Source organism: Nocardioides epinepheli, from assembly GCF_037936805.1.
Taxonomy (GTDB): Bacteria; Actinomycetota; Actinomycetes; order Propionibacteriales; family Nocardioidaceae; genus Nocardioides.
In genome coordinates, this window is sequence record NZ_JBBMMC010000003.1 from 171,780 (window position 1) to 283,840 (window position 112,061).

Sequence of the window (112,061 nt, forward strand, 5' to 3'; positions counted from 1 at the left end):
CCGACGCCCGCCCCCGCTTGATCCCGGACGTCGGCGACCCTCAGCCGGCGCCCGAGGACGTCGCCCGCTTCGTCGAGGTGCTTCTTGCCGCCCAGCGGCCCGTCTTCGTCGCCGGACGCGGGAGTCGCGGGGGCGCGGCCGATGCCCTGCGCGAGCTGGCCGAGCGCACCGGCGCTCTCCTGGCCACCTCGGCCGTCTCGCGAGGCATGTTCAACGACGACCCCTGGAGCATCGACGTCTCGGGCGGGTTCAGCTCGCCGCTGACCGCCGAGCTCATCTCCGAGGCCGACCTGGTGGTGGGCTTCGGATGCGCCCTCAACATGTGGACGATGCGCCACGGCAAACTCATCGCCGACGGCGCGACGGTGGTCCAGGTCGACATCGACCCCGAGGCGATCGGCCGGACCCGCGAGGTGGATCTGGGACTGTGGGGCGGAGTCGCCCAGACGGCGCGGGCCGCGAGCCTGCTTCTGAGCACTCAGGGAATCGACTCGCGCACCGGCTACCGGAGTCCCGAGCTGAGAGAGCGCATCGCGACCGGACTCCGGTGGAACCAGGTCGACTTCGCAGACGAGTCGACCGGAAGCCAGATCGATCCGCGCACCCTGACCAGCGAGCTGAACCGGATGCTCCCGACCGAGCGGATCGTCTCGGTCGACTCCGGCAACTTCCTCGGGTATCCGAGCATGTACCTCGACGTCCCGGACGAGTACGGGTTCTGCTTCACCCAGGCCTTCCAGTCGGTCGGACTCGGTCTCGCCACCGGTCTCGGCGCGGCTCTGGCGCGGCCCGACCGGCTGCCGGTGGTCGGGATCGGAGACGGCGGCTTCCTGATGGGCATCTCGGAGCTCGAGACCGCGGTCCGCCTGGGGATCCCGCTGCTCGTGGTCGTCTACAACGACGCGATGTACGGAGCCGAGGTCCACCACTTCGGGCAGGACGGCCCCATCCTGGACACCGTCGTCTTCCCCGAGTCCGACCTTGCCGCCATCGCCCGCGGGCACGGGTGCGAGGCCATCACCGTGCGAGACGCCGCCGATCTTGCACCGGTCAAGGACTGGCTGTCCGGTCCGCCGAGCCGTCCGCTGGTGATCGACGCCAAGGTCCTCTCCCGTGAGGGCTCCTGGTGGCTCCAGGAGGCGTTCGGGCACTGAGCGCCGCCGCGTGAGCGAGGGCCCGAGGAACCGCACCGAGGAGGAGAAGATGGAACCCGGAAAACAGGCACTGATGGAGCCCCCCGGCGCGACCGGCGAGACGGAGGTCGAGTCCCCCGCCACAAGGAGCGCTCGCCGGCGGACGCGGCGCTCGCCGCGGCTCGGACTGTGGCTGCGCGGCAGCGCGGGGGTGCTCGGATTCCTGGGGCTGTGGGAGCTCGTGGCCCGCGAGGACCTGCTTCCACGCGACGTGCTCCCGCCCGCGACCACGACACTGGTCGCTGCCGCCGAGCTCCTGGGCGACCGCTCCTTTCTCAGCGACGTCGGCTCGACTCTCGGTGCTGCGGCCCTCGGGTACCTGATCGCCCTTCTCATCGCGGTACCGGCCGGTCTGATGCTGGGGCTCTCCGACAGGGCCCACGCGCTCACCTCGACCGTCGTCGAGCTCCTGCGCCCGCTGCCGCCGATCGGACTGGTGCCGTTGCTCGTCCTGGTCGTCGGCCAGGGGGTGGAGATGAAGGCGGCTGTGGTCGCACTCGGCTGCGTGTGGCCGTTGTTGCTCAACACGATCCACGGCGTCCATTCCACCGACCGCACGGCCTACGCCACCGCCCGTTCTTTCGGCTGGAGCCCTCGCCAGATCGCCCTGCGCGTGGTGTGGCCATCGGCGGTGCCGTCGGTCCTCACCGGCGTCCGGATCACGGTCTCCGTCGCGCTCATCTTGTGCATCGGCGCCGAGTTCATCGGCGGCAGCACGACCGGCCTGGGCAGTTGGCTGCTGCAGCAGAGCCTCCAGCCGGGTGGCATCGACGCGGTCTGCGCCGGCGTCATCGTCGCCGGCGTCCTGGGCCTGTGCATCAACGCCGTCGTCAGCATCCTGGAGAACCGATTCGCCGCCTGGGCGCGGCGCGAGGAGGTGTGAGGTGGCCGCACATGCTCACGGCCCATCGCGGTTGTACCGCTTCGTCGCCGGCTGGTGCGGGGCGCTGGTCCTCCTTCTCGTCTGGCAGCTCGCTACCGTGCAGTCGGACTCGATGTTCTTCCCCACGCCGCTCGAGATCGCCGCAGACGTGCGCGAACGGTGGTTCTCGGCCGGTCTGTCGAACGGCATCGTCACCGAGGCCTTCCACGTCGACATCCTGCCCAGCCTGTACCGACTCGCACTCGGCCTACTCATCGCGTGGGTGGTCGGGATCTCCCTCGGTGTCCTGCTCGGACGGGTCCGCGTGGTCGCCGAGACCGTCGAGCCGCTCCTGCACTTCATGCGGGCGCTGCCCGGTCCGGTGCTGCTTCCTCTGGCACTGGTCCTGGTCGGGACCGGGACCTCGATGCGGGTCTCCCTCATCGCCTTCGGCGCGGTGTGGCCAGTGTTGTTCAACACCTACAGCGCGGTGCGCCAGGTGCCGGAGGGCTACATCGAGAACGCTCGGGTCGCCCGGGTGTCGCGGCCCGCACTGCTGTTCCGGGTGATCCTCCCGGCCGCGGGGGCGGGGATCTTCACCGGGATCCGAGTCTCCACCTCCCTGGGAATCATCCTGCTCATCGCCTCCGAGCTCGTCGCGGCCTCCGATGGGATCGGCTTCGGGCTGACCCAGTCGCAACGCTCGTTCCAGTTCCTGGCGATGTGGTCGTTCATCGTGGCCCTCTCGCTGCTCGGATACCTGTCCAATCTGCTGTTCAGCAGCGTGGAGGCCGGCGTTCTGCGCTGGCACCGCCTGCAGATGGCCGTCAACTCCTGATCACTGTCGTGGGCTGTGCCCGCGACCGAACGGAGAACCACCATGTCCCAAGCACTTCTCGAGGTCGACGACCTGCGTCACAACTATCACGCGCGCGGTGCGGGCGACTCGGTCCTCGACGGGCTCTCCTTCGCCGTCGAGCGAGGCGAGTTCGTCTCGATCGTGGGTCCCTCCGGATGCGGAAAGACCACACTCCTGCGCACCCTGTCCGGCCTGCTCGCGCCGACCGGAGGGACCGTCTCCCTCGACGGGACCGTGATCAAGGGTGTGCCCCAGGGCCTGGCCATGGTGTTCCAGGACTACCGGGCCTCGCTCTTTCCGTGGCGACGGGTCGCGGCCAATGTCGAGTTCCCCCTCCTCGGCAGGGTCGGGCGCGCCGAGCGACGCTCGCGCACGGAGGAGTCGCTCGAGGCGGTGGGACTCCTCGAGCACGCCGACCGCTATCCGTGGCAGCTCTCCGGCGGCATGCAGCAGCGCGTCGCCATCGCCAGGGCACTCGCGATGCGCCCCCAGCTGCTGCTCATGGACGAGCCGTTCGCCTCGGTCGACGCTCAGACCCGCTCGGAGCTGGAAGACCTCCTGCTCGGCGTCCGGGACAGGTTCGACATGACCATCCTGTTCGTCACCCACGACGTGGACGAGAGCGTCTACCTCAGCACCCGCGTCCTCGCGCTGAGCAAGGCGCCGACGGTGAAGACCGCCGAGGTCGTGGTTCCGCTGCCCTTCCCCAGAGATCAGATCAACACCCGCGAGGACTCGGCCTTTGTGACGACCCGGAGCGAGGTGGCGCGACTGATCCGCCACGCGTCTCCGGGCGGGCTGTCCGCCTAGGTCGGCCGCCTCCGCGACGCCAACCGGCCGTCGTCCACCCCTCTCGATCGACCCCGCAAGGAGTTCCCATGAAGCTGTACGCACGACGAGCCGGCGCCCTCGGTGCCGCCGCCCTGATGACCATCACGCTGGCCGCCTGCGGTGGCGACGACGAGCCCGAGACCGTGGACGGCCGGACGAAGGTCACCGTGTCCATCCCGCCGGTCGGCGACTCGCTGCCGGTCTACCAGGCGATCAGCAAGGGCTACTTCGCCGACGAGGACCTCGAGGTCGAGCTGACACCGGCGGCCAACGGAGCCACGACCATCAACGCCCTCGTGTCGGGCAGCACCGACCTCGCTCTGGTGTCCTACCCCTCGCTCATCACCGCGTACGCCTCCGACCTTCCGGTCACCATCGCCGCGCCGGGGATCGCGGGCGTCGAGGACTACCAGGCGGGCCTCTACGTGCTCGCGGGATCGGACGTGAAATCCCCCGAGGACATGATCGGCAAGCGGTTCGCCACACCCAGTCTCGGGTCCGTCGGAGACATCTGGTTCCGCGGCGTCTTGTTGGAGGAGGGCCTGGACTACGACGGCGTGGAGTTCGTCGAGATCCCGCAGGCGAACATGGCCTCGGCGCTCGAGGCCGGCGACGTCGACGGGATCTTCCAGACCGAGCCCACCTTGAGCGCGACCAGAGCCGCCCTCGACGTCCGCCCGATCGACTTCCAGGAGGGCCCGCAGGGACTGTTCGCCACGTCGCAGAAGTTCCTGGACGAGAACCCCGAGGTGATCGAAGGCTTCCGTGCCGCGATGGCGCGCGCGGTCGAGGACATCGACGCCGACCCGCACGGTGTGGCCGAGGCGATGATGCCGGAGTACACCGAGATGGACGTCGCCATCGCCAAGAAGATGGGGCTCCCGGACTTCGAGACCGAGTACGACGCCGAAGGCGTCCAAGCCGTCGTCGACCTCATGGGCGAGGTCGGCCTGCTCGAGGAGGGCTTCGACGCGAGCGAGCTCTACCGCGAGGTCTCCTGACCGTCGTCGACGCCAGTCACGCCACTCCCGCCGAACCCCGCCCTGCGCGCACCCCGCGCGCCGTCGCCCGGAGGATCCATGAATCAGCACGCCGCACTCGTCGGCACGGGGACATCCCCCTACACCCGCCACCCCGGTCCGGGGACCACGACCGGAGGCGTGCTCGCCGATGCCGTAGGGCGAGCGCTCGACGACGCCGGACTGGCCCCGCAGGACGTCGACGGACTGGCGGTCGCCAGCTTCACCCTCGGCCCCGACCATGCGGTGGACCTCGCGTGGCGGCTCGGGCTGAGCGTCCGCTGGCTGATGCAGGACACCAACGGCGGTGCCAGCGGTGGCGGCATGCTGCAGCACGCGGTGCGTGCGGTCGAGGCGGGCGACGCGTCGGTGGTGGTACTGGTGGCCGGCGATCTGATGGACCGGCAGGCCCACCTGGACCTGGTGCGCAACTACAACCGCGCCACCGCCGAGCACCTCGCGCCGCTGCCGCTGGCCGGCCCCAACGCCTTGTTCGCCATGCTGACGACCCGGCAGATGGAGACGACGGGACTGCGGCGGGAGGACTACGGCGGCCTGGTGGTCGCCCAGCGCGCCTGGGCGACCCTCAATCCGGGAGCGGTCTACCGGACGCCGATGTCGCTCGAGGACTACCTGCACGCTCCGACGGTGGCGCCTCCGCTCGGTCGATTCGACTGCGTGCCTCCGGTCACCGGGGCCGAGGCGGTCGTCGTCGCCGCCGAGGAGCGCGCCACCGGACGGCGTGTACGCATCCGAGCGGTCTCGACGGTCTACAACGCCGACGACCAGCTCGGTGACGGCCTGCGCACCGGCGTCGCCGACTGCGCGGCCGGCGCCTGGGAGCGGGCCGGGGTCGGGCCCGAGGACGCCAATGTGGTGAGCGTCTACGACGACTACCCGTCGATGGTGGTGGCCCAGCTGGCAGACCTCGGACTCGCCGCAGGCTCCGACCTTCCGCGCTTCCTCGCGGAGGAGGTCGCCACCCGGCGGCTGCCGGTCAACACCTCCGGCGGGCAGCTCTCGGCCGGCCAGGCCGGCGCCGGCGCCGGGCTCCACGGCCTCGTCGAGGTCGCCCGGCAGCTTCAGGGACGCGCCGGCGAGCGGCAGGTCGACGCACGCATCGGGGTGGTCACCGGGTACGGGATGGTGCTCTACCGACACGGCAGCTGCGGCAGCGTGGCCGTTCTGGAGGCGGCATGAGCATCACGATCCAGCGTTGTTCGGCATGCGCCGCCGGCTGGTTCCCCGACCGCTACCTGTGCCCGGCCTGTGGCTCGGCGACGCTCGCGCCGGTCGAGGCGGACCGCGGTGTCATCGCCTCCTCGACGACCACGACCGACGGGGTCGTCGTGCTCACCGTCGACGTCGAGCCGGGCGTCTCGGTGGTCGCGCGGCTTCTGGGCGCCGGCGCCGCGCCGCCGGCCGGAACGGAGATCGAGCTGACCGACGACCGCGCGGTCGCCGGGTTGGGACGCGTGGTCGCCTACGTCCCGTCTCGGACGAGGGCCGACGGCGGCCCGGATCCCCGCAGCCTCGCCGACGCGCTCCCCCTGCGGGAGGCGACCGTGCCCGGGATCCTGCGCCACCGGGCGGCGCTGACCCCCGACGCGCCGCTCTTTCGACGCGAAGGCCTTCGGCGGACCGCCGCCCAGATGACCGACGCGGTCGCCCGCGCCGCGGGCGCGCTGCGCGCCCGGGGTGTGCAACCGGGAGATCGCGTCGCCATGATGGCCGGCAACCGGACCGAGCTGCTCGATCTCATCCTCGGTTGCGGATGGCTGGGAGCCGTGGCGGTCCCGATGAACGTCGCCGCGCGCGGGACGCAGCTGCACCACGTCCTGGGCAACTGCGGCGCGCGCCTTCTCATCATCGAGGAGGAGTACGTCGAGCACGTCGATGCACTGCCGCCGCTGCCCCACGAGGTGCGGCGGTGGGTCCTCGGCGAGGAGCCGGCCGACATGGGGGAGCCGGTGAAGGCGGCGGAGGTACGACCAGGCGACCCGGCCGCGATCCTCTACACCTCGGGAACCACAGGCGTCTCCAAGGGCGTGGTCTGCCCGCACGCGCAGTTCTACTGGTGGGGCCGCAATGTGAGCGAGCAGCTCGGCCTCACCCCCGACGACGTCCTCCACACCTGTCTCCCGCTCTTCCACACCAACGCGCTGAACGCCTTCAGCCAGGCGGTGGTCAGTGGTGCCGAGTACTCCCTGGGAGGCCGGTTCTCCGCGTCACGCTTCTGGAGCGAGGCGATCGCGGTCGAGGCGACCGTCACCTACCTGCTCGGCGCGATGGTCTCGATCCTCGACAGCCGGCCCCCCGGAGCGCTCGACCGTGCCCACCGGGTCCGGATCGCCCTCTCCCCAGCGACGCCCGCGCGACTGGTCGAGGCCTTCGGCGAACGGTTCGGCGTCGCCCTGTTGGACGGATACGGGTCCACCGAGACCAACGCGGTCCTGGCGACCCGGCCCGGCGAGCAGCGGCCCGGCTTCGTCGGACGGCTTCAGCCGGGATTCTCGATGCGGGTCGTGGACGAGATCGGCGCCGAGGTGCCTCGTGGGGTCGCGGGGGAGCTGCTCGTGCGCAGCGACCAGCCGTTCGCCTTCGCGCTCGGCTATCACGAGATGCCCGACGCGACCGCCGAGGCCTGGCGGGACCTGTGGTTCCACACCGGAGACCGGGTGGTGCTGGAGGACGACGGGTACGTCCGGTTCGTCGACCGGATCAAGGACGTGATCAGACGACGCGGCGAGAACATCTCCTCGGTCGAGGTCGAGGAGGTGATCCGCAGCCACCCCGACGTCGAGGAGGTGGCCGCCTACGCCGTGGACTCCGAGCTGGGGGAGGACGAGGTGATGGTGGCGGTGGTCGGCCGCGGCGGTACCGCGCTCGACTTCGCCGCCGTCGTCGAGTACTGCCGACCGCGGCTGGCCGCCTATGCGATCCCGCGCTTCTTCCGCCAGCTCGACGCCCTCCCGCTCACCGAGAACGGCAAGGTCCGCAAGCCCGACCTACGCCGAGACGGGACCGCAGGCGCGTGGGACCGCGACCCCCCGCGGGGCACGCCGACGCCGCACACATCCGCGCCCGTGACGGGCGCCGAGGAACGGACAGCACATGCGTGAGTACAAGAACTTCATCGACGGGCGGTTCGTCGAGGGCCCCGAGGCGTTCGCCGACATCGACCCGGCCACCGGGCGGCAGGTGGCATGGGTCCACGAGGCCGACGCCGGCCTGGTGGACCGGGCGGTGGCCTCGGCCCGCGCCGCCCTGGAGGGCGCGTGGGGCAGGTCGACGGTCGCCGAGCGCTGCTCTCTCCTGCGGAGGGTCGCCGACGAGATCGACCGGCGCGCCGACGACCTTCTCGCGGCCGAGGTCGCCGACACCGGCAAGCCGGAGGCCGGCGCCCGCGCGCTCGACGTCGCGCGCGCGGCGGCGAACTTCCGCTCGTTCGCCGACATCATGGCGGCGGAGGGCGTCGAGTCGTTCCTCCAGGACCTCCCGGCGGGACAGCAGGCCCTCAACTACGCCCTGCGCAAGCCGCTCGGCGTCGTGGCGGCGATCGTGCCATGGAACCTCCCCCTCCTGCTCCTGACCTGGAAGGTGGCGCCGGCGATCGCCTGCGGCAACGCGATCGTCGTCAAGCCGTCGGAGGAGACGCCGGGCTCGGCGACGGTACTCGCCGAGATCCTGGACGCCGCCGGCGTCCCGTCCGGGGTGTACAACGTCGTCCACGGCTTCGGCGCCGGCTCGGCCGGGCAGCACCTCACCACGCACCCCGACGTCGACGGCGTCACCTTCACCGGATCGACCGCCACCGGCGCCGGGATCATGCGGGCGGTGGCGCCCCGGGTGCGCCCGGTCTCCTTCGAGCTCGGCGGCAAGAACGCCGCGGTCGTCTTCGCCGACGCCGACCTCGACGAGACGATCGCCGGGCTCACCCGATCGATCTTCGCCAACACCGGTCAGGTCTGCCTGTGCACCGAACGGGTCTACATCGAGCGCCCGATCTTCGAGGAGGTCTCGGCTCGCCTGGTCGATGCGGCCCAGAAGCTGCGGCTCGGCGCACCGGCGGATCCGGCCACGACCACGGGACCGGTCATCTCGCACGGCCACCAGCAGAAGGTGCTCGACTATGTCGAGCTGGCCCGAAGGTCCGGCGCCACGCTTCTCACCGGGGGTGAGCCGGCCACGGTCGGAGACGAGCTCGCCGGAGGCTTCTGGGTCGAGCCCACCTTGTGGACGGGGTTGGGCAACGACGACCGAGTCATGCGCGAGGAGGTGTTCGGGCCGGTCGCGGGGCTGGTGCCGTTCGACACCGAGAGCGAGGCCGTCGCGCTCGCCAACGACACCGACTACGGGCTCGCCGCCGCCGTGTGGACCACCGACCTGCGCCGCGCGCATCGCGTGGCCGGGCGCATGGAGGTCGGAATCGCCTGGGTCAACACCTGGTTCACCAGGGAGCTGCGCTCGCCCTTCGGCGGGTTCGGGCTCTCCGGTGTCGGCCGCGAGGGCGGTCGTCATTCGTTGGACTTCTACACCGAGACCACGAATGTGTGCGTGGCACTGTGAGCGCGCACACCGACGCCGTCGCCCACGTCGTCGAGCACCTGGACCTCGCGCAGACCCGTGCGGTCGCGATTCGGCCCGACGAGCAGTGGCCCGAACTCGACCTGGCCGACGCCTATGCCGCTCAAGCGGCGCTCCTGGATCGACGCCGGGGCCGCGGGGAGCGGGGGGTGGGCCTGAAGCTCGGCTTCACCAGCGAGGCGAAGATGCGCCAGATGGGCGTCGACGAGCTCATCGTGGGCCGACTCACCCACACCATGGAGATTCCGGCCGGCGGCTCGTGCAGCCTCGACGGGCTCATCCACCCGCGCGTCGAGCCCGAGGTCGCCTTCCGGTTCGAGGACGGCCTGGACCTCGCCGACCCGGCCCTCGACGACCCCGACGCGCTCGTCGCCGCCGTCAGTCACGTGGCCGCGGCCCTGGAGATCATCGACTCGCGCTACGACGGCTTCCGGTTCGACCTGCCTCGCGTCGTCGCCGACAACACCTCTGCGGCACGATTCGCCGTCGGCCCCTGGCACGAGCCGGGCGCCATCGATCTGAGCGACCTGCCCGTGCGGCTCGTGGTCGGCGGCGAGACGGCCGCGACCGGCTCGACCTCCGCGATCCTCGGCCATCCGCTGAACACCCTGCCTCGCCTGCGCGATCTCGGTCGCCGGCTCGGCCTGGAGGTCCCTCCGGGCGCGGTGCTGCTCGCCGGTGCCGCCACCGAGGCGGTCCCGCTGGTGCCGGGAACGGTCGCGGTCGAGATCGGCGGCCTCGAGCCGGTCGCCGTCGAGATCGAGGGAGGCCACCATGGCTGACGCACTCACCCTGGACGAGAAGGCCCGCCCTCGCGGCCGATTCCCCCATGCCAAACGCGCCGGTGACCTCGTCTACGTGTCCGGCACCAGCAGTCGTCGGCCGGACAACACCTTCGTGGGCGTCGAGGTCGACGAGCTGGGGGTGACCGACCTCGACATCCGGGCGCAGACCGCCGCGGTGCTCGACAACATCCGCGACATCCTTCGCGCGGCGGGCGGCGAGCTGCGCGACCTCGTCCAGGTGACGACCTACCTCGTCAACATGAACGACTTCGGCGGCTACAACGAGGTCTACGCGACCTACTTCGACCACGACGGGCCGACCCGCACCACGGTCGCGGTCCATCAGCTGCCGCACCCGCACCTGCTCATCGAGATCCAGGCCGTGGCGTACCTGCCAGCGGCCTCCGTATCGACCGAAAAGGAGATCACGTCATGACCCAGACGAACCAGACCAGCCAGGACATCGCGACCGGCGGCCCGGTCCTCAGCCCGCCGCTCAACTTCCTGGGCTGGATCGCCGAGCACGAGCACCTGCTCAAGCCGCCGGTGAACAACCAGGCGATCTTCACCGGCGACGACTTCATCGTCCAGGTCGTCGGCGGCCCCAACCAACGCACCGACTTCCACGTCGACCCCTACGAGGAGTGGTTCCACCAGCTCAAGGGAGACATGCACGTCAACGTCATGACCCCCGACGGCGAGGTCACCGTGCACATCCGCGAGGGAGAGACGTGGTTGCTGCCCGGCTTCCTGCCGCACTCCCCGCAGCGTCCCGAGGCCGGCTCGATCGGCGTCGTCATCGAGCGGATCCGCGAGGAGGGGACGCTCGAGAAGTTCCAGTGGTACTGCCAGGAGTGCTCCGCGCTCGTGCACGAGATCGAGCTGCAGGTGCGCGACATCGTGGCGGACCTGCCACCGGTGTTCACCCGCTTCTACGACGACGAGAGTGCTCGCACCTGCCGGAGCTGCGGGGCGCTGCACCCCGGGAAGGGGTGAGCGACGTCGCGGGGGCGGGCTCGTTGATCGACGTCCACTCCCATTACGTCCCGCGCGGGTGGCCCACCCTTCCCGGTCCCGAGCCGCGCCTGTGGCTCGACGTCCGCAGCGAGCGTGAGGCGATGATGATGATCGGCTCCACGGAGTTCCGGCGGGTGGACGAGCGGGCCTGGGACGCCGAGGCGCGCCTGCGCGACATGGACGCCGACGGGGTGGACCTCCAGGTCGTCTCGCCGACGCCGGTCTTCTTCTCCTACGACCTCGCACCCGCGGATGCCGCCGGCGTCTCCCGGATCCTCAACGACCTCGCCCTCGAGGTCACCGCAGGGTCGGACCGGCTCCTGCCGTTCTGCCAGGTTCCGCTGCAGGACGCCGACGCCGCCTGTCGCGAGGTCGAGCGCAGCCTGTCCAACGGCCACCTCGGGGTCGAGATCGGCAACCACGTGGGCGATCGCGACCTCGACGACGAGGGGATCGTGACCTTCCTGCAGCACTGTGCCTCCCTGGGCGTCCCGGTGTTCGTGCATCCGTGGGACATGCCGTCCACCCCGCGGTCGAACCGCTGGATGGCGCAGTGGCTGGCCGGGATGCCCGCCGAGACCCATCTGTCGGTCCTCGCGCTGATCCTGGGCGGCGTCTTCGACCGCGTGAGCACGGACCTGCGGATCTGCTTCGCCCATGGAGGCGGGTCGTTCCCGTTCTGGCTCGGGCGCATGGACAACGCGTGGCGCGGCCGGCCGGACGTGATCGGTACCAGCGAGCACCCGCCCTCGCACTACCGCGACCGGTTCTGTGTCGACTCCGTCGTCTTCGAGCCGGCCGCCCTCCGCCTGCTCGTCGACCAGATGGGAGTCACTCAGGTGATGGTGGGAAGCGACTATCCCTACCCGCTCGGCGAGCGCCCGGTCGGCTCGGTGGTGCACGCCGCCGACTTCCTCTCCGATGCCGAGCGAGACCAGATCCTCGGCGCGAACGCCGCCCGTTGGCTCGGGCTCGGCGCACCGGCCGGCGACGGGCCGGAGTCGGGCCGGTGAGCACCCCCAGGAGCGAACGGACCGACCCGCCCGGCCACCGAGGCGGCGAGACGATGCGCGCGCTGGTGGTCGAGCAGGGCGGCGGTCGGGGACGGGTGCGGTGCGTACGACGTCCGATCCCAGAACCCGGGCCCGCCGAGGTCGTGCTGAGGGTGGCCGCGTCGGGGGTGAACCGGGCCGACCTCATGCAACGCGACGGCGCGTACCCGCTCCGCGCGGGGTGGACCGATGTCCTGGGGCTCGAGGCCGGCGGCACGGTCGTCGCGGTGGGCGACGACGTGCCGACCGAGCTGCTGGGCACCAGCCGCTGCGCCCTGCTGCCCGGGGGCGGACACGCCGAGTTCGTCGGCGTGCGGGCCTCCCACACCCTGCCGGTGCCTGCGGGCATCGACCCGGTCGACGCCGCGGGCCTTCCCGAGGCAGCAGCCACCGTCTGGAGCAACGTGTTCGCCCTCGGCGCCCCGGAGGCCGGTCGATGGCTGCTCGTGCACGGCGGCGCGAGCGGGATCGGGGCGATGGCGATCCAGCTGGCGGTGGCCCACGGCATCCGGGTGGCCACCACCGTGGGCACCGCGGAGAAGGCGCGATTCGCCCAGGCCCTGGGCGCCGAGATCACCGTCGTCCATGGAGAGGCCGACTTCGTCGAGGTGCTGGCCTCCCACGACGTCCGGCCCCAGGTGATCCTCGACATCCTCGGCGGCGACCAGCTCAACCGGAACCTCGCGGTGCTCGCCCGAGGCGGACGCGTCGCCGTGATCGGTCACCTGGCCGGCACTCCCGCGCCCCTCGACCTCGACCTCCTCCTCCGCTCGCAGCTGACCCTCACCGGCACCGCCCTGCGGTCTCGCCCGGACCGCGAGAAGGACCAGATCATCGCCGAGCTCCAGAACCGGGTCTGGCCCCACCTCGCCGCCGGCCGGATCACGCCCACGACCGACGCGAGACTACGGCTCGATCGCGCCGACGAGGCCCTCGAGCTCCTCGATTCGCGAGCGGTGCGCGGGAAGGTCCTCCTGATCCCCTGACCGACTCCGAGGCGTCCCGGCCTCGGAGCCTGGGCGCACCGCGTCCGCCCCCCCGATCCACCTCCCCGAAAGGACGAGCATGTCTCCCACGCCCACCCGCATCCTGTACCAGAGCTTCACCGATCCGGCGGTGCACGGCGCCTACCTGTCGAGCCTCGCCGAATATCTCGCCGAGATCGCGGGACCCGACGTCCACTACGAGGTGCGCGGGATCAGCCCCGCGGACACCCAGCTCGGACGGCTGAGCGAGCTGCGCTGCGGCGTCCAGTCCGTCGCCGGCATCGTCGAGGCCGAGCGCGAGGGCTTCGACGCCGTCCTGGTCGGCCACTTCCAGGACGCCTGCCTCTACGAGGCCCGCACCGCGGTCGACATTCCCGTCATCGGACACGGCGAGGCGAGCATGCTGCAGGCCTGCATGCTCGGCGGTCGGATCGGGATCGTGACCCTCGACGAGGTTTACCTCCCGTGGCACCGCGAGCAGATCCGGCGCTACGGCTTGGAGAGCCGGGTCGTCGACATCCAGGCGATGGCTCTGACGCCGGACGAGGCGGTCGCCGCCGTCGACGACCCCGAAGGCTATGCGAGGATCAAGAAGACCTTCGAGGGCATCGCCGCCGCGATGGTCGAGCGCAGCGACGTGGACCTGGTGATGTCGGCCGGAGGGCTCTTCGCGCTGCTCAGCGCCAATGATCACGTCGAGGTGCCCGGCGCACTCGTGGTCAATCCCACCTACCTCGCCGTGCGCCAGGCCGAGGTCGCCGTCGCCGTCGCACGGACGGCGGGCACCGCGGTCTCGCGTGGAGGGACCTTCGCCCGAGCCACCGATCAGGCCGTCTCCGAGCTCATCGAGCTGGTCGGAGCGGGCCGATGAGCGCGCTGAGCTATACCGCCGAGGCACTCGCCGAGGGCGACGGCCGCAACGGACGGGTGCGCACCGAGGACGGCCTCGTCGAGCTGGCGCTGGGGATCCCGAGCGAGCTGGGTGGAGCGGGGGGAGAGGTGAGCAACCCCGAGATGCTCTTCGCTGCCGGATACGCCGGCTGCTTCCTCTCGGCGCTCGGCTCCGTCGCCCGCGTGCGCAAGGTCAAGGTGCCCGATGCCACCGTGCGCGCCCTGGTCACCATCGCCGGTGGCGCCGAGGGATTCGGACTCGCGGTAGAGTTGCGGGCCACCCTTCCCGGCATCGAGCGTGAGGTCGGCGAGGACCTACTGGCGGCCGCGCACGCGAAGTGCCCCTACTCGAAGGCGGTCGCCGGGAACATCCCGGTGACGCTCACCCTCGCCTGAACCTCCTGCGACCCGGGAGTCTTGCGGCGGGGCGATCTGCCGGGGCTGGCAGGATTCGGCTGTGGATCCGACGCGATCGCGGGTGGTGCTGCACATCGGTGCACCGAAGTCCGGCACCACCTACGTCCAGAACCGCCTGCACCGCAATGCCGCGAGTCTGGCCGAGCACGGCGTCCTGATCCCTCGGGCGGGCGCGGCCGACGGCCCGGCGAGCATGGCGTTCCGTGCGGCACTCGACCTGACCGGCATCCGGCTCGGCCGAGGCCGCGACTTCACCGATGGCTGGTGGGACCGGCTGGTGACGGCGACCGCGGCCCACGACGCGACGACGGTGATCAGCGACGAGGCGCTGGTGCGCGCCGACGACGACGCGGCTCGGCGCGCGGTCGCCGACCTCGCGAGCAGCGGCGCCGTCGTCGAGATCGTCTACACCGCGCGCGACCTGGCGCGAGCCCTCGTGTCGGGCTGGCTCGAGGGCCTCAAGCACGGCGGCACCCGCACCTTCGCCGACTACCTCGCCGCCGCGCGCAGCGGGGAGCTCAAGGCGACGCGCGCCTACGACATCCCAGCGGTCCTCGGCCGGTGGCTCGCCGCGGTCGGCGATCCCACACGGGTGCACCTGGTGACCGTCCCGCCCGCGGGCGGCGACCGCGACCTGCTGTGGACCCGGTTTCTCGGCGTCGCCGGGATCGATCCCGCCTGGACCCCGGCTCCGGCGGCCCAGGCCAATGATGCGGTGGGACTGCCCGAGGCGCAGTTCCTCCGGATGCTCAACGAGCGACTCGGTGGCACCGGCGGACGAGGCGGCCGAGGGGGCCGGCTGCATGCCGCGATCCGCGACGTCGTCGTGCGTGACGGGTTGGCCGCGCGCACCTCCGCCCGCGTCGAGCTCGACCCGAGGCACGAAGGGTGGGTGGCCGACCGCACGGCGCACTGGCTCGGCTGGGTCGAGGGCGCCGGCATCGACGTCGTCGGGGACCTCGCCGACCTGGCCCCGGCGTCGGTGGAGCCCGCGACCTGGGCGGACCCCGACCGCATCGTCCCCGCCGCACTGGACGCCGCCGACGCGGCCCTCGCGGCGGTGCGAGCCGCTCAGGCCGCCAGGTCGTCATAGGGGAGAGGTTTCACCTCGCCGTGGGTGGCCAGGTGCACCACCTCGGTAGGCACCCCGGCGGACCGGCACGCCTGGACCAGGCCCCGTGCCCAGGCGCGGTCGTGCTCGGTGATGCCGTCGCCTGGCCTGGAGCGCAGCACGGCCAGTCGGCCGCCGGGATCGCAGTCGGCGAGCAGCCGCGCCGCCATGCCGGCGAGGTTGTCGAGCATCGCCGCGTCGGGGAGGTCGTCGCAGTCCTGGATCTCGGTGAGCGAGGGGACCGCCCGGTCCTCGGCGTCGATGAACATCAGCCACAGGCTGGCGCGCGAGAAGCCCCACGGCCCCATCAGCTGGCGCCAGGTGCGCTCGAGGTCGGCCTGAGTGCGAATGATCGGTCGGAACGGTGGCTTCGTCGTCATGTCTGACAGCGTGACCCACTCCCGCCGAGCCTGCCGGCGTCATCCACAGGGCTCTCGAAGTCGCGCTCGTGGCCGGGGGAACTTCGTGTCGGCGCGGGTCGTTACCGTCGAGGTCAGCCCCCGATCCCGAGCCGAGGTCGCCCGTTGAGTTTCGTGCCCGTCACCGGTCCGGCGACGTTCCGCGCCGCCGAGCCGCCCCGCGACAGCGTGGTCGAGTTCAGCGACGGGATCCGCAGCGGCCGCTCGATCGCGCTGCCCATGCGGGCCGCGCTGCCGGTGCTCACCAAGGCGCGCGGTCGTGACGACGTGCACCCCAGCGTCGGGCTGCTCGCCGGGGCGGTCCTGCTCGGCATGCGCCTGGTCGCCGCGGGCCGGTTCGCGCCGTCGGCGGATCAGGAGAGCTGGCGCGTCGAGCCGCTCGACGACGCCGACCGCGACCGCATCTCCCAGCTCGCGCTGGCCAGAGCCGGCGACGGGCTCGACGTCGCCACCGCCGAGGAGATGGTGCGCGGGGTGATCGACGCCGTCGCCGACGCCATGCCGCGAAGCGCGCCGGCAGCGGGTGGTCGAAACGCACCCCCCAGGCTGGGGGCCGGCCGAGCGCAGCCGGTGGCAGGCGACTTCGCCGCCCGCCTCCAGGCTCGCATCGCCCGCAATCGCACGGCCGCGCCGAGCGCCGACCTGCCGCAACTGGTGCGGATCTCGCTGCGGATCGAGGCCGACGAGGAGGAGCTGGTCGCCGGCTCCGTGCGCGTGGTGCTGCAGGTGCACGACGAGCAGGACCCGCTGCACCTGTGCGACGCGGCCGTGCTCTTCACCGAGGACGCCGAGGTCCACGGCTTCGGTGACCGGGCGCGCACCCACGCGAGCATCGCCCTGCGTGGTGCGGCCGAGGCGTGGCCGGCCCTCGACCGGCTGCTCGCCCTGCGGGTGCCCGACCAGATCACCCTCGATCCCGACGAGCTCGCCGACCTGCTCGAGCACGGGGTCGCCGCGCTGGCCGATCGCGGCGTCGACGTCCTGTGGCCGCGCAGCCTCGGGCGCGACCTCACCTCCTCCTCCGTCCTCGACGTCACGCCGACCAAGTCGGGGGGCGCCACCGGCGCCCACCGCGAGGAGCCGCTCAACGAGCCGATCCTCGGCACCGACACGCTGTTCAGCTTCCGCTGGCAGCTGGCCCTGCACGGCGATCCCCTCACCCCCGAGGAGATGGACGAGCTCGCCAAGGCGGCGTCGCCGGTGCTCAAGCTCCGGGGCGCCTGGACCGTCGTCGACCCCAGCATCGCGCGCCGTGCCCGCAAGCGGCTGATCCGCACCGTCAAGCCCGCGCAGGCGATCGCCGCGGCGCTCACCGGCGTGGTCGAGGTGGAGCCCGACGTCGAGACCACCGTGGTGGTCGGCGCCTCGCTGATGAAGGTGCGTGAGCGGCTCACGACGGCGGCCACCCGTGAGCCGGTGGCCCCGCCGTCCGGGCTGGACGCCGAGCTGCGCGGCTACCAGCGCCAGGGGCTCACCTGGCTGGCCGAGCTCACCTCGCTCGGCCTCGGCGCCTGCCTCGCCGACGACATGGGCCTCGGCAAGACGATCACGCTCATCGGCCTGCACTTGCACCGCGTCGCCGAGGGTCGCACCGGCCCCACGCTCGTGGTGTGCCCAGCCAGCCTGCTCGGCAACTGGGAGGCCGAGATCCGGCGGTTCGCCCCCGGCGTCGCGGTGCGGCGCTTCCACGGCACCCAGCGAGATCTCGACGTCGACGACGGGTTCGTGCTCACCACCTACGGCACCATGCGCGTCGACGCCGCCGCGCTCGCGCAGGTGCCGTGGGATCTCGTGGTCGCCGACGAGGCGCAGCACGTGAAGAACCCGGCGTCGTCCACCGCTCGCGCGCTGCGGACGATTCCCGGCCACGCGCGGGTCGCGCTCACCGGCACCCCGGTCGAGAACAACCTGACCGAGCTGTGGGCGATCCTCGACTGGGCCATCCCCGGGCTGCTCGGCAGCCGCAACGCCTTCCGCAAGGCGTGGGCGGCGCCGATCGAGTCGGGCCGGGAGCCGACGAAGGCGAGACAGTTCGCCGACCTGGTCTCTCCGTTCCTGCTGCGACGTCGCAAGTCCGACCCCGGCATCGCGCCCGAGCTGCCCCCCAAGACCGAGACCGACCACCCGCTCACCCTCACCCGCGAGCAGGTCGTCCTCTACGAGGCCTTCGTGCGCGACACGATGGAGCGGATCGCACGCTCCGACGAGGATGCCCGCCGCGGACTGGTCCTAGCCCTGCTCACCGGCCTCAAGCAGATCTGCAACCACCCCGCCCAGTTCCTCAAGCAGTCCGGCGCGGTGCGGCTGGGCGGCCGCTCGGAGAAGCTTGACCTGCTCGACGAGATCGTCAGCACCGTGGTGGCCGAGGACGGCGCCGTCCTCGTCTTCACCCAGTACGTCGCCATGGCGCGCCTGCTCGAGTCGCACCTGGGCAAGGCCGGCGTGCCCCACCAGTTCCTGCACGGCGGCACGCCGGTGCGTGAGCGGGAGGCGATGGTGGCCAGGTTCCAGGACGGCGAGGTGCCGGTCTTCCTGCTCTCCCTCAAGGCCGGCGGCACCGGCCTGAACCTCACCCGCGCCGACCACGTCGTCCACGTCGATCGCTGGTGGAACCCCGCCGTGGAGGAGCAGGCCACCGACCGCGCCTACCGGATCGGCCAGACCCGACCGGTGCAGGTGCACCGGATGATCATGCGCGGCACCGTGGAGGAGCGGGTCGCCGAGCTCCTCGCCCGTAAGCGCAGCCTCGCCGACGCCGTCCTGGGCCGCGGCGAGCAGGCCCTCACCGAGCTGAGCGACGCCGAGCTCCGCGACCTGGTCGAGCTGCGCCGATGACCGACTCGGTCGTCGCGCACCCGCCGTTCCCCGCACGGCGTGGTGCCGCCCGGGCGACCACCTGGTGGGGCAAGGCGTGGGTGCGTGCGGTGGAGGAGGCCGCCTACGCGGAGTCCGACCTACGCCGCGCTCGCAGCCTTGCGCGCCAAGGTGCGGTCGGCGGGATCTCACTGACGGCGGGCCGGATGGTCGCCGCCGTCGCCGACGAGCACGGGCTCTTCACCGTCGACTGCCGGGTTCCCGTGCTCGACGCCGAGGCGCTGGCCACGCTGGTCGAGACGGTTGCCGCGGAGTCCGGCCGGATCGGCGCGCTGCTGGCCCACGAACTGCCGCACGGTCTGGTCGAGCACGCCGAGGAGGCCGGCGTCGAGCTGCTCCCGTTCGGTACCGAGCTGGAGGCCGCCTGCACCTGCGTCGGCTGGCTCGACCCGTGCCCCCACGCACTGGCGGTGCTCTCCCAGACGGCCTGGATCCTCGACGCCGACCCACTCGCCCTCATCCACCTGCGCGGACTCCCACGCGACGACCTCCTCGCCCGACTCCATGCGCGCTCGACCCGCGCGTCCGCGCACGAGTCGGGTGCCGACGACCTCGACGCCACCGTCGACCTCGCCGCCGACGCCTCCGCCCGCGCCACCCGCATCCTCGACCTGCTCGACTCCGACTCCCCGTTCGACCACCTGCTCTGACGGGGCAGGTGGCTGCGCACCGAGCGTCTCGGCTCGCTCGGTGCGCCTCGTGCGTTGTGACTCGTGCGCCGACCCGTTCGGCGCAATTGCGCGGGATGGTGCAGTGGTTCCGCCACCGACCGCCCTGTTCGGCGCAATTGCGCGGAACGGTGCAGTGGTTGCGTCGCGGACGGGCCTGTTCGGCGCAATTGCGCGGAATGGCACCAGCACTCCACCCACGTCAGCGGATTCGATGACAACCTTTCGGCACCCGTGACCGCTGATATGGGATGTGAGCGAGGTGAGGGCGGTGCCGCAGCCGCCGGGGCAGACCACGGAGGAGACGTTCGAGTCCTTCGTGGCCGCGCGCGGCGACGCGCTGTGGCGCAGCGCATGGCTGCTGACCGGTGACTCCGGCCGGGCCGAGGACCTGGTGCAGACGGCGCTGGCCAAGGCCTGGCCACACTGGCGGCGGCTCAGCGATCCCGGGCGGTTCGAGGCCTACACCCGGAGGGTGCTGTTCAACACCTACGTCGCCTGGTGGCGGCGACGCTGGAACGGAGAGCGGCCCACCGACGTCCTGCCCGAACCCACGGCGAACGCGCCCGGTGACCCGGACCCGGACCTGCGCCGAGATCTGATGAGTGCGCTCGCCGAGCTGCCGCGCGGGCAGCGCGCCGTCGTGGTGCTGCGCTACTTCGAGGATCGCACCGAGGCGGAGACCGCCGAGCTGCTCGGCATCAGCATCGGCACCGTCAAGAGCCAGACCTCGCGCGCGATGGCGGCGCTGCGCCGCTCGCCGGCGCTGAGCCAGAACGACCAGACCCCCAAGGACCTGCCATGAGTGACGAACACGATCTGCGCGACCGACTGCACGCCGTCGTGCCCGAACCACCTGCCGCGCCCGGTCGAGCCGCGGCCGCCCGGTCCCTGGCTGGACGCCGTCGCCGCCGCGGCACCCTCGTGGCGGTAGCCGGCGTGGTGGCTGCGATCGTCGGCGCCGGCCTCACGGTCCAGAGCCTGCGGCCCGACGATCGCGGCACGGACCGAGTCGCCACGCCCAGCACGCCCTCGTCCCCCCCCGAGGTCGACGCCGGCGCGGGGATCACCTGTCCGCCGCCGCGCACCGACGGCGGCACGCCCCCGGAGGGAGCCGCGCTGCCGACCGGCGCGACCTCGGCCCGGCTGTGCCCGGTGGACGCCGAGGGCGGGTTCGCCGCCCCCGTCGACGCCCTGGTGAGCGACGTCGACAGCATCGTCGGCGCGATCGAGGCGCTGCCACGCTACGACCAGAACCAGCCCTGCACGATGGAGTGGGAGCCGTCGTACTGGCTGATCCTCGGCTACCCCGACGGGACCACCCGACAGGTCGAGGGATCGCTGGCCGGCTGCGAGGTGCTGCAGGGCGCCGGGCCGGCGCGTACCGGTGCCGAAGGGGTCTGGGACCGCTACCTCCAGCTGCTGGGCGACCAGCGGGCCTCGACCACGCCGCCGCCCGCACCGGACGCCGTCGACTGCCCGGCCTCGAAGGACTTCTCGGCGTCCTCGCCGCTGGCGACGCCGCTGCAGTCGGTCCACGCGGTCCTGCGCTGGCGGGACACCGATGGCAGCTCGTCGTGGTCGTGTGCCCAGATTCCCGATGACGATCTGGCCGTCATCCTCGCCAGCCTGGCCGACCCGGCCAACACCATCCGTCCAGGGAGGCTCGACTGCGAGCAGGTACTCCAGTTCGAGATCGTCGGCGTCAACCGGTGGGGCGACCTCGGCAGCATGCTCGGCGATTGCGGTGCCTTCATGGTCGGCGACCGCTACCGGTCGCCGAGCCAGGAGGCGGAGGATCTGATGCTCGCGGTCGTCGACGCCCACGACGGCTGAGCACCGCGAGGTAGTCAAAGATGTGACAATCCTTGACAATCCCGCCCGGAATTGATTGGTTTCTCCTCACGTCCTCGGACTGCCTCCTCGGAGGCCCGTTCTCGGGGGGCGGCGAGCGTGCCGCATCGGCGTCGTCCCCCTGGACGCCGGCGGCACGCCGGGACCGGTCGGTTTCGGGGCGACCGGTCTCAGCGGCCGCCCGGTTCGGGGCGTCTCCTACGCGTCGAGCCCGAGTGCCCGCAGCGCCATCGAGGCCAGCAGGTCGTGCATCGCCGCGTCGGGCAGCAGCCCGCTGTGCGGGGTGGAGTTGATCAGCCCGAACGCCGCGTGCGCCTGTGCGCGCGCGGCGTCGAGGCCCAAGGACGGGTCGAGCAATCGCAGCTGGGTCGCCCAGAGGTCGACGTACTCGCGCTGGAGACTGCGCACCCGCTCGCGCGCCTGATCGGGCAGGGAGGACCAGTCCCGGTCCTGGACGACGATCAGCGCGCGCCGGTCGAGGGCGAAGGTCACATGCCAGTCGACAAGCCCCCGCACCGCAGTGGAGGGCACACCGGCGGCTGCGGCGACCCGTTCCTGGCCGACCGCGAGCAGCTCCTCGCTGATCGAGACGAGCATTTCGGCCAGGACTGCGTCCTTGGCGGGGAAGTGCTTGTAGAGCGCGGGGCCGGAGATGCCGCAGGCGGCGCCGATGTCGGCGACCGAGACTCCGTGGAAGCCGCGCCGGGCGAACAGATCGGCGGCGGTGGCCAGGATCTGTTCGCGCCTGCTGACGGCCACCTCGGTCATGTCTCCAGGTTAGCGAGCACTAACGGTGCCCGCGGGGTTGGTTCACGCCCCGGTCTTGACGAGCTTCTCGGCCGACTCGGCCACCGACTCGTTGTCGGTGCGGTAGTGGCGACCGGGCAGGGCGATCGCGGCGGCGAGCGCTCCGGCCAGGCAGAGCAGCCCGATCATCGTGCTGGCGGTGGAGAGGCCGTCGAGGAACGCGAGGTCGACCGCGGACGAGATCGCGGGCACCTGTTCGCCCACCCCGGCGGCGTAGCCGACGGAGTCGCGGGCCTGGTCCAGGACCTCGCCGGGAAGCGCACCGCCCAGCAGGTCGGTGAGCCGCTCGGCGTAGACCGAGGAGAAGAGCGAGCCGACGACCGCGACGCCCAGCGTGCCCCCTAGTTCGCGGGTGGCGTCGTTGACCGCCGAGCCGACGCCGGCGCGGGCCGGCGGGAGGACGCGGAGGATCGACTCGGTGGCCGGGGTGCTGATCAGGCCCAGGCCCAAGCCCATGATGACCATCTGCGGGACGATCGTGCGGGCGTAGGACACGTCGAGGTCGACCGTCGAGATCCACAGGAACGACGTGCCGAGCAGCACCAGCCCGGTGGTGACCACGACGCGGGTGCCGATCCGGGTGGCCAAGTGCGCGCCGACGGCAGACGCGACGGCGATCGAGAGGGCGACGGGGAGGATCCGGAGCCCGGTGCCGAGCGCGGAGTACTCGCGCACGAACTGGAAGAACTGGGTGATCAGGAAGATGAACCCGAAGAGTGAGAAGAAGGCGATCGTCACCGCCCCGCACGCGGCGCTGAACCGGCGGTCGAGGAAGAGCGAGACGTCGAGCATCGGGTGCTCGACCGTGCGCTCGATCTGGACGAAGCCCGCGATCAGCACGGCCGCGACGGCGAAGCCGGACAGCGTCGTCGCGCTGGTCCAGCCGTGGCCGGGTGCCTCGATGAGCGTCCAGGTGAGCGTGCCGAGCGCCGCGATGGAGACGGCGAAGCCGACGCGGTCCAGGCGCGGGACCGTCCGGTCGCGCGACTCGGGGACGAACGCGGCGGTCAGCGCCATCGCGAGCAGGGCCACCGGGATCAGCGCCCAGAACACGCTGTGCCAGGAGAAGTGCTCGAGCAGGAAGCCGCCGGTGATCGGACCGAGCGCGACTCCCATCCCGACCGAGGCGCCCCAGATGCCGAGGGCGCCGGCGCGCTCGCGCCGGTCGGGGAAGGTGTTGGCGATGATCGACAGTGTCGTCGGGAAGATCACCGCCGCGCAGACGCCCATCGCGAAGCGGAGCGCGATGAGCGCTCCGCTGGTCTCGACCTGGGCCGCGGCGCCGCTGGCGACCGCGAAGCCGCCGAGCCCGAGGAGCAGGGCCGGACGCCGTCCGAACCGGTCGGAGAGCGCGCCCATGGCGAGCACGAGGGCGGCGAAGGCGAGGTTGTAGCCGTCGACGATCCACAGCAGGTCGCGGGTCCCGGCCTCGAGCTCGGTGGCCAGGCTCGGAAGGGCGACGTTGACGATCGTCGTGTCGAGGTTGATGGTGAGCGCCGCCAGGCACACGGTGGCCAGGATGAGCGGCTTGCTCGGTGGCTTGCGGGGTGTGCGGCGAACCGCATCGGATCGGGTGGCCATCGCGTGCTCCTGGTCGTCGAGAGCGAGTGTGGACAGTGACAACATCACTGTGCGGCACCGGTGTGGACGCTGTCAACATGCGATCGGATTCCGGTACCTTGGGGCCATGACCGCGACGAGGTACCACCACGGCAACCTGCGCCAGGCGCTCGCCGACGCGGCCGTCGCGGCCGCCCGCGAGCGCGGACCCGACGGCCTCGCGGTGCGCGAGCTGGCCCGCAGCGTCGGGGTGTCCCACAACGCCGCCTACCGTCACTTCGCCGATCGCGACGCGCTGGTCGGAGTCGTCGCCGACGCCGGCCTCGCCGGACTGGTCACCGCGATGGACCGCCGCCTGGGCGAGGTCACGGCGACCGAGCCGGTCGCCCGTGCCCGAGCCCGGCTCACCGCGCTCGGCACCGGCTACGTCGACTTCGCCCTGGCCGAGCCCGGGCTGTTCCAGGTGCTCTTCACCGCCTACCCCGACCCGCCTGACGGCTCCGACGCCAGCGACCCCTACGGCATGCTCAACGCCGCCCTCGACGACCTCGTCGCCGTCGGCTACCTCGACCCCGCCCTACGCGAGGGCGCCGACGTCACCTGCTGGTCGGCGGTGCACGGCTTCGCGATGCTGTGCGTCGGTGGTCCGCTGCGACAGCTGCCGCCCGTCGTCCGCGACCAGGCCCTCGCCGCGATGCTCGCCAGCCTCGACCGCGCCTACGGCGTCCGCGCTGAGTCGTCGCGGGCGGAGTGACCGACCTTCCGTATCCGCGCCCCGATCCGCGCAATTGCGCGGAATGGTGCAGGGGATGGCTGGTGGGCTGACCCGAACGGCGCAATTGCGCGGAACGGTGCAGCGCGACGCGACGACGAACCGGCCACCGCGCCCCGCAGGAGGCTCAGCCCACGAACTCGCGGATCGCCTCGTGGTAGCCGGGTGGCTGGAGCAGGAAGGAGTCGTGGCCCCAGGGCGAGGCGATCTCGAGGTGCTCGCTGCTCGCTCCACCCGCGAGCAGGTGCTCGTGGATGCGGGCCGAGTGCGAGGTCGGGAAGCGCCAGTCGGAGTCGAAGGAGAGCACCAGGAAGCGGGTAGCGCCTGAGCCGTCGAAGGCCGCGGCCGGACCGGAGTCGAACGGGTCGAAGTAGTCCATGACCCGGGTCAGGTAGAGGTAGCTCAGCGCGTCGAAGCGGGCCAGGAAGGTCTCGGCCTGGTGGTCCAGGTAGGACTCGACCTGGAAGTCGGTGCCGTGCCGTGGCGGTCCGTCGGAGAGCCGGTCCCGGCCGAACTTGCGCTCCAGCGACTCCTCGGAGACGTAGGTGATGTGGGCCATCCGGCGGGCGACGGCCAGCCCGCGGTCGGGGCGGCGTCCGGTGCCGACGTAGCGGCCGTCTTGGAAGTCGGGGTCGCGCACGATGGCGTCGCGGGCGACGGCGGAGAAGGCGATGTTCTGCGCCGAGAGCCGCGAGGAGGCCGCCACGATGATCGCGCGGCCGATGGCGGTCGGGTCGTCGAGGGCCCACTGGAGCACCTGCATGCCGCCCAGCGAGCCGCCGATCGCGGCGTGCAGGCGGGTGACGCCGAGGTGGGCGAGCAGTCGGCGGTGCACGGCCACCAGGTCGCGCATCGTCAGCAGCGGGAAGTCCAGTCCCCACGGCTCGCCGGTCGCGGGGTTCACCGACGACGGCCCGGTGGTGCCCTGGCAGCCGCCGAGCAGGTTGGGGCAGACGACGAAGTACCGGTCGGTGTCGAGGGCCAGCCCGGGGCCGATCAGGTTGGCCCACCAGCCGCCCTCCCCGCCGGCGTGGGCGTCGCCGGTGAGGGCGTGCGCGACGAACACCACGTTGTCGCGGGCGGGGGAGAGCTCGCCCCACGTCTCGTAGGCGACCTCGACGTGGTCGAGTCGCCCGTGGTCGAGGTCGAGCGGGTCGTCCGGCGTCGCCAGGACGACCCGCTCAGGGCCGGTCACGACCAGATCACTTGGCCGCGGCCAGCGCCTGGTCGAGGTCGGCGATGATGTCGTCGACGTTCTCGATGCCGATCGAGAGCCGCACCATGTCCTCCGGCACACCGGCCGCCTCGAGCTCCTCCGGTGTCAGCTGGGAGTGGGTGGTGGTGGCGTTGTGGATCGCCAGCGACTTGGCGTCCCCGATGTTGGCCAGGTGGGAGAAGAGCTCGAGCGACTCGATGAACTTCTTGCCGCCCTCGCGCCCCGACTTCACCCCGAAGCTCACCAGGCCGCCGTAGCCGCGGCCGGTGAAGATCCGGTCGGCGACCTCCTTGTACGGGCTGTCGGGCAGGCCGGGGTAGCTCACCCACGACACCGCGTCGTGCCCGGAGAGGTACTCCGCCACGCGCAGTGCGTTCTCGCTGTGCCGCTCCATCCGCAGGTGCAGCGTCTCCAGGCCCTGGAGGAACAGCCACGAGTTCAGCGGCGCGATCGCGGCGCCGGTGTTGCGCAGCAGGACGGTCCGGGCCCGGATGATGTAGGCCAGGTTGCCGACGGCCTCGGTCCACACCACACCGTGGTACGCGGCGTCGGGGCCGGTCAGGCCGGGGAACCGCTCGGCGTGGGCGTTCCAGTCGAAGTTCCCCGAGTCGACGATCACCCCGCCGATGGAGGTGCCGTGGCCGCCGATGTACTTGGTGGCAGCGTGCACCACGACGTCGGCGCCGTGGTCGAAGACGCGCGCCAGGAACGGCGTCGGGGCGGTGTTGTCGACGATGAGCGGCAGGCCGAGGGCGTGGGCGGCGTCGGCCCAGGCGCGAATGTCGACCACGTTGATCCGCGGGTTGCCGACCGTCTCGGCGAACACCAGCCGGGTGCGGTCGTTGACCGCCGCTGCCAGCTCCTCGGGCTTCTCGGGGTCGACGAAGCGGACCGTGATGCCGAACTGGGGGAGCGTGTGCGCGAACAGCGCGTAGGTGCCGCCGTACAGCGTCGAGAGCGCGACGATATTGTCGCCGGCGCCGGCGAGGTTGAGCACCGCATACGTCGTCGCGGCCGAGCCCGACGACGTCGCGAGCGCCCCGACGCCGCCCTCGAGCTGGGCGATCCGCTCCTCGAAGACCGACTGGGTCGGGTTCATGATCCGGGTGTAGATGTTGCCCGGCTCGGCCAGCGCGAACAGGTTCGCGGCGTGCTCGGTGTCGTTGAAGACATACGACGTCGTCTGGTAGATCGGCACCGCGCGCGCGTTGGTGGCGGGGTCGGCCTCCTCCTGGCCGGCGTGCACGGCCAGGGTCTCGGGGCGGTAGGTCATCGGGCGGCTCCATCATCGGCGGGTAGGCGGCGAAAGGTAGGAACGACAATCCTGAATCAAACCAAATCGGTGGACAATCCGCGTCCACCCCGTGGTCGTCCCGCGGCCGGAGGTTGAGCAAGCGAGCGCCAGCCTGCGAGCGCCGACGAGTTCGTTCCTCACTCGTCGGCTTGCTCAACCTCCGATGCCGGAGGCCGCACCCGGTAGACCATCTGGTTAATGATCGCTAACCTGACCTCGTGAGCGAGATGAGGGACCTGGTGGCCGATCTGCGCGAGCGCCTGGCGACCGCGCGGCAGGGGGGCAGCGAGTCCGCCCGGGAGAAGCATCTGGGACGCGGCAAGCTGCTGGTGCGCGACCGGGTCGACCGGCTGCTCGACCCGGGCAGCCCGTTCCTCGAGCTCAGCCCGCTGGCCGCCACCGAGATGTACGGCCCGCCGGGGGAGTCGCCCATCCCGAGCGCCGGGATCGTCACCGGCATCGGCCTGGTGCACGGCCGCGAGGTCGTCGTGGTGGCCAACGACGCCACCGTCAAGGGCGGCACCTACTACCCGATGACGGTCAAGAAGCACCTGCGCGCCCAGCAGATCGCCGCCGACAACCGGCTGCCCTGCCTCTACCTCGTCGACTCCGGCGGCGCCTTCCTCCCCATGCAGGACGACGTGTTCCCCGACAAGGAGCACTTCGGCCGGATCTTCTTCAACCAGGCCAACCTGTCGGGCAAGCGCATCCCCCAGATCGCCAGCGTCATGGGCTCCTGCACCGCCGGCGGCGCCTACGTCCCGGCGATGAGCGACGAGACCGTGATCGTGAAGAACCAGGGCACGATCTTCCTCGGCGGCCCGCCTCTGGTGAAGGCCGCGACCGGCGAGGTCGTCAGCGCCGAGGACCTCGGCGGCGGCGACGTCCACGCCCGCAAGTCCGGCGTCGTCGACCATCTCGCCGACGACGACGCGCACGCCCTCGCCATCGTCCGCAGCATCGTCGACACCTTCCCCGCCGACCCCGCGGCGCCCTGGGAGGTCCGCCCACCGGAGGAGCCCCTGCTCGACCCGGCCGGCCTGTACGACGTCGTCCCCACCGACACCCGCACCCCCTACGACGTGCGCGAGGTGATCCGCCGCATCGTCGACGGCAGCCGCTTCCAGGAGTTCAAGCCGCTCTACGCCGAGACCCTGGTCACCGGGTTCGCCCACATCTGGGGCCACCCGGTCGGCATCGTGGCCAACAACGGCATCCTGTTCGGCGAGTCGGCGCGCAAGGGCGCGCACTTCATCGAGCTGTGCAACCAGCGCGGCATCCCGCTGGTGTTCCTGCAGAACATCACCGGCTTCATGGTCGGCCGCGAGTACGAGAACGGCGGCATCGCCCGCGACGGCGCCAAGCTGGTCACCGCGGTCGCGTGCAGCGTGGTCCCGAAGTTCACCGTCGTCATCGGCGGCTCGTTCGGCGCCGGCAACTACGGCATGTGCGGGCGCGCCTACGACCCGCGCTTCCTGTGGATGTGGCCCAACGCCCGGATCTCGGTGATGGGCGGCGAGCAGGCCGCCTCGGTGCTCGCCACCGTCCGCTCCGACCTCCACACCGAGGAGGAGGTCGAGGCGTTCAAGGCGCCGATCCGCGAGCAGTACGAGACCCAGGGCTCGCCCTACTACTCCACCGCGCGGCTGTGGGACGACGGCGTCATCGACCCCGTCGACACCCGTCGTGTCCTCGGCATGGGCCTGGCCGCCGCCGCCCACGCGCCGGTGCCCGAGCCCTCCTACGGCGTCTTCAGGATGTGACCCGATGACCATCAAGACCCTCCTCGTCGCCAACCGAGGCGAGATCGCGCTCCGGGTGATGCGCACCGCCTCCCGCCTCGGCATCCGCACCGTCGCCATCCACACCGACCTCGATGCCCGCGCCCCGCACGTGCGCGCCGCCGACGTCGCCGTCGAGGTGCCGAGCTATCTCGACGTCGACGCCGTGGTCGCCGCCGCCCGCGAGAGCGGCGCTGACGCCGTCCACCCGGGCTACGGCTTCCTCTCCGAGCGGGCGGTCTTCGCCCAGGCGCTGGAGGACGCCGGCATCACGCTGGTCGGGCCGAGCGCTGTGGTGATGGAGCAGATGGGCCGCAAGGACGCCGCCCGCGAGATCGCGGTGGCGGCCGGGGTCCCCGTGGTGCCCACAGGGGATCAGGCCGACTACCCCGTCCTGGTCAAGGCCGCGGCCGGCGGCGGCGGCAAGGGCATGCGGATCGTGCGCAGCGCGGCCGAGCTCGCCGAGGCCACCGCCGCGGCCCAGCGCGAGGCGGCCAGCGCCTTCGGCGACGACACGGTGCTGATCGAGAAGTACGTCGAGCACGGTCGCCACATCGAGGTGCAGGTGATCGGGGATGCGCACGGCGCCGTCCGGCACCTCTTCGAGCGCGACTGCTCCACCCAGCGCCGCCACCAGAAGGTGCTGGAGGAGGCGCCCGCGCCGACGATCGACGACGCCACCCGCGCCCGGATCACCCAGGCGGCGGTCGACCTCGCCGCCCACGTCGGCTACCAGAACGCCGGCACCGTGGAGTTCCTGCTCGACGCCGCCACCGGTGAGTTCTACTTCCTGGAGATGAACACCCGCCTGCAGGTGGAGCACCCGGTCACCGAGCTCGCGGTCACCGTCGAGGGCGAGCACCCCGACCTGGTCGAGCTCCAGCTGCGGGTCGCCGCCGGCGAGCCCCTCGGCTTCGCCCAGGACGACGTCGCCTTGGCCGCGCACGCGATCGAGGCGCGGGTCTACGCCGAGGACTCCTTCGGCGGCTTCCTGCCCCAGGCCGGCACCGCCTCGCTGGTGATCTGGCCGCACACGCCCGGCACCCGCGTCGACGAGGCGCTGTCGACGGGCCAGGTCGTCAGCACCGCCTACGACCCGATGCTCGGCAAGGTCATCGCCTCCGGCCCCGACCGCGAGGCCGCGCGCCGCGCGCTGATCGACGCGCTCGACCAGACCGTCGTGCTCGGCCTCACCACCAACACCGGCTTCCTGCGCACCCTGCTGGCCTCCGAGGAGTTCCGCGACGCCACCATCGACACCGCCTGGCTCGACCGGGTCGAGGTGCCCGCGCCCGACCCCGCCGAAGCCCGGCGCCAGGCCGCCTGGGCGCTGTTCGACGCCGTCCGGCCGGAGGTGTCGGAGGCCGGCGCCTTCCTCTCCGACGGCTTCCGGATCGGCGCCGACCCCGCCCCGATCCGCGTCGAGCTCGACGAGCTCGTCGAGCTCGGCGACCGCCCGCTGGTCGCCCCGGTCGCGCTTGTCTCTCCGGGCCGGGTCGAGCTCGCCTGGGAGGGTCAGCGCTACGTGTTCCGCCGCCCCGACCCCGCCGCGCGCGAGCCCGACGTCGGCGACGGCACCGTGCTGGCCCCGATGCCCGGCACCGTGCTCGACGTCCGGGTCGCTGCCGGCGACGCGGTCGATGAGGGCCAGGTGCTCGGCATCATGGAGGCCATGAAGATGGAGCTCTCCCTCACCGCCCCGTTCGCGGGCACGCTCGCCGCCGTCGACGTCGCCGCGGGCGACCAGGTGGCGCTGGGCGCGCCGCTGTTCGTGGTCGAGGCGGGCGAGCCAGGCGAGTCGGACGAGTCGGCGGAGGCCGGCGATGAGTGACCTGCCGATGGTCGTGCCGGAGTCCGGCCTGCCGGCGTCGGTGACCATCTACGAGGTCGGCCCGCGCGACGGCCTGCAGAACGAGAAGTCGCTGGTGCCGGTGCAGGTGAAGGAGGAGTTCGTCCGCCGGCTCCTGGCCGCCGGGCTCCCGATCGTGGAGGCGACGTCGTTCGTGCACCCGAAGTGGGTGCCGCAGCTCGCCGACGCCGCGGAGCTGATGACCGCGCTGGGCGCCGACGGCGTCGAGTGCCCGGTGCTGGTGCCCAACGACCGCGGCCTCGACCGCGCACTCGAGCTCGGGCTGCGTCACGTCGCGATCTTCGGCTCTGCCACCGAGACCTTCGCCCAGAAGAACCTGAACCGCTCCTACGACGCGCAGTTCGCGATGTTCGAGCCCACCGTCGCCCGGGCCCGCGAGGCCGGTCTCGACGTGCGCGCCTACGTCTCGATGTGCTTCGGCGACCCGTGGGAGGGCGCGGTGCCGGTCGAGCAGGTCGTCACCGCCGGACGCCGCCTGCTCGACCTCGGCGCCTCCCAGCTAAGCCTCGGCGACACCATCGGCACCGGCACCGCCGGTCACGTCACCGCCCTGGTCGCGGCCTTCGCCGAGGCCGGCGTCGCCCCCGACCGGCTCGCCCTGCACTTCCACGACACCTACGGCCAGGCGCTCTCGAACGTCCAGGCCGGCCTGCGCGCCGGCGTCACCACCTACGACGCCTCGGCCGGCGGCCTCGGCGGCTGCCCCTATGCCAAGAGCGCCACCGGCAACCTCGCCACCGAGGACCTCGTCTGGCTGCTCACCGGCCTCGGCATCGAGCACGGCGTCGACCTCGATGCGGTGGTCGCCACCAGCGTCTGGATGGCCGACCACCTGGGCCGCCCCAGCCCCTCGGCAGTGGTCCGCGCCGCGGGCTGAACCTGGGCTGAACCCGGGCTGAACCGGCGCGGGCAGCTGCTCAAGCGCGCCGAGTCGGCACTTTTGCTAAACACAAACGCCGACTCGGCGTTCGGTCAGGGCCCGCCGTCGGTGTCGTCGGCGCCATTCGCGTCGTCGCCCTCGTCGGGGTCGTCGGGGTCGTCGGCGCTGGCCTCCATCATCTCCCGGCGCAGTCGCATGAGCGCGCGGACCAGGCCGGTGAGGTCGTCGACGGCGCGGTCGAGGGCGGCGTCCGAGTCGCCCTCCTCGAACCAGGCCGGGGTCGGGACGTCGAGCGGCTCGGGACGTGGCTGCTTGGTGAGCCGGGCGATCCGGCGCCGACGTCGCTCCTGCAGCGTGGTGAGGCCGGTCCAGGCGTCGCGGGCGGCGTCGAGCACCGCGGCCGGACCGGGTCCCTCGCCGGCGCCGGGCGCCGCCGGGGCCGGCTCGGTCGGCAGGTCGTCGAGGTCACCGACGACCTGCGCCCCCGAGGCGAGGATCGCCTCGCGGGTGGTGCGATTCCAGTCGGCGGCGAACGCAGCGGTGGCGGCGTCGAGGCGGGCCGGCTCCTCGAGCTTGCGGCGGGCACCGAGGAAGCGCTGGGCCAGGGGCGCCTTGACGGTGCGATTGTAGTCCCACGGCAGGGTGCCCTCGAGCGTGAGGTTCAGCCGCCGGACCAGCTCCGCAGAGGCGTGCCCGAGCGAGGGATTGGAGGCGGCCGGCGGCTCGGTGGCCACCGCCGGGTCCACACCGATCGCCGTCGAGAAGCGCTGCCACAGCTCATCGGGGTCACGGCGCTCGCGCGGCACCGTGACGACGGTGAGCCGGTCCGGCGGGACCAGACGACCCCACGTACGCAGCATCCGGGCGATGTCCTGGGCCCGCCGGAACTCCCGGACGGCGGTGTCGCCCCGCATCGCGTGCCCCAGCCACAGGCGGCTCGCCGAGCGCTGCACGCCGCGCTGGAACTCCTCCCACGTGTGCGTCCGGGTAGAGGTGATGCTGGTCTGCCACTGGGCGGGGATCGCCGCGGTCACGTCGCGCACGGTGAGCACCACGTGGACGTCGACGCCCTCCAAGTCCTGGACCACCCGGGCCATCGCGCGACGCCGGGTGAACGACAAGAACTCCATCGACATCAACGACGCGGCGTCCCGGCGCCCGTGGATCTCCGCGACCAGCTCATCCCACGCGCCCTCACTCAAGGCCGCGATCTGTGGGTCGTGCTGGTCGAGGCGCAGCAGGTCCTGCACGGCTCGGACCTGGCGCGACCACCCGGATCCGGCGAAGACGAAGCCGGCCTCGGCGAGGGCGTCGCGGTTGGCGATCATCATCTCTTGCAGATAGGTGGTGCCGGTCTTCATCGCCCCGATGTGGAGGTGGAGCACTGGCCGGTTCACGGGTCGCATTCTGGCACCCGCGGACGCCGGTCACGTGCGTGGGATGATCGCGGCCATGGCCCGCTCGACCCGTGACGCGACCCGCGCCGCCGACGCGGCGACCGGCTGGGTCGCGCAGCTGAGGTCCGGCGGCGTCGAGCCCTGGACGTCGTGGCGTGAGCGCTCCGGCGCGCCGCTCCCCGACCGCGCCGCGCGGGTCCCGGGCGCCCAGCAGCTCGAGCTGCTGCGCCGGCTGAACCTGTTCGCCCAGAGCATCGGCACCCGGGCGCCGGCGGTGCTCGTCGAACGGGTCCTGGCCGCCAGTGCCCCCGGCCGCGGGATCCCCGACCTTCCGCTCGTCGGAGCGACGTCGCTGCCGCACCGCTTCGGGCCGCATCCGGTCGATCCGGAGACGCTGGCCGTGGACGAGCTGGTCCGGGTCGCCTCCGGCCTGATCGCCGACGACCTCGCCACCGCGCAGGTGCCCACCCCGCCGGTGCCGCCCCTGCCGATCCGGCTGCTGCGCGAGCGCCGGCTGCCCTGGGCGCGCGGCTACCGGCTCGCCGGCGACCCGTGGCTGATGTGGCCGGCGCTCGAGGACCTCGTCCGGCGCGGCCGCGGCCCAGGAGGACGCCGTCCGCAGTGGGTCGTGCTCGGCACCGACCTGGCCACGATGCTGGCCCACGCCTGGACGGTCCGCTCCTTCGACACCGGGGCGATCGGCTGGGACGACTGGCTGGTCGGCGTCCGCTCGACGCGTCGGCTGCCCCGTCGCGCCGACGTCCTCGCCGCCGTCCGCCGCTCGGTCGCCCAGGTGGGCGCCGACCGGGTCACGCTCGTCCTGGATCCCGCGGAGCTTGCGACGGTCCTGGGAGCACGCCACCTCAGCGCCCCGCCGCGCACGCTGGGCGCGAACGCCGCCGACCTCGGCCGCCGGGTCGCCGCGCCCCTCGGCGGCCTCGTGCTCCCCGAGCGGCGCAGCGAGCTGCTGCGCACGGTGCTCCTGCCCAGGCTGATCGGCGTGGGCGAGGGCGGCGCGCCGCTCGCGGTACCCGAACGGCACGAGCACTGGGTGACCCGTCGCGCCACCCGGATGCGCGACGGCGTCGTCGCCAGCGGTGCGCGGATCGTGGGCGATCCCGACGTCCTGCTCCGCGGTCCCACGCCCGGGGGCGCGACGCCCGATGCCGACGGCATCTTGGAGCTGGCCCTGCGGCTCCTGCTCGACGGACCAGCGCCGACGGAGCCGACGGGCTCCCGCACGAACCAGAAGGGAGACCGGCCCCGATGACCACCCCCACGGCCGAACCGCAGCAGACCACCTCGTCTGCTCCCACCGCCGAGGCGAGGCCGCGCCGGATCCTGCTGCACGTCGGCACCCCGAAGACCGGGACGTCGTACGCCCAGGACGTCTTGTTCCGCAACCGGGCGAAGCTCGCCGCGGCGGGCATCCTCTACCCGGCCGAGCGCTTCGACGCGCACTTCCTCGCCGCCCTCGACCTGATGCGGCTGCCGTGGGGCGGCCTGGAGGCGCAGGCGATCGGCGCCTGGGACGAGCTCGCGCGTCAGGCCCGCGAGCACGAGGGCACCACGATCATCAGCCACGAGATCCTCGCGACGGCCTCGCGCTCGCAGGTCGGTCGCGCGCTCGCCTCGCTCGGTCACGGCTCCGGCGGGCCCGACGAGCCGGAGATCCACGTCGTCCTCTCGGTGCGAGACCTGGTGCGCCAGATCCCGGCGGAGTGGCAGGAGAACGTCAAGCACCGCAGCTCGATCACCTACGCGCGCTTCCTCGACCAGATCCGTGACCCCGCCCGAGCCACGCGGATCGGCAGCTGGTTCTGGGGTGTGCAGGAGATCCCCGACATTCTCGACCGCTGGGCCGGCGACCTGCCCCCCGAGCGGGTGCACCTGATCACGGTGCCGCCGCGCGGGGGCGCGCCGGAGGTGCTGTGGCAGCGGTTCAGCGAAGCGTTCGACCTCGACGGCGTCGACCTCGACCTCGAGACCGAGCGTGCCAATCCCTCGCTCGGCGCCCCCGAGACCGCCCTGATCCGCCGGATCAACCGGACCGTCAACCGCGAGCTGCCGCCGGCGGACTACCGGCCACTGGTGCGCGAGCTGCTGGCGCACCAGACCCTCTCGCAGCGCCGCGACTCGCCCCGCCTCGGCCTGCCCCCCGACGCCGCGGCCTGGGTCGAGGAGCTCGAGCGCAGCTGGGTCGCGGAGATCGACCATCGCGGATACCACGTGATCGGCGACGTCGAGGAGCTCATCGGCACGCCACCGGGGACCTGGAGCGACCCCGACCGGCCGCTGGGCCGCGACGTCGCCGCCGCCAGCCTGGATGCGATCAAGGCGCTGCTGCTCGAGCAGGCTCGGACCCGGCGCGAGCTCGATGCGGCGCGCCACGAGCTCGGCGAGACCCAGCGGGCGCTGGAACGCTCCTACCTGCGGCCGACGTACCGGGCGCGGGAGAAGATCGTGCGGCGGCTCGAGACCGGCCGGGCCGGCCGCGGCGCGTTGAAGGCCTACCGGGTCTTGCGCGGGCGCAGCTCGCGGTCGGCGTAGCGGCCGATCCGGAAGGTCGACCAGCCGTCGGCGCTCATGCCGACGACGCCGCCCAGCCCGGGAATGCGCCGGCTGAGCGTGGTGGCCAGGCGGCGCCCGGTGACTCTCGCGACCAGGTCACGGGCGACCTCGCCGGAGATGACGGAATCGAGCTCGGGATCCCGCGCCGGCGCGGTCGCCAGGGCCATCGGCGGAGCGGGCAGCTTCTTGCGCCGCACCAAGCCATCCACGGTGTCCTCCCCGAGGATCGTCACCAGGATCGCATTGTGGACGCGGGGGTCGTCGAGGTCGTATCCGCGCAGGTAGGCGACGGCGGCGACCATGCGGAGCTGGATGACCGCGATCGCCGCAAGATTCGCCGGCGCCGTCACCACCAGCGTGATCAGGCCGCCCAGGTTGGTGACGAAGCCCGAGGCCCCGGCCAGGCGCACGTGGGTGGACGTCATGGCGTCGACCGCCTTCTCCACATTTCCGTCGTGGTCGGACAGCTGCTCCTCGGCCGCTGCCTTCGCCGACGCCAACGGGCCGATGCCCGCGAGAGCCCGGTGGAGCATCTCCCGCACGAATGAGGCCGATAGGCCCGGTGCCACCGTGGTGATCCGCGGCGCGAGCTGTCGACCCACCTGCGCTCCGACCTTCCCTTTGACTCCCATGGTGGGAGCCTACGTGGCGCTACGGTCGTGCTCGTGACCGTCGAGCCCACGCCGTCGCTGTGGGACTTCGCGCCGCAGCTCGCCGGCGCCGATCCCGCCGACGATCTGGTCGCGATGGGCGCCGACCTCGAGCCGGGCACCGTGCTCGCGGCCTACCGCACCGGGCTCTTCCCGATGCCGCTGGGCTCGGCGCGCGATCCGATGGGCTGGTGGTCCCCGGTGCGCCGCGGCGTCCTGGTGCCCGACGAACTGGTCGTCTCCCGCTCGCTGCGGCGCTCGTGCCGCGACTTCGAGATCCGCGTCGACACCGCCTTCCCCGAGGTGCTCGACGCGTGCGCCGACCCACGTCGTCCGCACGGCTGGATCGACCGCCGGATCAAGCGTGCCTATCTGGCGCTGCACGACCTGGGCTGGGCGCACTCGGTGGAGGCCTGGCGCGACGGACGGCTCGAGGGCGGGCTGTACGGACTGGCCCTCGGCGGACTCTTCGCCGGGGAGTCGATGTTCCACCGCGCGCGCGACGCCTCCAAGGCCGCGCTGGTCGGCCTGGTCGGGCTCCTTCGCGACGAGCACGTCGAGCAGCGCCTCATCGACGTCCAATGGCTCACCGAGCACCTGGCCTCGCTCGGCGCGCGGGAGATCGACCGTGGGATGTATCTCGCCCGGCTGCCAGACCTCCTATCCGTGCCGTCGCCCGGCGGCTTCACGCGCGCGCCGCGCCCCGGCCACGAGTGATTCACAACACGTTTCCGAGAATGCGATTAGTTCTCAGTCGACAGGGCAAGGTGGTTCCCGCGGGCAACCCGAGATGCCCCGAATCGAAAGGACATCCCATGAACACGATGACGCGACGCCTTGCTGCGGTCGGCGCCCCTGTGCTGCTCGCTCTCAGCCTCTCCGCCTGCGGCGGCGGCCCGGGTGACGACGCCCCCAAGGACGCCAGCCAGGAGGACTTCTGCAAGGCCTTCCTCGAGCAGGCTCAGGACTCGACCGCCAAGGAGTGGGCCGACAGCCTCGCCAAGGTCGGGACGCCCGGGGACATCGGCGGCGAGGAGCGCAAGGGCTTCGAGGTGTTCGTCAACGAGCTCTCCGACCTCGACGACAAGAAGCTCTCCGAGGTCGGCGACGTCGAGGTGAGCAAGGACGACGAGAAGGCCGGCACCGCGTTCGTCGAGTGGGCCGCCGAGACCTGCGTCAGCGCGTCCCTCCCGGAGGACCTCGGCTCGCCCACCGAGTGATCTGACCCCACTCCGCTGGGCCGAGTCCCAGCGCCGTGAGACCTGCGAAGGCCGGCCACCCCTGGAGGGTGGCCGGCCTTCGACGCTCTCTGCTCGACTCGGCTGTCACACCACCTGCGGTGGGGCGTCGCCCACGCTCACCATGGGGCGCCCCGCCGCCTCCCAGTCGAGCATCCCGCCGTCGAGGTTGACCACGTCGTAGCCCTGCGCGGCCAGCCAGCCGGTGACCTGCGCGGAACGGCCGCCGGCCTTGCACACCACCAGGGTCTGCCCGTCCGGCACGTCGGCGAGCCGCTGCGGCAGCTCGCCCAGGGGCACGTGGACGGCGCCGTCGATGTGGCCGTGGTCCCACTCGACCTGCTCGCGCACGTCGAGCACGGCGAGCCCCTCGGGCAACGGGTCGGGGACGCCGTTCAGGGCGACGGTGGGGACGTTCATGCGGTGGGCCTCTCGGTCTTCGTTCGGGTGGGGAGGGCGGGGACTACTTGAGGAGCTTCGACATGCGGCGGTCGGCCAGCGGCTTCCCGCCGGTCTGGCAGGTAGCGCAGTACTGCAGGCTGGAGTCGGCGAAGGACACCTCGCGCACCGTGTCGCCGCACACCGGGCACGCCTCCCCGGTGCGGCCGTGGACCGCGAGATGCGACTTCTTCTCGCCCTTCAGCTCGCTGGCCGCGAGCCCGCGGGAGCGGTCGACGGCGTCGCCGACGGTCTCGCGGATCGCCGTGTAGAGCACGTCGAGCTCGTCGTCGACGATCGCGTTGGCCGGCCGGAACGGCGACATCCTCGCGGCGTGCAGGATCTCGTCGGAGTAGGCATTGCCGATGCCGGCGATGGTGCCCTGATGACGCAGCACGCCCTTGATCTGCTTGCGGCCCTCGCGCTCCAGGATGCCGGCGAGGGTCTCGCGGGTGAACTCGTCGGTGAGCGGGTCGGGTCCGAGGCTGGCGATGCCGGGCACCTCCTGCGGATCGCGGACGACGTACATCGCCAGGCTCTTCTTGGTGCCGGCCTCGGTGATGTCGAGTCCGCTGCCGTCGTCGAGCACGATCCGCACCGCCAGCCCGGACTTGCTGCTGGGCCGCGGCGGCGTCGCGGGCACCTCGTCGCGCCACCGCACCCAGCCGGCGCGGGCCAGGTGCAGCACCAGGTGCAGCCCGGAGGCGTCGATGTCGAGGAACTTGCCGTGCCGGGTGACGTCGTCGACCAGCGTGCCCGCCAGGGCCGTGACCGGGGGGTCGTAGGTCTTCAACGCGCTGAACGCCGCGAGGTGCACGTCGGTGATCGCCCGCCCGTCCAGCCGCCCGCGCAGGTCGAGGGCCAGCGCTTCCACCTCGGGCAACTCGGGCATGTGCCCATCCTAGGTGGCCCCTCCGACGGCGATAGTCCCTGGACTTCGGGTTGTCGAACACCCCGTCTGGCAACCCAAACTCCCGGGACTACCGTCCCGGCGCGCCACTCTAGGGAATCGGCTAGACAGCCGGATACGGTCTCATCGTGGACCCGATCAGGAACCCGTACGCACCCGGAGCCGGGCAGCGGCCACCCGAGCTGGCCGGGCGCGACGAGCAGCTGCGGGCCTTCGACGTCGTGCTGGAGCGGGTGGCGCGCGGACGGCCGGAGCGGTCGCTGGTGCTCACCGGACTGCGCGGCGTCGGCAAGACGGTGCTGCTGAACACCCTGCGGAGCCAGGCCGTACGTCGCGGCTGGGGCACCGGCAAGCTCGAGGCGCGCCCCGACCAGCCGTTGCGGCGTCCGCTGTCCTCGGCGCTGCACCAGGCGGTCCGCGAGCTCGGTCACGGCCAGGACGAGGAGGTCGAGCACAGCCTGGGCGTGCTGCGAGCGTTCGCGGAGCGGGCGGTGCCGGGCGACGCGAAGCTGCGCGACCGCTGGAGCCCCGGCATCACCGCCCCGCTGGTGCGCGGGCGGGCCGACTCCGGCGACATCGAGATCGACCTGGTCGAGCTGCTCACCGACCTCGGCGGTCTCGCGTCCGAGACCGGACGCGGCATCGCGGTGTTCATCGACGAGATGCAGGACCTCGGCCCCGACGACGTCTCGGCGCTGTGCGCGGCCTGCCACGAGATCAGCCAGTCGGGGCTGCCGCTGATCGTCGTCGGCGCCGGGCTGCCGCACCTGCCCGCCGTCCTCTCGGCCAGCAAGTCCTACTCCGAGCGGCTCTTCGCCTACCAGCGCATCGACCGCCTCGCCCGCGCCGAGGCCGACCGCGCTCTCACCACCCCCGCCGCCGAGGAGGACGCCGCCTTCGAGCCCGCCGCGCTGGACGCCCTCTACGCCGCCACCGGCGGCTATCCCTACTTCGTGCAGGCCTACGGCAAGACCGTCTGGGACCTCGCCCCCGCCTCGCCGATCACCGCCGACGACGTCGCCGTGGCCACCCCGGAGGCCGACCGCGAGCTCGCCGTCGGCTTCTTCGGCAGCCGCTACGAGCGCGCCACCCCCGGCGAGCGCGACTACCTGCGCGCGATGGCCGAGGCCACCCCCGATCCCGACGACCCCGCCGGCTCGGTCGCCACCGCCGACGTCGCCGCCGTCCTGGGCCGCAAGCCGCAGGCGCTCTCGCCTGCCCGGGACGCCTTGCTCAAGAAGGGCCTCATCTACTCCGGTGAGCGGGGGCGGATCGCCTTCACCGTGCCGCACTTCGGGAGGTACCTGCGCGAGCAGGCGTAGAGAGGTGTCCGACGAGTGCGAAAATGAGACGAGGTCGAGCAAGATGAGAATCCTGCGTCAATTCGGCTATCTCGTCGTGAGAAATGAGAATCCTGAGGCGAGCAATCTAAGAACCGGCGCGATGTCGCCTACAGCCGGCGAGACGTCGTCCGGTTGGCGTACCAGATGACCTGCAAGCGCTCGGCGTGTTGGATCACGTCGGCTTCGTGAGCCGTGAGCGGTCGCGTGCGCTGCGACGGGAAGAGTGGCAGACCAAGGTTCTCGACCTCCTTCCGGGCCAACTGGAGTTCGACCGGAGGCTGGGGCACCTGTGCACACGCGCGCACATCCTCGATGCCGTAGTCAGCGAGGAGCCACTCGATCCTGCGCGCGGCATGTTCGAGGCGCTTCGGCTCGTATGGGATGTTGGTGAACTCATACGACCAGGCGAGTTCACCCCAGTGTCGAATTAGCCGCTCCCGATCGCGTCGATAAACGTCTCCGCACTGGCTACTGCAGAAGCGCGGCTGGCGCCCCTGTCTGCCGGTGCGATGTCGGCACCACTCCACACACTTCGGATTGAGACACCTCAACGCCTCGGGCAGCGACACCGGCAGAGCCTGTGTGTCGTCGTCGCTTGCGGCCAGCCCGACGCGTTCTGCATCCTCGTCGCCATCTAGCTCGACCCCGTAGAGCTGCAGCGCCCAGCGGACATGCGCGCGAGCCCGATCCCTCGACGCCTCAGGCGGCGCGCCCGGTGTCTCTGAGCGCCCTGCGATCTTCTGCTTGAGAGCAAGCAATCTCTCCCGGTCACGCCTGTATGCCGCGCGACAGGCGCCCTGACAGAAGTCCGGGCGACGCCCGACTTTCGGCGGGGCCGGGTAGGTGAGACGCGCCATGCAGCGTGGGTTCTTACAGTGCCGCTGGCACTGGGCGAGCCATGCTTCGAGCCGTGTCATTGCGTTGTCGGTCAGCGCGGGTGGCTGTCGCATCGTTCCCTCCTGGGCGCCCCATTCACTTCGAGCATTTCGTACGCGAGACCCATTCAGCGTACGTAAATCGTACGCCCTTTCCGAGCGGGAGCCGCGACTGAGCGGGCGATCCTTCCCTGTCTTCCCGATGGTTTTCCCCGCTGTCCCGGAGGTCGATCGCCAACAAGCGCCAGGTCAGCGAACCGCACTGGATAGACGATTCAGGCCGAGAAATCTCGACGCGGCCGGATCTGCGGCGTATGTTCGATCGCGCGTCACCGGGCCAGTTCATGGCCTGGAGAGGCGAATGGGCGCCACCCCGGGCTAGGGGGTGACGCCCGAGCCGAGCCCTATCAAGTCCACGTGAGATGCAGATCGAAAGGCCCAGCCATGTCGCATTCTAGAAGGCCGTACCCGCCAACTCCATCGAGCGCGCTCCCAGTGTCCTGAGCGTGGTGCGGGGCCGTGGGTAGCCCATCGGTGACGGTCGCCCACCACAAGGGGCGTCGACTCCTCTTCATTCCCGAGTTGGGCAGCCGGCGGGCGTCGTGGAACGCGGTCACGACGCTCACCGGCGGGCTTAGCGAGATCGCGCAGATCGCATCCTCAGTCTCGGCCACGCTGCGCCGTTTCGACGCGACCTACGACCGCGCCTGGGTCGAGAACGTCGATGCAACCGGACTCCGAGCCGTCACGCCTGACGAGCTCGTCGAGGTCAGGAGGCCGGTGTCCTACGTCGGGATGGGCCGCTACATCGGCACGGTGGTGGTGCCGACGACCTGGGCGGACCCCCGGGCCGTGTGGTTCGAGTCGTTCAACGAGCGTCACCACTATCTCGACCTTCTCCTCGGCGGCGCCGTGTCGCAGATGTCGACCCAGTCGCTTCGGCTGGAGTGGCCCACGGCCGACGGCATACGGGTCCACTATCCCGACGCCTTCCTCCTGATCGGAACACGGCGCCTGTTGGTCGATGTGACCACCACCCGCCGCGTGAGCGACGAGCGTGCGATGTCGACGTTCCGCCTCACATCGGCGACCGCGAGGGAACTCGGTTGGGAGTACCAGCTCCTCACCGAGATGCCGCCACAGAGGGCACGCAACCTCAGGTTCCTCCGGGCCTGCCAAAGCGCCGGCCCAGCGGTAGCAGCGGCATGGGCCGCGGTAAGCGAGCGCTCCGGTTGGCCGCGCCAACTCGATCGACTCGCGCACGACCTCGCCGACGAGCTCGGCGACTGGGGCACCGGACTCGGAGCGGCATGGCATCTCCTGGCCACCGCTCAGCTCCACACCGACCTGGACAACCCGATCAGACCCGAGACCTGGATCGACACCCGTCAAGAGAAACAGGTTCAGCCATGGCGAATTCAAATCTGAACGGCACAGACGACAAGGCGCCGGTCCCCAACAGGCAGCGCATCGGCCCTGGCGAGCGGGTGCTGCTTGACGGGGTCACCTACGAGATTGTGTCGTGGGGGCACGACGCCTCGGGGGGCATCACGGTCCTGCTCGATGACGGCGACCGCCTGCAACGACGCGGCCTGGCCGAAATGGCCCTCACCTTGATGATGCAGGCCCCGCAGAAGTCAACAGCCACCGACGACTTCTCCTCAGCCCTTGTGGAGGAGTTGGACGCCGACGAGCAGCAGCGTTACCGAACGTTGGAGGGACATCTGCTGCAGATCATCACCGGCAGCCGCACAGGCAACCCCGAGCAGGATGAAAGGGACGGGCTCACCGACTCCCGTTACGACTGGAGGCGTACCACCCGGCCGCAGCGTGTCAGGGCGAAGGCCCGCGAACTACGCCTACGACGGGAGAAGCCTTGCTCGGTCCCGTCGCTGTACCGGCTCTTGAACCTCTACGAGAACGGCGGGGGCATCGACGCGCTGATCCACGGTGCCCGGCGCACCATCAACGACAGACTCGAGGGCCTGGATCCTCGGGTCCTCGGGTCCGTCCGTGCCTTCCTTACCGAGCACAAGAGCGAGGCGAAGATCGCGAACGAGAACCTGCTGGCGATCGTGCGCGCTGATCTGCGCCATCACGGGCTGCCAGAGAACGAGATCACCATGTATCGGCTGCGTCAGATCGTGGGCGAGGCCAGTCGGGGCCAAGGGCTTCACCACGAAGCCGCCGGTCGGAGTCGACATGCCGGCAAACCGGTCGTGGTCTACGGCAACTTGACGGTCTCGCGGCCCGGCGAGGTCGTACAGATCGACGCCAACGACGCGAACATCTCACTGTGGAGCGCCGAGTGCGGCTGGGCACCGGCAGCCATCCTCACCGCGGCCGACGTGTACACGCGCTGCGTGGTCGCGCTCAGAGTGGTCACGGGCGCAGTCACCTCACGGGAGGTCACCGCCCTAATCGCCGACATGGGCCGGCCACGGGTACTCCGCACCGGGTGGCCGCGCCAACTCTCCTATTGGCACGGCATCCCGCAGATCATCAGCATCGTCACCGAGTCTGAGGTCTCACCGATCCTCGGCGAGAAGCCGGCGGTCAGACCGACCACGATCGTGTTGGACCGCGGGCCGGAGAACAACTCCCAGCATCTGATCTCTGCAGCGGCCCGGGTGGGTATCGACGTGGTCTTCGCTCCTCCCCGTGCCGGGCACGCCAAGGGCATTATCGAGTCGCTGTTCAACGGGTTCGATCGCATCCAGTCATTGCTGGCCGCCTATAAGGGGGCGAGCGCCATCAACCACCCCTCCCGCATCGAGTTGGATGCCGTTCTGACCCCTCGCGACCTGGCCGACGCGCTGTGGGAGTACATCCTCGGGACGTACCACCACCGGGTGCACAAAGGACTCACGCGCGACCTGTGCTCCGACGTGCCGCTCACGCCTGCAGGCGTCTATCAGACCTATCTCGAGAACGGTGGCTGGCTCACCGCCCCCACCGACCCCTACCAGTTCGTCAAGCTGATGAGCAGCACGACAAGGCTCTTGCAGGACTACGGCATCACGATCGACAAGAACATCTACAACTCTGCGGACCTTCTCGCGCTGCGTCCCTACGTCCAACGGGGGCTCGGCAAACCCGCGATCCCGTTGACTTGCTTCTACGACCGGTACGACATCACCCAGATCTACCTGCGCCACCCCGCGAACGGGCGCTGGATCAGTGTCCCGATCGTGGACCGTTCCCGAGGAACACAAGCGCCGTACAGCGAAGTCGTCAGCCAGCACTTGCGGGAGACCGTCCTCGCCGGCAAGCACCGTGCGCTGACCGCGAACGAGATCCATCTCGCACAGACCGCGGTCGCAGAGAAATGGCGCACCGGCGAGTTCGTCGACCGACGCGAGGCCCGGCGCGCTGCGCTCGAACAGGACCGACGCTTCGTCCACGCCATCGACCTGGCCAACGAGTCGGAGGAGTTCCGTGCGCTCTGCTCCCCGAGCTACGACAAGCCGCTGGATCATGGCGTCGAGGTGGCCAGCAGTGAGGACGACGAGCCGTTCGAGTACGAGGAAGACTTCCTCGACTTCACCGACATCGAGATCGAGGAGTCGTACCTATGACGACGTACGCGGAGCCGGAAGCACTCGCCCGACCGCTGCCCCAGAACCTCGACGACTGGCCTCGGCTCATCTATCGCGACCGGGCCCGACCTTCCGCGAGCGATGACCGGTCGAAGGCATGTCTGGCCGCGCTGATCGCGTACAACGCCGCGCTCGGGCCGCTGGTCACCGACGATGTCACCAAAGTCCGCAAGCTCATCGAACAAGCACACTTCGAGAACGATCACGCGAGCCTCGCCGGTCAGCGCTGTGTCGTCATCGACGGCGTACCGCTGGTCGGCAAGACCCAAGCGAGCCTCTCGGTCGCCTTCCGCGAGACCAAGGCCGTCTGGGGCGATCAGCCGCCTGGTGTTACGGAAGTGGATTCGGTGCCCCTGCCCGCGCGGCAGGTGCCATGGATCTATGTCGAGGTCGTCACAGGCAGCAAGGGCTTCGGGATCCTGTCGGGAATGCATCGCTTCTGCGGCATCCCGCACGACCCCCGGGACAACGCCGACGCGCTCCTCGCCCGGCTCCGCAAGCTCGCCGGACCGATGGGCGTGCGCGGCGTCCTCATCGATGACGCACACGGCATCTCCGGCGGACGCACCAAGGACTCCGTCGCGCTGGCCGACATGCTCAAAGGGATCATCACTGGGCTGCCGTTCACCGTCGTCATCATCGGCGCAGGTCTCGCCCAGTCCGGCTTCCTGAACGGTCGCTACGGCGAGCAGGTACGTCACCGCAGCCTGTGGACGACTCTCGGCGAATGGCAACTTCCCTCGCGGAAGGAGCCCGGTCCGTGGGGCCGGATGCTCGCCGGGCTCGATCAACAACTGGCGTTCCCCGCCGATGCACCTCGGAGCCGCCTCAATACTCCCGGCGCAATCAGCACCCTAATCGAGGGATCCGAACGCCGCCCGGGGCTGGCTATCGAGTGGGCTAAGGCCGCGGCCAACCACGCGATCCGCCACCACGTGCCCTTCGGCAGGGACGCTCTCGACGCGACCCGCCCGATACCCGCCGAAGGTCCGGGCAGACGGTGAGCCCCGGTTATCGGCCGCTGCCCGTTCGAGTCGACCCCGTCTCAGGGGAGTCGTGGGTGGGCTACACCGAGCGCGTCGCAGACTTCTACGCGGTCACCTGGAGGGCGCTGATGCGCAGCGTGCTCCATGTCGAACCGTCGCGGACAGCGTGGATGCGGCTCGAGCGGACTGCCGGGGTAGCGATCACGTCGCCGACGGCCGACCGGGTCGCCCACTACTTCCGTCTGAGCCCGCTCGAGGTTCTGGACATGCACCTGTCGCGGTTCCATGGCTCAGCCCTCGACATACCGCCGCACCTCGAGAAGGGGTTCGACCCCGTCGCCGTGAGCAACACTGCTCCGCCCCGGGTCAAGCTGCGCGATATCGGGATGCTGCGTCCGCAGGACTGGGCGGGGGCATGCCACGAGTGTCTACGCGAGCATCCCGCCCGGTGGCGATTGTCGTGGCGACTGCGCTGGCACATCGCGTGCACCAGACACGGCACTTTCATCGTTGACAGTGCCGGCAGCCCTGTCCAGACAGTCGATCCCGCGGTGGCGGAGGCACAAATACTGCTTCTGGAACGCCTCCGACCCTCTGCCGAGAATCAGCGCTTCTTCGAGAACCTGCGCACTGTCGTCCGCAACCACTTCGTGACCACGGGAAAGACCCGACCACCCGCTTCCCATCGCGAATTCACCACCGAAGCTCTCGCGGCGATTCTCCCGGGCGCCGTCGACCAAGCGCTGAAGGCGGCAGCGCATGCACCACGGCCGATCGCAGCACTTCGCCCCGAGCGCAAGACACTGGCTGAACGCCTCGACGAACTCATCCCGCTCCATCGTCCCCAAGAAGCCACAACCTTGGCGCGGCTCCCGATCCTGATGCCGATGCGGTGGTACGTCCCCGACCTGTCCGACCTCAGCTACCCCGTGCCGATCAGAGCAGGTCGCGGGTTCGCCGCCGCCGCGGTCTACCTCGTCGCCGGCGGTAGCATCACCGCATTGACCACAAGGCCCGGTTCGCGTCCGCAGATTGGGTCGGTCCTGGCACGGATGCTCCGCACGCTCGAAGAGGAAGGCCGACTCGAGCTGTACTGGGCCGCTATCAACGCAGCGGCCGAGGGGGTCCTCGACGAGGACATCGACTACCTCGCCCGGTCCCGCGCTGCGAGCAACCCTGAGACCTACGCGCGGGCTCTCAGCGTCGTCCCTGCCAGGGGTCAAGACCGGTCCGTACTCCGAACCTGGCTTGTTGATCAATGGGCCTGCGCCATGACGACGACACCCAATCCCCGGCCCAGCGTGCGTAGCGGCCGGATCGAGGTCTTCGACCGCGAGCACGGCGCCACGCTGACCCGGGTCCTCGACACTCTCGCATCGCCTCGCGTCGTGGCCGCGGAGGGGGGATGAGCACCGGTCCGATCCGGGCCATGAAGCTGCCGGTCCTATTGGAGCCACGACCAGACGAGGCATGGCACTCCTACCTCAACAGGACCGCCGCCGCCCACGACTGCACGGTCTCGACCCTCGCGCTTCACCTCGGTGTCCGCGACACCCACGGGAACTGGCCCGCCTACTACGGCATCAAAGTCGCCGGCGATTGGGCAGGCCGGGCGTCTGTCGTCCTAGGCCTGGCCGTCCCGGACATCCGTGCAATGCACCTCGAAGCGTTCGACCAGGTCGCGCTCGACCTTCGTCCGCTCGCCGGTCCACCCGGGATCCAGACGACTCGCCGGGCCGCCCAGGCGTCCTGGGTCCACCTGTCAGGAAGCTCGTACTGCCCGCGGTGTCTCGCCGAGGACCACAGTTGGCGATTGTCGTGGCGACTGCCATGGACAACCGTGTGCCGGCGTCACCAGGTGCTCCTCGTCGCAGCATGTCCACACTGCGGCGGCGTTGCCGGCAGAAGCAACCGCTACAACGGCTCAGCGCCAACGCGAACAGCACCTGCCCCCGACGGACGGCGGTGCGAGCAACCACGACCCCGAGCAACTGGAGTCTGCGCCGGAGATCTGTCGCAGGTGCCCGCGGTCGCCGCGACCGCGGCCGCCCGCGGCAGAGCCCGACTTCTCGCGACCATCATCGATAGGAACCGCGGCGTAGTCGTCGGCACTTCCTACACCGCTCTCCAAAGCATCCAAGCCTGGCGTCACGCCATCGGCCTCGCGCGCCACTTCGGCGCCGTCGACACTGGATGGGGCCGCCTGCACCGATGGGGCACACCGCCCCGCGATCCGGCCGCCGTCGACCAACTCCTGGCTGCCGCCGCACCACTCGTGACCGCTCCCGATCCAGACGCCGCAGCCGACGTCCTCAATCGCTGGTGCGCATCGGCCGGGATCAGGTCGCCGCACGCCGACACCTTCCGACGCGCCAGCCTCTCCAGCGCCGGACTCCAGCCCGTCATCGACACCCTCGTACGCAGAAACGGACGCGCACACGTGCTGGCCCAACGTCGGTTGCCCATCGAGGTCGTCGCCGACATGCAGCACTGGACCTGCGACGACGTCCCCCAACTCGTCTGGCCATGCGCCCTGCCTCTGCGTCTCCGCGCCAGCCGGAAGCCGGATCGTCTGATCCTCCGCGCCGTCGTCGCGCTCATCCTCGTCAGACTCCGCAGCGGAGCACCCGACTGGGCCACAACAGCCGCCCTCCTCGGTCTGCCCTCCCAGCGGGCCTGCGGATGGACCCGCCACTCCTTCAGCAGCGCCCACGGTCCCGAGCTCAAGGGGTTGCTCATCGCCGCTGCGCACGCCCTCGCACGGAGGCTCGCGGAGCAGCCTGCTGGCGGGACCTGGGCGGACCGGCCGGCGCTTGCAGGCAACGGCCTCACCATTTTCGCCTCCGCGCAGACACCCGCCTGCTGCAACGACAGCCCCGGCCGCTGGTGCCCATGTTCAGGCGTCGCCACAACGGAAGTGACGGACCAATGACAGCGCACCGGAGGTTTCTCCCGTCGCGGTCTGCTCGACATCGACGGTCATGGCGGCCGGCCGGGACGGTGACGTCGCGCTCGGTGATCTCGCAGACGCACTACGTGCCTCGACGTCGATGTGCGCCGCAGACGACCGGCTCGACTCCTACGGCCGAGGCGCCTGCGCCTGGTTCTCCAACCCGCTGCTTCCGACCGAGCCGGGCACTTCGGCGGATGACGGTCACGTCGCCTTGAACAAGTTCCAAGTGCCCGCCTGACACGACACCTCGACCACAATCCGGTGCCCCAGCCGATACCCAACGCGATCACAGGAGACACCATGACCAACCCAGGTATGCCCCGACCGCGCGGCGATCAGGCGCCGCCCGCCCGAAGGGTCTGGGCCCTCTGGGACGCCGGAGACCTCCTCAGCCTCCACGCCACGCGTCAAGGCGCACGAGACGCAGCCAACGCCCACCTCTTCGCCCTCGGACCCCTCGCCCCTGACCAACACGACGAATGCAGACACGCAATCCAGATCGTCACGACCACGATCGAGACGTGATCGACTCCCTTGATCACTTCGTCGCTGTGGCAAACGCGGTGATAAGACGCAGGTCCGCGAGGCGCACTCAGCGCGGCATGGTCGGGCGGAGCCCGTGGTGCGCATGGTCGCGCACCCGCACGACAGGAGTCATGGTCGGAGGAGACCTCAGAACGGCAGGTCGGGCGAAGATCGCTATCGCTCCGTGCGCTGCTCCAACTAGGTGGTTGCGTAGTCGATGGCGACGGTCGCTGTGCGGTCGCCGAGGAGCGCGGCCTCGACGAGGGCGGCGACCTGTGCGGTGGTGGCGCCGCTTGATCCGATCCAGCCGTCCCTGAGCAACACAGTGAAGTGGGTGTTGTCGATGCGTCGACCGGAGTTGTGCCAGCCGAGGGCGCGGCCTCCGCGAGGTCCCAGGATGCGGGGATCCGCGAGGAGCCTCTCGAAGTAGGAGAGGGGGAAGTACATGCCCGGCAGGAGGCGACGGTTTAGCGGTCTGGCCTTGTCGTCTGCGACGAGCTTGACCCAGAACGGCTCGGCGTTCAAGCGCCAGTCGTCGGCGGACGGGCCGAGGACGCTGGCTGGGACCCTCCTCATCCGTTCGATCTCCTCGTCCAGTTGCTCGTCGGGTCGGTAGATCCACTGCTCACCGCCGGCTGCCTTCTTGTTGCGCGACATGCGCTTGTACTGGACGAGGACCCAGCCGGGCTGATGCACGCGGTAGTAGACGAGGTCGGTGCCGGTGACTGTCTCCATGTTCTCCTTGTCGGCGTAGAGCGTGACGAGCCGTCGGGCCGGGTCGTCCGGGTCCTGGAACTCGACTGCGTCGAGTATCCTCGCCTCGCCGGGAACCCATTCCTCGAATGCGTGGGCGTCGTGGCGGATTATGGACGCCTCCGACGCGACCGCGCCTTGCTGTGCTCGTTCGTACAGACCTTCAAGGTAAGTGGAGCCGCCGACGGGTTCCTCGTCGTCCAGGACTGTGCTGCTGTCGAACCCGGCGACCTCGAGAGCGAGCGCGAGGGCGTCTCGCTGCTCCTCGTGAAGCTGGCCGTCTGGCGGGGACCGGTCTGCGCTGAAGTCGCGCCGCAGGTCGAGTAGCTCTGCGATCGTGGACGTCGCTTCGTCGCTGAGGGCGCCCAGTGCAGCCACGAGCGCCTCTCCTGCGCGGGGCGGCACGACGTAGGCGCCGACCGCTGTGGTGAGGTGGCGTTGCGCAGCGGCGCCGATGGCGGGTCTCATGTCGGCCCAGGGAATGCGGGCGTCGAGGGTTCGTAGGTGGCGAAGGTCGAGGCGGTGGTCGAGGTCGCCGGATCGTCCGCCGGAGGTGGCGAGCCCGAATGCGACGACGGTGTCGTCGGTGGTGATCACGCATAGTCGGTCTGCGCCGGCGGTGGCGACCTTCGTTCGCGTGTTGAGCTCGATGCGGTCTTTGCCGTTCCGATTGCCGTATAGGCGTCTGCCTGCGCCGATGTCGTACCAGTCGTCCTCGGTCAGGACGAGCGACACCAGCTGGTCTTGTGACTTGGCCATCGGACTCTCGGCTGCGGTGTGAGCTTGCGGTATGGGCGGCGGTCTTGTCTGAGGAGTTAGGGAGCGTTCGGGTCGCCCGGCATGGGACCGCTGCCGAGCGCGAGGGCAAGGGCTGCGAAGAACGACTCGGCGGTGCCGACCAGTGGCTCGAGGTTCAACGCGCGGACACGGATGCTGTCGACCTCGCTGATCAGGGGGGCGACGAACCAGCCGGTCGGCGCCTGTGCCCGGTCAGTGAACAGTCGGATGGTCGTGGGGTCGCGCAGAGACGAGCCGACGACGATGACGGGGCGGGTCGACATCTGCTGGCGTACAGCCTCTATGACGTGGCGGCGGCGCCTGTCGTGGGCGTCGAGGTCCTCGGCGGTTACGACGAGCCCGGTGGGTTGGTCGATGGTGCCGTGGAGCTTGACGAGAGCAGATCCGGGCACCGCCGCGGTCTCGTCGGCGACGACGATCAGGCGGTTCAACCTGTCGGCGCGCTCCAGCAGGGTGTCCCAGTTGGTAGTGACGACGAGGTCGAAGGCCTCTACAGCGAGCTGTTGAGCGATGGATGGCTCGATAAGGGCTTCTGATCCCATCATGTCGGCTACCGCCTGGCTCAGGCCGATGGATCCGATCAGTCGCGCGAGGTCGCTCGCGACATCGTTGAAGTCGCCGCCATGCGCGCCGCGTTGGTACAGCGGGTCGACCTCGTTGATCTTGCCGAGGAGGTACTGGGTTAACGCGTATGCGGACGGCAAGCCTGCCTGCAACGACATGCCGGCGCCCGCGAAGAGCACGGCAGACCGGTCGGCGACGGCTTGGACGAGGTCGTCAGGAAGGGGGGCGCCTGAGATCGTGGCTGGCTTTGGGACAGGGACGTGGTGGCCGGTGTCAGCCACCGCGGGGTCAGACGAGGAGGCAGGTGCTGCGGCGGGACGCAGTTCGACCATCTCGCGCCACGTGGCCGCGAGAAGACGCCCGATCGACTGGCCGACGAGCGGCGCGAGGTCGAGCGCGAGCTCGAATTCGGCCCTGAAGTGGCCGGTGTCCCACGCTGCGACTTGGCGGCGGAAGGCGTCGCGCCTCTTCGCCTGGTCGGTGTCGCGTGGTGCATCGTATCCGAGACGCTTGAAGAACGGGAGGACCGGTAGTTCCAGCCGGATGGCTTCGCGGTACTCGATCTCGGTGACTGACTGGTCGGAGTCGGCGTACGGACCCGAGGTCGGAACCCAGCCGTACGACTCGCCGAGCACCAGGACGACGATGTCGCAGTCTTTCAGCTCATCTGCGATGACGGCCCATGATCCGCCACCAGTGGGCAGGATCCCCTCGGCGTTGACGGGCTCGTAATTGAGGCGGAGCAGTTCCTGCACGACAGCGGCACGCTCGTTGGCAAGGTCCTTCATCGTGCTGCTGACAAACACCTTGAGGGGTCCGGCCATCGTTTCTCCTTACTGTGGTTCCGCATCGAGTCAGGTCGCGTCGTATGGTCCTGTTGCCCTCGGGCCGTCGGCGGCGTCGTGGGTTAGTGGCTTTGAATCCACGCCACAGCATGCCGCAGCCGCCGACCACGAACGGTTCCGGTGTGCGACTCCGTCTCACGGCCAGGAGACCGGGTGTAGGGCGGGCGACTGAGGCACCCGTCGACTAGCGGCACTCGGGCCGCACTAACACTGCCCTTCCGTAATCGCCCGAGATCGAGTTCGCCTCGAAGTTTGTGCCAGGAACAACCGCTGACCCCAGCCAGTGGTAGGTGTCGATTGGGTCCTCCCCCCAACGCTCAACTCTGCCTCGTTCCAACGTGAACGGAAGTAGTAGGCCTCGCCACACGGCAGACGACCCTCAACTTGAACCGGTGCAGCGCGGCAAGTGACCTTCACGGTCCAGCCGCGCTCGACGAGTGCGGCTGAGGCCTTCTCCCACCCAGCGTGATGCTCAATCGACCACGGCTCCCATCCGGTGGTGTCCACAAACGCAGGGTAGGCAGGTCAACGCACTTCGAGCGCCCGGATTTGGGCATGTCGGGCCTGCCCGACCATAGGCAGGGTCGGGCGGATCAACCTGACCCGGAGGCGGTGGCGAGCCGCAGCTCTAATCGGCCTGATCGCGGCAGACAAGCGCGCCACGGATCGTAGAGTTGAACTGTGCTGACCGACGTGAAGCTCGCACTGGCGGCGCCCACTGGATCGTCGAGGGAAAGGCCGACAGCGAAATGACCAACAACATCGTGGTCGCGAAGGCGGACGCCGCCGGGCGACTGGGTCCGAGCCGTGAACGCAGACCCAGTCATCCAGCCGCGATGAGGGTACGCACTCTGCTCGGAGACCGCGATCCGGTCCGCCTCCGACTGGCGGTCCCTTCTGGTGGCGTCTCGGACGCACCGCTGATCGACCCCCGACGACCATTCTGATCCAACGAGCGCGGGACGGAGCGAGCGTGGGCAAGAAGCGACGCCAGCAAAGAGCGGCTCTACGCCGCCGACTCGCAAGGTACCGCGGCGATGACCTGTGGGCGCTCGTTACCGCCGCGGGCGCTTCCCCAGGCGCCCGCCATAGGTGGCCGACTGTCGGACACCTGGTTTCGCAAGTGGCGCGAGTCGACCGTCCTGGTGGGAGGCGTGTCGGTGCAGCCCAGCTCGACCAGATACTGGCCGATTGCGTTGAGGATGAACCCAGCTTGGGTTGGCTTGAGGACTTCGTGCCAGCGGACCCGCGAGACGTCGTGCGGATACGGCTCGGCCAGGGAACATTGCGACTATTTCCTGGGTCCATCGAGCGGCCTGTTGCCGATGTGGACCGTTCCTTGATGGTGGCACGAGCTGTTGACCAGTTCCTGATTCCGCACAGGAGCTTCGGGGTCCGACACGTACTCGAAGTAGTTCTGAGGTACACAGACATCGCGATCGGGCTACTTGAGTCCGCTTGGCAGAACGGTGACATCGGGCGTGAAGGGCCGGTCGTCGTTGCCGCTGGCGAAGTCGATGCCGCTCGGCGGCTCATCGAGATGGGTACGCCGTCGCAACTGGCGTCCACAACGGAGCACCGGCTGGCCCTCGAATGGCTGACTTGCGATGCGGGGGACTTGCCGTACGAGCCCTCGCACCCGCAGAGTCCCTTCGAGCGTTTTGCGCGGGTGCGGTCAGCAGACGGTCGGTCCCGGTGGTTACCCCCCGCGTTCTTGCCGGAGATTCTCGGCTTCGCTGTGAGCGAACTTGCGTCAGAGGCGGCGGACATGCCCGGCGCAAATGGCCGGTTCGCCCAGGAAGTCGCTGCCGAGACGCGCCGGATGCTGTGGCGCTTCGGCCCACTTTACGGACCTAATGACGAAGCTGGTGCGCCCGTGGTGTCCGCCAGTAATGTTGTTCAGTGGGTCTCAGCCCCTACCCCGCGGCACGTGGTCCTAGTGCACGTTGTCTCCGGGCTTCGGTTGAACGAACTTCCGTTCAAAGACGAACCCGAGGCCCTCAGGGTCGCGAGAAAGCTATCCGCAGGCGAGTCGTCTCCAGTGGCTGTAATGATGCCCAACGGTCAGTTACGAGTGGACCCAGATACCGTGGCGGTCCCGTTCCTCGTAGTCGGGTCGCCAGGACATGTTGCGGCGCCCCAAGCGCCGAGACTGCCTGGAATGTCGCTTGACGACTTGCGGTGGGCTGCTCGGACTGCTGAATCGACTTCAGACCTCTTCACCTACTGCCGGGACATGTCACGACCCGATCTCCCTCCATTCTTTGGTTGGGAGGCCATCAACATCTGGGAGTGGTGGCGCGCCAACCGAAAGAGCGTGTTCAGCGGGGGTCGGGCACCTACATTCATTTCGTTCACACCGCATGCAGGTGAGGCAGAGTGGCGCCGTGCTGCTGAACTGACGTCACTCGAGGTCGCGTTGGCCCGACTGGACTTACCAAGCCTGCGTGACGTTGTCGGTATCGACCAGGGGGACAAGAGCCCCCCAGTCATCTATCGCTTCGCGACGGCGGTTGGCCCTGGTGAGGTGAGCTCAACAAGCGAAGAGCGGGAGGCTTGGCACGAGCGGCCGGACCTCGAGGCCTGGACGGTGTACGTTGCCCGCGTACCGGTCGCAGTGTCGGCTCTCCGGCCTGACTGGGAGGACGACTTTGTCGAGGTCCTTCACGACATGTCTGGCGCCTTCGGCTTCGCACTACGAGCCGTAGCCGATACCTGGGAATCAGCACACATCGGAACGGGCATCGTTGGCCATCTCATCGACTTGTCTCCCCAGCGCCTCGGAAGTGAGGTGGGCTTCCTGCGGTGGGCACTGACAACGTCCGTAGATCACCCTGACGGTGCGCTGGTTCACTCCACGCTGGAGGTCAACCAAGACGCGTTTGACGCCGAACACACCGACATCACCAGTGTTCTGCGTGACGAAATGGCCGAGGCGGCCATGGAGATCTTGCGTGCCGCCGGAGTGGGGGGCGATGCGGCTCGTTTGGTCGGCGACGCCTGGCGGGCGGCGCCCCCAATGTTGGCCGTACAGGTGCTGCGTCCGCCCACGGTGCGGAATGACCTCGTGAGCCCAGTGAAGCTGGACGAGGCACTCATCTCACAAGTGGACCGCCGGGTGGCCGAAGCGGTTCGCGCTGCCGGGGTCGAGCCCGGTGACTACACCGGGCGACGCGCCAAGGAGCTTGATCGCGATGTGCTAGCGCCGGCCGCGTTAGCCCAGCTGAACGACACCCTGGCAGCGCACAGCATGGATGACCTGGTCCGCTACGGCATGGAGCAGCTCGAACGTTGCCTGAACAGGAAGGACCGGGCACTTCGGGATGTTCGACAGTCAGCGGCGAAGCTCCAAATCGAATGGGACCCTGCCGAGAAATACCAGGAACTCGAAGCCAAGTACCTGTTGCTTCGAAGGTGCTGCGAAACAGCCGTTGAGGCCTCGCTACGGTCTGCGGCTCATGGTGCGAAGCCCGTTGACTCCATCGCCTGGGGCGAGGTTCTGGCCGCTGCTCACGCATACCTAGCCGCCACCATGCGCAGTGAAGGCATCCATCACCAGGTTAGCCCGACCCTGCTGCGCGTAAGCGAGTCGTGGGAACTTTCTATCAAGAGGGATGACTCCGGGGAAGCCGCGCCGGCGGCCGCTGGCGGAGGCCGCGTCTACGACTTCGACGCACAAGCGATGGGAAAACTGAGAGCGACGGAACTGCTGTCCGCGGACCAGGAGGTCGACGAAGAAGACCTACTGGAACTTGAGAACCCAGTGGAAGACGTGAGTGCGGTCGATGTTGTCCCGACGGACGGGGCCGCTGAGACCGTGGCTGTCGCGGGCGGTGCGGATGCGGCGAATGCCTCCTCAACTCCAGACGGCGGCGGCCGCGAAGGCCCAGTAGACGCAGACGTTGATGCCGCCATGCTCGACGCCTATGGGGCCAGCGGCACGAATGTGTTGTCGGTCCTGTTTGCGCTGGCCCAGTGGCCCCTCAGTGAGGACGACCGCGACGCAGTCGCCGTCGATCGCGAGGCGGTCATTGACCACGTTCTCGAGTACACGGCTCTGGGAGAGGAACCCGAGGGGAGGGCCAAGGTTGAGGCGGCGGTGAGGCTGCTGACCAGCAGCAGTGCCGACCTGTCTGCGGAAGACTGGAAGCCGTGGCACGCGCGGAGCCGCAAGCGCCGCATTCTCATCCAGCCACTGCCCACAATGTCAGATGGGCGACTCGTGGTAGGCCCGCACCTTTGCCTTGGCGCACTTGCTGTTTATCAGCGTTATCTTGACCAAGGCCAACTGCCTTGGAGTCAGCCGCAGCCTCCCGTACAGGTGGACCAAGCGCTAGAGAGGTTCCGCGATCGTAGGAACAAGGCGCTCGAACGTCAGGTCGGAACTCTGTTACGCCAGCATGGGTGGTCAGTCATTGACAACGTGAAGGAGAACAAGGCTGACCGGCTCAGCGTCCCCAAACTCCAGACGGAGATTGACGCGGTAGCCGGTCGAGCAGGTGACCCGAACATCTGGCTGCTCGAAGTCAAGGACCCCGTCGATGTGTTTGTAATCCCGGAGATTCGGCGAGCTTTGGACAGCTTCTTTGTTGATGGGAAGAAGCCGGCGTACGCCACTCAACTTCAACGGAAGTGCGAGGACCTGAAGCCGCATGCCGCGGCCGTCGCCGAAGCGCTTGGCCTTCCATCAGCGCCGCCAGAGGCCCCGTATGTGATCAAGCCGATGTTCGTCACCCGAAGAGCCGTCCCTGCTGCTTTCGTCAGCGGACCGTTCCCGTTCGTCTCCCTGCCCCAACTCGTGGAAACAGTGGGCCACGCCTAAACCCGAGACGTCGAGGAGGTCCGGCTCGTCAGGCAGTGACTTCGCCTAGAGGTCCCGAGGTGCACCGAGACTGTCGGTTTCTGTAGGTATGTTTCTGGTCATAGCAGACCAGAACTCCCGCATGGACGACGAGCTGCTTTCGCTTGCATTCTCCTTGCACGCCCAACCCAGGTGCCTATGCGCTCCTGATCGGCGCAGGCGCCTCGTTCTCTTCGGGCATCCCCGTCGCGTGGGACGTTCTGCTCGACCTCTGCCGGAAGGCGGCTGCCGCTGACGGTGAAGACCTCGGCGAGGAAGCACCTGACAAGTGGTGGGAACGAACTCGCAACCAAGAACCCACCTACAGCCGGGTGCTCGAACGTCTCGCCAAGACTGCGACCCTGCGGTAGGCGCTCCTCGAGAGCTACTTCGAGGTCAGTGACGCCGACCGCGAGGCCGGCATCAAACAGCCGACCGCAGCGCACACGGGCTCGCCCGCCGGGCGCTGGCAACTGCTCGCCGACATCTTCGGCATCTGGGTCCCGTCACGTTCAAGCTACGACGGCACGCGCCAGTCTCTCGCCAAGTTCTACGAACCGGGTCCTACCTATAAGGCGCCGCAGCATGCGTCAGCGTTCTTCGAGACGCTCCACCCGGTCCTGATAGAGGCGACCTCGGTAGGCGCCGAGGCGCTCGACGAGGCATGGCAGACCTTCGAGCTCCTGAGGTACAGGATGCAGGTGATGGAGGGCGAGAAGTTCGCTGACCTGTGCACCGACTACTGGAACGCTTCCCACGCCCTCGAACAGGCGCAGAAAGCGGACGACGTCGCCCGCGCCGACAATAGCGGCAAAGAGCTGACGCAGCTCCAAGCGGCGCGGCACGATGCATGGCAAAAGGTCAGTCGGTTCACGGGCCAGATCGTGCGCCAGACGTACTACGAGCACGTCCACGTGCTCACCGCCGCCGCGCACAGCCAAGACCGTGGGTGGGTGGTCCCGTTGGCAACCAAGCTCGGCGACGATCTTCGCTCTCTCGGTGACAATCATGACTTCATCACCCGTGGCCTATGGGACGAGTCGGCACCGTTCGTGGTCGCCCTCGATGCTGTGTCGGCCGGTCTCGGGATGCTCGGACGAGAGCTCGCCTATGGCCAACTTCCTCCCGGCGGAGCTGGAATGCCCACCACGATGTGGCTCGACACGCGGGAAACCATGTACGAGCGCGGTCCGCGCACTCTGCCCCTCTGAACTCTGAATTAGACAGCCTCGAGACGGGCCCGCTGGGGAGCATCGGAAACGTCGGCCCACGGGCGACTGAAACCTCAAAGGCCAAACGCCCGGGAACGTCGGCGCGCGGCACGGCCGAAGATCAGTTGGCAAGGCAGACCCTGGGAGACGTATCACGTCATGGGCCACCTGCGTCCTGCTATGACCGCCGTGGTTCGCGCGCAGGTACATCATTCTGGGCGGTTCGCCGCACCAGCGGCATTGATATGGGCGCGTCGACTCGCGCGGGCATGGACGCGAGGGACCATGCGGATCCGATCGATCGCCAGACAGCACGCATAGTCGGTGTTCGACACGATCGGCAGGCCGGTGTCTCAAGTTCTTCGACGGGGGCCGTCTCGGATTCCTCGCCGCGCGACGTGGCCGTGTCTCAGATTCGGCCACCGCGGACAAGAGGAGGAGAGGGCGTCTGTCACTGGTCGTCGCCCTAGTCGGGTCGGCGATACTCCCCACCGTGAAGGTTCTCTACGACGACGAGATTCCGGTGCACTACGGCTTCATCGACCTCAACGGCGACGATCGCGACCTGATCGATGCGCGCCGCGGTCAGTCCAACGGGCTCTTGGGAGCGCGCTTCCCCGGACGCCTCTCCATGATCACGGGATTGCACACCGGCGAGGTGCCGCTGCGGATCGAGTGGCACCAGGCCGAGCCTGAGATGGATCCGTCGTGCGCGGACGTCGTCGAGGCGTCCGTTGAGTTCGCCGCAACGGCTGCGGTGCTCTCGAGCTTCGATGAGGTCATCGAGCTCGAACTCCCCCAGGCCGGTTGGCATCGTGCCCGGTACAGCGCTCACGACATGCAAGCGGGCTCCGACCTCGACGCTACGGACGAGGGGGAGTCGGCGCCCGACCGATATGTGCTCCAACTCTGGCCGGCGCCCGAGGCGCCCGATGCCGTCGTGGTCGGCGCGAGCGAGATCGCCGCCTACTGGCACGGCGTAGCGGCCGGCCACGAGCGTTGACGCAGGACGGCGCAGATTCAGGTCAGTCCTCGGCGGCGGGGACGCCGTCGAACCCGGGGCCGCGAACGATCCGGATCGGCCCGGTGAACGGCGGGCTCACCCGGCGGCCGCGTTGGGTGAACTCCAGCTCGCCGGACCCGCTCAGCTTGATGGCCGCGTCGCGGACCGCGTCCATGAGCGCTCGCCAGTCGGCGCCGTCGACGATGCGGGCCACCTCGCTGGGGCAGATGCTGGCGCCGTCGCGCTTGCGGAGCAGGGCGCGGGTCGCCGACTCGATGCGCGTCGCGGCGTCGCCCGGAGTCAGCGGCTCCCACCACCGCGGCCCGCGTTCACCCAGGGCCACCTTGGCGTCCTGCACCCGGCGTCGCGCGCCGGACTCCTTGGCGCGGACGGCGCGGCGGGCCGCCATCAGCTCCTCGACCAGCTCTTGGCGCAACGGGCCGGGGATGTGCGGGTCGCTGGCGCGCCACCGACGGCCGCCGACGACGACGTAGCGGCCATCCGGCGTCCGCTCCGGACCCTCGGCTGTGGACAGGGTGACCATCCTTCCCTCGACCGGCTCCGGCTCTTCGGTCCATAGTGCCGCAGCGACCGGTCCGCTCCGATCCCGACGGCGGGTCGGCCTGGCAGCGGGCGTCGTCTCCTCGCTAGCCTCGAGCGGGGCCTCGTCGCCGTTCGTGGCGGCTGCTCCGGAGCCCCGGTTCACCGGTCGAGAGGGAGAGGACTCATGGCAACCATCCTGGTCACGATCATCGGCGGAGTCATCGTCGGACTCCTCGGCAAGCTGCTTGCCCCGGGCGACAAGGACAACATCCCCCTGTGGGCGACCATCGTCTGCGGCATCCTGGGCTGCGTCATCGGAACCCTGCTGTACTCGCTGTTCTTCGACCCCGAGACCAAGGGCGTCGACTGGTGGCGGCACATCTGGCAGATCGCGACCGCGGTCGTGCTGGTGATCATCGCCGACGCCGTCCTCGCCAAGCGCAAGGTGCACTGACCCCAGGCGTCGTCGCGCGGGGTGGCGAGTGCCGTGGCAGGGCGGGCCCAGCCTGGCTCCAGGCTCAGCGTGCCACCCTCGCGGTCGCCGACGGGCTCGCCTTCGAGGCCCCGACGGCGTTACGTGCGATGAGGCGGATCTTGTAGGTGCCCGGGCGCAGGTTCTTGTAGACGACCTTGCGGACGCCGCCGGCGACCGTCTTCGAGGCGGGCTTGCCGCCGATGACCACGTAGCTCGTGATCGGCGCCCCGTTGTCGGCGGCCGGCCGCCACGTGACCGTCAGCGTGCGGCCCTTCACCTTCACCGTCGGCTTCGCCGGGGTCCCGGGCTTGGCGGCCGGGACCACCGAGGAGACAGGGGAGGGGGCCCCGACGCCCACCGCGTTCAGCGCGGCCACCGTGACCCGGTAGCTGCGGCCGTTGGTCAGTCCGGTCAGCCTGGCCGACGTCGCGTAGGCGGGAACGGTGCGCGACTTGCTCCCGGCGGCGACGACGTAGCCGGTCACCGGCGCGCCGTTGCCGGCTGCCGGCGACCAGGTCACCGTCGCGGACTGGTCGCCCCGAACCACCTTGACTCCGCTCACGGTCGTGGGGAGCCCGGCGGGCGTGACGGGGTTCGAGGGCGCCGAGTCGGTGGACTCGCCAGCCACGTTCGACGCCCACACCCTGAAGGTGTAGGTCGTCCCGTTCGTCAGCCCGGAGACCACGGCGCTGAAGCCGTCGGCTCGCGGCACGGTGATGTCCACGCCGCTGGGTGAGGAGGCGATCCTGAACGAGGTGACCTGGGCGCCGTTGTCGGTGGACACGTTGCCCCACGAGACAGTCGCGGACCGGTCGCCGGCGACCGCGGTCACTCCCGCGACCGGTGCCGGTGGCGCTGCCGGGACGACCGGTGCCGACTCCGCGGAGGGCTGAGAGGTCCCGGCCGAGTTCGTGGCGGTCACGGTGAACGTGTAGCGCTGCCCGTTGTCGAGACCGGTGACCCGGAGGCTGGTGACATCGCCGGCAACGTCGTACGTCGGAAAGCGAAACGGCAGCAACGTGACCGTGTAGCCGGTGATCGGAGCGCCGCCGTCCGATTCTGGCGGGTCCCAGCTCACGATGGCCGACTGGTCACCAGGGACCGCGGTCACGTTGAGGGGAGGGGTCGGTGCGGTCGCCGCAGGAGCCGCGGCGTTCCGGTGCGTGGGAGGGCGCTGGGTCTCGGCGCGCGCGGACGCCGGTGTGAGCGTCGTCCACGCCGTCACCGCCACGACGACGGCGAGGATCGCGCCGAGGGCGCGCTGGGATGAACCGGCTGCATGCATGTGTGTCTCCCCCGGACGAGTCGACACGATCGCCGACTCCCGAACGGTAAAGGACGTCGACCGCCTTGCGCGCGAAAACCAGAAGTCACGGACCGCGACTCCCGCATACGGTGCCCCGATGACGTCTGCACTCCGCCTCGCGCTCCGAACGCGACTCACCGGCGCGCTGAAGGCCCGCGACAAGCAGGAAGCGGCGGCGATGCGGACCGTGCTCGCGGCGTTGGAGAACGCCGAGGCGGTGCCCACCGATCCCGGCGGGAGCGCGGTGGCGACCTCGGAGCATGTCGCCGGCGCTTCGGTCGGGGTCGGGGCCGCCGAAGCCGAGCGCCGCACCCTCAGTCAGGAAGACGAGCGCGCGATCGTGGCCGGCGAGGTGACCGACCTGCGGGACTCTGCGGCCTCGATGGCGGCAGCCGGGCAGCGGTCGCGCGCCGAGGAGCTGACCGCGATGGCCGACGTCGTCGAGCAGGTGCTCGACGACGTGGCCGCGAACCGAGGTTGAGAGCCTGGCTCCAGGCCGAGCCCCAACCCTTCCGGCCGTGCGGCGAGTCGCGATCGCCTCGGGCTGACGGTGGCCACTACCAGGGTGGCGGCCAGTAGGTCCCGATGAACACGTACCAGGACCCGAGGGCGATCAGCGCCCACGAAGCGGTGGTCATGAGGGCGGCGGCTCTGCCGGGTTGGCCCGGCTCGGGGTGCTTTCCGGCGACGAGGTACAGGATCGTCTGGACCGTCGCGCCCAAGGCGATGAAGAAAGACCCGACTCCGGCCGGGTTGTGGCCGAGAAGCCACTCGAGGGAGTCGGTCACGGGCGCATCGCGAGTTGTCGAGGTCGCGATCACGACCACGAGCACGACGACGAGCGCCAGCACCACCGTTGCGATGATCCGTCCGGCCCGAGTCATGGCGAGACACTACTGCCGCGGGACCATGTGGGCGCCGAGCCCGGGGTTTCGCCTCGGCGGCCTCTGTGCCTGCCGTCAGTCCTCCGGCAGTGCGGCGAAGGCGGCCTTGGTGTCGCGGTACCAGCCCATGGACTTCTTCGGGTGCCGCCAACGGCCCTTCATCGCATCGCGCGCCTCCTGGTGGGTGGCGTCGCCGGCCTTCTCGGCGTCCTTGAGGTGCTGGTCCTGGGCGTTGATGACATCGTCGGCGCTCTCGCCGCGGTGCGCGAGGTCGCACGGGCCGCCGAGGTCGCGGCAGGTCATGGTCTTCATGGGGAGTGTCCCTTTCGTGGATGGTGAATTGTCGACATATCGATCGAGCCGGGGTTCACGGGCGGGGGCCGGCGCCGCTGCGGCGCACGACGCGCGCGAGCACGTCGGGCTCGGCGCGGAAGGTGATCGCGGTGACCCGGCCGTCGGCGACGGCGAAGTCGAAGACGACGCGGGCCTGTCCGCGGTGGTACCACGCGGCCCCGGGGCGATCGCCGAGCAGGGTCGGGAAGGCGGTGGCCGCGGCGCCGTTGAAGAACGCGGCCACCTCGTCGCGTCCCTCGATCCGGGACGGGGTACCCAGGCCGACGGCCGTCTGGTCGGCGCCTACGGTCACCTCGGGAGCCAGGAGCCGGAGGAGACGCTCCAGATCGCCGCCGCGGGCGGCCTCGAGGAATGCGTCGACGACCTCCCAGTCGGCCAGGGCGTCCTCGGGGGCCGGCGCGGCCACCTTCGCCCGGGCCCTGGAGGCCAGCTTGCGGGCGGCGGCCGGCGTGGTGTCAAGGACGTCGGCGATGGTGGGGAACTCGAATCCGAAGCTGTCGTGCAGCACGAAGGCGATCCGCTCGCGCGGCGTGAGCCGGTCGAGCACGACGTGGAGGGCCACGCCGACGGTGTCGGCGAGAGCGACCAGCTCGGCCGGATCCGGGTCGGGACCGAGGTCGACGTCGTCGGACACCTCCTCGACCGGCTCCGGCACCCGAGCCTTCAGCCGGTCCAGGCACAGTCGCGTGGTCACGGTGGTGAGCCAGGCGGGCAGGTCGCGGATCTGGTCGGCGGTGTCGGTGCGTCGTAGTCGCAGCCACGCCTCCTGCACGACGTCCTCGGCCTCGGTGCGGTCGCCCAGCACCCGGGCGGCGATGCTCACCAGCCGCGGCCGCTCGGCCTCGAAACGGTCGGTGCGGCTCACGGCGTCCACGCCTCCATCGTTGCTCACAGCTACCTGACGAGCCGCTCGAGGAGAGTGTGACCGGCCTTCAGCGATCGAGATCGAGGTCGCGGCGAAGTCGCGCGGCCTGGCGGGTCAGGTGGTCGCGCTCGGCGGCGTTCGTGGCGCGGGCCGCAGCCTCGGTGTAGAGCCGGGCCGCGCCGGAGGCGTCGCCGTCCCGCTCGTGGAGGTAGGCCGCGACCGCGGTGTAGCGCGGCAGGCTCTCGTCGAGCTGCGCCAGCGCCGCCAGTCCGGCGCGCGGACCGTCGGCCTCTCCGACGGCCACCGCACGGTTGAGCCGGACGACGGGGTTGTCGGTGAGCGCGACGAGCTCGTCGTACCACTCCACGATCTGCACCCAGTCGGTCTCCGCGGTGCTCGGTGCGTCGGCGTGCAGGGCGGCGATCGCCGCCTGCGCCTGGAACTCGCCGAGCCGGTCTCTGGCCAGCGCGCCCTGGAGGATGCCGATCCCCTCGGCGATCGCCGCGCGCTCCCACCGCGAGCGGTCCTGCTCGGCCAGCGGCACGAGCGCGCCGTCGTCGGTGGTGCGGGCGGCGCGGCGGGCGTGGTGGAGCAGCATCAGGGCCAGCAGGCCGGAGACCTCCGGCTCGTCGGTGACCGCGGCGAGCTGGCGGGTGAGCCGGATCGCCTCGGCCACCAGGTCGACGTCGCCGGAGTAGCCCTCGTTGAACACCAGGTAGAGCACGCGGAGCACCGTGGCGAGGTCGCCGGCCCGGTCGAGCCGGACGTCGGCGACGGTCCGCTTGGCCCGGCTGATCCGCTGCGCCATCGTCGCCTCGGGCACCAGGTAGGCTTCGGCGATCTGCCGGGTGGTGAGGCCGCCGACCGCCCGCAGGGTGAGCGCGACCGCCGAGGACGCCGTCAAGGACGGGTGGGCGCACAGGAAGTAGAGCTGCAGGCTGTCGTCGGCGCCGGGCGTCGGGCCCGGCTCGGGCACCACCTCCGACCTCTCCTCCCGGCGCCGGCGTGCGGACTCCGATCGGGCGGCATCGAGGAAGCGCCGCCACGCCACGGTGACGAGCCAGGCCTTCGGGTCGCGCGGCGCGTCCTCCGGCCACACCCGCAGCGCCTCGACCAGGGCGTCCTGGACGGCGTCCTCGGCCGCCGCGAAGTCGGCTCCGCGGCGGACGAGGACCCCGAGCACCCCGGGTACGAGGCCGCGCAGCTCTGCCTCGTCGAGCACGCTCACTCGGTGACCGTGGGCGGCTCGGTGAGGAAGGGCCGCAGCTCGAGCCACTCGTGGATCGGCAGGCCGTCCTTGCCCGGCGCGGCCGACAGCTCCCCGGCGAGCTCCAGGGCCCGGTCGTAGGTGTCGACGTCGATCACCATCCAGCCGGCGATGAGGTCCTTGGTCTCGGCGAACGGGCCGTCGGTGACCGGCGGCCGGCCGGGGCCGTCGTAGCGCACGAACGTGCCCTCCGGCGCCAGCGCCTGCCCGTCGACGAACTCGCCGGTCCCCTCCAGCCGGGCGGCGAAGTCCCGCATGTAGGCGACGTGGGCGGTGATCTCCTCCGGCGTCCACTCCTCCATCGGGGCGTCGTTCACGCCGGCAGGGGCGCCGCGGTAGTGCTTGAGCAGCAGGTACTTGGTCATGTCGGTCTCCTTGGGTTGAGGCGACCCGGTGGTCGCGTTCACACCTGGGACGGAGCCCGCAGCGGGTTCTCGACATCGCCCCGGAAAGTATTTCGTCTCCCGTTCAGCGGATGCGTTCACGGTACTCGCCGCGACTCGGGCAGCATGGAGTCATGACGATGCAGGTGGTCGCCCATCGGGGGGCGAGCCACGACAACGCCGAGCACACCCTGGGCGCCTACCTCGCCGCCCTCGACGACGGCGCCGACGGGCTCGAGTGCGACGTCCGGCTCACCGCCGACGGCCACCTCGTGTGCGTCCACGACCGCGACCTGCGCCGCACCGCGCAGACCCGCGGCGTCGTCTCGACGATGAACCTGGCCGATCTCAACGAGCTCGACTTCGCCTCCTGGAAGAACCCGTGGGCCGACCTCGACGACGAGGCGCCCGAACGCGACGAGGAGCTGGACCGGGTCCTCACCCTGCGCAAGCTGCTGGAGACCGTCGCCGACCTCGACCGCCGTGTCGAGGTGGCGATCGAGACCAAGCACCCCACGCGCTACGGCGGACTGGTCGAGCGCCGCCTGGTCGAGATGCTGCGTGACTTCGGCTGGGAGAAGCCGGGCTCACCGGTGCGGGTGATGAGCTTCTCCTACACGGCCCTGCAGCGGGTGGAGCGGGCCGCGCCCGACGTCCGGCTGGTGCAGCTGATCGACAAGGCGCAGCAGTGGTCGATGCTCAAGCGCGTGATCGGCGCCGACTGGATCATGGGGCCGGGGATCGAGCTGCTGCACGAGCATCGCAAGCTGGGGCGCAAGATCACCGCGGCCGGACACGACATGCACGTGTGGACGGTGAACACCGACCGCGACCTCCAGTGCTGCCTCGAGCTCGGGGTGAAGGCCGTGATCACCGACCGTCCGGGCTACATGCTGGAGCGGCTGGGCCGCTGACGCCCGGCGGAGGGCGGGGTCGGTAGGTTCTGCGCCATGGCGAAGAAGTCCCGCACCAAGGCCCGTGAGTCGACGTCCGCAGCGAGCGCCGAGCAGGCCGACGGCGCCGTCGGGCCCCGGCAGCCCTGCCCCTGCGGCTCGGGCAAGCGCTACAAGGCCTGCCACGGCGCCGCCGGCGGCGAGGTGTACGTCGCCCGCCCGTTCGAGGGGCTGCCCGGCGAGTGCGACCTGATCGCGCTGCGCGAGCTCGTGCCTGCCGCCACCGCCCCGCTCACCATCAAGGGCCACGAGGACCGCACGGTCCGGCTCTGCACCCTGCTGCCCGGTGCGGTGCCCGCGATGTCGCGCGACAGCGGCGAGGTGTGGCTGGGCCTTCAGGTGCAGCACCAGTTCGGCGACCCCTCACGCGACCTCGCCGCCGTCCTCGAGGCCGCGCTGGCCGCCGAGCCGGGCGTCGTCGGACTCACCACGCCGCCCGGACCCGGCACCCGGATGCAGGACCTGGTGACCGACGAGACCCTCGACGTCACCGTGCACGACGGCTTCGACTTCTGGGTCTCCGACCTCGAGGAGAGCGCCGACCTCGCCGAGGCCCTCGAGCAGGCCAACGGCGCCGCCACCCCCACCTCCCGGCTCGCCTCGGTCGAGGCGGCCTACTGGACCAACGTCGGCACCAAGGAGCACCTGCGCTGGGTGATGCCCGAGCCCGAGGACGCCCTCCTCGACGCCCTCGCCCGGCTGCACGTGCGCGGCGACGACGTCATCGTGCCCGAGGCCCGTCTGGTCGGCATGTTCCGCGCCCACGGCCTGCTCTGCCCGGTCTGGGACCTTCCCGTCGGCACCGGCGCCGAGGTGCTGGAGGAGCCGGCCGCGGCGTTCAAGAAGGCCCTCGACAAGGCCCTGGCCGAGCTCGCCCAGGACGGCGCCGAGCTCACCTCCGAGGAGCGCGCCGCCCGCTCCGGTCTGATGAACCGGCAGGTCACCATCCGCTGAGGGTGGGGTGGTCGACCGCCCGGGATTTCCCCGGTCGACCGGGGAAATCCCGAGCCACCGGACTGAACCGGAACGAGCACGGCCGGCGTCTCCAGGGCATGAGGGGAAGCAGCGGGGATAGAACCCTGGAGGTGCAGCGGGTGGTCGGTGACGCCGCCTCGTACGAGGAGTTCGTCCGGGCGCGCTCCGGGGCGCTGTACCGGACGGCGTACGGCCTGACGGGCACCCGCGCCGATGCCGAGGATCTGCTCCAGGTCACCTTGGTGAAGGTCTACCTCTCCTGGGGCAAGGTGCGGCGGGCTCGGTCGCCGGAGGCCTATTCGCGGCGGGTGCTGGTCAACGCGTTCCTGTCCGGACGGCGTCCGGGGCGGTTCACTCGCGAGCACCTGGTGGCGGCGCCACCGGAACCCAGGGGAGCGCCTCCCGAGGCCGACCCGAGCGAGGCGCTCACCCTCTGGCCGCTGGTGCGCGCCCTTCCGCCGCGCCAGCGCGCGGTCATCGTCCTTCGCTACGTCAACGACCTGTCGGAGGCCGAGATCGCCGACGCCCTCGGCTGCGCGCCCGGCACCGTGAAGTCGACGGCGTCCGCGGCCCTGGCCACCCTGCGTTCCCGGATGGGAGAACCGTCATGACCGACCTCGAACAGCGACTCTCCGACGAGCTCGGCGGCCTGGACGTCTCGCCCCCCGACGTGGACGTCGCCGCGCTGGAGCGGCTCGGACGGCGCGAGCGCACTCGTCGCCGGGGACTGATCGCCGCCGCGGTGGCCGTCGTGGTCGCGGCCACCGGCGGCGTCGCGATCGCCGTGGGTGGGGGAGACCGCGACCGCGAGATCGCGCCGGCTCCGCCGGGGCCGAGCCAGACCGCCGAGTCGACGACGGCCGGCGCCTTCCCCTGGTGGCACGGCGGCGTGCTGCACGCCGGCGACGCCGAGCTTCCGGTGCGGCGCGTCCACGACGTCACCTATGCCGGAGGGGTCACCCTCGCCACGGTGGAGCAGCCCGGCAACAGGTGGGAGCTGGTGCTCCTCCACGACGGCGCGGCAGAGCTGATCGCCGAGCGCGAGTACGAGTTCATCCCGTTCCAGGCGGTGCTGTCGGCCGACGGCTCCACGGTGGCGTGGTCGGAGCGGGTCGACGACGCCACGCGCAGGATCACCGTGCGCGCCGTCGACGGCGGCGAGGTGCTCGGCACCCGGACCGAGAAGGTGCAGGCGGCGGGCGGTGACGGCAGCGGCGACGTCTGGCTCGCCTCGGTCGACGCCGACGGACGCTTGGTCTACAGCATCTGGGAGACCTTCGCCTGGCGGCCGGACAGTGAGCCGGTCGAGGTCACCGGGATCCGCACCCAGCCCGCGCAGGGCCGCCAGGCCTGGCCCGGCGGACTGATGTTCCAGGGCCGGGGGGAGGGCACGTTCGACGTCCCCGGCGTCTACGGCACCATCGACGACGACGGCCGGTTCTCCGAGAAGGGTCGGGTCGAGGTCGACCAGTCCGGGGCCTGGTCGACCGACGGCGGTGTCTTCGCCTGGCCCGGCGATGCCACCGGCGCGGCGGTCAAGGCCGACACCGACCGGCTGTGGGTCGAGGGCCCCGACCGCGAGCGCGCCGAGATCCCGCTCGACGACGCCCTCCTCGGCATCGTCGGCTGGGAGGACGCCACGCACGTCGTCGTGGCCACCGGAGCCCGACGCGACCTCACCGTGAGCACGTGCGACGTCGTCGAGGCCACCTGCGCCACGGTGGAGAACGGCCCGCCGCCGGCCGCCCAGCTGCCGCTCGAGTGAACCAGGTGGTCAGGCGAGAGTTCGCCGAGTCGGCGTTTGTACTAAGCAGAAGTGCCGACTCGGCGTGGCAGGACGACTAGGGCAGCGGATCCCGGTCGATCGGGCAGCTCATGCAGCGCGGCCCGCCGCGGCCGGAGCCGAGCTCGGAGCCGGCGATCTTGATGACCTCGATGCCAGACTCCTCGAGCCGGTCGTTGGTGGCGTCGTTGCGCTCGTAGGCCACCGCCAGCCGGGGCGCGAGCGCGAGGGTGTTGTTGCCGTCGTCCCACTGCTCGCGCTCGGCGGTGACGGGGTCGAGGCCGGTGTCGATGCGGTGCAGGACGTCGATGCCCATCGCCTCCGCCGCGGCCTCGTGGAAGGGTCGCTTCTCCGCCACCGCGAGCTGCAGGGTGCCGTCGTCGCGATGACCGTCCGGGGTCACGGCGTAGGCCACGAGTGAGTCGGCCATGTTCTCGTAGACGACCATCTTGTCGACGTCGACCATCGTGCAGATGGTGTCGAGGTGCATCGTCGCCCGCTCCTGCGCGATCGGCACGGCCAGCACCGTGTGGGCGAGGTCGTCGTCGAAGACCTGCCGGGCCAGCCGCTCGGCGCCGGCCGGGGTGGTGCGCTCCCCGACGCCGACCGCAACCACCCCGGGTGCCAGCAGCAGCACGTCGCCACCCTCGACGTGCTCGCGGTGCGAGCCGTGGATCCGAGGGGTGTCGGCAAAGCGGGGGTGGCGGGAGTAGATCAGCTCGGTCAGCTCGGTCTCGCGCTTGCGGGCCGGCATCGCCAGCGAGGTGATCGCCACCCGGTCGCGCACCCACACTGAGGAGTCGCGGGTGAACAGCAGGTTGGGCAGCGGGTCGATGAGGAAGTCGTCGTGGGTGAGCAGCGAGGTGACCAGCCCGAAGCCGCCGCGCACCTCGTCGTTGCGGATCCCGGCGGTCAGGTACGTCGTGAGGTCGGCCGGGTCGGCGTCGGCGAGGAAGCCGTCGAGGTAGTGCCGCATCGTGTCGCCGAGGTCGAGGCCGGCCAGCGCGGCGTCGATCGCCTCGGCCCGGGCGGCGTCGTCGGCGAGAGTCTCGGTGAGCAGGTCGGTGAGGTAGAGCACCTCGACGTCACGCTCGCGCAGGGCCGCCGCGAAGGCGTCGTGCTCCTCCTGGGCCCGCGCCACCCACGGAATGCCGTCGAACAGCAGCCGGTCGTTGTTGCGCGGGGTGAGGCGGCTCAACTCGGGACCGGGGCGATGCAGCATCACCGTTCGCAGCTTGCCGACCTCACTGTCTGCTCCAAGCGCCATAGCCGCACCCTATGGTCTCGACCGGCCGGCCAGCCATCGCCGGGCGCGGCGCTCGGTGCGCCTGCCCGCCGAGCGCCGCGTCCCGACCTACCGTGTGCGGCATGGTCGAGGCGCTCGCGGTGGTGGCAGTCGTGTTGGCGGCGGCCGCCCTGGTGCTCGCCGTGGTCGCGTTGCGACGCACCAGCCGTCGCGCCGACGGCTCCGACCTGCCCCAGGACGTGCAGGGTCTTCGCCAGGAGGTCGCCGCCCTGCGGGCCGAGAGCGCCGACGTGCTGCGTCACCTCGCCGTCGTGCGCTACGACGCGTTCGGCGACGTCGGTGGTCACCTCTCGTGGAGCCTGGCGCTGCTCGACGACCACGGCGACGGCGTCCTGCTGAGCTCGATCCACGGGCGCAGCGAGGCGCGGTCGTATGCAAAGAACGTCACGAAGTGGACCTGCGAGCAGCAGCTCTCGCCCGAGGAGGACGAGGCCATCTCGCTGGCCCGTCCGAAACGGCGGTAGGTCGCAACCACTGTCGGAGCCCGGGCGTAGCGTGACGCCGGTGACCAGTCCCGAGGCGGCCCCCGCGACCCGTGATCCGAAGTGGTGGACCCTCGCCGCGGTGTGCACAGGAGTATTCATGCTCCTGCTCGACATCACGATCGTGAACGTCGCCCTGCCCGACATCCAGATCGAGCTGTCGGCCACGCTGTCGGACCTGCAGTGGGTGATCGACGCCTATGCGTTGAGCCTCGCCTCGCTGCTGCTCACTGCCGGCTCGCTCGCCGACCTGTACGGCCGCAAGCGGATGTTCGCGATCGGCACCGTGCTGTTCACGCTCGGCTCGGTGGCCTGCGGCGCGGCCCAGAGCGTCGGCTTCCTCACCGCCGCCCGCGCCTTCCAGGGCATCGGCGGCGCCGCCATGTTCGCCACCGCCCTCGCCCTGCTCGCCTCGGCGTTCACCGGCAAGGACCGCGGCGTCGCGCTGGGCCTCTTCGGCGCCACCACCGGCGTGGCCGTCGCGATCGGGCCGGTCCTCGGCGGTCTGCTCACCAGCGGCCTGAGCTGGCGCTGGATCTTCTTCGTCAACATCCCGATCTGCGTGGTCGCACTGGCCGTCACGATCGTCCGGGTCCAGGAGTCGCACAACCCTCGCGCCGGCTCGCCGGACTGGGCCGGGTTCCTGTCGTTCAGCGGGGCGCTCGGCCTGCTCGTCTACGGGCTCATCCGGGCCGGGGAGGACGGCTTCGGGGACGCCTGGGTGGTGGCCTGCCTGGTCGGCTCCGGGTTCCTGCTCGTGGTCTTCCTCGCGGTGGAGGTCGGCGCCCGGCACCCGATGTTCGACCTGCGCCTGCTGCTCAAGCCCACGTTCACCGGAGGCCTGATCGCGGCCTTCGGCGTGTCCGCCTCGATCTTCTCGGTCCTCACCTACCTGGTCATCTACGTGCAGAACGTGCTCGGCTACTCCGCGGTCCAGACCGGTCTCCGGTTCCTGTTCCTCTCGGCGATGTCGTTCGTCGCGGCCGCCCTCGCGGGCCGGCTCACCGAGCGGATCGCCGTCAAGTGGCTGATCGGGCCCGGCTTCCTCATCGTCGGCGCCGGCATCATGCTGCTGCGCGGCATCGCCGAGTCCAGCGACCCGGGGGAGTGGACCCACCTCATCCCCGGACTCGTGGTCTCCGGCATCGGGATCGGGCTGATCAACCCGCCGCTGGCCTCGACGGCGGTCGGCGTGGTCGAGGTGGCCCGCTCGGGCATGGCCTCGGGGGTCAACTCCACCTTCCGCCAGGTCGGCATCGCCACCGGCATCGCGGCCCTCGGCTCGATCTTCGCCCACCAGGTCGGCGACTCGATCACCTCCTCGCTGAAGGGCACCCCGGTCGCCGACCGTGCCGACCAGATCGCCGGCGCCGTCACCGGCGGGCAGGTGCAGGCCGTCGCCGCCCAAGCCCCACCGGAGGCGCGCGGGGAGATCCTCAGCGCCACGACCACGGCCTTCGTCGACGCCCTCAACCACATCCTGCTGCTGGCCGCCATCGTCGCCTTCGTCTCGGCGGTCTTCTCCTTCCTGCTCATCCGGCAGCGCGACTTCGTCGTCCGCGAACACCCCGGCGGCGCGCCGTCGGACACCGCCGACCTCGCCCCCGACTACGTCGGGCCCGAGGTCACCGGCCGGGGTGCCCACATCCGCGACGAGGAGCCGGGCAAGCACCTGCCTGCGTGAATCCAGGCTGAGCTCGCGCCAGACCTACCTACCCACCCTTCGTGAGCTCGGCCCCCATCGCGGCGATCACCGCCTCGAGCCCCTGCACCGGTCGGATCATCACCGTGAACGACGTCAGCCGCTGATCGGCGCCCCAGCGGAGCATGTCGACGCCGTGGACGGTCTTGCCGCCCACCTCGCACTCGAACTCGAGCACGGCCGAGCCGGCTCCGTCCGGCGCGACGTGGGACCACTCGTCGAGGTAGCGCAGCGTCGGTCCGAGCACGGTGATAGCGGCGCGCAGGTAGGCGGTCGTGATCTGCTTGCCCTCCTGCGGTGTGTGCACGGCCGGCGAGCGGAAGACGCAGTCGTCGGCGAGGAGAGCGTCCAGGCCGGAGGGGTCGAGGGTCCGGGCGATCTCGTGCCAGGCCTGCAGCGGAGCCGGAGGAGCGGGAGTCGACATGGGGCCAGTCAAGCGCAGCCTCGAGAAGAGCCGACGGCGGGAGCAACCTCCGTGCCGTTGAGACGTCCCTTGAGTATGACCACCACGACCGAGCTCGGGACCAGGCGGCAACGGCACTTGGACGCCGACGACCTCGCCGAGCTCTACGCCGCCCACCGCCTCGCGCTGGTGCGTCTCGCGGTCCTGCTCGTCGACGACCAGGCCTCGGCGGAGGACGTCGTCCAGGACGCGTTCGCCTCCCTCGCGACCCGACTCCACAAGCTCCGCGACCCGAACGCCGCCGTCGGCTACCTGCGCACCTCGGTCGTCAACGGCTCCCGTTCGGCGCTACGACGACGCCGGACCGCGCGCGGCTACGTGCCGCCCAGCGAGGCCGAGCCACCCGGCCCCGATGACCGGGTGGTCCTCGCCGAGGAGCACCGCGAGGTCCTGGCCGGGCTCGACCGGCTCGCGCCGCGGCAACGCGAGGTGCTGGTCCTGCGCTACTGGTCGGGTCTCTCCGAGGCCGAGATCGCCGAGGCGTGCGGGATCTCCCGCGGCGCCGTCAAGTCCACCGCCAGCCGCGCCCTCGACGCGCTGGAGAAGATCCTCAAGGGAGACGCCCGATGAACGCCCCGAGCAGCCCCACCGACCTCGAGTCCCGTCTCACCGCGGCGTTGAACGCCCGCGCGGGGCAGGTGGCCCCAGAGGACCTCGGCCCGGCCCGACCGCCGGCCACCGTGTCGCCGCTGCGCCGGCGCGTCCGGGTCGGCGCTGGCCTGGCCGCGGTGGGCGCCGTGGCCGCTGCGTCGGTCATCGCCGTGAGTGTGATCAACCACGACGACGAGCGCACGGTGCCCGGCGGGCCCGCCACCGAATCGACCTCTGTCGCCACCGACCCGACCACCGGCCCGACGACCGACACCACGACCGGACCCGCCGACAAGACCCCGCAGACCCCGCAGGTCCCGGTCGATCCGGCAGGCCTCCTCCCGCAGGACCAGCCGATGGCGCTGGACGGGGGCGCCACCGCCGACTTCGCCGACGGGTCGAGCGCGGTCCTCGACGGCGACCGCCTCGTCGTCACCGATGGCGGCACCGAGTACGCCACCACGATCGAGGGCCTGCGCGCCGAGCCCTACCTCTCGGTGGTCCAGGTCGTCTTCGGCACCGGCAACGGCTACCTCGTGGCCCAGAGCGGCGGCGGTGACTCGAACTCCCAGACCGTCTACGTGCCCGAACCAGGCGGCCTCGCCGCAGTCCAGCCGGACAAGGGGGCTCCGTTCGGGTACGCCTTCGCTGAGGGATTCGGCGGCTACCAGACCTGGACCGTCGGCGACGGCGAGCACCTGGTGACTGTGGAGCAGATCGGCACCCAGGGCAGTAGGTGGAAGGCCTGGGAGTGGCAGCTGGATGGCACCACGCTGCTACCTACACCGCTCGGCACGGTCTGCCTCGACTTCCAGGCCGAGACCGCCGCCACCTGCTGACCCCTCAAGCACGCCGAGTCGGCATTTCTGCTTAGTACAAACGCCGACTCGGCGTCCTGGTCAGCGTGGCACCCGCACCAGCAGCCGGCCCGGGATGCACTCCATGTGCAGTTCGCGGCCGGCGCCGATGGAGTCGCCGTCGAGCTGGCGGGGGGTGTCGGCCGAGGCGCGCAGGGTGACGGTGCGGCCGGTCATCCGGTTGATCGTGTCGTCGGTGCGCGAACGCTTGGCGAGCACCCGCACCGCCAGCGGGATCCAGGACAGGAACCGTCGCGGATAGAGCATCACGACGTCGAGCTGCCCGTCGTCGATCGCCGCGTCGGGCAGCAGGGGCATGCCGGCCTGGAGGTAGCCGACGTTGCCGACCACCACGGTGCGGGCGCGGTGTCGGGTGTACTCGCCGCCGTCGATGGAGATCTCGATCCGGGTCGGCGGATACATCAGCGACTTCAACGCCGAGATCACGTACGCGAGCCAGCCGACCTTCTTCTTGATGTCCTCGTTGACGCCCTCCATGATCGCGGCGTCGAAGCCCATCCCGGCCATCACCAGGAAGTGGCTCTCGAACCCGCGGTGCCCCTCGACGTCGACGGGCTCGATGTCGCCCTGCGGGTCGCCGCCGTCGCCACGCACCGCCACCATGTCGATCGCGCGGTCCTGGCCGGTGAGGGCGATGTCGACCGCGGCGCGGATGTAGAGCGGGATGTCGAGGTTGCGGGCCAGCAGGTTGCCGGTGCCGGCCGGCACGATCCCGACCGGGATGCCGGTGCCGGCCAGCTCCGCGCACACCTCGCGCACCGTGCCGTCGCCGCCGCACACGATCACCAGCTCCGCCCCGGCGACCGAGGCCTGCTCGGCCTGGCCGGTGCCGGAGTCCTCCACCGTCGTGAAGTACCAGAGCGGGTCGCGCCAGCCGGCCTCGCGGGCCATCGAGGTGACCGTCTGCTGGAAGGTCTCGACGTCCTCGACCTTCACCGGGTTCAGCACGACGGCGAGTCGCTTGGTCGAGGGCACCGCCTCCGGCAGCGGCTCGACCTTGAGCGCGTGGCTGCGGGGGAGCGGGGTGAAGACGACCAGGCCCAGGATCGTCACCCCGGCACCGAGCAGCACGCCGCCGACGACGTCGCTGGGGTAGTGCCGGCCCAGCATCAGCCGGTCCGCGCACACCACCACGACCAGCACGAGCATCACCACGACGATCAGCCGCCGCACGGTGCCGCGGCGGATCAGCATCACCGCCAGGACGATGGCCACCCCGGCGAAGGCGCCGATCCCGGAGGCGTGTCCGGAGGGGAAGGAGCCGTTCTCGAGCAGGTGGTCCGGGCTCTGCCACTCCGGACGCGTGCGACCCACCCAGACCTTGAGGCCGGTCGTCGCCAGCGCCGTGACCAGCGGGACGCCGGCGGCATAGATCGCCGCCCGCCGATGCCCCTTGATCAGTAGCAACGCCGCCAGCAGGACCGTGTAGCAGGTCAGTGCGATCGTGCCGAAGACGTCCTCGATCACGTACAGGACCGACTTGAGTCCGGCGTCGTCGATGGCCCACTGCCGTGCCGAGCGACCGCGGTGGTCGATGTCGACCAGCCAGTCCCACTGCTGGTTCACCGCCAGCCCGAGGAACGCGAGCAGGGCGAAGCAGCCCACCGCCCAGCCGAGCTGGGTCGAGCGCGATCGGTCGAGCAATGGGGCCCCTTCGTCTTGGATCGGCGGTGCGGATCGCACGGAAGGGGCCAGTATGACCAACAGCCGGTTCGGAGACCGCTTCGGGAGCCGCTGGAAACCGGCTACTAGCCTCGTCCCATGACCGCGGCCGAAGAACACCCGGAGGAGAGAGCCGGCCTGCCCGGGTGGACGCCACGGCTGGTTGCCCTCGACATCGACGGCACCCTGCTCAAGTGGGTCGAGGACCGGGGGACCACGCACGAGGAGGTCACCCCGGCGGTCTATGACGCCGTGCACCGCGCCCTGGACGCCGGCGCGCACGTCGTCCTGGCCTCCGGTCGCTCTCCGCACGGCATGACCGTGATCGCCGACCTGCTCGACCTGCACGGGCACGACGACGACCGGCTCTGGGTGGTGGCCAGCAATGGCGCGGTGATCTTCCGCTACCTGCCCGGCGGCGAGGTCGAGGTCGTGCACGAGGAGACGTTCGACGCCGCGCCCGCGGTCCGCGCCATCCTCGACCTGCGGCCCACCGCCCGGGTCGCGATCGAGGACCGCGGCCGCGGCTACCGCGTCACCAACCCGTTCCCCGAGGGGGAGCTGAGCGGCGAGATGGTCACCATCAGCGTCGACGACCTCGTGGCCGAGCCGGTCAGCCGCGTCATCATCCGCGACCCCGAGGCCACCGCCGACGACTTCGTCGAGCTCGGCCGCAACCTCGGACTGCACGGCACCGACTACGTCGTCGGCTGGACCGCCTGGCTCGACCTGACGCCGGTGGGGGTCTCGAAGGCCTCCGGTCTCCAGCATGTCTGCGACGAGCTCGGCCTCACCCCCGACGACGTCCTGGCGATCGGCGATGGACGCAACGACCTCGAGATGCTGGGGTGGGCCGGCCGCGGCGTCGCGATGGGTCAGGCGGTCGACGACGTCCACCTCGCCGCCGATGCGACCACCGACTCGGTCAACGACGACGGCGCCGCGGTCGAGATCAGCCGCTGGTTCCCGTGAGCATCCCGGCGCGGGTCGAGACCGAACGGCTCCGGCTGATCCTGATCACCCCCGACGACGCCGCCGACATGCTCGCCGGGCGCCGCCAGGGCCGCTGGCACCCCGACTACCCGCGCCAGGACGACGCCGACGTCGCCGCCACGGTGCGACCCGGTGCGAGCCCGTGGGGTCCGCGCCACGTGGTCTACGAGCAGCAGGCGGTCGGCACGATCGGCTTCTACGGCCCGCCGGACGAGCACGACGAGGTGGAGATCGGCTACGGCCTGGTCCAGGCCGTGTGGCGTCGAGGCATCGCCACGGAGGCCATCGCCGGCCTGCTCGGCGAGACCGACCGGATCGGCGTCCGGGTGCGCGCCAGCGTGCTGCCGTTCAACGTGATGAGCCTGCGGGTGCTCGCGAAGTCGGGGTTCACCGAGCTCCGCGGCAGCGACGAGGAGGGCCAGCTCGTGATGGCGCGGCCGCTGCCGGGCAGCCGATGAGCGACATCAAGGTCGCGGCCACCGACCTGGACGGCACTCTGCTCCGCAGCGACGGCACCGTGTCGGGTGCCACCCGGCGGGTGCTCGCCGCCGTCGAGGAGTCCGGCGTGCCGGTGGTGTTCGTCACCGCGCGACCGTTGCGCTGGATGGACGACCTCTGGCCGATGGTCGGCGCCCACGGCCTGGCGGTGGTGAGCAACGGCGCCCTGGTGTACGACGTCGCCGCCCGCGCCGTACGCCGGGTGCGCGGCCTGGCGCCCGAGCCGGGACTAGACGTCGTCGCCGCCGTCCGGAAGTCGGTGCCGGAGGCCTCTTTCGCGATCGAGACCGTCGAGGGGATCCGCCTCGAGGCCGGCTACCCACACGACCGGGACGATCACCAGGCACCGCCCGGCAGCCCGGTCGGGCCGATGGACACGCTGTGGGACGGGCCGGCGCTCAAGCTGCTGGTCCGGCACCCCGGCACCGACCACGACGGCTTCCGCGAGCGTGTCGAGCAGGCGGTGGGCGAGGCCGCGATCGTCACCTGGACGGTGCCGGGCCTGCTCGAGATCAGCGCACCCGGCGTCACCAAGGCCGCCGCGCTGGCCGAGGTGTGCGCCGACCTCGGAGTCGAGGCCGCCGACGTCGTCGCGTTCGGCGACATGCCCAACGACGTGCCGATGCTGACCTGGGCCGGGACGTCGTACGCGGTGTCGGGCGCCCACCCCTCGGCGATCGCCGCCGCCGACCATCTCGCGCCCAGCAACGACGCCGACGCGGTGGCCCAGGTCCTGGCCCGTCTGGTCCCGATCGGGGCCGATCTGTTGTGATATCCGATGTGATCGACCGTGCGACGCACTCCGCTCTGCAGCCGCGGCTGCTCCGGGCGCTGCTGGGACTGCTGCTCGGCGCCCTCGCGGTGCTGGCGACGGGCGCGCTGCCCGCCGACGCCACGGTGACCTCGAAGCGGGCCGCAGCGCCCGCCGCGGGCGCCGCCGTCGACGCCGAGCGAGCCATCTTCACCGGCTCGTTCGTCGGACGTCCGGTGGTCGAGGGAGTGGGTTCGGAGCGCACCCGCAGCTACCAGGTCGAGGTCTCGGAGGTCTTCGGCCCCTACGACATCACCACCGAGCGGGTCACGGTCCGCTCGCGCGCCGAGCTGGAGTCGTGCACCGACCCCTCCCAGCGCCCTGGGCAGGGCGATCGCACCGGCCGCGAGCCGTCGGACACCGCCAAGCCCGACCCGACCAGCTCGGAGACGCCCACCGACGGCGCCACCGATCCCACCACCCCGGCGACGCCGATCGACCGGCAGCTGCGGCTCTTCGACGCCACCGTCCAGGACGGCATCTACGTCATCACCGACTGCAAGGACGTCGTGCTGGCCTCCGACACGGTGCTCACCCAGATCGTGCGGCAGTTCGGTGAGGGCCGGCCGGTAGGCGGCGAGACCCCTCCGGCCTCCGAGCCGCTGGCCGACGTCGGCTTCCTGTGCCCCGACACCATGGACGCCCTCGACATCGACAACGACCGGACCTGCCCGACCCTCGAGCCCAGTCAGTCGTTCAAGCGGGCCGCGGCGCCCGGACTGGCGCTGGTGATCGTCGGCCTGCTCGGACTGGTGCTGGTCCGCCGGCTCGGCCGGCGCACCTGATCCTGACCAGGCTGAGGCCCTACAGGTACATCCCGCCCGAGCTGGAGCGGTCGTCGTCGGCCGGTGCCTGCTGCGGCTGGCCGGGTGCGCCCATCGGCGGCTGTCCGGGCTGTCCGGGCATCCCGGGAACCGCGCCGCCGGGCAGGGCGCGACGCATCTGCTCGAACTGGGCGCGCGCGGCGAGCTGCTGGGCGTAGATGGCGGTCTGGATGCCGTGGAAGAGTCCCTCGAGCCACCCGACCAGCTGCGCCTGGGCGATGCGGAGCTCGCCCTCGGACGGCGTCGCGCCGTCGGCGAAGGGCAGGGAGAGCCGCTCGAGCTCGTCGACCAGCTCGGGCGCCAGGCCCTGCTCGAGCTCCTTGATGGAGGCGGCGTGGATCTCCTTCAGGCGCGCCCGGCTGGCCTCGTCGAGGGGCGCCGCCTTCACCTCCTCGAGCAGCTGACGGATCATGCTGCCGATCCGCATCACCTTGGCCGGCTGCTCGACCAGGTCGTTGAGGTTGCGGACCGCCTCGTCGCCGGCGTCCTCGCCGCCCGCGGCGGCGGCGAGCATGGAGGCGGGCACGGTACCGACCGCCTTGCCGTCGGGGCCGACGATGACGACCTGCTGCTCGCCCTGTTGATCGGCGGGCTCACCGCCGGGCTGGCTGGCAGTCTGATCGGTGGGCTGGTCGCCGGCCTGCTCGGTGGCCTGGTCGCCGGTCTGCTCGGAGCTCATGGGCCCCACCGTACTGACTGTCGCGCACCCCACTTACAAGGTGAGCACGATCTTGCCGGTGTGACCGCCGTCGTCCATCCGCTCGTGGGCCGCGGCGACGTCGTCGAGCGGCAGCACCTGGTCGATCACCGGGCGGATGCTGCCGTCGGCGATCAGCGGCCAGACGTGCTCGACCACCGAGGCGCAGATCGCCGACTTGTCGCCCACCGGCCGCCCCCGCAGGGAGGTCGCGATGACCGCGCCGCGCTTGGCGAGCAGCCGGCCCAGGTCGAGCTCGCCACGGGCACCGCCTTGGAGGCCGATCACCACGAGCCGGCCCTCGGTGGCCAGCGCCGCGACATTGCGCGTGAGGTAGCTGCCGCCCATGTTGTCGAGGATGACGTTGACGCCGACGCCGCCGGTGGCCACGCGGGCGACCTCGACGAAGTCCTCGTCGCGATAGTTGATCGTGACGTCGGCACCCAGCTCGGCGCACAGCGCGAGCTTCTCGGGCGAGCCGGCCGTGGCCAGCACCCGTGCCCCGAGCGCAGTAGCCAGCTGGATCGCGAAGGTGCCGATGCCGCCGGCGCCGCCCTGCACCAGGATCGACTCCCCGCGCTGGAGACCGGCCACCATGAAGACGTTCGACCAGACCGTGCAGGCCACCTCGGGCAGGGCCGCGGCGGTCACGAGGTCGACGCCCTCGGGGATCGGCATGACCTGGCCGGCCGGCACCGCGACCAGCGAGGCGTACCCACCACCGGACAACAAGGCGCACACCTCGGCGCCGATGGCCGGACCCTCGTCGTCGGCGAGGTCGGCGCCGCGAGCGACGACGGTGCCGCTGCATTCGAGCCCGATCGTCTCGCTGGAGCCCGGTGGGGGCGGGTAGAAACCGCGCCGCTGGAGCGTGTCCGCGCGGTTGACCGCGGTGGCGGCGACCTTGATCAGCACCTCGCCCGGGCCGGGCTCCACGTCGGGTACCTCCCCGACCGAGAGGACCTCGGGCCCGCCGGTCCCGTCTGCGATCACGGCCCTCAACGCACGCCCTCCCGGTCGTCGTCGAGCTCGGCGTCGACGACGTCGGAGCTGTGGTCGATGCCCCGGTCGTCTGGGATCTCGTCGTCGACGTCGTCGGGATCGGGTGCCCCGGCCGGGCGGTCCCAGTTCTCGGCCAGCGTCTGGGCGCGTGCGGCCAGCTTCTCGACGGTCTCGGGGGTGGCCGCGCTCGTTGCGGCGGCGAAGCCGAGCAGGTAGGCGGTGACCGGGCCGGCGACCGGGTCGACGTTGTCGTGGGTCAGCTCTGCCAGGTCGTTGAGGAGGCCCTCGTCGACCTCGGTCTCGATCTCGAGGACGTCGCTCAGCTCGTCGATCCAGTCGTGGAGGTTCACGGCCTTAGCGTCTCGACCCGGACGCGGCTGCGCAACCCCGAGACCCTCAGTCGTCGTCGTGCCCGGCCAGGCGGTCGAGGTCGGACCAGGTGTCGACGTCGAGGTGCTCGCCTCCGGTCGCTGCCACCTCCACCAGGTCCAGTGGCGCGAGCAGGCGCCACAGAGCCAGGTCGCGCCGAGCATCGGCCTCGGGAGCGATCTGGCCCAGCCGTGCGGCGTCGAGCACCAACGCGAGCTGCCGACGCCCGTCGGGGCCGGTCAGCACCGAGCCGTCCCGACCGCGGGCCGCGACCCGGAGTCGGTCGATCGTGGCGGCACTCACCTCGGGCATGTCGACGGCGAGCACGGCCAGGGTCTGGGGGCTCGGCGTGCACTCCAGTGCGGCGGCGCCGGTGAGCAGGGCGGCCGCCGGCCCGGCGTAGCGTGGCTCCTCGACGACGAACCGCACCGACGCGGGCGCGGAGCGGGCCTCCCCGACCACCACCACACCGCAGGCGCCCTCGACGGCGTCCAGCGCACGGTCCAGCAGCGAGCGGCCGCGCAACTGGAGTGCAGCCTTGTCGGCGCCACCGAGTCGGCGGCCCCGGCCACCGGAGAGCACCACTGCCCCGAACGGCGCGAGATCCATGGCTCGATCCTCGCACCGGGACCGGGTCCACGGCCGGGGCGCGTGCGGTCAGCCGGTGGCCCGCGGCGTCCAGGGTCGAGTGGCAGGGTGGACCCATGAACTCCGAGGCCACCCCCGCCGAACGACTCCGCCTCGCGCTGGTCCAGCAGGCCGCCGGGCTCGATCCCACGGCCAACCGGCACCGGCTGGCCAAGCTGACGCCAGAGGGCGTCGACCTGGTGATCTGGCCGGAGGCGACCGCGCGTGACTTCGGAGAGGCCGGATCCGACGTCAGCGCGTACGCCGAGCACGTGACCGGCGAGTTCGGCACCGAGCTCGGCCGCGTCGCCGAGGCACGTGACACCACGATCGTGGCCGGCATGTTCGAGGTCAGCCACGATCCCGCGCGGCCGTTCAACACGCTCCTGGTGCGGGGCAAGGCCGCCGCGTCCTACCGAAAGATCCACCTCTACGACTCCTTCGGATACAAGGAGTCCGATCGCCTGAGCGCCGGCGACGCGGGTCCGGTGGTGGTGACCGTCGACGGCTGGTCGGTCGGCCTGATGACCTGCTACGACCTGCGTTTCCCCGAGATGGCACGACTCCTCATCGACGCCGGGGCCGAGCTGATCGTCATCCCGGCCGCCTGGGTGGCCGGTCCCCGCAAGGTCGAGCACTGGCGGACCCTGGTGCGGGCCCGGGCGATCGAGAACACCGTGTTCGTCGCGGCTGTCGGGCAGCCGGGGCCCCGCTACACCGGGCACTCGATGGTGGTCGACCCGCTCGGCGACGTCCTCGTGGAGGCCGAGGACGAGCCGGCGGTGCTGGAGGCCACCGTGACGCGCGCCGCCCTGGAGGAGGCGCGTCACACCAACCCCTCGCTCGCCAACCGGCGTCTGTAACCTCCTCGGTTGTGTTCGGAGCCCGTCGTACCCGCGATCACGCCGCGGGCGAGGAGTCTGATCCCCCGGTGACCGATCGACCGACGCTCGCCGAGCGCTGGGACCGGCGCGTCGCCGCGCTCGCGGCCTCGCGGCTGCCGCTGGGCACGTGGAGTGTGCTCGTTCTGGCCGGCGTGGCCGCGCTCGTGTGCGCGATGGTGCCGGTCGGACCGGACTGGCTGGGCGCCGCCGGCGCAGTGGTCATCGCCTCGGCCTACTCCTGGGCGCTCGCCGCGCGGACCGGCGGCCGGGCGGTCGTGTTCGGAACGCTCGCGGCGCTGATCGGGACCGCCGCCGTCGTCATCGACCTCGACGAGCTGCGCACCGGCGCCGCGGTGCTGACCTGCTCGGTGAGCGCGGTGCTCGGCGTGATGGCGACCAAGCCCGCGGTGACCTTCCTCCGCACCGTCCGCGAGTGTGTGATCGCGGTGCTCATCGCCGGGGTGGGAGCGCTGGCCACGGTGGGCTTCGAGCCTGCGATCGCGGTGACCCGGTTCGAGTACGCCACCCTCGGCCTGGCGGTCGTGGGTGCCTTCGCCGTCGTCTTCCGCCTCGGCGCGGGGCTGCACGGCCTGGGGCGTCGGGGTCTGGTCATCGTCGTGATCGGCGGCCTCGTCCTCGCCCTCCTCCTGGCCTACGCCGAACTGCTGCGGCGTTACGGCACCAACGACCTGGTGAGCTCGCTGCTGGACCTGGTGCGGTGGAGCCGCGACCACCTCGGGGCCTTCCCCCGCCCCATCGTGGCCATCCTGGGCATCCCGGCCCTCGCCTACGGCTGCCACATGCGCGCGCGGCGGCGGCAGGGCTGGTGGGTGTGTGCCTTCGGCGCGGCGGCCACGGCGGCGGTGGCCAGCTCCCTGGCCAACCCCACCATCTCCCGCACCGAGAGCCTCCTCTCGCTGGTCTACGGGCTCCTGATCGGCCTGGTCCTGGGGTTCGTCCTGATCCGGCTCGACCTCTTCTTCACCGGCTCCCGCGGACGCCGCAGCCGGGGTGCCGAGGAGGCCGCGGCGCTGCGGCCCGAGCCACCCCGTACCGCGCCGCTCCTGTGACCTTCGGTGGGCACCCCGGGCGGAGGTTGAGCAAGCGAGCGCTCGTTGATTGATCGAACCCCGGCGACCGTGGCTGCCAGAGTTTCCGAGGTCGGTTGGGAGGGTTTCGTCTCGCCCGTCGCGGCTTCGTTCCTCAGCCGCGGGGATCGCTCAACCTCCAGCCGCGACGGATCTGCTCCTTCGTCGCAGCTCCTGCGGCCGGAGGTTGAGCAGAGCGCAAGCGAGCGCCGACGAAACCCCGGCAACCGGCACTGCCAACCGTCCCCCGCACGCCACCCGTGGCTGGCCGCTTCGCTGCGACGCCGGGCGCCCCGCATAGAATCGGCGCGGTCCGCGACTCGTCGCGGGCACGGAGGGGTGCCGGAGTGGCCGATCGGAACCGCCTTGAAAGCGGTCGTAGGGAGACCTACCGCGGGTTCGAATCCCGCCCCCTCTGCCAGCGGGCACCAGCCGGCGCCTACTCGGAGCCGCCCAACTCGAGCTCGACGTCGTCGTAGGCCAGGTCGTGCACGCGCTGTACGTGATGACCGACGTCGGCGACGACGCGGGCCACCTCGGCGCGGACGGCGCCCACCTCGGGATCCTCGATCACGCGGGTGCTGAGCTCGTGGAGGCGGCCGAGCAGCACGTTGCGCTCACGGAAGGCGGTGCCGCCACGGGCCGCGAGCCAGCCGTTGCCCGTCACGTCGCGGCCCGGCTCGGCGGTGAGCGCGTCGCGGACCGCGACGACCCGCTGACGCATGGTCCAGCGCCACGAGGCTAGGGCGGGCCCGCTGGAGCGGGGGGCCTCGTTCGCCAACGCCAGCGCGCGCAGCGCGGCCGCCATCCGTGACCTCGACGGGCGTGGCTGGGCCGGAGCGGTCACGGCGCCTCCTTTGTCTAGGTCCTCACCCGAGCATGACGGGCCGACCCCGCCACGGCAAGGGCGAGCGTCGAGGGCACCGGACCGGTTCGGTCGATCCGCACCGATGCGGGACAATGGCGGGGTGAACGGCGTCAGCGATCCCCACTCCTCGCGACTGCGGTTCTATCGACTCGCGCCGACCTTCGCCGCCCGCGTCGTCGGGCTGGGCTTCGTCGTCGTCGCGATCCTCACCTTCGGCTACGCCGCGGCGGCCTTCGCCTGGTCGTGGCCGGCCGACGTGATCCTGCTCGTCGCCGGGGTCGGACTGGCGATCGTGCTCGTCGTCGCGGCCTGGCTGCGCAGCCGGGCCTACGTCGTCCGGCTCGACGACCTGGGCTACGACGTCAGACTCGTGCGTGGCGTCGGGGTGGCCACCGGCCGCTGGGAGGACGTCGTCGAGGTGGCCGCCGCGGACCCGCGCGGTGTCGCCTGCCTGGTCCTGCACCGGCGCGACGGCACCGCGACCTCGATCCCCGTGGAGATGATCGCGGCGCCCAGCGACAGCTTCGCCGACGACGTCCGGGACCGACTCACCCGGGCCGCCGGCCGACGGGACTAAGACGCATCCGCCCTGGTCTGGGCAACCGATTGGCCCCGGATCCGTCGGGCCTTGTAACCTGACCCTGTCGCCTCGGCCACGAGGTGACAAGGAGGCGTCGCCTAGTCCGGTCTATGGCGCCCGCCTGCTAAGCGGGTTGAGGGCTTCAACCCTCTCGCGAGTTCAAATCTCGCCGCCTCCGCCGTTGTGACCGCCGCCAGCCTCGCGCTGGCGGCGGGACCGGCTTGCCGGCAGTGCCGACGGTTTGCCGCGCCCGGTGACGGGTAATGAACTCACAGCGACGCACCCAGCACCGGGCGCGCCTCGTACAGCCCGGCAGGTTTCGACGCGGAAGTTGGGTCCCCCCATGAAGGTTGCTCGCCAGATCGGCCTGCTCGTCGCCTCGGCCGTCCTCGGCATCTCGCTGGCCGCGGCGCCGGCGCCGAACGCCCACGCGGGCGACTCCAGCTGGGGCTGCGGCGGCAGTTGCCGGCCCGACGTCCCCTGAGTCGCCGGCCGCTGATCGCTCACTCGACGTCGTCGGGGGCGTCGTCCGCGGGGCCGCCGCTGTCGCCGCGCAGCCCCATCGCGTAGCCGAGCTGGAACCGGGTCTCGGCCTCGTACTCGGTCTTGAGGTCGGCGACGTAGCCGGCGTAGGTGCGCGGACTGACCCCGAGGCGCTTGGCGCTGACCGGATCCGAGTGCCCCTCCACCAGCATCCGGATCGTCATGGCTCGCTGCTCGGCGGCGATGCCCTTCAAGGTGCCGGACTCGCGGTTGGTGAAGGGGCGCCCGCGCGCCCACGTGCGCTCGAAGATGTCGACGAGGTAGGCCACGATCGACGGCTCGCGGATCGCGATGGCGGTGCGGAGGTCATCGCCGGCCGGGATCACCGCGACCCGGCGATCCACCACGATCATCCGGTTGAAGAACTCGTCGAGGGTGCGGACCTCGGCGCCGCGCTCGGTGACGGCCGCGACGTACTTTCCGGTGAAGGTGCTGCGCCGGGCGCTGTGCTGGTAGAGCGTGCGCATCTTCGTGCCGCGCTCCAGCATCGCGATGTCGCGGGTGGCCGCGGCGGCCAGTGAGGCGGCGTCGCGTCCGGTCTGCGGCTGCGCGGTGAGCATCTCCTCCTCCGCCTCGGAGACGATCCCGGCGATGAACTGCGCGATGCCATTGGAGTGCAGGTAGGTGAAGGGCCCGCGCGCCGTCGAGAGCGGGGAGCGGCGCCACGACTGGCTCAGCGCACCGAACGCCTTGGCCCACTCCGAGGACTCGGTGAGCAGGTCGGCGGCCTGCTGGCTCAACGGCGAGACCACTCGCGACTGCACCGACGCCGGGTCCTCCGGCACCCACCGCTTCTCGTCCTCGTCGTGCTGCAGCAGGCCGAACTCGACCAGGAGGTCGAAGGCCGGACGCTCGGGTGCGTCGTCGGCCAGGCGCGGGTCGTCGTCGGCGATCGCCTCGGCCGCGACGATGTCGTCGTACAGTTCGGCCGCCGCGCCCTGGAAGAGCGCGCGCTCATCGCGACCGTAGGTCATGGCGTCGCCTCACCTCCCCCGATCGGGGCCCCGGCGGGACCCGACGACGTCACCTTAGATGAGTGATTCCACGGGATCGTTCGAGGACACCGCAGCCCACCAATGGCAAAGGTCCGGGCCGACGAGAGTCGGCCCGGACCTTCGAGCGATACGCGGTGTCGATCAGCCGTCGAGGCGGGCCTTGAGTCCGTCGAGCTCGGTCCAGAACACGGCGGGCAGGTTGTCGCCGAACTTCTCGAACCACTCCTGGATGAGCGGGATCTCGGCGCGCCACTCCTCGGCGTCGACGGCGAGGGCGGCCTCGAGGGCCTCCTCGCTCATGTCGAGACCCTCGGTGTCGAGGGAACCCGGCGCCGGGACCCGGCCGATGGGCGTGTCCACCGCGGCGGACTGGCCGTCGATGCGCTCGACGATCCACTTGAGCACCCGGCTGTTCTCGCCGAAGCCCGGCCACAGGAAGCCGCCGTCGTCGTCGCGACGGAACCAGTTGACGTAGAAGATCCGCGGCAGCTTGGCGGCGTCGTTGTCCTTGCCGATGCCGATCCAGTGGTTGAAGTAGTCGCCGGCGTTGTAGCCGATGAACGGCAGCATCGCCATCGGGTCACGGCGCACGACGCCGACCGCGCCCACCGCGGCGGCGGTGGTCTCGGAGGAGAGGGTGGCGCCCAGGAAGGTGCCGTGGGCCCAGTCGCGGGCCTCGAACACGAGCGGGACGGTGGTCTTGCGGCGGCCGCCGAAGAGGATCGCGTCGATCGGGACGCCGCGGGGGTCGTCGTACTCGGGCGCGAGGATGTCGCACTGCTTGATCGGGGTGCAGTAGCGGCTGTTCGGGTGGCTGGAGAGCTCCTCGGAATCGGGCGTCCACGCCTCGCCCTTCCACGAGGTCGCGGTCGCGGGCTCGTTCTCCAGGCCCTCCCACCACACGTCGCCGTCGTCGGTGAGCGCGACGTTGGTGAAGACCGAGTTGCCCTTGTTGATGGTCTTCATGGCGTTGGGGTTGGTGTGCTCGTTGGTGCCCGGCGCCACGCCGAAGAAGCCGTACTCGGGGTTGACCGCCCACAGCCGGCCGTCCTCACCGATCCGCATCCAGGCGATGTCGTCGCCGAGCGTCTCGACCTTCCACCCGGGGATGGTCGGCTCGAGCATGGCGAGGTTGGTCTTGCCGCAGGCGCTCGGGAAGGCCGCGGCGATGTACTTCACGACGCCCTGCGGGCTGGTGAGCTTGAGGATGAGCATGTGCTCGGCGAGCCAGCCCTCGTCGCGGGCCATCACACTGGCGATGCGCAGCGCGTAGCACTTCTTGCCGAGCAGGGCGTTGCCGCCGTAGCCGGAGCCGTAGGACCAGATCGCGCGCTCCTCGGGGAACTGCACGATGTACTTGGTGTCGTTGCACGGCCACTTGACGTCGGCCTCGCCCTCGGCGAGCGGGTGGCCGACGGAGTGGATCGCCTGCACGAACGGCGCGTCGAGCTCGGTCATCCGCTCCAGGACGTTGCTGCCCATCCGCGCCATGACCCGCATCGAGGCGGTGACGTAGGCGGAGTCGGTGAGCTCGATGCCGAACATCGGCTTCTCGGCGTCGAGGTGACCCATCACGAACGGGATGACGTACATCGTGCGGCCCTTCATGCAGCCGGCGTACAGCCCGCGCATGATGTCCTTCATCTGGTTCGGGTCCATCCAGTTGTTGGTGGGCCCGCAGTCCTTCTCGTCGACCGAGCAGATGTAGGTGCGGTCCTCGACGCGCGCGACGTCGATCGGGTCGGAGGCGGCGTAGAACGAGTTGGGCTTCTTGGCCGGGTCGAGCTGGGTGAACGTCCCGGTCTCGACCAGCGCGGCGGTGAGCTGGTCCCACTCCTCGTCGGAGCCGGTGCACCAGTGGATGGCGTCGGGCTGGGTGAGCTCGGCGACCTCGGTGACGAAGTCGATGACGCCCTGATGGGTCGTGGGGTACTCCGAGGTGGCGGTGGTGCGGTCCTGCGTGGCGGTCGTGCCGGTCACTGTGGTCCCTCTCGCGCGGTTCGCAGACCTCCGGGAGGACCCAGGAGGCCGGCCGTCGAGGCGCTTCGACGGCGGGTGGTGGATCGAGCGGATCGCTGGCGTCGTTGCTGGCGAGTGCGGCGAAGGTATCCCGGCCTGCGCCGTCCACATATTGGATCGATCAACGACCTGTGGTCGCGGTCACACCCGCGCCGCGCCGGGTCCAAATCAGGGGATGCGATGGATCGATCCAACGCGTCAGGCTGCACGGCGTCGGTAGCGTGAGGCCGCATCACAGGCGGTCGAGGGCGGAAGGGCGATGGGGATGGTCGACGACAAGCTGGAGCGGATCCTGGACGAGGCGGGGGTGCGCAACCCGCACGTGCGCGACTACGTGGCGCACTGGGCGGCGATCACCGAGCCGGATCGGGTCGAGGTGGTCGACGCCGGCGACGATGCCCGGCTGGTCGCCGAGGCCCTCGACGCCGGCGAGCTGCTGCCGGCCGGCGAGGGCCGCTACTACTCCCGCAGCTACGTCAAGGACACCGCGCGCTCGGAGGAGCGCACGATCGTGGCGACCAGCGACCCCGCCGACCGTGGCGTCTACAACAACTGGCACGACGGCGAGGAGATGACCGCCGCGCAGGTCGAGCGGATGCGCGGGCAGTCGCGCGGCAAGACGATGTACGTCGTCCCGTACCTGATGGCACCGCCCGGCTCGCCGCTGGCGGCCTACGCCGCCGGTGTCGAGCTCACCGACAACCGCCCCGTGGTCCTCCACATGATCCGGATGGCCCGCGTCGGCGTCGCGCACCTCGAGGCGCTGGAGGATCCGGCCCACTTCGTGCGCGCCGTCCACGTGACCGGCGACCTGCCCAACCTCGGCCAGGGCACGCCGGAGGACCAGCGCTACTTCGTCACGGTGGCCGACCGGCGCACGATCCTGCACTTCGGCTCCTCCTACGGCGGCAACGCGCTGCTCGGCAAGATCGCGCACGGCCTGCGGCAGGCCTGCTACGACGGGCGCGCGTCGGGGCGCTTCCTGGCCGAGCAGTTCATGCTGCTCGGGATCACCGACCAGGAGACCGGCAAGCGCTACCACGTGTGCGGCGGCTTCCCGAGCGCCTCGGGCAAGACGAACCTGGCGATGACGCTGTCGCCCGACGCCCTCGGCGATCGCTACCGAGTCGACTTCTACGGCGACGACATCGCCTGGCTGTGGGTGGGCGAGGACGGACGTGTTTACGGGATGAACCCGGAGAACGGCGTCTTCGGCGTCGCCAAAGACACCAACGAGCACACCAACCCCACTGCGCTGCGCTCGATCGAGCCCGGCACTGGCGCGATCTTCACCAACGTCGCCTACAACCCGACCACCCAGGAGGTCTGGTGGGAGGGCAAGTCGGCCAAGCCCGTCGACGTGAGCGGCTGGGAGGACTGGACCGGTAAGCCGATCGCCGACCGCGAGCCCGGCGACGACTCGCCGTGGGCGCACCCCAACAGCCGCTTCACCACCACCCTCGCCAACGTGCCGAACATGGCCGACGACTACGAGGCGCCGGCCGGCGTCGCTATCGACGCGATCATCTTCGGCGGCCGCACCAGCGACCGCGAGCCCCTGGTCCGGGCGATCACCGACCTCGCCGAGGGCGTCTACGACGGACTCACCCTCGGCGCGGAGGCCACCTTCGCCGCCGACGGGCTGGACGGCCAGCTCCGCTACGACCCGATGTCGATGCGTCCCTTCATGGCCTACGGCGAGGGCGACTACGCCGCCCACTGGCTGCGCATCCTCGGCGCCGCCACCGTGCAGCCGATCTTCGCGCACGTGAACTGGTTCCAGAAGGACCTCGACGGCGACGGCCACTTCCTGTGGCCCGGCTATCGCGAGAACCTCCGCGCCCTGCTGTGGCTGATGCGCTTCCGCGACGGCGAGGTCGCCGGCCGCCCGACCCCGGTCGGCGTCGTCCCCGCCGAGGACGAGCTCGACCTCACCGGCCTCGACCTCCCCCGCGCCGACCTCGACCGCCTGCTCGGCATCGACGTCGTCCGCTGGCGTGAGGAGATGGGCTTCCGCGAGGAGCACCTACGCCAGTTCGACCGCCTCCCCGAGGAGATCTGGGCCGCCCACCGCCGGGTCGCCGCCGCCCTCGACTCCGCTCCTGACGAGACCTGAGCGGGCCTGATTAGGCCCGCACTCGGGCTGTCTAGTAACCTCTCCGGGTCGCCACGCTCCGCGCGGCGATGGGCGCCTGTAGCTCAACGGATAGAGCATCTGACTACGGATCAGAAGGTTTGGGGTTCGAATCCCTACAGGCGCGCAGCGCAGCCACGACCAGGCCCTCGGCGTCCATGCCGAGGGCCTGAGCCGTTCTCACGGCCTCGTCAAGATTCAACTCGACGGCAGGACGGCTGCCGATTCGCCGGTCCAGGTTGTGTTTTTGGCGTTTAGACACCACAATCTGGCTCATGACCAACAACCGCGACCTCCTGAGCACCGGCGACGTCGCCAGTCGCCTCGGCGTGTCGCGCCAGCAGGTCGTGAACATGTGCGACCGCGGCGAGATCAAGCACGTCATGGTCGGCAAGCATCGTCGCATCTCGACGCGTGAGGTCCACCGCATTCTCGGCCACTCGATGACGCGGGAGCAGGAGAAGTCTCTGTGGCTGCACCGCGCGCTGATGACGCCCTTGCTGACGGCTCCCCAAGAGGTCATCGACCGCGCCTTCGAGAACATCACCCGCTGGAAGAGCGAGCATCGCTCGGACGGCATGACGGTGCGTTACCTCAACGATTGGGAGCAGATTCTCGGCCAGGGCCTCGACGCGGTGATGGAGACCATCGTTTCGCCGAGCCCGGAAGCGTGCGAACTGCGTCAGAACACTCCGTTCGCCGGAGTCCTCGATGACGCAACTCGACTGCAGGTGCTGCGGACGTTCAAGGATCACTGGAACCGCGAGCACCAACCCGCGTGAACCGTCAACAACTCGCAACCATCCTGCGAGCGGCTTGTCAGATCGTTGACACTCCCGAAGTGCTCGTCCTCGGATCTCAGTCCATCCTCGGCGCCTTCGATGAGGAAGACTTGCCACCGGAGGCGACTGCCTCGATGGAAGCCGACATCGCATTCCTCGACGACCCTGACCGTTCCAAGGCCGACCTCGTCGAGGGCGCCATCGGGGAACTGTCGCCCTTTCATGACATGAACGGTGTGTATGCCGAAGGCATCTCGACCGAGACCGCAATCCTTCCCGATGGGTGGCGCGACCGGCTCCACACATGGGGTCTCGCCTCCTCTGCGCCAGCGCGGCCACTGTTCTTGGAGCCGCACGACCTGGCGGTCGCCAAATTGGCGCGCCTGGAACCGAAGGACCGCGACTTCGTCGATGCGCTCATCCGGGCGGACATGCTCGACGTGGCCACGTTGCGGGAACGCGCCGCAGCTATCGCAGAGGACAAGAAGCCCGTACGCCTCGACCGGATCCATGGATTCCTCGACCTCTACGACCGCGGCGCAGGTCGCCCCAATCCAGGTTGAACCCAGCCCGGCGCCATTCGTCAGATGCAGCCACGCCGACCAAGAGACCTTGGACACGGCCGAGGGTGCCGAGCATGCGGGACGGCACCCTGACCAGGGTCCTCGTCTAACCAAGGAGGCCACGTGTTCCCCGACTCGCTTCCATTGCTGCGTACCGGAGTCGTCGGCAACTTCCAATCGCTGGTCGACCCGCCACTCGGCGAGTACATCGATGGCCACATTCAGCTCGGCCCCGACGGAGCCGTTATCGCCGTGTCGCCCGGGACGGACGACGACCCGGGTGCCAGCTGGCTTGAGAAGCCGACAGCCAAACCCACGTAGACGAGCCCTTCGAACGTGACCGGCTCCGACTTGGGGCGAGCGGTCGGCGAGGGCGCTCTGACCTGCCATTTTGTCGGTATTGGCGTGTCGACCTCAGGCGTGCTGGGTCGGCTCCGGGCGTGATGTAGAAACCCTACGAATCAGAAGGTTTGGAGTTCGAATCCCTACACGCGCGCAACGCGGAACCGCAGGTCAGGACTCTGGCCTGCGGTTCCGTCGTTCCGCCCCGGAGGTCGAGGCGCCGAGACGTGACTCCCTACCGGGATCGCTCGTCACCGCCGGCGTCGAGCGCCCCCACCCAGCGCGCGCGGTCACCTTCTCCAGGAGTGGCTGCACGCGGTGCGGCACGGGCGTTGCGACGGTGAAGGTCGAGGTGGTCTTGCGGACCCCGTCGATGGACACGATCTGGGCGGTCAGGGACTGGAGCCCCTCGAGCGAGGCGATGGCCACGCGGACGAGCAAGTCCTCGCGGCCGGCCTGGATGCTGACCTCGAGCACCTCCGGCAGCGCCCGAAGGCCGTCCACGATCGATGCCATCACGCGCTGGTCGATCTCCAGTGACACCAGCGCGTGGACCGCGAGTCCTACTCTCTCCAGGTCGATCACGGGCCGATATCCCTGAAGCACCCCCTCGTCCTCGAGCCGGCGGAGCCGCTGCTGCACGGTCGCCCGGTTCACCCCGAGCGCTCCCGCGATCTCGGCGACGCCAGCGCGGGCGGTGGCCTCGAGACGTCCGAGGATCTCGACGTCGAGGCGATCGATGGGCGTCAAAGCGATCAGCTCCGAATCATCCGCGGGTACTCCAACTAAGCGTAGCGATTAGTTGTAGCAGATGTAGTTGTCCTGAATGATCCGCCGAATCAGACTATGACTACCGTTGATTGTAGCTGGACTGCACACGGGCTCCGGAGGTCGAGTAGATCTGCTCGTGCCTCGGAGTCGGCAAGGAGAGTCGATGACCACCCTCAGTGACACCCGCGCCCAGTTCGACCGACCCGACTTGCTCGCCGGGATTCCGGTGGAGCACCCGGCGAGCGCGGTCCACCAGGTCCGCGTCGCACTCACCCACAACGACCGCTCGACGCTGCTGGCCCTCGCCTCGGCGCTGCACCGGCGCGGAGTCGAGGTCGTTGCCGCCGAGCTGGTGCCGGGTGCCGACGCCCCCACGTTCTCGGCCACCTTCCTGGGCACGAGCGCGCAGGCGGACACTGTTCGCCTCTCGCTGGAGGGCCTGATCGATGTGCTCACCGCCGAGCTCGTCGACGAGTCCCCTTCCGCCTTCTCGGACTAGGCCAGGTGGGCGAGGACCTCGTCGCCGAACGCGGCGGTCACCATCGGTCGTCCGTCGGCAGCGAAGACCTCGATCGCCGCGGCCACCGCCTCCTGGCAGCTGCGGGCGGACGCCTCGAAGCCCAGGTGGTCGAGCATCATGCCTGCCGACAGGATCGCCGCGGCCGGGTTGGCGATGCCCTGGCCGGCGATGTCGGGGGCGGAGCCGTGGATGGCCTCGAAGAAGCTCGGGGCCGAGCCGTCGAGGTTGAGGTTGCCGCTGGCCGCGGTGCCCAGGCCTCCCGACACGGCGGCACCGAGGTCGGAGATGATGTCTCCGAACAGGTTGTCGGTGACCACGACGTCGAAGCGCTCGGGCCGCTGGACGAGGTGCAGGGTCATCGCGTCGGCGTGGACGTAGTCGACCTCCACCTCGGGAAATTCTTCACCGATCTCCTCGACCGCTCGCGACCACACCAGGCCGGCCTGCACGATCACGTTGGTCTTGTGGCACAAGGTGAGCCGGCGGCGCCGACGCATTGCGAGCTCGAAGGCATAGCGAACGCAGGCATGGGTGGCCGCGGCTGTCGTGACCGCAGCGTGCACGGCCACGGCGTAGGGGGTGCCTTCGGCGGTCATCGTGCCGTCGGCGGTGTACATCCCTTCGGTGTTCTCGCGTACGACGACCAGGTCGCAGCGGTCCGGTGTCAGGCCCGCGATCGGGCTGGTGGCCCCGGGGTAGAGCCGGATCGGGCGGACGTTCACCGACTGGCGGAAGCTCATGCGCAGCTTGAGGATGAAGCCCCGTTCGAGGATGCCGGGCGCCACCCGAGGGTCGCCCATCGCGCCGAACAGCAGCGCGTCGGCGCCCCGGAGCCGGTCGAGGGACTCATCGGAGAGGGCCTCGCCGGTGGCCAGGTAGTGGGTGGCGCCGAACGTCTCCTCGGTCAGGTCTAGCGCGAGGCCGTCGCGCCGATCGAGGTGCTCGAGGACCCGCACCGCCTCGGTGGTGACCTCGGGTCCGATCCCGTCGCCGGGAATGACTGCGATACGCGGCACGTCTGCTCCTGTCACGCGTTGGTGTCGGGGGTGGAGTGGATCAGCAGCAGCTCCAACCGGCGCTGCTCTTCGGCGTCGAGCAGGTCGCGGTAGAAGTCGTAGAGGGTCTGGCGCGCGATCGCGGAAGCGCGTGCGCCGTCGCGGTCGGCGATCGCCTCGATCAGGGCGTCGTGGTGCTCGACGAACGAGGACCACAGTCCCTGCTCGGTCTCCGCCTGGTGGTAGGCCGACATCATCAGGTCGACGATGAGGTCGGAGATCACGGTGTTGACCAGAGTGAGGAACGGGTTTCCCGAGGCGTCGGCGATGGCTTGATGGAACTGGACATCGAGTCGGGCGAAGCGGTCCTCGTCGCCCGGCTCGGTGGCCCGCATCGCCTCGTTGGCTTCGCGCATCGCTTCGAGGTGTTCGTCGGTCCGCAACTGGGAGGCCAGGAAGTTCGCCGCGCTGCCCGCGATCATCCGGTACTGCACGAGCGCGCCGAGACTGATCCCCTGGGTCTGTACGAAGCCGCTCATCATGCGGAGCAGGCCCGCCTGATTCGATGCCGAGACCTTGGGGCCGAGCGGGCTGCCGGGGGTGGTGATCAGCAGCCCCATGCTCTCGAGGATGCGCAGCGCCTCGCGAACCGAAGAGCGCCCGACCTCGAACTGCTCGACCAGGATCCGCTCGGACGGTAGGTGGTCACCCGGCTTGAGTTCACCGGAGTAGATGGCTTGCTCGATCTGTTCGACGACCCGCTCGAATGCGCGCGAGCGCCCCACTGGCTTGAACATGCTCGGCCTTCCCTTCGTTCCGGGCCCCGTAGACCTCGCGGCCATTCTGATCGAACAGATCCTTGCGATCTGCATCACTCTCGGTGAGACTAACGTCATGCTAGTCGCTGGTCTGACCAGTAACTAGGTCCAAGACCTACTTGGCAGGAGGCTCAGGCGTGACCGAGTCAGCCCGACGGGCCATGTCGCCCGAAATCGATCCGCCCAGTGCAGACGTCGACGCCGGTGGGGGGACCACTGCAAGCGTCGAACTGGATCGGGTGACGGTCTCCTACGGCCGCACCACGGTTCTGCGCGATCTCAGCCTCGCGGTTCCGCACGGGCAGTTCATCGCGCTGCTCGGGCCGAGCGGCTCGGGCAAGACGACGGTGCTACGCACGATCGCCGGATTCATCCGACCTGATGCCGGCGACGTCCGGCTGGCCGGGGTCGACGTGACCGAGCGCCCACCACACAAGCGCGGCATCGGCGTCGTCTTCCAGAGCTACGCGCTCTTCCCGCACATGTCGGTGAACGACAACCTGGCCTATCCGCTGCGGGCCAAGGGCGCCGACAAGAAGCTGATCGCGCGACGGTGTGCCGACCTGCTCGAGCTGGTGCGCCTGCCCCACGTCGGCAAGGTGCGCCCCACCCGCCTTTCCGGAGGCCAACAGCAGCGCATCGCGCTGGCCCGCGCGCTGGCCATGGAGCCAGAGCTGCTGCTGCTCGACGAGCCGCTGTCGAACCTGGACGCCAACCTGCGAGTCGACGTCGGATCGGAGATTCGCCGCCTGCAACAGCAGACCGGCACCACCGCGGTCATGGTCACCCATGACCGCAAGGAGGCCTTCGCGATGGCCGATCAGATCGCCGTCCTCGTCGGCGGTGTCATCGAGCAGATCGGCTCGCCGACCGATCTGTATCGGCGACCCGTCTCGCGGTTCATGGCCGAGTTCGTGGGTGACGCGACGTTCGTGCCAGGCACGGTGCGCGCGGTTGAAGACGGGGTGGCGCGGGTCGCGACGCCTCTGGGAGAGCTGCTCGTTCCCGACCCCGTCGTCGAGGCCGGAGCGGTCGACGTGGTGCTGAGGCCTGAGGACATCGCCCTGGTCGAGGACCCAGCGCGGCTGAGCTCGTCCGGCGCATGGACCGTGCACGAGGCGCACGTCGACCAGGTTTCGTACTTCGGTTCCTCGATCGCAGTACGCGCCAGCGTCGGAGACCTCGAGCTCAGCGCGGTTGCCAGCGGCTCCACCGTGGCGCTACCGGCAGCCGGAGACTCGGTGAGGATCGGCATCGATGGATCACGGTGTGTGCTTCTCCCCGGTGAGGGGCCACGATGACCCAGGTGGCCACCCAGGCCGGGCCAGTCAACGCCGAGCCCCAGCGCCAAGATGACGTCGCGCCCGAGCGCGGCGTGCGCGGGCGCGTCGCACTTGCGCTGCTCGTGCCGATGCTCGGGGTATTCGCCGTCGGGTTCCTGGTCCCGTTGGGCACCGTCGCGAGGTTCTCGTTCAACGACTACGAGCCGGGCGTCGGTCAGACCAGTGCCTGGACGGTCTCCCAGTACTCCGCTGTCTTCTCCTCGCCGACCGACAGCGGTGCGATTCTGCGCACCTTCGAACTCGGCCTCATCACAGCAGTGATCAGTGCTCTCCTGTCCTATCCGCTCGCGCTCGCCATCACTCGTGGCCCGCGCTGGGCCCGCACCCCCCTCACCGCGATGGTGATGATGCCGCTGCTGGTGAGCGTGGTGGTCAAGACCTTCGGCTGGCAGATCCTGCTGAGCAGTGAGGCGTTCCCGCAGAAGACACTCGACGCGCTGGGCATTCCGGTCAAGCTGCTGTTCACTCAGACCGGCGTTTCGATCGGGTTGGTGCACACCTACATGCCGTTCATGGCGCTGAGCCTGATCACTGCCCTCGCGGCCATCGACCGGCGTACCGAGGAGGCGGCGGCCTCGCTCGGCAGTTCGCGCTGGCGGGTCTTCTGGACCATTACCTTCCCCCAGTCCATCAACGGACTCATCGCGGGCTTCGTACTCACCTTCGCTGCCAGCATGAGCGCGTTGGTCACCCCGCAACTGCTCGGTGGCGGCCGGGTGCCGACGGTCGTGACCTCCATCTTCCGCCAGGTCGAGACCGTGCAGAACTACCCCTACGGTGCCGCCCTGGGCATCCTGCTGCTAGCAGCCACCCTCGCCTTGCTGTTCGTGCAGAGCGCCGTCCTAGGGAGGCGGGAACGTGGCTGACACCCACACCACCGTCGCGACGGACATGCGCCCCCCGACGCCGCGCAAGCGCCGGCCGTTCTCGACGGGCAGCGTCGTGATGGGCGTCGTCGTGACGCTCATCTGCCTGTTCATCGCCGCACCGCTCGTCGTGGTGGCCTTGGCCTCGGTGACCGAGACCGGCTACCTCACCTTCCCGCCGCAGGGCTTCTCGATGCGGTGGTACCAACAGATCCTCGACACTCCAGGGTTCGTGGACGCGTTCGTCACCAGCCTGCAGCTGGCCGCAGTAACCACAGTGATCTCGGTCTTGATCTGCGTGCCCGCGGCCTATGCCATCAACCGCTACAGCAGTCGGACAACGCGCTCGCTCGAGCAGGTCTTCCTATCGCCCCTGATCCTCCCCGCGGTCGTGCTCGGGCTCGGGCTGTTGTTCGTACTCTCGCGTACGGGGTGGTCGGGCACGTTCGAGGGCGGCGTGCTGGCTCACGTCATCATCGCCTCTCCATTCGTGATCCGCGCGGTCCTCGCAGGCATGCGCCGCATCGATCCCCGATTGGAGGAGGCCTCCCGCTCCCTCGGCGCTGGGCCCCTGCGTACGTTCTTCAGGGTCGTCGTGCCGTCGATCGGTGGCAGCATCGTCAGCGGCGCGGTCTTCGCCTTCGTCGTCTCCTTCGACGAGGCGGTGGTCACCTTGTTCATCACCGGGCCGGACTTCGTCACCCTGCCGGTCGCGATCTTCACCTACGTCCAGTACTCCGCGGACCCGACCGTCGCCGCTGCCTCCACGGTGCTGGTCGCGATGTCGCTGGTCATGGTCTGCCTGGTCATGTGGCTCGGCAGTGGCGAGGAGCGGCGTGAGCAGAAGCGGAACCGGCCATGAGTCGTCCGGTCGCACTCGTCACCGGCTCCTCGACCGGCATCGGGCGGGCCACGGCCGTACTGCTGGCCGGTCGCGGATACGACCTGGTGGTTCACGGTCTCGATGACGACGCCGACCTCGGCTCCGTGGCCGAGGAAGCCAGGGCATTAGGGGCGCAGGTGAGCTCTATGCATGGGGACGTGGGCGACGGCGACGTCGTGCGTGGCCTGGTGGATCACACCCTCACCACGCATGGCCGGCTCGACGGGCTGGTCAGCAACGCCGGCGCCGGTCTCACCAAGGACTTCCTGGATCTCGACGACCAGGACTGGACCACGCTCATCGACTCGCATCTGCGTGCAGCCGTCAGGGCGTGCCGGCACGCGCACGACGCGCTCGCCGATGCAGGCGGCAGCATCGTGCTGATGTCGAGTCTGGCCGCGAGCACGGTCATCGCCGGTCGCTCCGGGTACGGGCCCGTGAAGGCCGCGCTGGAGTCCCTCACCCGTCACTTGGCGTGCGAGTGGGCCGAGCAAGGCATCCGCGTCAATGCCATCGCGCCCGGCACCGTGCTGACGCCCCTGGTCGAGAGCAACATCGAGCGCGGGCTGCTCGACGCCGACCAGGTGGTCGAGCGGACGCCGATGCGGCGCCTCGCCCGCCCGAGCGAGATCGCCTCGGTCGTGCACTTCCTGATCTCGGATGCGGCGTCGTACATGACCGGCCAGACGCTGCACGTCGACGGCGGCTGGTCGTGCTGGGGTGGATGGCGTTGACCGACGTCGAAGAGATGCGGACGGCTCGCGAGATCCGCGAGGTGGTCGTCGCCGGGCGCGTGCGACCCCAGGAGATCGTCAAAAGGACGATGGAGCGCATCGAGGAGCACGATGCCCAACTCCACAGCCTGTTGACCGTCGACGCCGAGCACGCCTACCAGCAGGCCGATCTCCTCGAGGCGCGTGCTCGCGCCGGTGAGCTGCCAGGGCCATTGTGGGGCGTGCCGTTCACGGTCAAGGACCTCTATGACACCGCGGGAGTCCGCACCACCTATGGGTCGCGGATCTACGCCGACCACGTGCCCGATCACGACGCCGAGCTGGTGGCACGGATCCGCCGAGCTGGCGGCATCCTGGTCGGGAAGAGCAATACTCCCGAGTTCGCGATCTACATCCGCACCGACAACGACCTGGCCGAGGAGACCCGAAATCCCTGGGCCCTCGACCGCACGTGCGGGGGCTCGAGCGGCGGGGCGGCGGCGAGCGTTGCGGCGGGAATCACGCCGATCGCGGTCGGCAGCGACGGAGGAGGCTCTATCCGCATCCCCAGCGCACTGTGCGGGACGATCGGCCTGAAGCCCTCTCTGGGCTCGGTGCCCGGTACCGGAGGCCGAATCGGCACCCGCCGCTTCTCCGCAGTCGGACCGATGACCATGGACGTCACGGACGCCGAGGTGCTGTGGCACGTCATGCGCGGTCCCCACGTCGGCGACCCGACGTGGACGCTGGCCAGGGGCAGCGAACCGCCCCGTTCCTCGGAGCGGCCGCTGCGGATCCGTTGGATCGGCGACAGCGGTGTGCCCGGTGCCGAGTCCGACGTTCTCTCCGTCACCCACGATGCCGCCGTCGATCTGGCGGCTCTGCTGGGTGCCGAACTCGACGAGCCCGGAACGTCGCTGGACGCACCGCGGTTCGCTGACCGGTTCTACGACATCATGCAGGCCGACCGCGTCTCCAGCGGTGGCGGCGATCTACTGGCCGACGAGCGCACCCGCGACCTGCTGACCGACTATGCCCGGCACCAGTTCGAACGTGGCTCCCTGGTGTCTGGCGCTGCGTACTCGGCCGGCGTCAAGGCGCAGTTGGGAGCCGTGGCTCATCTCGAGGGCTTGCTTGCCGGGGTGGACGCCGTGGTGACTCCGACCCTGGGCTTCGTCGCGCCCCTCCTCCCTGAAGGTCGTACTGCACTTCCCGAGGACGCCCGTCGCGGTTCCGTCGCGTTCACCTTCCTCATGAACTTCACCGGCTACCCCGCACTCAGTGTCCCCTGTGGCCTGGTGCGCGGTCTGCCCGTGGCCATCCAGCTCATTGGCCGACCGGGCCACGAGCCCCGTCTGCTCGACCTGGCGCGTCGCTACCAGGACTCGATTTTTCGTCTGCCCACCGTCCTGCCGCGGCCCGTCGCCACCACCAGCGAGGAGCACTGAGCAATGAGCGCCAAGACGCCCGCCATCTTGACCTTCGACATGGATGCCGAGACCCTCTGGATGGCTCGTGACCCTGAGGCTGAGACCAAGCCGGTCTGGGTCTCTCAGGGCCACTACGGCCCGAAGGTCGGCCTGCCGCGCATCCTGCGGCTGCTGGCCGAGTTCGACATCCCCGCGACATTCTTCGTCCCGGGGCTGGTCGTCGAGCGATATCCCGACCAGGTCGAGGCGATCCTCGACGCCGGCCTGCACATCGAGCACCACAGCTACACCCACACCTGGTCCGACAACCTCACAGCCGAGCAGGAGGAGGAGGAGTTCCAGCGGGGATGGGACGCCATCGTGAAGGCCACCGGCCGCGAGCCACAGGGTTGGCGCTCGCCAGCCGGCGAGCTCACCCCACACACGATCGGCCTGATGGAGAGGTTCGGATTCACCTATTCCTCCAACCTGTTCGACTCCGACTCCCCACACCTGTTGCAGGACGGTGACCGGGTCACCGACATCGTCGAGATCCCCTTCGCCTGGTGCCTGGACGACGCTCCCTTCTTCATGTACAGCAACCGTCTCGTCGGGCGGAGCATGTCGTCCCCCAGCGCGGTACTGGAGACCTGGACCCGCGAGTACGACGGCATCAGCCAGGAGGAGGGCACTGTCTTCCAGGTCGCGATGCACCCGCAGGTGATCGGTAGGTCCTCGCGCTTGTGGACGCTGCGCAAGACCATCGAGCACGTTCTGGACTCCGGTACCGGAGAGTTCACCCGGATCGAGGACCTCGCTGCTCGGGTGCGACCCGGTCTTCTTGCCGAGCGGGACGACCTAGCGTGACCACCCTGGGTGAGCTGGTCGACCTCACTGGTCGGGTTGCGGTCGTCACCGGTGGCGCGAGCGGCATCGGTGCGGCTGTGGTCGGTCAGCTCCGCGCCGCAGGGGCGACGGTCGAGGTGGCAGACCTGGATGCACATCCTCAGGTGGATGTCGCCGACGCCGACTCGGTGGAGGCGCTGGCCACCCGAGTGCGTGAGCGCCACGGGAGGTGCGACGTCCTCGTCAACGGCGCGGGCGCCCTCGCTCCGGGCGACGTCCTCACGGTCACCGAGGACGACTGGGACCGTGCATTCGCGGTGAACGTGCGCGGGCCGTGGCTGCTGAGCCGATCCCTCATCCCACTGATGCCCGCCGGTTCGGCGATCGTCAACATCGGATCGGGAGCCGGGCTGCGTGCCATTCCCGCCATGACGGCCTACGTGGCCTCGAAGTCAGCCGTAGTCGGTCTCACGAAGGCGATGGCCATCGACCTGGCCGATCGCGGCATCCGGGTCAACTGCGTGTGCCCCGGTCTGGTCGACACCCCGATGGCTCGAACTGCCCAGGCCGGGCGTCCGACTGCTGTACGCGACGAGGTCGCGGGCTTCGCCTCCTATCTCGTGCCGCGGTTCGGCACTCCCGACGAGGTGGCCGCCGCCGTGGTCTTCCTGGCCTCTCCCGCGTCGGGCTACACCACGGGCTCGGTACTGGCCGTTGACGGCGGCCGCACCCTGCACTGACCCACCAACCGATCCGCCGCCGGCAGCGATCGACTACACCCCTGAGAAACGAGGAAACATGTCTGGGAAGTACACATTGGACAGGCGCCGCTTCCTGCAACTCGCCGGTGCCGCCACCGGCGTCGCCGCCTTCGGCTCGACTCTGAGCGCCTGTGGGCCGAACGGGTCGGACGGCGCGGACGCCTCGCGCCTGCGCATCAACAGCTTCGGTGGCGCGTTCGAGGACGCCATCCGTAAGCACGTCGTCGCCGGCTTCGAGAAGGAGAAGGACGTCAGCGTCGCTATCACCACCTCGCTGGGGGCAGCGACCGCAACGCAGCTCTCGGCTGCTGCCAAGGGCACCTCGCCCTACGACCTCGTCTATATGGATCCGGTGCCGGTGGCCCAGAGCGCGGCGGCCGGGAAGTTGGCCAAGCTCGACATCGATCGACTGTCGGTCAAGGACGAACTGCTGCCGCTCGCGATCGGAGAGGCCGGCTACTCCGTGGCGTACCTGGTCGCGGGTGTCGGATTGGCCTACAACAGCGAGCAGCTGGACAACGCCCCCACGTCGTGGGAGGACCTGTGGTCTTCCGAGTACAAGGGCAAGGTGATCATCTCCGACGTCGCGGGCACCGCCGGCTATCTGTTCCTGCTGGAGGCGGCCAAGCTCAACGGTGGCGACGAGAACAACATCGAGCCAGGCTTCGAAGCACTCAAGGAACTCAAGGGCAACCTTGCCTCGATCTACACCACTCCCGATCAGGCGATCCAGCTGCTCACCTCGGGCGAAGCGTGGATCGGCGTGGGCTACAGCGACCGCACCGGCGCCGCCAAGGCGACCGGTGCGCCGCTCGGCTTCAGTTTCCCCGAGGAGGGCGCGCTGGGCGTGCTGTCCTCGCTCGCGATCCCCGCCGACAGCGGCAATGTCGACTCGGCCTATGAGTACATGGACTACCAGTTGTCGGCCGACGTCCAGAAGGCCTTCTTGACCGCCATTCCCGAGGGCTCGGTGAACTCGAAGGTGTCGTTCGACGACGCCTTCGCCGAGGAGAACTACATCCCCCAGGGGGCGACCTTCGACAACCTGCTGACCTTCGACTACCCGGTCATCGCCGAGAAGCTGCCGGAGTGGACGACCCGCTGGGCCGAGGAGATCGCGAACTAGGGCGTGCGAACCGGGCGCCCAAAGTCCCTCGCCGTCGCGCGCCGATGGCTTTCCCGGAGTCGTGGGATATCGGAGCCGCCCCTTGTCGTCCCGGCCATCGTGGCCCTAAACTGAATCTGACCTCAGAATCAGTCGCGGTAGCGGCTCAGGGTGGAAGGTGCCCGGCGTGGACGTAGGCGCAAGCGGATCCGTCGGTCTCATGCTGCAGCGGTGGGCGAGCGAGCGGCCCGACGAGCCGGCCATCGGAATCGTGGACGGACCCTCCCATACCTTCGGGTCGTGGCACCGGTTCAGCAGCCACCTGGCGCAGGGGCTGCGCGCCGAGGGTGTCGGGCCGGGTGACCGCGTCGCATTCCTGGGGAGGTCCGCCCTCAACTGGGGCGAGGTGCTCGCGGCCGCCTCGATGCTCCGCGCCGCGGGCGTGCCGCTCAACTGGCGGCTCAGCGCCGGCGAGCTTCGAGGGGTTCTCGACGACGCCGCGCCCCTGGCGGTCGTGGCCGAGGCCGAGTTCCTGCCGTCGTTGGGACTCGAGCGGCCGGACGACGATCGCCCGCGGATCGTCTTCGCCGACGAGCGGTGCGAGGTGCTCTCCGACTGGCTGGAGCAGTGGCCGCAGGAGCCGGTCGACCTCGAGCCAGACCCGGAGGACATCGCCCTGATCGTCTACACCTCCGGCACGTCGGGCCGGCCGAAGGGCGTCGAGCTCCCGAACCGCGCCATCGCCGCGAACGTCGGCTCGGCTGCCCCCTGGCGGATCGAGACCGGCGAGGTGGTGATGGTGCCGGCCCCGACCTTCCACGTCTCCGGCACCGGCTGGCTCTTCTACTGCCTGGCCCGTGGCGCGCAGTCGCTGTACCTGCTCGAGGTCCGGCCCGACGTCGTCTTGGACGTTCTGGGCGCCCAGGCCGTCGACCACGCACTCACCGTGCCGGCCGTCGTCCAGATGCTCGTCCAGGCCCCGTCGGCGGCCGGCCGCGACTACACCAGGCTCCGCACCCTGATCTACGGCGGCTCGCCGATGTCCTCGGCGGTCGCCGAGGCCGCGCACAAGCTGTTCGACTGCGACCTCGTGCAGTGCTACGGCATGACCGAGACCTGCGGGCCCATCACCTTCCTGACCCCGCAGGACCACCGAGACGGCGGCGAGTTGCTGTCCTCGGCCGGTCGGCCGATGGCCGGCGTCGAAGTCCAGATCACCGATCCGGTCACCGGCGAGGCTCGCAAGCAGGGAGCCACCGGGGAGGTCTGGGTTCGCAGTGACCTGATCATGACCGGCTACCGCAACCAGCCGGATGAGCTGGCGACGGTGCTGAGCCCCGAGGGGTGGTTCCACACCGGCGACGCCGGCTACTTCGACGCCGACGGCTATCTCTTCCTCTGCGACCGGGTCAAGGACATGATCGTGTCCGGCGGCGAGAACATCTTCCCGATCGAGGTCGAGAACGTCCTGCTGGCCCACCCCGGCGTCGCGGACGCGGCGGTGATCGGCGTGCCGCACGATCGGTGGGGCGAGACGGTCAAGGCCGTCGTCGTCCCCCGTGACGGTGCCGACCTCGACGTCGACGCGGTCATCGAGTTCTGCCGCGAGCGACTGGCCCACTACAAGTGCCCCACCTCCATCGACGTCGTCGAGGAGCTGCCGCGAAACCCCAGCGGCAAGATCCTCAAGCGTGAGCTGCGGGCGCCGCACTGGTCCGGGCGCCAGCGCGGCATCGCCTGAGCAGAGAGGCAGGCGATCCGGCATGCGTATCGTCGAGGTCCGAGAGCTGTCGGTGCCCTTGCGCGGCCAGGTCTCCAACGCAGTAGTGGACTTCTCAGGACACGAGGTCTCGTTGGTCGCGGTGGTCAGCGACGTCGTGCGGGGCGGCCGGCCGCTGACCGGTGTGGCGTTCAACTCGATCGGCAGGCACGCCCAGGGCGGGATCCTGCGCGAGCGGCTGATCCCGCGGGTGCTGGCGGCCGACCCGGGGTCGCTCCAGGGCGACGACGGCCGGATCGACCCCACGGCGGTGCTGTCGGCGATGCTGGTGGGGGAGAAGCCGGGCGGGCACGGCGACCGCGCAGCGGCGGCAGCCGCGGTGGAGCTGGCCTGCTGGGACCTCCTGGCCAAGCACGACCAGGAGCCCGCCTACGCCACGATCGCCCGAGCGCACGGACGTCGGGAGCCGCGCGTCGGCGTGCCCGTCTACGCCGCGGGCGGCTACTACCGGCCCGGGGAGGGCGTGCCGGAGCTGCGGGCCGAGCTGGCCGGCTATCGCGAGCGCGGCTACCCGGCGGTGAAGATCAAGATCGGTGGGTTGCCGCTCGCCGACGACATGGCGCGGCTGGAGGCCGCGGTGGAGGTCATGGGCGGTGGCCAGGGCGTCGCGGTGGATGCCAACGGCCGGTTCGGGCCCGACGAGGGCCTGGCCTACGGGCGGGCGATGTCGGGTCTGGGGCTGCGCTGGTTCGAGGAGGTCGGGGATCCGCTCGACTTCGACCTGAACCGCCGGGTCGCCGAGGTCTACGACGGTGCGATCGCCACCGGGGAGAACCTCTTCTCGGCCCCCGACGTCCAGAACCTCCTGCGCTATGGCGGCATCCGGCCGGATCGAGACATCCTGCAGATGGACGCCGGGCTGAGCTACGGGCTGACCGAGTACGCCCGGATGATCTCGCTGATGGAGGCGCACGGCGTCGAGCGCACCGCGGCCTTCCCGCACGGCGGGCACCTGCTCAACCTGCACATCGTCACCGGGCTGGGCCTGGGCGGATGCGAGGCCTACCCCGGGGTGTTCGAGCCCTTCGGCGGCTACAGCCCTGACTGCCTCCTGGAGGACGGGCGGATCCAGCCCGGCGACGCGCCGGGATTCGGTTTGGAGGCCAAGCCGGGCTTGGCCGAGGAGATCGCGCGGTTGGTCGCGTGAGGGCGGAGGAGCGGTGAAGGTCGCCGTCGTCGGATGCGGTGCGATGGGCTCGGTGTACGCCACCCGGTTGAGCGGTGGCGGGCACGAGGTGCTGGTCGTGGACGCCTGGCCCGAGCACGTCGCCGCGATCGCTGCCGACGGCCTACGACTGTCCGGTCCGGACGGAGAGCACCATGCGCGGGTGCGGGCCTTCACGACGCCGCCCTCCGAGCCCGCGGACCTGGTGGTGCTGGCCGTCAAGGCCGCCGACGCGGCCGGGGCCGCGCGACATGCCCGGCCGTTGCTCGGACCGCAGACCATGGTGCTGACGATCCAGAACGGGCTCGGCTCGGCCGACGACGTCGCCGCGGAGGTCGGCCCGGATCGACTGGCCGTCGGCATCGCCAGTGGCTTCGGGGCCTCGCTGCGGGGCCCGGGTCGTGCCCACCACAACGCGATGCGGGCGATGCGCTTCGGGGCACACGCCGGCCTGGGCGAGGCTCGAGTGGAGTCGGTCGCCGCGGCGTGGCGCGCCGGCGGGTTCGACGCCGAGGCCGTGCCCGACATCGCCGCGATGCAGTGGGAGAAGCTGATCTGCAATGTCGCCTACAGCGCGCCGTGCGCGCTGACCGGTCTCACCGTCGGTGAGGTGATGGACGATCCCCACCTGGGTCCGGTGAGCCGCGCCGCGGCCACCGAGGCGTGGGAGACCGCGACCGCGCTGGGCATCGCGATCGACGTCGCGGATCCGGTGGAGCACGTCCGCGCGTTCGGTGCCCAGATGCCGGCGGCGAAACCCTCCGCCCTGCTCGACATCGAGGCCGGGCGCCCCAGCGAGGTCGGAGTCATCAACGGCGCCGTGCCCCGGGAGGCGGCCAAGGTCGGTCGCAGTGCCCCGGTCAACGCCACCCTGACCGCCCTCGTCCAAGCGCTCGAGACCCGCCTGCCGTAGTTGCCGCGGAAGAGGCGCACGAGAACGCCCCGCCCGCGGAAGGCGGACGGGGCGCTCGCAGTCGCCGGGCGCGGCGGGTCAGGAGCCGACCGCCACCGGGGTCCGGCGCTCGGCGGCCGTGCGGGGCCGGTGTGCGACGTCCTCGGGCCCGAACTCGCGCAGCCAGCAGGCGAACTCGAGCAGGATGCCGTCGGGGTCTTGGAAGTAGAAGGACCGCACGTACACCCCGGGGTGCATCTCGGTCGCGACCTGGGTCTCGCTCTCGTCGTGGTTGACGATCGGACCGACTCGGACGCCGGCGTCCTTGAGGCGCTGCCGGTACTCCTGGAACTTCTCCGCGGGCACGTCGAAGGCGATGTGGTTGAGCGAGCTGACCGCGCTGATCCACTCGCCGAAGCCCGGCTTCTCCTCCGGTGCGGAGATCCCGGGGACGCCGTCGGGTGCCTCGGCGAACCAGAAGAAGGCCAGCGAGCAGCCGTTGCCGGCGTCGAGGAAGAAGTGCTGGCCGATGCCGTCGGGGAGCTCGAGCGTCTTGGTCAGCTTGAGGCCGAGGGTGTTGCAGTAGAAGTCGACGGTCCGCTCCATGTCGGAGCAGACCATCGCCACGTGATTGAAGCCGCGGATGTCGAAACCGGTGTCGGTCATGGGATCTCCTTTGCTCAGAACATGATGCTAACATCAGATTCATATTCTGCACCAAGTCCACCTCACCGAGTCCACTCGCCGCCATCTCTGAAGGAGTCAGCAAATGACCGTGGAGCGCACCTTCGTCGGACTGCCCAGCACCAATCTCGCGCGGGCGGGAGCAGGCGGGCACCCCTGTCATGGCCTCTACCACCGGCGGGCGGGCACCACGCCGCGCGTCGCGGTCATCGCCGCGCACTACCAGGTCGACTTCGCCGAGCACTACATGGGCGACTACCTCGCCGAGCGTGGCGTCGGTTTCCTGGGCTGGAACACGCGCTTCCGCGGTGACGACGCGCACTTCGTGCTCGACCACGCCCTGGTCGACATCGGCGTCGGGGTGCGCTGGCTCCGCGAGGAGGCCGGGGCCGAGGTCGTGATCCTTCTGGGCAACTCCGGGGGTGGATCGCTCATGGCGGCCTACCAGTCCCAGGCGATCGACCCGTCGATCACCCCGTTGCCGGGGATGCGGCTGGCCACCGGCGTCGAGGAGCTTCCCGCCGCGGACGGATACGTCTCCACCGCCGCGCACCTGGGACGCCCGGACGTCCTGACGGCCTGGATGGACGGCGCCGTCGTGGACGAGTTCGATCCGGTCGCGACCGACTCCTCGCTGGATCTGTTCAATCCGGACAACGGTCCCGCCTACGGCCCGGAGTTCGTGGCGCGGTACCGCTCGGCCCAGGTGGAGCGCAACCACCGGATCACGGCCTGGGTCAAGTCCGAGCTCGACCGGTTGCAGGCCGCCGGCTACCACGACCGCCCCTTCGCCGTGGCCCGCACTTGGGCCGACCCCCGGATGGTCGACCCCACCTTGGAGCCGACGCGGCGCGAGCCGAACCGCTGCTACGCCGGAGTCCCCGAGCGGGCCAACCGGTCGGTGTACGGGATCGCGTCGGCCTGCACCCTGCGTACCTGGCTATCGATGTGGAGCCTCAGCGACTGCCAGGCGCGCGCGCAGGTCCACCTGCCGAAGGTCACCGTGCCCGCCCTGGTCGTCAACGGGAACGCCGACACCGGCGTGTTCCCCAGCGACGCCCAGGAGATCGTCGACCACATCGGGGCCACCGACAAGGAGTCGCACGAGCTCGACGCGGACCACTACTTCCTCACCCCGGGCGCGAGGGACGAGCTGGCGGACCTGATGACCGCGTGGGTCGAGAAGCGGTTCGTCTGACCGGGCGGATCCAGGCCCAGGCTCAGGCCTCGGCTGACGGGTCGGGCTTCCAGTAGATCGCGCGGTACCACATCTCGGTGAGCGTCGCGATGCATCGCTCGTCGTCGACCTCGCTCGCCTGGCCGTTGGCCAGGTGCTCGTAGCAGAACATGTTGAGCATCGAGACGATCGCCGATGCGGTGAGCGTGGGGTCCACGCCGGGGCAGTAGCCATGGCGCTGGGCGCGAGAGACCATGCCGGCGATGGCGGCGATCGCCTCGGCGCACAGCTCCTCCCAGAACCTCGCGAACTCGTCGTTGATCATGGCCTGCTGGAACACGCCGACCATCTCGGCGAGGTGGGCGCGATAGGTCTCCCAGTGGGCGCGAGCCGACGCCTCGACCAGCTCGCGTCCGGTGAGGCGCTGGTCGTAGGCGCGCTCGGCCCGCGCGCGTGCCTCGTCGCGGAACTCGCGAGCCCAGGCCTCGAGCAGGTCCTCCTTGGAGTCGTAGTAGTTGTAGAAGGAGGCCGAGGAGCGATCGGCCTCCTTGACGATGTCGGCGACCGTCATCCTCAAGAAGCCCTTGCTGGCGATGACCTCGCGCGCGGCGGCGTCGATCCGATCCTGGGTCTGTCGACCTCGGGCTGTCGGACGCGGTGCTTGAGCCATGCTCGCTCCTGCCTTCCTGCTGAGACTCCTGGTTGACCTGCATTGTGCCCAGCGCCCGGATCGGGACGACGCTCGCCGCCGAATGCTGGGGAAGAGATCGGTTCGCGGACCCGGATCTGCGCTAGACTGAACCTAACGTTACTTCCACTATGCCCGCCATTCGACGCCGTCCGGAGGATCCATGAAACTCGGTCTCAACCTGCCCACCTTCCGTGACGCACTCGGCCCCGGCGAGCTGCTCTCGCTGGCGCGTCTGGCCGAGGAGATCGGCTACCACCAGCTGTGGGTCGGGGAGCACGTGGTCCTGTCCGACGACGAGCCCAACGCGTTCTTCGAATCCACCGCACCCATGCCCGAGCCCCTGTCGCTGCTGAGCGCCATCGCGGCGGTGACCGAGCGCATCCGTCTCGGCACCGGCGTGTGCCTGGCGGTGCAGCGCAACCCGGTGTACCTGGCCAAGGAGGCGAGCACCGTGGACTGGCTCTCTGCCGGCCGGCTCGACCTGGGGATGGGCATCGGGTGGAGTCCCGCGGAGATGGAGTCGGTGGGCCTGGTGCCCGGCGAGCGCCCGGCCCGCTTCCGCGACTGGGTGGAGGTCATGCGACACCTGTGGACCGACGCCAACACCGCACGGGAGTGGTCCACCTACCGGCTGCCCGCGGTGCGCCAGTTCCCGCTGCCGCCGCAGGCCGGTGGACCGCCGCTGTGGGTGGGTGGCAACACCGATCCCGCCCTGCGGCGAACCGCCGAGCTCGGCGACGGGTGGCTGGGCTTCGCCGACATCGACCAGGACCTTGAGCAGCGCATCGGCTACCTGCAGGAGCGGGCAGCCGAGTACGGCCGACCGCCGGTGCGGGTGGCGCTACTGACCTACCAGCCCTTGAAGAGCGAGGTGCTGAGCGAGTACGACCGGCTGGGGGTCGAGCAGCTCGTCGTGTCACCGGTGGGAATGGACTACGACGAGGTCGCCGAGCAGGTCCGCACCTACGCCACCGACTTCGACGCGCTGCGAGAGACGGCGGCATGAGCACCGTCGGCCTGCTGCCGGACCGGCCGCTCGTGCTGGTGACCGGCGCGGGCCGCGGGGTCGGACGAGGCATCGCCCGAGCCTTCGGGGAGATCGGCGCCACGGTGTACCTCACCGGGCGCACCGAGCCGGCCGGAACCCCGACGCCCGGCGACGGGAGCGTGTTCAGCGTGGCGCGCGAGATCGACGACGCCGGCGGGTCCGGCATCCCGGTCACCGTGGACCATCGCGACGACCAGGCCGTCGCGGAGCTCTTCGCTCAGATCGAGGCGGACCACGGGACCCTCGACGTGCTGGTGAACAACGCCTTCGGAACCCCGAGGCCGTGGGTGGGCAGCGGTGGCATGTGGGAGCACCCCATCGAGATCTACGACCAGATGCACGACGTGGGCATCCGGTCCACCTACGTCGCCACGTGGCATGCCTGCCGGGCGATGGTCGCTCGCGGTCGTGGCGCGGTCGTCAACGTGTCCTCCCGTGCCGCGGAGGAGTACTTCTTCTCGACCGCCTACGGCGTCTCGAAGGCGGCCACCGACAAGTTCACCGCCGACCTAGCCACCGAGCTCGCCACCGCCCTGCCGGACCGAGCGCCGGGGCAGGGCGTCGGGGTGTTCTCGGTATGGCCGGGTCTGGTTCGTACCGAGTACTACCAGAGCCAGGTCGCCGACGGACACTGGCCGGAACGAGCCGACGCACAGGACCCGATCGACGTCGGGCGGGCGATCCTCACGTTGTTGCGCGACCCGGATCCGGTGCGGTTGAGCGGTCAGGTCGTCGAGGTGGGGGACCTGCTGCAGTGGCCGGCCTGATCAGGACCGGCTGCCGAACCGCTCCAGCCCGCGCTCGGCGATCCTGCGCACCTCCTGGCTCAGGTCGCCGAACTCCTGCCCGGCCATCGCGCCGCTGCGTGCGCGCATCGCGATCCCCTGGGTGATGACCGCGCACTTGAAGTGCGCGAGGCCCTCGTGGAACGCCAGGTCGCTCACATCGGCGCCCGACCGCGAGGCGTAGCGCGCGGTGACCTCGGCGCGGGTCGGGAAG

110 protein-coding genes and 3 tRNA genes (2 of these 113 cut by a window edge) are annotated in these 112,061 nt (G+C 70.5%); 78 read left to right on the forward strand and 35 right to left on the reverse strand.

The features are described 5' to 3' along the window. The 16 genes from WMR31_RS05805 to WMR31_RS05880 form a co-directional block, all read left to right on the forward strand. On the forward strand, positions 1-1,154 hold the 3' portion of the coding sequence (locus WMR31_RS05805) for a thiamine pyrophosphate-binding protein (protein ID WP_340537834.1). It extends 487 nt beyond the left edge of the window; 1,154 of the gene's 1,641 nt are visible here — the last part of the coding sequence; its start codon lies off the left edge, out of view; its stop codon occupies positions 1,152-1,154. 49 nt (positions 1,155-1,203) lie between these two features. Then, positions 1,204-2,076: an ABC transporter permease gene (locus WMR31_RS05810; protein WP_340537835.1), complete on the forward strand. Its 873-nt coding sequence runs from the start codon at positions 1,204-1,206 to the stop codon at positions 2,074-2,076. A 1-nt stretch (position 2,077) separates the two neighbouring features. Beyond that, positions 2,078-2,893 carry an ABC transporter permease gene (locus WMR31_RS05815; RefSeq protein WP_340537836.1) on the forward strand — a complete coding sequence of 272 codons (816 nt, stop codon included), beginning with the start codon at positions 2,078-2,080 and terminating at the stop codon, positions 2,891-2,893. A gap of 42 nt (positions 2,894-2,935) precedes the next feature. Next, positions 2,936-3,724 carry an ABC transporter ATP-binding protein gene (locus WMR31_RS05820; protein WP_340537837.1) on the forward strand — a complete coding sequence of 263 codons (789 nt, stop codon included), beginning with the start codon at positions 2,936-2,938 and terminating at the stop codon, positions 3,722-3,724. A gap of 68 nt (positions 3,725-3,792) precedes the next feature. Continuing rightward, a complete protein-coding gene (locus tag WMR31_RS05825; RefSeq protein WP_340537838.1) occupies positions 3,793-4,746 on the forward strand; it encodes an ABC transporter substrate-binding protein in 954 nt (317 codons plus the stop codon). A 78-nt stretch (positions 4,747-4,824) separates the two neighbouring features. Continuing rightward, positions 4,825-5,964, forward strand: a complete 1,140-nt coding sequence (locus tag WMR31_RS05830) for a thiolase family protein (RefSeq protein ID WP_340537839.1) — start codon at positions 4,825-4,827, stop codon at positions 5,962-5,964. Next, the gene (locus tag WMR31_RS05835) at positions 5,961-7,886 is read left to right on the forward strand and encodes an ATP-dependent acyl-CoA ligase (protein WP_340537840.1); all 1,926 of its coding nucleotides are present in this window, start codon (positions 5,961-5,963) and stop codon (positions 7,884-7,886) included. Before WMR31_RS05830 ends, WMR31_RS05835 begins: the two co-directional genes overlap by 4 nt. Continuing rightward, positions 7,879-9,333 carry a 2-hydroxymuconic semialdehyde dehydrogenase gene (locus WMR31_RS05840; RefSeq protein ID WP_340537841.1) on the forward strand — a complete coding sequence of 485 codons (1,455 nt, stop codon included), beginning with the start codon at positions 7,879-7,881 and terminating at the stop codon, positions 9,331-9,333. The genes WMR31_RS05835 and WMR31_RS05840 overlap by 8 nt, the downstream gene beginning before the upstream one ends. Continuing rightward, on the forward strand, positions 9,330-10,133 hold the full coding sequence (locus WMR31_RS05845; RefSeq protein ID WP_340537842.1) for a 2-keto-4-pentenoate hydratase: 804 nt from the start codon (positions 9,330-9,332) through the stop codon (positions 10,131-10,133). Before WMR31_RS05840 ends, WMR31_RS05845 begins: the two co-directional genes overlap by 4 nt. Continuing rightward, on the forward strand, positions 10,126-10,572 hold the full coding sequence (locus WMR31_RS05850) for a RidA family protein (RefSeq protein ID WP_340537843.1): 447 nt from the start codon (positions 10,126-10,128) through the stop codon (positions 10,570-10,572). The genes WMR31_RS05845 and WMR31_RS05850 overlap by 8 nt, the downstream gene beginning before the upstream one ends. After that, entirely contained in the window at positions 10,569-11,132 is a 564-nt protein-coding gene (locus WMR31_RS05855) for a 3-hydroxyanthranilate 3,4-dioxygenase (RefSeq protein ID WP_340537844.1), read from the forward strand. Before WMR31_RS05850 ends, WMR31_RS05855 begins: the two co-directional genes overlap by 4 nt. Next, positions 11,129-12,166 carry an amidohydrolase family protein gene (locus WMR31_RS05860; RefSeq protein ID WP_340537845.1) on the forward strand — a complete coding sequence of 346 codons (1,038 nt, stop codon included), beginning with the start codon at positions 11,129-11,131 and terminating at the stop codon, positions 12,164-12,166. Before WMR31_RS05855 ends, WMR31_RS05860 begins: the two co-directional genes overlap by 4 nt. Next, positions 12,163-13,191, forward strand: coding sequence for an NAD(P)H-quinone oxidoreductase (locus WMR31_RS05865; protein WP_340537846.1), 1,029 nt, complete (start codon positions 12,163-12,165; stop codon positions 13,189-13,191). The genes WMR31_RS05860 and WMR31_RS05865 overlap by 4 nt, the downstream gene beginning before the upstream one ends. Positions 13,192-13,270: 79 nt before the next feature. After that, entirely contained in the window at positions 13,271-14,062 is a 792-nt protein-coding gene (locus WMR31_RS05870) for an aspartate/glutamate racemase family protein (protein ID WP_340537847.1), read from the forward strand. Beyond that, entirely contained in the window at positions 14,059-14,478 is a 420-nt protein-coding gene (locus WMR31_RS05875) for an Ohr family peroxiredoxin (RefSeq protein WP_340537848.1), read from the forward strand. Before WMR31_RS05870 ends, WMR31_RS05875 begins: the two co-directional genes overlap by 4 nt. A 61-nt stretch (positions 14,479-14,539) precedes the next feature. Further along, a complete protein-coding gene (locus tag WMR31_RS05880) occupies positions 14,540-15,592 on the forward strand; it encodes a hypothetical protein (protein WP_340537849.1) in 1,053 nt (350 codons plus the stop codon). Here WMR31_RS05880 and WMR31_RS05885 read toward each other — a convergent pair. After that, positions 15,571-15,990 carry a hypothetical protein gene (locus tag WMR31_RS05885; protein WP_340537850.1) on the reverse strand — a complete coding sequence of 140 codons (420 nt, stop codon included), beginning with the start codon at positions 15,988-15,990 and terminating at the stop codon, positions 15,571-15,573. The two genes, WMR31_RS05880 and WMR31_RS05885, sit on opposite strands and share 22 nt — an antisense overlap. Before the next feature lie 153 nt (positions 15,991-16,143). Here WMR31_RS05885 and WMR31_RS05890 point away from each other — a divergent pair, with 153 nt between their 5' ends. From WMR31_RS05890 to WMR31_RS05905, 4 genes are all read left to right on the forward strand, one after another. Next, positions 16,144-18,864 carry a DEAD/DEAH box helicase gene (locus WMR31_RS05890; protein WP_340537993.1) on the forward strand — a complete coding sequence of 907 codons (2,721 nt, stop codon included), beginning with the start codon at positions 16,144-16,146 and terminating at the stop codon, positions 18,862-18,864. Further along, entirely contained in the window at positions 18,861-19,553 is a 693-nt protein-coding gene (locus tag WMR31_RS05895) for an SWIM zinc finger family protein (protein ID WP_340537851.1), read from the forward strand. Before WMR31_RS05890 ends, WMR31_RS05895 begins: the two co-directional genes overlap by 4 nt. A 289-nt stretch (positions 19,554-19,842) precedes the next feature. Continuing rightward, a complete protein-coding gene (locus tag WMR31_RS05900) occupies positions 19,843-20,376 on the forward strand; it encodes a SigE family RNA polymerase sigma factor (RefSeq protein ID WP_340537852.1) in 534 nt (177 codons plus the stop codon). Further along, positions 20,373-21,407, forward strand: coding sequence for a hypothetical protein (locus tag WMR31_RS05905; RefSeq protein WP_340537853.1), 1,035 nt, complete (start codon positions 20,373-20,375; stop codon positions 21,405-21,407). The genes WMR31_RS05900 and WMR31_RS05905 overlap by 4 nt, the downstream gene beginning before the upstream one ends. 216 nt (positions 21,408-21,623) lie before the next feature. On the opposite strand, the gene WMR31_RS05910 is transcribed toward WMR31_RS05905, so the two are convergent. Continuing rightward, entirely contained in the window at positions 21,624-22,193 is a 570-nt protein-coding gene (locus WMR31_RS05910; RefSeq protein ID WP_340537854.1) for an SACE_7040 family transcriptional regulator, read from the reverse strand. A gap of 42 nt (positions 22,194-22,235) precedes the next feature. Further along, on the reverse strand, positions 22,236-23,813 hold the full coding sequence (locus WMR31_RS05915) for an MFS transporter (RefSeq protein ID WP_340537855.1): 1,578 nt from the start codon (positions 23,811-23,813) through the stop codon (positions 22,236-22,238). Between the two features lie 106 nt (positions 23,814-23,919). Here WMR31_RS05915 and WMR31_RS05920 point away from each other — a divergent pair, with 106 nt between their 5' ends. After that, on the forward strand, positions 23,920-24,546 hold the full coding sequence (locus tag WMR31_RS05920) for a TetR/AcrR family transcriptional regulator (RefSeq protein ID WP_340537856.1): 627 nt from the start codon (positions 23,920-23,922) through the stop codon (positions 24,544-24,546). Between the two features lie 145 nt (positions 24,547-24,691). On the opposite strand, the gene metX is transcribed toward WMR31_RS05920, so the two are convergent. Then, on the reverse strand, positions 24,692-25,759 hold the full coding sequence (metX, locus tag WMR31_RS05925; RefSeq protein WP_340537857.1) for a homoserine O-acetyltransferase MetX: 1,068 nt from the start codon (positions 25,757-25,759) through the stop codon (positions 24,692-24,694). A 7-nt stretch (positions 25,760-25,766) separates the two neighbouring features. Next, positions 25,767-27,053 (reverse strand): O-acetylhomoserine aminocarboxypropyltransferase/cysteine synthase family protein, encoded by a 1,287-nt coding sequence (locus WMR31_RS05930; RefSeq protein ID WP_340537858.1) that lies wholly within the window; start codon positions 27,051-27,053, stop codon positions 25,767-25,769. 248 nt (positions 27,054-27,301) lie between these two features. On the opposite strand from WMR31_RS05930, the gene WMR31_RS05935 reads away from it, so the two are divergent. From WMR31_RS05935 to WMR31_RS05945, 3 genes are read left to right on the forward strand one after another with little or no spacing between them, the layout of a single operon-like run. Continuing rightward, positions 27,302-28,837, forward strand: a complete 1,536-nt coding sequence (locus WMR31_RS05935) for an acyl-CoA carboxylase subunit beta (RefSeq protein WP_340537994.1) — start codon at positions 27,302-27,304, stop codon at positions 28,835-28,837. Positions 28,838-28,841: 4 nt separating this feature from the next. Further along, on the forward strand, positions 28,842-30,686 hold the full coding sequence (locus WMR31_RS05940; protein WP_340537859.1) for an ATP-binding protein: 1,845 nt from the start codon (positions 28,842-28,844) through the stop codon (positions 30,684-30,686). After that, a complete protein-coding gene (locus tag WMR31_RS05945) occupies positions 30,679-31,602 on the forward strand; it encodes a hydroxymethylglutaryl-CoA lyase (RefSeq protein WP_340537860.1) in 924 nt (307 codons plus the stop codon). Before WMR31_RS05940 ends, WMR31_RS05945 begins: the two co-directional genes overlap by 8 nt. A gap of 95 nt (positions 31,603-31,697) precedes the next feature. Here the strand turns inward: WMR31_RS05945 and WMR31_RS05950 are convergent, their stop codons facing one another. Continuing rightward, entirely contained in the window at positions 31,698-33,002 is a 1,305-nt protein-coding gene (locus WMR31_RS05950; protein ID WP_340537861.1) for a hypothetical protein, read from the reverse strand. A 55-nt stretch (positions 33,003-33,057) separates the two neighbouring features. Here WMR31_RS05950 and WMR31_RS05955 point away from each other — a divergent pair, with 55 nt between their 5' ends. Beyond that, a complete protein-coding gene (locus WMR31_RS05955; RefSeq protein WP_340537862.1) occupies positions 33,058-34,272 on the forward strand; it encodes a hypothetical protein in 1,215 nt (404 codons plus the stop codon). Then, on the forward strand, positions 34,269-35,552 hold the full coding sequence (locus WMR31_RS05960) for a hypothetical protein (protein ID WP_340537863.1): 1,284 nt from the start codon (positions 34,269-34,271) through the stop codon (positions 35,550-35,552). The genes WMR31_RS05955 and WMR31_RS05960 overlap by 4 nt, the downstream gene beginning before the upstream one ends. On the opposite strand, the gene WMR31_RS05965 is transcribed toward WMR31_RS05960, so the two are convergent. Beyond that, positions 35,513-36,205 carry an EcsC family protein gene (locus WMR31_RS05965; protein WP_340537864.1) on the reverse strand — a complete coding sequence of 231 codons (693 nt, stop codon included), beginning with the start codon at positions 36,203-36,205 and terminating at the stop codon, positions 35,513-35,515. The genes WMR31_RS05960 and WMR31_RS05965 overlap by 40 nt on opposite strands. A 33-nt stretch (positions 36,206-36,238) precedes the next feature. Between WMR31_RS05965 and aat the strand changes: the two genes are divergently transcribed. After that, complete coding sequence (gene aat, locus WMR31_RS05970; protein WP_340537865.1) at positions 36,239-36,940, forward strand: leucyl/phenylalanyl-tRNA--protein transferase; 702 nt, start codon at positions 36,239-36,241, stop codon at positions 36,938-36,940. A gap of 98 nt (positions 36,941-37,038) precedes the next feature. Beyond that, positions 37,039-37,443: a hypothetical protein gene (locus tag WMR31_RS05975; RefSeq protein WP_340537866.1), complete on the forward strand. Its 405-nt coding sequence runs from the start codon at positions 37,039-37,041 to the stop codon at positions 37,441-37,443. A gap of 105 nt (positions 37,444-37,548) precedes the next feature. On the opposite strand, the gene WMR31_RS05980 is transcribed toward WMR31_RS05975, so the two are convergent. Both WMR31_RS05980 and WMR31_RS05985 read right to left on the reverse strand, forming a co-directional pair. Continuing rightward, positions 37,549-37,881 (reverse strand): rhodanese-like domain-containing protein, encoded by a 333-nt coding sequence (locus WMR31_RS05980; protein ID WP_340537867.1) that lies wholly within the window; start codon positions 37,879-37,881, stop codon positions 37,549-37,551. Positions 37,882-37,924: 43 nt separating this feature from the next. After that, entirely contained in the window at positions 37,925-38,791 is an 867-nt protein-coding gene (locus tag WMR31_RS05985) for an Fpg/Nei family DNA glycosylase (protein WP_340537868.1), read from the reverse strand. 146 nt (positions 38,792-38,937) lie between these two features. Here WMR31_RS05985 and WMR31_RS05990 point away from each other — a divergent pair, with 146 nt between their 5' ends. Beyond that, positions 38,938-40,131 (forward strand): ATP-binding protein, encoded by a 1,194-nt coding sequence (locus WMR31_RS05990; RefSeq protein ID WP_340537869.1) that lies wholly within the window; start codon positions 38,938-38,940, stop codon positions 40,129-40,131. A gap of 128 nt (positions 40,132-40,259) precedes the next feature. On the opposite strand, the gene WMR31_RS05995 is transcribed toward WMR31_RS05990, so the two are convergent. After that, entirely contained in the window at positions 40,260-41,102 is an 843-nt protein-coding gene (locus WMR31_RS05995) for a hypothetical protein (RefSeq protein ID WP_340537870.1), read from the reverse strand. Positions 41,103-41,546: 444 nt separating this feature from the next. Here WMR31_RS05995 and WMR31_RS06000 point away from each other — a divergent pair, with 444 nt between their 5' ends. Genes WMR31_RS06000 through WMR31_RS06025 form a run of 6 tightly spaced genes read left to right on the forward strand, consistent with a single transcriptional unit; the run spans position 41,547 to position 48,803 of the window. After that, positions 41,547-42,455, forward strand: coding sequence for a hypothetical protein (locus tag WMR31_RS06000; protein ID WP_340537871.1), 909 nt, complete (start codon positions 41,547-41,549; stop codon positions 42,453-42,455). After that, positions 42,437-44,605, forward strand: coding sequence for a Mu transposase C-terminal domain-containing protein (locus WMR31_RS06005; protein WP_340537872.1), 2,169 nt, complete (start codon positions 42,437-42,439; stop codon positions 44,603-44,605). Before WMR31_RS06000 ends, WMR31_RS06005 begins: the two co-directional genes overlap by 19 nt. Next, on the forward strand, positions 44,602-45,630 hold the full coding sequence (locus tag WMR31_RS06010) for a hypothetical protein (protein ID WP_340537873.1): 1,029 nt from the start codon (positions 44,602-44,604) through the stop codon (positions 45,628-45,630). Before WMR31_RS06005 ends, WMR31_RS06010 begins: the two co-directional genes overlap by 4 nt. After that, a complete protein-coding gene (locus WMR31_RS06015) occupies positions 45,627-47,021 on the forward strand; it encodes a TniQ family protein (RefSeq protein WP_340537874.1) in 1,395 nt (464 codons plus the stop codon). Before WMR31_RS06010 ends, WMR31_RS06015 begins: the two co-directional genes overlap by 4 nt. A gap of 20 nt (positions 47,022-47,041) precedes the next feature. After that, complete coding sequence (locus WMR31_RS22180) at positions 47,042-48,544, forward strand: TniQ family protein (protein ID WP_510182516.1); 1,503 nt, start codon at positions 47,042-47,044, stop codon at positions 48,542-48,544. Positions 48,545-48,593: 49 nt separating this feature from the next. Then, the gene (locus WMR31_RS06025; protein WP_340537876.1) at positions 48,594-48,803 is read left to right on the forward strand and encodes a hypothetical protein; all 210 of its coding nucleotides are present in this window, start codon (positions 48,594-48,596) and stop codon (positions 48,801-48,803) included. Positions 48,804-49,288: 485 nt separating this feature from the next. On the opposite strand, the gene WMR31_RS06030 is transcribed toward WMR31_RS06025, so the two are convergent. Both WMR31_RS06030 and WMR31_RS06035 read right to left on the reverse strand, forming a co-directional pair. Then, the gene (locus WMR31_RS06030; RefSeq protein ID WP_340537877.1) at positions 49,289-50,578 is read right to left on the reverse strand and encodes a hypothetical protein; all 1,290 of its coding nucleotides are present in this window, start codon (positions 50,576-50,578) and stop codon (positions 49,289-49,291) included. 80 nt (positions 50,579-50,658) lie between these two features. Further along, positions 50,659-52,029, reverse strand: coding sequence for a DUF4062 domain-containing protein (locus WMR31_RS06035; RefSeq protein WP_340537878.1), 1,371 nt, complete (start codon positions 52,027-52,029; stop codon positions 50,659-50,661). Between the two features lie 1,363 nt (positions 52,030-53,392). On the opposite strand from WMR31_RS06035, the gene WMR31_RS06040 reads away from it, so the two are divergent. The 3 genes from WMR31_RS06040 (at position 53,393) to WMR31_RS06050 (ending at position 59,104) form a co-directional block, all read left to right on the forward strand. Next, a complete protein-coding gene (locus WMR31_RS06040; RefSeq protein ID WP_340537879.1) occupies positions 53,393-56,872 on the forward strand; it encodes a hypothetical protein in 3,480 nt (1,159 codons plus the stop codon). Positions 56,873-57,594: 722 nt separating this feature from the next. Continuing rightward, entirely contained in the window at positions 57,595-58,101 is a 507-nt protein-coding gene (locus WMR31_RS06045) for a hypothetical protein (RefSeq protein WP_340537880.1), read from the forward strand. Positions 58,102-58,594: 493 nt separating this feature from the next. Continuing rightward, entirely contained in the window at positions 58,595-59,104 is a 510-nt protein-coding gene (locus tag WMR31_RS06050) for a hypothetical protein (protein ID WP_340537881.1), read from the forward strand. A gap of 22 nt (positions 59,105-59,126) precedes the next feature. Here the strand turns inward: WMR31_RS06050 and WMR31_RS06055 are convergent, their stop codons facing one another. After that, positions 59,127-59,648, reverse strand: a complete 522-nt coding sequence (locus WMR31_RS06055; RefSeq protein ID WP_340537882.1) for a DUF3253 domain-containing protein — start codon at positions 59,646-59,648, stop codon at positions 59,127-59,129. A gap of 183 nt (positions 59,649-59,831) precedes the next feature. Between WMR31_RS06055 and WMR31_RS06060 the strand changes: the two genes are divergently transcribed. After that, entirely contained in the window at positions 59,832-60,101 is a 270-nt protein-coding gene (locus tag WMR31_RS06060; protein ID WP_340537883.1) for a GlsB/YeaQ/YmgE family stress response membrane protein, read from the forward strand. A gap of 64 nt (positions 60,102-60,165) precedes the next feature. Here the strand turns inward: WMR31_RS06060 and WMR31_RS06065 are convergent, their stop codons facing one another. After that, positions 60,166-61,407 (reverse strand): fibronectin type III domain-containing protein, encoded by a 1,242-nt coding sequence (locus WMR31_RS06065; protein WP_340537884.1) that lies wholly within the window; start codon positions 61,405-61,407, stop codon positions 60,166-60,168. A 118-nt stretch (positions 61,408-61,525) separates the two neighbouring features. On the opposite strand from WMR31_RS06065, the gene WMR31_RS06070 reads away from it, so the two are divergent. Continuing rightward, positions 61,526-61,909, forward strand: a complete 384-nt coding sequence (locus tag WMR31_RS06070; RefSeq protein WP_340537885.1) for a hypothetical protein — start codon at positions 61,526-61,528, stop codon at positions 61,907-61,909. A 76-nt stretch (positions 61,910-61,985) separates the two neighbouring features. On the opposite strand, the gene WMR31_RS06075 is transcribed toward WMR31_RS06070, so the two are convergent. From WMR31_RS06075 to WMR31_RS06095, 5 genes are all read right to left on the reverse strand, one after another. Further along, the gene (locus WMR31_RS06075; RefSeq protein ID WP_340537886.1) at positions 61,986-62,312 is read right to left on the reverse strand and encodes a hypothetical protein; all 327 of its coding nucleotides are present in this window, start codon (positions 62,310-62,312) and stop codon (positions 61,986-61,988) included. A gap of 75 nt (positions 62,313-62,387) precedes the next feature. Further along, positions 62,388-62,624 carry a DUF1059 domain-containing protein gene (locus WMR31_RS06080; RefSeq protein WP_340537887.1) on the reverse strand — a complete coding sequence of 79 codons (237 nt, stop codon included), beginning with the start codon at positions 62,622-62,624 and terminating at the stop codon, positions 62,388-62,390. Between the two features lie 55 nt (positions 62,625-62,679). Next, on the reverse strand, positions 62,680-63,540 hold the full coding sequence (locus WMR31_RS06085; RefSeq protein ID WP_340537888.1) for a sigma-70 family RNA polymerase sigma factor: 861 nt from the start codon (positions 63,538-63,540) through the stop codon (positions 62,680-62,682). A gap of 58 nt (positions 63,541-63,598) precedes the next feature. Beyond that, the gene (locus WMR31_RS06090) at positions 63,599-64,759 is read right to left on the reverse strand and encodes an RNA polymerase sigma factor (protein WP_340537889.1); all 1,161 of its coding nucleotides are present in this window, start codon (positions 64,757-64,759) and stop codon (positions 63,599-63,601) included. After that, complete coding sequence (locus WMR31_RS06095; protein WP_340537890.1) at positions 64,756-65,163, reverse strand: YciI family protein; 408 nt, start codon at positions 65,161-65,163, stop codon at positions 64,756-64,758. Before WMR31_RS06095 ends, WMR31_RS06090 begins: the two co-directional genes overlap by 4 nt. Positions 65,164-65,315: 152 nt before the next feature. Between WMR31_RS06095 and WMR31_RS06100 the strand changes: the two genes are divergently transcribed. From WMR31_RS06100 to WMR31_RS06115, 4 genes are all read left to right on the forward strand, one after another. Beyond that, positions 65,316-66,095: a glycerophosphodiester phosphodiesterase gene (locus WMR31_RS06100; protein WP_340537891.1), complete on the forward strand. Its 780-nt coding sequence runs from the start codon at positions 65,316-65,318 to the stop codon at positions 66,093-66,095. Positions 66,096-66,131: 36 nt separating this feature from the next. After that, on the forward strand, positions 66,132-67,088 hold the full coding sequence (locus tag WMR31_RS06105) for a DUF5926 family protein (RefSeq protein WP_340537892.1): 957 nt from the start codon (positions 66,132-66,134) through the stop codon (positions 67,086-67,088). Positions 67,089-67,186: 98 nt separating this feature from the next. Then, positions 67,187-67,720: a SigE family RNA polymerase sigma factor gene (locus WMR31_RS06110; protein WP_340537893.1), complete on the forward strand. Its 534-nt coding sequence runs from the start codon at positions 67,187-67,189 to the stop codon at positions 67,718-67,720. Beyond that, a complete protein-coding gene (locus WMR31_RS06115; protein WP_340537894.1) occupies positions 67,717-68,874 on the forward strand; it encodes a hypothetical protein in 1,158 nt (385 codons plus the stop codon). The genes WMR31_RS06110 and WMR31_RS06115 overlap by 4 nt, the downstream gene beginning before the upstream one ends. Before the next feature lie 76 nt (positions 68,875-68,950). Here the strand turns inward: WMR31_RS06115 and WMR31_RS06120 are convergent, their stop codons facing one another. Further along, positions 68,951-70,159, reverse strand: coding sequence for an arginine deiminase (locus WMR31_RS06120; RefSeq protein WP_340537895.1), 1,209 nt, complete (start codon positions 70,157-70,159; stop codon positions 68,951-68,953). A 101-nt stretch (positions 70,160-70,260) separates the two neighbouring features. On the opposite strand from WMR31_RS06120, the gene WMR31_RS06125 reads away from it, so the two are divergent. Together WMR31_RS06125 and WMR31_RS06130 are read left to right on the forward strand one after the other, a co-directional pair. Continuing rightward, a complete protein-coding gene (locus WMR31_RS06125) occupies positions 70,261-70,662 on the forward strand; it encodes a DUF4446 family protein (protein WP_340537896.1) in 402 nt (133 codons plus the stop codon). Between the two features lie 40 nt (positions 70,663-70,702). Continuing rightward, entirely contained in the window at positions 70,703-72,364 is a 1,662-nt protein-coding gene (locus WMR31_RS06130; RefSeq protein WP_340537897.1) for an MFS transporter, read from the forward strand. Positions 72,365-72,392: 28 nt separating this feature from the next. On the opposite strand, the gene WMR31_RS06135 is transcribed toward WMR31_RS06130, so the two are convergent. Beyond that, positions 72,393-72,806 (reverse strand): nuclear transport factor 2 family protein, encoded by a 414-nt coding sequence (locus WMR31_RS06135; protein WP_340537898.1) that lies wholly within the window; start codon positions 72,804-72,806, stop codon positions 72,393-72,395. Positions 72,807-72,881: 75 nt separating this feature from the next. On the opposite strand from WMR31_RS06135, the gene WMR31_RS06140 reads away from it, so the two are divergent. Both WMR31_RS06140 and WMR31_RS06145 read left to right on the forward strand, forming a co-directional pair. Then, positions 72,882-73,415, forward strand: a complete 534-nt coding sequence (locus WMR31_RS06140; RefSeq protein WP_340537899.1) for an RNA polymerase sigma factor — start codon at positions 72,882-72,884, stop codon at positions 73,413-73,415. After that, positions 73,412-74,275 carry a hypothetical protein gene (locus WMR31_RS06145; protein WP_340537900.1) on the forward strand — a complete coding sequence of 288 codons (864 nt, stop codon included), beginning with the start codon at positions 73,412-73,414 and terminating at the stop codon, positions 74,273-74,275. The genes WMR31_RS06140 and WMR31_RS06145 overlap by 4 nt, the downstream gene beginning before the upstream one ends. A 60-nt stretch (positions 74,276-74,335) precedes the next feature. On the opposite strand, the gene WMR31_RS06150 is transcribed toward WMR31_RS06145, so the two are convergent. Continuing rightward, complete coding sequence (locus WMR31_RS06150) at positions 74,336-75,958, reverse strand: bifunctional phosphatase PAP2/diacylglycerol kinase family protein (RefSeq protein ID WP_340537901.1); 1,623 nt, start codon at positions 75,956-75,958, stop codon at positions 74,336-74,338. Positions 75,959-76,075: 117 nt separating this feature from the next. Between WMR31_RS06150 and WMR31_RS06155 the strand changes: the two genes are divergently transcribed. The 4 genes from WMR31_RS06155 to WMR31_RS06170 are packed head-to-tail and all read left to right on the forward strand — an operon-like array spanning position 76,076 to position 79,063. Then, positions 76,076-76,948, forward strand: a complete 873-nt coding sequence (locus tag WMR31_RS06155; RefSeq protein ID WP_340537902.1) for an HAD family hydrolase — start codon at positions 76,076-76,078, stop codon at positions 76,946-76,948. Next, a complete protein-coding gene (locus WMR31_RS06160) occupies positions 76,945-77,427 on the forward strand; it encodes a GNAT family N-acetyltransferase (protein WP_340537903.1) in 483 nt (160 codons plus the stop codon). The genes WMR31_RS06155 and WMR31_RS06160 overlap by 4 nt, the downstream gene beginning before the upstream one ends. Further along, entirely contained in the window at positions 77,424-78,239 is an 816-nt protein-coding gene (locus WMR31_RS06165; RefSeq protein ID WP_340537904.1) for an HAD hydrolase family protein, read from the forward strand. The genes WMR31_RS06160 and WMR31_RS06165 overlap by 4 nt, the downstream gene beginning before the upstream one ends. Positions 78,240-78,247: 8 nt before the next feature. Beyond that, a complete protein-coding gene (locus WMR31_RS06170; RefSeq protein ID WP_340537905.1) occupies positions 78,248-79,063 on the forward strand; it encodes a hypothetical protein in 816 nt (271 codons plus the stop codon). Between the two features lie 19 nt (positions 79,064-79,082). On the opposite strand, the gene WMR31_RS06175 is transcribed toward WMR31_RS06170, so the two are convergent. From WMR31_RS06175 to mobA, 4 genes are read right to left on the reverse strand one after another with little or no spacing between them, the layout of a single operon-like run. After that, positions 79,083-79,781 (reverse strand): bacterial proteasome activator family protein, encoded by a 699-nt coding sequence (locus WMR31_RS06175; protein WP_340537906.1) that lies wholly within the window; start codon positions 79,779-79,781, stop codon positions 79,083-79,085. A gap of 33 nt (positions 79,782-79,814) precedes the next feature. Then, complete coding sequence (locus WMR31_RS06180) at positions 79,815-80,801, reverse strand: NAD(P)H-quinone oxidoreductase (protein ID WP_340537907.1); 987 nt, start codon at positions 80,799-80,801, stop codon at positions 79,815-79,817. Continuing rightward, on the reverse strand, positions 80,798-81,151 hold the full coding sequence (locus WMR31_RS06185; protein WP_340537908.1) for a DUF6457 domain-containing protein: 354 nt from the start codon (positions 81,149-81,151) through the stop codon (positions 80,798-80,800). The genes WMR31_RS06180 and WMR31_RS06185 overlap by 4 nt, the downstream gene beginning before the upstream one ends. Positions 81,152-81,197: 46 nt before the next feature. Further along, on the reverse strand, positions 81,198-81,779 hold the full coding sequence (mobA, locus tag WMR31_RS06190; protein WP_340537909.1) for a molybdenum cofactor guanylyltransferase: 582 nt from the start codon (positions 81,777-81,779) through the stop codon (positions 81,198-81,200). A gap of 95 nt (positions 81,780-81,874) precedes the next feature. Here mobA and WMR31_RS06195 point away from each other — a divergent pair, with 95 nt between their 5' ends. From WMR31_RS06195 to WMR31_RS06205, 3 genes are all read left to right on the forward strand, one after another. Continuing rightward, positions 81,875-82,660 carry a carbon-nitrogen hydrolase family protein gene (locus tag WMR31_RS06195; protein ID WP_340537910.1) on the forward strand — a complete coding sequence of 262 codons (786 nt, stop codon included), beginning with the start codon at positions 81,875-81,877 and terminating at the stop codon, positions 82,658-82,660. A 68-nt stretch (positions 82,661-82,728) separates the two neighbouring features. Then, the gene (locus WMR31_RS06200; RefSeq protein ID WP_340537911.1) at positions 82,729-83,751 is read left to right on the forward strand and encodes a hypothetical protein; all 1,023 of its coding nucleotides are present in this window, start codon (positions 82,729-82,731) and stop codon (positions 83,749-83,751) included. A 351-nt stretch (positions 83,752-84,102) separates the two neighbouring features. Continuing rightward, positions 84,103-84,190: transfer RNA gene (locus WMR31_RS06205), tRNA-Ser, on the forward strand. Between the two features lie 18 nt (positions 84,191-84,208). Here WMR31_RS06205 and WMR31_RS06210 read toward each other — a convergent pair. Continuing rightward, complete coding sequence (locus WMR31_RS06210; RefSeq protein ID WP_340537912.1) at positions 84,209-84,616, reverse strand: hypothetical protein; 408 nt, start codon at positions 84,614-84,616, stop codon at positions 84,209-84,211. 121 nt (positions 84,617-84,737) lie between these two features. Between WMR31_RS06210 and WMR31_RS06215 the strand changes: the two genes are divergently transcribed. The 3 genes from WMR31_RS06215 (at position 84,738) to WMR31_RS06225 (ending at position 85,701) form a co-directional block, all read left to right on the forward strand. Beyond that, positions 84,738-85,214 carry a hypothetical protein gene (locus WMR31_RS06215; RefSeq protein WP_340537913.1) on the forward strand — a complete coding sequence of 159 codons (477 nt, stop codon included), beginning with the start codon at positions 84,738-84,740 and terminating at the stop codon, positions 85,212-85,214. 90 nt (positions 85,215-85,304) lie between these two features. Further along, a tRNA-Ser gene (locus WMR31_RS06220) sits at positions 85,305-85,395 on the forward strand. A gap of 165 nt (positions 85,396-85,560) precedes the next feature. Beyond that, positions 85,561-85,701, forward strand: coding sequence for a hypothetical protein (locus WMR31_RS06225; protein ID WP_340537914.1), 141 nt, complete (start codon positions 85,561-85,563; stop codon positions 85,699-85,701). 19 nt (positions 85,702-85,720) lie between these two features. Here WMR31_RS06225 and WMR31_RS06230 read toward each other — a convergent pair whose 3' ends face one another. Next, the gene (locus WMR31_RS06230) at positions 85,721-86,734 is read right to left on the reverse strand and encodes a LuxR family transcriptional regulator (RefSeq protein WP_340537915.1); all 1,014 of its coding nucleotides are present in this window, start codon (positions 86,732-86,734) and stop codon (positions 85,721-85,723) included. A 162-nt stretch (positions 86,735-86,896) separates the two neighbouring features. Continuing rightward, the gene (locus WMR31_RS06235) at positions 86,897-88,735 is read right to left on the reverse strand and encodes a phosphoenolpyruvate carboxykinase (GTP) (RefSeq protein WP_340537916.1); all 1,839 of its coding nucleotides are present in this window, start codon (positions 88,733-88,735) and stop codon (positions 86,897-86,899) included. Positions 88,736-89,039: 304 nt separating this feature from the next. On the opposite strand from WMR31_RS06235, the gene WMR31_RS06240 reads away from it, so the two are divergent. The 5 genes from WMR31_RS06240 (at position 89,040) to WMR31_RS06260 (ending at position 92,574) form a co-directional block, all read left to right on the forward strand. Then, on the forward strand, positions 89,040-90,890 hold the full coding sequence (locus WMR31_RS06240; RefSeq protein ID WP_340537917.1) for a phosphoenolpyruvate carboxykinase (GTP): 1,851 nt from the start codon (positions 89,040-89,042) through the stop codon (positions 90,888-90,890). Between the two features lie 72 nt (positions 90,891-90,962). Continuing rightward, positions 90,963-91,035 (forward strand) — tRNA-Arg (locus WMR31_RS06245). Between the two features lie 148 nt (positions 91,036-91,183). Then, the gene (locus WMR31_RS06250) at positions 91,184-91,690 is read left to right on the forward strand and encodes a helix-turn-helix domain-containing protein (protein ID WP_340537918.1); all 507 of its coding nucleotides are present in this window, start codon (positions 91,184-91,186) and stop codon (positions 91,688-91,690) included. Continuing rightward, positions 91,687-92,253, forward strand: a complete 567-nt coding sequence (locus WMR31_RS06255) for a DUF6036 family nucleotidyltransferase (protein WP_340537919.1) — start codon at positions 91,687-91,689, stop codon at positions 92,251-92,253. The genes WMR31_RS06250 and WMR31_RS06255 overlap by 4 nt, the downstream gene beginning before the upstream one ends. A gap of 123 nt (positions 92,254-92,376) precedes the next feature. Next, positions 92,377-92,574, forward strand: a complete 198-nt coding sequence (locus tag WMR31_RS06260) for a hypothetical protein (protein ID WP_340537920.1) — start codon at positions 92,377-92,379, stop codon at positions 92,572-92,574. Positions 92,575-92,766: 192 nt separating this feature from the next. Here the strand turns inward: WMR31_RS06260 and WMR31_RS06265 are convergent, their stop codons facing one another. After that, entirely contained in the window at positions 92,767-93,345 is a 579-nt protein-coding gene (locus WMR31_RS06265) for an Lrp/AsnC family transcriptional regulator (RefSeq protein WP_340537921.1), read from the reverse strand. A gap of 184 nt (positions 93,346-93,529) precedes the next feature. Here WMR31_RS06265 and WMR31_RS06270 point away from each other — a divergent pair, with 184 nt between their 5' ends. Beyond that, positions 93,530-93,865, forward strand: a complete 336-nt coding sequence (locus WMR31_RS06270) for a hypothetical protein (RefSeq protein WP_340537922.1) — start codon at positions 93,530-93,532, stop codon at positions 93,863-93,865. Here the strand turns inward: WMR31_RS06270 and WMR31_RS06275 are convergent. Both WMR31_RS06275 and WMR31_RS06280 read right to left on the reverse strand, forming a co-directional pair. Further along, a complete protein-coding gene (locus WMR31_RS06275; RefSeq protein WP_340537923.1) occupies positions 93,862-94,902 on the reverse strand; it encodes a 3-isopropylmalate dehydrogenase in 1,041 nt (346 codons plus the stop codon). The two genes, WMR31_RS06270 and WMR31_RS06275, sit on opposite strands and share 4 nt — an antisense overlap. A gap of 11 nt (positions 94,903-94,913) precedes the next feature. Next, positions 94,914-95,678 (reverse strand): FadR/GntR family transcriptional regulator, encoded by a 765-nt coding sequence (locus WMR31_RS06280; RefSeq protein WP_340537924.1) that lies wholly within the window; start codon positions 95,676-95,678, stop codon positions 94,914-94,916. Positions 95,679-95,938: 260 nt separating this feature from the next. On the opposite strand from WMR31_RS06280, the gene WMR31_RS06285 reads away from it, so the two are divergent. From WMR31_RS06285 to WMR31_RS06335, 11 genes are all read left to right on the forward strand, one after another. Further along, entirely contained in the window at positions 95,939-97,000 is a 1,062-nt protein-coding gene (locus WMR31_RS06285) for an ABC transporter ATP-binding protein (RefSeq protein WP_340537925.1), read from the forward strand. Next, positions 96,997-97,908, forward strand: a complete 912-nt coding sequence (locus WMR31_RS06290) for an ABC transporter permease (RefSeq protein WP_340537926.1) — start codon at positions 96,997-96,999, stop codon at positions 97,906-97,908. The genes WMR31_RS06285 and WMR31_RS06290 overlap by 4 nt, the downstream gene beginning before the upstream one ends. Continuing rightward, positions 97,901-98,770 (forward strand): ABC transporter permease, encoded by an 870-nt coding sequence (locus WMR31_RS06295; protein WP_340537927.1) that lies wholly within the window; start codon positions 97,901-97,903, stop codon positions 98,768-98,770. The genes WMR31_RS06290 and WMR31_RS06295 overlap by 8 nt, the downstream gene beginning before the upstream one ends. Beyond that, a complete protein-coding gene (locus WMR31_RS06300; protein ID WP_340537928.1) occupies positions 98,767-99,525 on the forward strand; it encodes an SDR family NAD(P)-dependent oxidoreductase in 759 nt (252 codons plus the stop codon). The genes WMR31_RS06295 and WMR31_RS06300 overlap by 4 nt, the downstream gene beginning before the upstream one ends. Next, positions 99,522-100,952: an amidase gene (locus WMR31_RS06305; RefSeq protein WP_340537929.1), complete on the forward strand. Its 1,431-nt coding sequence runs from the start codon at positions 99,522-99,524 to the stop codon at positions 100,950-100,952. The genes WMR31_RS06300 and WMR31_RS06305 overlap by 4 nt, the downstream gene beginning before the upstream one ends. 3 nt (positions 100,953-100,955) lie before the next feature. After that, positions 100,956-101,780 (forward strand): polysaccharide deacetylase family protein, encoded by an 825-nt coding sequence (locus tag WMR31_RS06310; RefSeq protein ID WP_340537930.1) that lies wholly within the window; start codon positions 100,956-100,958, stop codon positions 101,778-101,780. Further along, positions 101,777-102,499 carry an SDR family NAD(P)-dependent oxidoreductase gene (locus WMR31_RS06315; protein ID WP_340537931.1) on the forward strand — a complete coding sequence of 241 codons (723 nt, stop codon included), beginning with the start codon at positions 101,777-101,779 and terminating at the stop codon, positions 102,497-102,499. The genes WMR31_RS06310 and WMR31_RS06315 overlap by 4 nt, the downstream gene beginning before the upstream one ends. Positions 102,500-102,557: 58 nt before the next feature. Then, positions 102,558-103,646, forward strand: a complete 1,089-nt coding sequence (locus tag WMR31_RS06320) for an ABC transporter substrate-binding protein (protein ID WP_340537932.1) — start codon at positions 102,558-102,560, stop codon at positions 103,644-103,646. 166 nt (positions 103,647-103,812) lie between these two features. Beyond that, entirely contained in the window at positions 103,813-105,366 is a 1,554-nt protein-coding gene (locus tag WMR31_RS06325) for an AMP-binding protein (protein ID WP_340537933.1), read from the forward strand. Positions 105,367-105,388: 22 nt separating this feature from the next. Next, the gene (locus tag WMR31_RS06330; RefSeq protein WP_340537934.1) at positions 105,389-106,552 is read left to right on the forward strand and encodes an enolase C-terminal domain-like protein; all 1,164 of its coding nucleotides are present in this window, start codon (positions 105,389-105,391) and stop codon (positions 106,550-106,552) included. A 13-nt stretch (positions 106,553-106,565) separates the two neighbouring features. Then, complete coding sequence (locus tag WMR31_RS06335; protein ID WP_340537935.1) at positions 106,566-107,483, forward strand: ketopantoate reductase family protein; 918 nt, start codon at positions 106,566-106,568, stop codon at positions 107,481-107,483. A gap of 78 nt (positions 107,484-107,561) precedes the next feature. Here the strand turns inward: WMR31_RS06335 and WMR31_RS06340 are convergent, their stop codons facing one another. Next, positions 107,562-108,128 carry a VOC family protein gene (locus tag WMR31_RS06340; protein ID WP_340537936.1) on the reverse strand — a complete coding sequence of 189 codons (567 nt, stop codon included), beginning with the start codon at positions 108,126-108,128 and terminating at the stop codon, positions 107,562-107,564. 103 nt (positions 108,129-108,231) lie between these two features. On the opposite strand from WMR31_RS06340, the gene WMR31_RS06345 reads away from it, so the two are divergent. After that, positions 108,232-109,344 (forward strand): alpha/beta hydrolase, encoded by a 1,113-nt coding sequence (locus WMR31_RS06345; protein ID WP_340537937.1) that lies wholly within the window; start codon positions 108,232-108,234, stop codon positions 109,342-109,344. 22 nt (positions 109,345-109,366) lie between these two features. On the opposite strand, the gene WMR31_RS06350 is transcribed toward WMR31_RS06345, so the two are convergent. Continuing rightward, complete coding sequence (locus tag WMR31_RS06350; RefSeq protein ID WP_340537938.1) at positions 109,367-109,993, reverse strand: TetR/AcrR family transcriptional regulator; 627 nt, start codon at positions 109,991-109,993, stop codon at positions 109,367-109,369. Between the two features lie 181 nt (positions 109,994-110,174). Here WMR31_RS06350 and WMR31_RS06355 point away from each other — a divergent pair, with 181 nt between their 5' ends. Together WMR31_RS06355 and WMR31_RS06360 are read left to right on the forward strand one after the other, a co-directional pair. Next, positions 110,175-111,020, forward strand: coding sequence for a TIGR03619 family F420-dependent LLM class oxidoreductase (locus WMR31_RS06355; RefSeq protein ID WP_340537939.1), 846 nt, complete (start codon positions 110,175-110,177; stop codon positions 111,018-111,020). After that, positions 111,017-111,829 carry an SDR family NAD(P)-dependent oxidoreductase gene (locus WMR31_RS06360; protein WP_340537940.1) on the forward strand — a complete coding sequence of 271 codons (813 nt, stop codon included), beginning with the start codon at positions 111,017-111,019 and terminating at the stop codon, positions 111,827-111,829. Before WMR31_RS06355 ends, WMR31_RS06360 begins: the two co-directional genes overlap by 4 nt. Here WMR31_RS06360 and WMR31_RS06365 read toward each other — a convergent pair whose 3' ends face one another. Next, on the reverse strand, positions 111,830-112,061 hold the end of the coding sequence (locus tag WMR31_RS06365; RefSeq protein ID WP_340537941.1) for a phosphotransferase family protein. 863 nt of this gene lie beyond the right edge of the window; only the last 232 of its 1,095 coding nucleotides appear in the window; its start codon lies beyond the right edge, outside the window — the gene reads right to left on this strand; its stop codon occupies positions 111,830-111,832.

Bases quoted from the DNA above. Each gene is read 5' to 3' on its own strand.
- WMR31_RS05810 (WP_340537835.1), top strand. From the start codon at position 1,204: ATGGAACCCGGAAAACAGGCACTGATGGAGCCCCCCGGCGCGACCGGC.
- WMR31_RS05820 (WP_340537837.1), top strand. From the start codon at position 2,936: ATGTCCCAAGCACTTCTCGAGGTCGACGACCTGCGTCACAACTATCAC.
- WMR31_RS05825 (WP_340537838.1), top strand. From the start codon at position 3,793: ATGAAGCTGTACGCACGACGAGCCGGCGCCCTCGGTGCCGCCGCCCTG.
- WMR31_RS05830 (WP_340537839.1), top strand. From the start codon at position 4,825: ATGAATCAGCACGCCGCACTCGTCGGCACGGGGACATCCCCCTACACC.
- WMR31_RS05835 (WP_340537840.1), top strand. From the start codon at position 5,961: ATGAGCATCACGATCCAGCGTTGTTCGGCATGCGCCGCCGGCTGGTTC.
- WMR31_RS05840 (WP_340537841.1), top strand. From the start codon at position 7,879: ATGCGTGAGTACAAGAACTTCATCGACGGGCGGTTCGTCGAGGGCCCC.
- WMR31_RS05850 (WP_340537843.1), top strand. From the start codon at position 10,126: ATGGCTGACGCACTCACCCTGGACGAGAAGGCCCGCCCTCGCGGCCGA.
- WMR31_RS05855 (WP_340537844.1), top strand. From the start codon at position 10,569: ATGACCCAGACGAACCAGACCAGCCAGGACATCGCGACCGGCGGCCCG.
- WMR31_RS05870 (WP_340537847.1), top strand. From the start codon at position 13,271: ATGTCTCCCACGCCCACCCGCATCCTGTACCAGAGCTTCACCGATCCG.
- WMR31_RS05875 (WP_340537848.1), top strand. From the start codon at position 14,059: ATGAGCGCGCTGAGCTATACCGCCGAGGCACTCGCCGAGGGCGACGGC.
- WMR31_RS05885 (WP_340537850.1), bottom strand. From the start codon at position 15,990: ATGACGACGAAGCCACCGTTCCGACCGATCATTCGCACTCAGGCCGAC.
- WMR31_RS05895 (WP_340537851.1), top strand. From the start codon at position 18,861: ATGACCGACTCGGTCGTCGCGCACCCGCCGTTCCCCGCACGGCGTGGT.
- WMR31_RS05905 (WP_340537853.1), top strand. From the start codon at position 20,373: ATGAGTGACGAACACGATCTGCGCGACCGACTGCACGCCGTCGTGCCC.
- WMR31_RS05910 (WP_340537854.1), bottom strand. From the start codon at position 22,193: ATGACCGAGGTGGCCGTCAGCAGGCGCGAACAGATCCTGGCCACCGCC.
- WMR31_RS05915 (WP_340537855.1), bottom strand. From the start codon at position 23,813: ATGGCCACCCGATCCGATGCGGTTCGCCGCACACCCCGCAAGCCACCG.
- WMR31_RS05920 (WP_340537856.1), top strand. From the start codon at position 23,920: ATGACCGCGACGAGGTACCACCACGGCAACCTGCGCCAGGCGCTCGCC.
- WMR31_RS05930 (WP_340537858.1), bottom strand. From the start codon at position 27,053: ATGACCTACCGCCCCGAGACCCTGGCCGTGCACGCCGGCCAGGAGGAG.
- WMR31_RS05935 (WP_340537994.1), top strand. From the start codon at position 27,302: ATGAGGGACCTGGTGGCCGATCTGCGCGAGCGCCTGGCGACCGCGCGG.
- WMR31_RS05940 (WP_340537859.1), top strand. From the start codon at position 28,842: ATGACCATCAAGACCCTCCTCGTCGCCAACCGAGGCGAGATCGCGCTC.
- WMR31_RS05945 (WP_340537860.1), top strand. From the start codon at position 30,679: ATGAGTGACCTGCCGATGGTCGTGCCGGAGTCCGGCCTGCCGGCGTCG.
- WMR31_RS05955 (WP_340537862.1), top strand. From the start codon at position 33,058: ATGGCCCGCTCGACCCGTGACGCGACCCGCGCCGCCGACGCGGCGACC.
- WMR31_RS05960 (WP_340537863.1), top strand. From the start codon at position 34,269: ATGACCACCCCCACGGCCGAACCGCAGCAGACCACCTCGTCTGCTCCC.
- WMR31_RS05965 (WP_340537864.1), bottom strand. From the start codon at position 36,205: ATGGGAGTCAAAGGGAAGGTCGGAGCGCAGGTGGGTCGACAGCTCGCG.
- WMR31_RS05975 (WP_340537866.1), top strand. From the start codon at position 37,039: ATGAACACGATGACGCGACGCCTTGCTGCGGTCGGCGCCCCTGTGCTG.
- WMR31_RS05980 (WP_340537867.1), bottom strand. From the start codon at position 37,881: ATGAACGTCCCCACCGTCGCCCTGAACGGCGTCCCCGACCCGTTGCCC.
- WMR31_RS05985 (WP_340537868.1), bottom strand. From the start codon at position 38,791: ATGCCCGAGTTGCCCGAGGTGGAAGCGCTGGCCCTCGACCTGCGCGGG.
- WMR31_RS05995 (WP_340537870.1), bottom strand. From the start codon at position 41,102: ATGCGACAGCCACCCGCGCTGACCGACAACGCAATGACACGGCTCGAA.
- WMR31_RS06005 (WP_340537872.1), top strand. From the start codon at position 42,437: ATGGCGAATTCAAATCTGAACGGCACAGACGACAAGGCGCCGGTCCCC.
- WMR31_RS06010 (WP_340537873.1), top strand. From the start codon at position 44,602: ATGACGACGTACGCGGAGCCGGAAGCACTCGCCCGACCGCTGCCCCAG.
- WMR31_RS22180 (WP_510182516.1), top strand. From the start codon at position 47,042: ATGAAGCTGCCGGTCCTATTGGAGCCACGACCAGACGAGGCATGGCAC.
- WMR31_RS06025 (WP_340537876.1), top strand. From the start codon at position 48,594: ATGGCGGCCGGCCGGGACGGTGACGTCGCGCTCGGTGATCTCGCAGAC.
- WMR31_RS06035 (WP_340537878.1), bottom strand. From the start codon at position 52,029: ATGGCCGGACCCCTCAAGGTGTTTGTCAGCAGCACGATGAAGGACCTT.
- WMR31_RS06040 (WP_340537879.1), top strand. From the start codon at position 53,393: ATGGTGGCACGAGCTGTTGACCAGTTCCTGATTCCGCACAGGAGCTTC.
- WMR31_RS06045 (WP_340537880.1), top strand. From the start codon at position 57,595: ATGGAGGGCGAGAAGTTCGCTGACCTGTGCACCGACTACTGGAACGCT.
- WMR31_RS06055 (WP_340537882.1), bottom strand. From the start codon at position 59,648: ATGGTCACCCTGTCCACAGCCGAGGGTCCGGAGCGGACGCCGGATGGC.
- WMR31_RS06060 (WP_340537883.1), top strand. From the start codon at position 59,832: ATGGCAACCATCCTGGTCACGATCATCGGCGGAGTCATCGTCGGACTC.
- WMR31_RS06065 (WP_340537884.1), bottom strand. From the start codon at position 61,407: ATGCATGCAGCCGGTTCATCCCAGCGCGCCCTCGGCGCGATCCTCGCC.
- WMR31_RS06070 (WP_340537885.1), top strand. From the start codon at position 61,526: ATGACGTCTGCACTCCGCCTCGCGCTCCGAACGCGACTCACCGGCGCG.
- WMR31_RS06075 (WP_340537886.1), bottom strand. From the start codon at position 62,312: ATGACTCGGGCCGGACGGATCATCGCAACGGTGGTGCTGGCGCTCGTC.
- WMR31_RS06080 (WP_340537887.1), bottom strand. From the start codon at position 62,624: ATGAAGACCATGACCTGCCGCGACCTCGGCGGCCCGTGCGACCTCGCG.
- WMR31_RS06095 (WP_340537890.1), bottom strand. From the start codon at position 65,163: ATGACCAAGTACCTGCTGCTCAAGCACTACCGCGGCGCCCCTGCCGGC.
- WMR31_RS06100 (WP_340537891.1), top strand. From the start codon at position 65,316: ATGACGATGCAGGTGGTCGCCCATCGGGGGGCGAGCCACGACAACGCC.
- WMR31_RS06105 (WP_340537892.1), top strand. From the start codon at position 66,132: ATGGCGAAGAAGTCCCGCACCAAGGCCCGTGAGTCGACGTCCGCAGCG.
- WMR31_RS06110 (WP_340537893.1), top strand. From the start codon at position 67,187: ATGAGGGGAAGCAGCGGGGATAGAACCCTGGAGGTGCAGCGGGTGGTC.
- WMR31_RS06115 (WP_340537894.1), top strand. From the start codon at position 67,717: ATGACCGACCTCGAACAGCGACTCTCCGACGAGCTCGGCGGCCTGGAC.
- WMR31_RS06120 (WP_340537895.1), bottom strand. From the start codon at position 70,159: ATGGCGCTTGGAGCAGACAGTGAGGTCGGCAAGCTGCGAACGGTGATG.
- WMR31_RS06125 (WP_340537896.1), top strand. From the start codon at position 70,261: ATGGTCGAGGCGCTCGCGGTGGTGGCAGTCGTGTTGGCGGCGGCCGCC.
- WMR31_RS06135 (WP_340537898.1), bottom strand. From the start codon at position 72,806: ATGTCGACTCCCGCTCCTCCGGCTCCGCTGCAGGCCTGGCACGAGATC.
- WMR31_RS06140 (WP_340537899.1), top strand. From the start codon at position 72,882: ATGACCACCACGACCGAGCTCGGGACCAGGCGGCAACGGCACTTGGAC.
- WMR31_RS06145 (WP_340537900.1), top strand. From the start codon at position 73,412: ATGAACGCCCCGAGCAGCCCCACCGACCTCGAGTCCCGTCTCACCGCG.
- WMR31_RS06155 (WP_340537902.1), top strand. From the start codon at position 76,076: ATGACCGCGGCCGAAGAACACCCGGAGGAGAGAGCCGGCCTGCCCGGG.
- WMR31_RS06165 (WP_340537904.1), top strand. From the start codon at position 77,424: ATGAGCGACATCAAGGTCGCGGCCACCGACCTGGACGGCACTCTGCTC.
- WMR31_RS06175 (WP_340537906.1), bottom strand. From the start codon at position 79,781: ATGAGCTCCGAGCAGACCGGCGACCAGGCCACCGAGCAGGCCGGCGAC.
- mobA (WP_340537909.1), bottom strand. From the start codon at position 81,779: ATGGATCTCGCGCCGTTCGGGGCAGTGGTGCTCTCCGGTGGCCGGGGC.
- WMR31_RS06195 (WP_340537910.1), top strand. From the start codon at position 81,875: ATGAACTCCGAGGCCACCCCCGCCGAACGACTCCGCCTCGCGCTGGTC.
- WMR31_RS06225 (WP_340537914.1), top strand. From the start codon at position 85,561: ATGAAGGTTGCTCGCCAGATCGGCCTGCTCGTCGCCTCGGCCGTCCTC.
- WMR31_RS06230 (WP_340537915.1), bottom strand. From the start codon at position 86,734: ATGACCTACGGTCGCGATGAGCGCGCGCTCTTCCAGGGCGCGGCGGCC.
- WMR31_RS06240 (WP_340537917.1), top strand. From the start codon at position 89,040: ATGGTCGACGACAAGCTGGAGCGGATCCTGGACGAGGCGGGGGTGCGC.
- WMR31_RS06250 (WP_340537918.1), top strand. From the start codon at position 91,184: ATGACCAACAACCGCGACCTCCTGAGCACCGGCGACGTCGCCAGTCGC.
- WMR31_RS06270 (WP_340537922.1), top strand. From the start codon at position 93,530: ATGACCACCCTCAGTGACACCCGCGCCCAGTTCGACCGACCCGACTTG.
- WMR31_RS06280 (WP_340537924.1), bottom strand. From the start codon at position 95,678: ATGTTCAAGCCAGTGGGGCGCTCGCGCGCATTCGAGCGGGTCGTCGAA.
- WMR31_RS06290 (WP_340537926.1), top strand. From the start codon at position 96,997: ATGACCCAGGTGGCCACCCAGGCCGGGCCAGTCAACGCCGAGCCCCAG.
- WMR31_RS06300 (WP_340537928.1), top strand. From the start codon at position 98,767: ATGAGTCGTCCGGTCGCACTCGTCACCGGCTCCTCGACCGGCATCGGG.
- WMR31_RS06310 (WP_340537930.1), top strand. From the start codon at position 100,956: ATGAGCGCCAAGACGCCCGCCATCTTGACCTTCGACATGGATGCCGAG.
- WMR31_RS06320 (WP_340537932.1), top strand. From the start codon at position 102,558: ATGTCTGGGAAGTACACATTGGACAGGCGCCGCTTCCTGCAACTCGCC.
- WMR31_RS06330 (WP_340537934.1), top strand. From the start codon at position 105,389: ATGCGTATCGTCGAGGTCCGAGAGCTGTCGGTGCCCTTGCGCGGCCAG.
- WMR31_RS06340 (WP_340537936.1), bottom strand. From the start codon at position 108,128: ATGACCGACACCGGTTTCGACATCCGCGGCTTCAATCACGTGGCGATG.
- WMR31_RS06345 (WP_340537937.1), top strand. From the start codon at position 108,232: ATGACCGTGGAGCGCACCTTCGTCGGACTGCCCAGCACCAATCTCGCG.
- WMR31_RS06350 (WP_340537938.1), bottom strand. From the start codon at position 109,993: ATGGCTCAAGCACCGCGTCCGACAGCCCGAGGTCGACAGACCCAGGAT.
- WMR31_RS06355 (WP_340537939.1), top strand. From the start codon at position 110,175: ATGAAACTCGGTCTCAACCTGCCCACCTTCCGTGACGCACTCGGCCCC.
- WMR31_RS06360 (WP_340537940.1), top strand. From the start codon at position 111,017: ATGAGCACCGTCGGCCTGCTGCCGGACCGGCCGCTCGTGCTGGTGACC.